Annotated in this window: 109 protein-coding genes and 2 pseudogenes (1 of these 111 only partly in view); 56 read left to right on the top strand and 55 right to left on the bottom strand. The window is 70.6% G+C overall.

The annotated features are described in order from the left end of the window. A protein-coding gene (locus ACIBH4_RS28610; RefSeq protein WP_362515829.1) for a hypothetical protein crosses the window boundary here: on the bottom strand, positions 1-138 show its start. Its footprint begins 213 nt before the window's first position; the window shows 138 of its 351 coding nt (coding positions 1-138); its start codon is at positions 136-138; its stop codon lies beyond the left edge, outside the window. Positions 139-284: 146 nt separating this feature from the next. Between ACIBH4_RS28610 and ACIBH4_RS28605 the strand changes: the two genes are divergently transcribed. Beyond that, the gene (locus ACIBH4_RS28605) at positions 285-917 is read left to right on the top strand and encodes an alpha/beta family hydrolase (protein WP_362515898.1); all 633 of its coding nucleotides are present in this window, start codon (positions 285-287) and stop codon (positions 915-917) included. Between the two features lie 7 nt (positions 918-924). Here ACIBH4_RS28605 and ACIBH4_RS28600 read toward each other — a convergent pair whose 3' ends face one another. Then, complete coding sequence (locus ACIBH4_RS28600) at positions 925-1,116, bottom strand: DUF5999 family protein (RefSeq protein WP_307558872.1); 192 nt, start codon at positions 1,114-1,116, stop codon at positions 925-927. 409 nt (positions 1,117-1,525) lie between these two features. Continuing rightward, entirely contained in the window at positions 1,526-2,128 is a 603-nt protein-coding gene (locus ACIBH4_RS28595) for a TetR/AcrR family transcriptional regulator C-terminal domain-containing protein (protein ID WP_362515827.1), read from the bottom strand. A 196-nt stretch (positions 2,129-2,324) separates the two neighbouring features. Here ACIBH4_RS28595 and ACIBH4_RS28590 point away from each other — a divergent pair, with 196 nt between their 5' ends. Both ACIBH4_RS28590 and ACIBH4_RS28585 read left to right on the top strand, forming a co-directional pair. After that, positions 2,325-2,726, top strand: coding sequence for a hypothetical protein (locus ACIBH4_RS28590; RefSeq protein ID WP_350947155.1), 402 nt, complete (start codon positions 2,325-2,327; stop codon positions 2,724-2,726). 447 nt (positions 2,727-3,173) lie between these two features. After that, positions 3,174-3,383: an MbtH family protein gene (locus ACIBH4_RS28585; RefSeq protein WP_362515824.1), complete on the top strand. Its 210-nt coding sequence runs from the start codon at positions 3,174-3,176 to the stop codon at positions 3,381-3,383. A gap of 191 nt (positions 3,384-3,574) precedes the next feature. On the opposite strand, the gene ACIBH4_RS28580 is transcribed toward ACIBH4_RS28585, so the two are convergent. The 3 genes from ACIBH4_RS28580 to ACIBH4_RS28570 form a co-directional block, all read right to left on the bottom strand. Then, the gene (locus ACIBH4_RS28580; RefSeq protein WP_362766000.1) at positions 3,575-5,008 is read right to left on the bottom strand and encodes an RNA polymerase sigma factor; all 1,434 of its coding nucleotides are present in this window, start codon (positions 5,006-5,008) and stop codon (positions 3,575-3,577) included. 195 nt (positions 5,009-5,203) lie between these two features. Then, positions 5,204-5,578, bottom strand: a complete 375-nt coding sequence (locus ACIBH4_RS28575; protein ID WP_362515819.1) for a hypothetical protein — start codon at positions 5,576-5,578, stop codon at positions 5,204-5,206. Positions 5,579-5,629: 51 nt separating this feature from the next. Then, complete coding sequence (locus ACIBH4_RS28570) at positions 5,630-6,823, bottom strand: AMP-binding protein (protein WP_362766027.1); 1,194 nt, start codon at positions 6,821-6,823, stop codon at positions 5,630-5,632. A 116-nt stretch (positions 6,824-6,939) separates the two neighbouring features. Between ACIBH4_RS28570 and menB the strand changes: the two genes are divergently transcribed. Together menB and menD are read left to right on the top strand one after the other, a co-directional pair. Further along, positions 6,940-7,788 carry a 1,4-dihydroxy-2-naphthoyl-CoA synthase gene (gene menB, locus ACIBH4_RS28565; protein WP_350947313.1) on the top strand — a complete coding sequence of 283 codons (849 nt, stop codon included), beginning with the start codon at positions 6,940-6,942 and terminating at the stop codon, positions 7,786-7,788. 174 nt (positions 7,789-7,962) lie between these two features. Further along, positions 7,963-9,621: a 2-succinyl-5-enolpyruvyl-6-hydroxy-3-cyclohexene-1-carboxylic-acid synthase gene (gene menD, locus ACIBH4_RS28560; protein WP_362515816.1), complete on the top strand. Its 1,659-nt coding sequence runs from the start codon at positions 7,963-7,965 to the stop codon at positions 9,619-9,621. A 27-nt stretch (positions 9,622-9,648) separates the two neighbouring features. Here menD and ACIBH4_RS28555 read toward each other — a convergent pair whose 3' ends face one another. Beyond that, positions 9,649-10,386, bottom strand: a complete 738-nt coding sequence (locus ACIBH4_RS28555) for an ABC transporter permease (RefSeq protein WP_362515813.1) — start codon at positions 10,384-10,386, stop codon at positions 9,649-9,651. After that, a complete protein-coding gene (locus tag ACIBH4_RS28550; protein WP_362765997.1) occupies positions 10,383-11,069 on the bottom strand; it encodes an ATP-binding cassette domain-containing protein in 687 nt (228 codons plus the stop codon). The genes ACIBH4_RS28555 and ACIBH4_RS28550 overlap by 4 nt, the downstream gene beginning before the upstream one ends. A 157-nt stretch (positions 11,070-11,226) precedes the next feature. Here ACIBH4_RS28550 and ACIBH4_RS28545 point away from each other — a divergent pair, with 157 nt between their 5' ends. From ACIBH4_RS28545 to clpB, 8 genes are all read left to right on the top strand, one after another. Then, a complete protein-coding gene (locus tag ACIBH4_RS28545) occupies positions 11,227-12,360 on the top strand; it encodes a histidine kinase (protein ID WP_362515807.1) in 1,134 nt (377 codons plus the stop codon). A 59-nt stretch (positions 12,361-12,419) separates the two neighbouring features. Next, on the top strand, positions 12,420-13,061 hold the full coding sequence (locus ACIBH4_RS28540) for a response regulator transcription factor (RefSeq protein ID WP_362515804.1): 642 nt from the start codon (positions 12,420-12,422) through the stop codon (positions 13,059-13,061). 194 nt (positions 13,062-13,255) lie between these two features. Next, the gene (locus tag ACIBH4_RS28535; RefSeq protein WP_350947163.1) at positions 13,256-13,738 is read left to right on the top strand and encodes a general stress protein; all 483 of its coding nucleotides are present in this window, start codon (positions 13,256-13,258) and stop codon (positions 13,736-13,738) included. A 216-nt stretch (positions 13,739-13,954) separates the two neighbouring features. Further along, entirely contained in the window at positions 13,955-15,877 is a 1,923-nt protein-coding gene (dnaK, locus tag ACIBH4_RS28530; protein ID WP_362515801.1) for a molecular chaperone DnaK, read from the top strand. Further along, complete coding sequence (locus tag ACIBH4_RS28525; protein WP_362515797.1) at positions 15,870-16,436, top strand: nucleotide exchange factor GrpE; 567 nt, start codon at positions 15,870-15,872, stop codon at positions 16,434-16,436. Before dnaK ends, ACIBH4_RS28525 begins: the two co-directional genes overlap by 8 nt. Then, the gene (locus ACIBH4_RS28520) at positions 16,436-17,386 is read left to right on the top strand and encodes a DnaJ C-terminal domain-containing protein (RefSeq protein ID WP_362765994.1); all 951 of its coding nucleotides are present in this window, start codon (positions 16,436-16,438) and stop codon (positions 17,384-17,386) included. The genes ACIBH4_RS28525 and ACIBH4_RS28520 overlap by 1 nt, the downstream gene beginning before the upstream one ends. Next, on the top strand, positions 17,386-17,862 hold the full coding sequence (locus tag ACIBH4_RS28515; RefSeq protein WP_362515792.1) for a chaperone modulator CbpM: 477 nt from the start codon (positions 17,386-17,388) through the stop codon (positions 17,860-17,862). Before ACIBH4_RS28520 ends, ACIBH4_RS28515 begins: the two co-directional genes overlap by 1 nt. Then, positions 17,853-20,459 carry an ATP-dependent chaperone ClpB gene (gene clpB / locus ACIBH4_RS28510; RefSeq protein WP_362515790.1) on the top strand — a complete coding sequence of 869 codons (2,607 nt, stop codon included), beginning with the start codon at positions 17,853-17,855 and terminating at the stop codon, positions 20,457-20,459. The genes ACIBH4_RS28515 and clpB overlap by 10 nt, the downstream gene beginning before the upstream one ends. An 88-nt stretch (positions 20,460-20,547) precedes the next feature. Here the strand turns inward: clpB and ACIBH4_RS28505 are convergent, their stop codons facing one another. Both ACIBH4_RS28505 and ACIBH4_RS28500 read right to left on the bottom strand, forming a co-directional pair. Further along, the gene (locus tag ACIBH4_RS28505; RefSeq protein ID WP_362515788.1) at positions 20,548-22,824 is read right to left on the bottom strand and encodes an AAA family ATPase; all 2,277 of its coding nucleotides are present in this window, start codon (positions 22,822-22,824) and stop codon (positions 20,548-20,550) included. Positions 22,825-22,974: 150 nt separating this feature from the next. Beyond that, positions 22,975-23,712 carry a GntR family transcriptional regulator gene (locus tag ACIBH4_RS28500; protein WP_362515786.1) on the bottom strand — a complete coding sequence of 246 codons (738 nt, stop codon included), beginning with the start codon at positions 23,710-23,712 and terminating at the stop codon, positions 22,975-22,977. 130 nt (positions 23,713-23,842) lie between these two features. Between ACIBH4_RS28500 and ACIBH4_RS28495 the strand changes: the two genes are divergently transcribed. From ACIBH4_RS28495 to ACIBH4_RS28485, 3 genes are all read left to right on the top strand, one after another. Beyond that, a complete protein-coding gene (locus ACIBH4_RS28495; RefSeq protein WP_362515784.1) occupies positions 23,843-24,679 on the top strand; it encodes an inositol monophosphatase in 837 nt (278 codons plus the stop codon). Between the two features lie 126 nt (positions 24,680-24,805). Continuing rightward, positions 24,806-26,128, top strand: coding sequence for a lanthionine synthetase LanC family protein (locus ACIBH4_RS28490; protein WP_362515782.1), 1,323 nt, complete (start codon positions 24,806-24,808; stop codon positions 26,126-26,128). Positions 26,129-26,543: 415 nt separating this feature from the next. Continuing rightward, positions 26,544-27,434, top strand: a complete 891-nt coding sequence (locus ACIBH4_RS28485) for a hypothetical protein (RefSeq protein ID WP_362515779.1) — start codon at positions 26,544-26,546, stop codon at positions 27,432-27,434. Positions 27,435-27,515: 81 nt separating this feature from the next. Here ACIBH4_RS28485 and ACIBH4_RS28480 read toward each other — a convergent pair whose 3' ends face one another. From ACIBH4_RS28480 to ACIBH4_RS28465, 4 genes are all read right to left on the bottom strand, one after another. After that, entirely contained in the window at positions 27,516-28,502 is a 987-nt protein-coding gene (locus ACIBH4_RS28480; protein WP_362515777.1) for a sulfotransferase, read from the bottom strand. A 436-nt stretch (positions 28,503-28,938) separates the two neighbouring features. Beyond that, positions 28,939-30,315: a ferredoxin reductase family protein gene (locus ACIBH4_RS28475; protein ID WP_362515775.1), complete on the bottom strand. Its 1,377-nt coding sequence runs from the start codon at positions 30,313-30,315 to the stop codon at positions 28,939-28,941. Then, on the bottom strand, positions 30,312-30,911 hold the full coding sequence (locus ACIBH4_RS28470; RefSeq protein ID WP_362515773.1) for a DUF305 domain-containing protein: 600 nt from the start codon (positions 30,909-30,911) through the stop codon (positions 30,312-30,314). Before ACIBH4_RS28470 ends, ACIBH4_RS28475 begins: the two co-directional genes overlap by 4 nt. Positions 30,912-31,018: 107 nt before the next feature. Next, the gene (locus ACIBH4_RS28465) at positions 31,019-32,431 is read right to left on the bottom strand and encodes a DUF1996 domain-containing protein (protein ID WP_362515769.1); all 1,413 of its coding nucleotides are present in this window, start codon (positions 32,429-32,431) and stop codon (positions 31,019-31,021) included. Positions 32,432-32,814: 383 nt separating this feature from the next. On the opposite strand from ACIBH4_RS28465, the gene ACIBH4_RS28460 reads away from it, so the two are divergent. From ACIBH4_RS28460 to ACIBH4_RS28450, 3 genes are all read left to right on the top strand, one after another. Next, on the top strand, positions 32,815-34,737 hold the full coding sequence (locus ACIBH4_RS28460; RefSeq protein ID WP_362515766.1) for a sigma-70 family RNA polymerase sigma factor: 1,923 nt from the start codon (positions 32,815-32,817) through the stop codon (positions 34,735-34,737). Between the two features lie 43 nt (positions 34,738-34,780). Next, complete coding sequence (locus ACIBH4_RS28455; protein WP_362515762.1) at positions 34,781-35,410, top strand: YigZ family protein; 630 nt, start codon at positions 34,781-34,783, stop codon at positions 35,408-35,410. Positions 35,411-35,788: 378 nt separating this feature from the next. Beyond that, on the top strand, positions 35,789-36,424 hold the full coding sequence (locus ACIBH4_RS28450; RefSeq protein ID WP_362515758.1) for a DedA family protein: 636 nt from the start codon (positions 35,789-35,791) through the stop codon (positions 36,422-36,424). Between the two features lie 195 nt (positions 36,425-36,619). On the opposite strand, the gene ACIBH4_RS28445 is transcribed toward ACIBH4_RS28450, so the two are convergent. Then, entirely contained in the window at positions 36,620-37,096 is a 477-nt protein-coding gene (locus tag ACIBH4_RS28445) for a DUF6194 family protein (RefSeq protein WP_362515754.1), read from the bottom strand. Positions 37,097-37,183: 87 nt separating this feature from the next. Here ACIBH4_RS28445 and ACIBH4_RS28440 point away from each other — a divergent pair, with 87 nt between their 5' ends. From ACIBH4_RS28440 to ACIBH4_RS28430, 3 genes are all read left to right on the top strand, one after another. Continuing rightward, a complete protein-coding gene (locus tag ACIBH4_RS28440) occupies positions 37,184-37,909 on the top strand; it encodes a MerR family transcriptional regulator (RefSeq protein WP_362515751.1) in 726 nt (241 codons plus the stop codon). A gap of 240 nt (positions 37,910-38,149) precedes the next feature. Next, positions 38,150-39,253, top strand: coding sequence for a histidine kinase (locus ACIBH4_RS28435; protein WP_362515749.1), 1,104 nt, complete (start codon positions 38,150-38,152; stop codon positions 39,251-39,253). Further along, positions 39,244-39,888, top strand: coding sequence for a response regulator transcription factor (locus ACIBH4_RS28430; RefSeq protein WP_362515747.1), 645 nt, complete (start codon positions 39,244-39,246; stop codon positions 39,886-39,888). Before ACIBH4_RS28435 ends, ACIBH4_RS28430 begins: the two co-directional genes overlap by 10 nt. 85 nt (positions 39,889-39,973) lie before the next feature. On the opposite strand, the gene ACIBH4_RS28425 is transcribed toward ACIBH4_RS28430, so the two are convergent. Continuing rightward, complete coding sequence (locus tag ACIBH4_RS28425; RefSeq protein ID WP_362515744.1) at positions 39,974-40,468, bottom strand: NUDIX domain-containing protein; 495 nt, start codon at positions 40,466-40,468, stop codon at positions 39,974-39,976. Then, a complete protein-coding gene (locus ACIBH4_RS28420; protein WP_362515741.1) occupies positions 40,465-41,202 on the bottom strand; it encodes a helix-turn-helix transcriptional regulator in 738 nt (245 codons plus the stop codon). Before ACIBH4_RS28420 ends, ACIBH4_RS28425 begins: the two co-directional genes overlap by 4 nt. A gap of 170 nt (positions 41,203-41,372) precedes the next feature. Between ACIBH4_RS28420 and ACIBH4_RS28415 the strand changes: the two genes are divergently transcribed. Continuing rightward, the gene (locus ACIBH4_RS28415; RefSeq protein WP_362515739.1) at positions 41,373-41,801 is read left to right on the top strand and encodes a hypothetical protein; all 429 of its coding nucleotides are present in this window, start codon (positions 41,373-41,375) and stop codon (positions 41,799-41,801) included. Positions 41,802-41,918: 117 nt separating this feature from the next. Here the strand turns inward: ACIBH4_RS28415 and ACIBH4_RS28410 are convergent, their stop codons facing one another. Continuing rightward, positions 41,919-42,935, bottom strand: coding sequence for a hypothetical protein (locus tag ACIBH4_RS28410; protein ID WP_362515737.1), 1,017 nt, complete (start codon positions 42,933-42,935; stop codon positions 41,919-41,921). 59 nt (positions 42,936-42,994) lie between these two features. Here ACIBH4_RS28410 and ACIBH4_RS28405 point away from each other — a divergent pair, with 59 nt between their 5' ends. Genes ACIBH4_RS28405 through ACIBH4_RS28370 form a run of 8 tightly spaced genes read left to right on the top strand, consistent with a single transcriptional unit; the run spans position 42,995 to position 48,453 of the window. After that, positions 42,995-43,339, top strand: coding sequence for a hypothetical protein (locus ACIBH4_RS28405; protein WP_362765991.1), 345 nt, complete (start codon positions 42,995-42,997; stop codon positions 43,337-43,339). Continuing rightward, positions 43,336-43,974, top strand: coding sequence for a hypothetical protein (locus ACIBH4_RS28400; protein ID WP_362515732.1), 639 nt, complete (start codon positions 43,336-43,338; stop codon positions 43,972-43,974). Before ACIBH4_RS28405 ends, ACIBH4_RS28400 begins: the two co-directional genes overlap by 4 nt. Beyond that, positions 43,971-44,762, top strand: coding sequence for a methyltransferase (locus ACIBH4_RS28395; RefSeq protein WP_362765989.1), 792 nt, complete (start codon positions 43,971-43,973; stop codon positions 44,760-44,762). Before ACIBH4_RS28400 ends, ACIBH4_RS28395 begins: the two co-directional genes overlap by 4 nt. Next, complete coding sequence (locus ACIBH4_RS28390; RefSeq protein ID WP_362765986.1) at positions 44,759-45,574, top strand: class I SAM-dependent methyltransferase; 816 nt, start codon at positions 44,759-44,761, stop codon at positions 45,572-45,574. The genes ACIBH4_RS28395 and ACIBH4_RS28390 overlap by 4 nt, the downstream gene beginning before the upstream one ends. Beyond that, a complete protein-coding gene (locus ACIBH4_RS28385; RefSeq protein WP_362765983.1) occupies positions 45,571-45,882 on the top strand; it encodes a hypothetical protein in 312 nt (103 codons plus the stop codon). Before ACIBH4_RS28390 ends, ACIBH4_RS28385 begins: the two co-directional genes overlap by 4 nt. Then, positions 45,825-46,526 carry a GNAT family N-acetyltransferase gene (locus ACIBH4_RS28380; RefSeq protein ID WP_362765980.1) on the top strand — a complete coding sequence of 234 codons (702 nt, stop codon included), beginning with the start codon at positions 45,825-45,827 and terminating at the stop codon, positions 46,524-46,526. The genes ACIBH4_RS28385 and ACIBH4_RS28380 overlap by 58 nt, the downstream gene beginning before the upstream one ends. Continuing rightward, on the top strand, positions 46,523-47,632 hold the full coding sequence (locus ACIBH4_RS28375) for an aldo/keto reductase (protein ID WP_362765977.1): 1,110 nt from the start codon (positions 46,523-46,525) through the stop codon (positions 47,630-47,632). Before ACIBH4_RS28380 ends, ACIBH4_RS28375 begins: the two co-directional genes overlap by 4 nt. After that, positions 47,629-48,453 (top strand): endonuclease/exonuclease/phosphatase family protein, encoded by an 825-nt coding sequence (locus tag ACIBH4_RS28370; RefSeq protein WP_362765974.1) that lies wholly within the window; start codon positions 47,629-47,631, stop codon positions 48,451-48,453. Before ACIBH4_RS28375 ends, ACIBH4_RS28370 begins: the two co-directional genes overlap by 4 nt. A gap of 78 nt (positions 48,454-48,531) precedes the next feature. Here the strand turns inward: ACIBH4_RS28370 and ACIBH4_RS28365 are convergent, their stop codons facing one another. Further along, positions 48,532-48,690 (bottom strand): hypothetical protein, encoded by a 159-nt coding sequence (locus ACIBH4_RS28365; RefSeq protein WP_362765972.1) that lies wholly within the window; start codon positions 48,688-48,690, stop codon positions 48,532-48,534. Positions 48,691-48,869: 179 nt separating this feature from the next. On the opposite strand from ACIBH4_RS28365, the gene ACIBH4_RS28360 reads away from it, so the two are divergent. Both ACIBH4_RS28360 and ACIBH4_RS28355 read left to right on the top strand, forming a co-directional pair. Then, positions 48,870-49,691, top strand: a complete 822-nt coding sequence (locus ACIBH4_RS28360; protein ID WP_362765969.1) for a radical SAM protein — start codon at positions 48,870-48,872, stop codon at positions 49,689-49,691. Further along, on the top strand, positions 49,624-49,998 hold the full coding sequence (locus tag ACIBH4_RS28355; RefSeq protein WP_362765966.1) for a hypothetical protein: 375 nt from the start codon (positions 49,624-49,626) through the stop codon (positions 49,996-49,998). The genes ACIBH4_RS28360 and ACIBH4_RS28355 overlap by 68 nt, the downstream gene beginning before the upstream one ends. Before the next feature lie 11 nt (positions 49,999-50,009). Here the strand turns inward: ACIBH4_RS28355 and ACIBH4_RS28350 are convergent, their stop codons facing one another. The 3 genes from ACIBH4_RS28350 to ACIBH4_RS28340 all read right to left on the bottom strand — a co-directional run bounded on the left by ACIBH4_RS28350 (position 50,010) and on the right by ACIBH4_RS28340 (position 52,824). After that, positions 50,010-50,639 carry a hypothetical protein gene (locus tag ACIBH4_RS28350; protein WP_362515697.1) on the bottom strand — a complete coding sequence of 210 codons (630 nt, stop codon included), beginning with the start codon at positions 50,637-50,639 and terminating at the stop codon, positions 50,010-50,012. A gap of 77 nt (positions 50,640-50,716) precedes the next feature. After that, positions 50,717-51,271 (bottom strand): GNAT family N-acetyltransferase, encoded by a 555-nt coding sequence (locus ACIBH4_RS28345; RefSeq protein ID WP_362515695.1) that lies wholly within the window; start codon positions 51,269-51,271, stop codon positions 50,717-50,719. 323 nt (positions 51,272-51,594) lie between these two features. Continuing rightward, positions 51,595-52,824, bottom strand: coding sequence for an isochorismate synthase (locus ACIBH4_RS28340; protein ID WP_362515693.1), 1,230 nt, complete (start codon positions 52,822-52,824; stop codon positions 51,595-51,597). Between the two features lie 164 nt (positions 52,825-52,988). Here ACIBH4_RS28340 and ACIBH4_RS28335 point away from each other — a divergent pair, with 164 nt between their 5' ends. Further along, positions 52,989-53,885, top strand: coding sequence for a GDSL-type esterase/lipase family protein (locus ACIBH4_RS28335; RefSeq protein WP_399173131.1), 897 nt, complete (start codon positions 52,989-52,991; stop codon positions 53,883-53,885). Positions 53,886-53,977: 92 nt separating this feature from the next. Here the strand turns inward: ACIBH4_RS28335 and ACIBH4_RS28330 are convergent, their stop codons facing one another. The 4 genes from ACIBH4_RS28330 to ACIBH4_RS28315 all read right to left on the bottom strand — a co-directional run bounded on the left by ACIBH4_RS28330 (position 53,978) and on the right by ACIBH4_RS28315 (position 57,402). Next, positions 53,978-54,583: a response regulator transcription factor gene (locus tag ACIBH4_RS28330; RefSeq protein ID WP_362515689.1), complete on the bottom strand. Its 606-nt coding sequence runs from the start codon at positions 54,581-54,583 to the stop codon at positions 53,978-53,980. After that, a complete protein-coding gene (locus tag ACIBH4_RS28325; protein ID WP_362515687.1) occupies positions 54,580-55,632 on the bottom strand; it encodes a histidine kinase in 1,053 nt (350 codons plus the stop codon). Before ACIBH4_RS28325 ends, ACIBH4_RS28330 begins: the two co-directional genes overlap by 4 nt. A 103-nt stretch (positions 55,633-55,735) precedes the next feature. After that, entirely contained in the window at positions 55,736-56,461 is a 726-nt protein-coding gene (locus tag ACIBH4_RS28320; protein WP_350947201.1) for an ABC transporter permease, read from the bottom strand. Beyond that, positions 56,461-57,402, bottom strand: a complete 942-nt coding sequence (locus ACIBH4_RS28315) for an ABC transporter ATP-binding protein (RefSeq protein ID WP_362765961.1) — start codon at positions 57,400-57,402, stop codon at positions 56,461-56,463. Before ACIBH4_RS28315 ends, ACIBH4_RS28320 begins: the two co-directional genes overlap by 1 nt. Positions 57,403-57,690: 288 nt before the next feature. Between ACIBH4_RS28315 and ACIBH4_RS28310 the strand changes: the two genes are divergently transcribed. After that, positions 57,691-58,086 (top strand): VOC family protein, encoded by a 396-nt coding sequence (locus ACIBH4_RS28310; RefSeq protein WP_362515682.1) that lies wholly within the window; start codon positions 57,691-57,693, stop codon positions 58,084-58,086. A gap of 89 nt (positions 58,087-58,175) precedes the next feature. On the opposite strand, the gene ACIBH4_RS28305 is transcribed toward ACIBH4_RS28310, so the two are convergent. Then, positions 58,176-59,012, bottom strand: coding sequence for an alpha/beta hydrolase (locus ACIBH4_RS28305; RefSeq protein ID WP_362515680.1), 837 nt, complete (start codon positions 59,010-59,012; stop codon positions 58,176-58,178). An 83-nt stretch (positions 59,013-59,095) separates the two neighbouring features. Between ACIBH4_RS28305 and ACIBH4_RS28300 the strand changes: the two genes are divergently transcribed. Then, positions 59,096-60,256 (top strand): sigma-70 family RNA polymerase sigma factor, encoded by a 1,161-nt coding sequence (locus tag ACIBH4_RS28300; protein ID WP_362515678.1) that lies wholly within the window; start codon positions 59,096-59,098, stop codon positions 60,254-60,256. Positions 60,257-60,452: 196 nt separating this feature from the next. Here the strand turns inward: ACIBH4_RS28300 and ACIBH4_RS28295 are convergent, their stop codons facing one another. Together ACIBH4_RS28295 and ACIBH4_RS28290 are read right to left on the bottom strand one after the other, a co-directional pair. Next, on the bottom strand, positions 60,453-60,743 hold the full coding sequence (locus ACIBH4_RS28295) for a DUF1905 domain-containing protein (protein ID WP_362515676.1): 291 nt from the start codon (positions 60,741-60,743) through the stop codon (positions 60,453-60,455). Between the two features lie 247 nt (positions 60,744-60,990). Continuing rightward, complete coding sequence (locus ACIBH4_RS28290) at positions 60,991-61,173, bottom strand: hypothetical protein (RefSeq protein WP_362515674.1); 183 nt, start codon at positions 61,171-61,173, stop codon at positions 60,991-60,993. A gap of 443 nt (positions 61,174-61,616) precedes the next feature. Here ACIBH4_RS28290 and tuf point away from each other — a divergent pair, with 443 nt between their 5' ends. Then, the gene (gene tuf, locus ACIBH4_RS28285) at positions 61,617-62,789 is read left to right on the top strand and encodes an elongation factor Tu (protein ID WP_362515672.1); all 1,173 of its coding nucleotides are present in this window, start codon (positions 61,617-61,619) and stop codon (positions 62,787-62,789) included. Between the two features lie 507 nt (positions 62,790-63,296). Beyond that, complete coding sequence (locus ACIBH4_RS28280) at positions 63,297-63,584, top strand: DUF3040 domain-containing protein (RefSeq protein ID WP_362515670.1); 288 nt, start codon at positions 63,297-63,299, stop codon at positions 63,582-63,584. Positions 63,585-63,843: 259 nt separating this feature from the next. Here the strand turns inward: ACIBH4_RS28280 and ACIBH4_RS28275 are convergent, their stop codons facing one another. Then, positions 63,844-65,502: a penicillin-binding transpeptidase domain-containing protein gene (locus tag ACIBH4_RS28275; RefSeq protein ID WP_362515668.1), complete on the bottom strand. Its 1,659-nt coding sequence runs from the start codon at positions 65,500-65,502 to the stop codon at positions 63,844-63,846. Between the two features lie 46 nt (positions 65,503-65,548). Next, entirely contained in the window at positions 65,549-66,199 is a 651-nt protein-coding gene (locus tag ACIBH4_RS28270; RefSeq protein ID WP_362515666.1) for a lysophospholipid acyltransferase family protein, read from the bottom strand. 791 nt (positions 66,200-66,990) lie between these two features. Here ACIBH4_RS28270 and ACIBH4_RS28265 point away from each other — a divergent pair. Continuing rightward, positions 66,991-67,791, top strand: coding sequence for a cellulose binding domain-containing protein (locus ACIBH4_RS28265; RefSeq protein WP_362765959.1), 801 nt, complete (start codon positions 66,991-66,993; stop codon positions 67,789-67,791). A 78-nt stretch (positions 67,792-67,869) separates the two neighbouring features. Here the strand turns inward: ACIBH4_RS28265 and ACIBH4_RS28260 are convergent, their stop codons facing one another. Next, positions 67,870-68,343, bottom strand: coding sequence for a hypothetical protein (locus tag ACIBH4_RS28260; protein ID WP_362515662.1), 474 nt, complete (start codon positions 68,341-68,343; stop codon positions 67,870-67,872). Positions 68,344-68,614: 271 nt separating this feature from the next. Continuing rightward, positions 68,615-69,592 (bottom strand): tyrosine-type recombinase/integrase, encoded by a 978-nt coding sequence (locus ACIBH4_RS28255; RefSeq protein ID WP_362515659.1) that lies wholly within the window; start codon positions 69,590-69,592, stop codon positions 68,615-68,617. 126 nt (positions 69,593-69,718) lie between these two features. On the opposite strand from ACIBH4_RS28255, the gene ACIBH4_RS28250 reads away from it, so the two are divergent. Both ACIBH4_RS28250 and ACIBH4_RS28245 read left to right on the top strand, forming a co-directional pair. After that, complete coding sequence (locus tag ACIBH4_RS28250) at positions 69,719-70,516, top strand: GNAT family N-acetyltransferase (protein ID WP_362515656.1); 798 nt, start codon at positions 69,719-69,721, stop codon at positions 70,514-70,516. Positions 70,517-70,632: 116 nt separating this feature from the next. Beyond that, positions 70,633-71,745, top strand: coding sequence for a winged helix DNA-binding domain-containing protein (locus ACIBH4_RS28245; protein ID WP_362765956.1), 1,113 nt, complete (start codon positions 70,633-70,635; stop codon positions 71,743-71,745). A 168-nt stretch (positions 71,746-71,913) separates the two neighbouring features. Here ACIBH4_RS28245 and ACIBH4_RS28240 read toward each other — a convergent pair whose 3' ends face one another. Continuing rightward, positions 71,914-72,480, bottom strand: a complete 567-nt coding sequence (locus tag ACIBH4_RS28240) for a TetR/AcrR family transcriptional regulator (protein WP_362765953.1) — start codon at positions 72,478-72,480, stop codon at positions 71,914-71,916. Then, positions 72,473-73,318 carry an alpha/beta hydrolase gene (locus ACIBH4_RS28235; RefSeq protein ID WP_362515646.1) on the bottom strand — a complete coding sequence of 282 codons (846 nt, stop codon included), beginning with the start codon at positions 73,316-73,318 and terminating at the stop codon, positions 72,473-72,475. Before ACIBH4_RS28235 ends, ACIBH4_RS28240 begins: the two co-directional genes overlap by 8 nt. A 118-nt stretch (positions 73,319-73,436) precedes the next feature. Between ACIBH4_RS28235 and ACIBH4_RS28230 the strand changes: the two genes are divergently transcribed. Then, positions 73,437-74,081: a LysE family translocator gene (locus ACIBH4_RS28230; RefSeq protein ID WP_362515642.1), complete on the top strand. Its 645-nt coding sequence runs from the start codon at positions 73,437-73,439 to the stop codon at positions 74,079-74,081. Between the two features lie 14 nt (positions 74,082-74,095). Here ACIBH4_RS28230 and ACIBH4_RS28225 read toward each other — a convergent pair whose 3' ends face one another. From ACIBH4_RS28225 to ACIBH4_RS28205, 5 genes and pseudogenes are all read right to left on the bottom strand, one after another. Then, a complete protein-coding gene (locus tag ACIBH4_RS28225; protein ID WP_362515892.1) occupies positions 74,096-74,677 on the bottom strand; it encodes a DUF4865 family protein in 582 nt (193 codons plus the stop codon). 52 nt (positions 74,678-74,729) lie between these two features. Then, entirely contained in the window at positions 74,730-75,101 is a 372-nt protein-coding gene (locus ACIBH4_RS28220; RefSeq protein ID WP_362515639.1) for a VOC family protein, read from the bottom strand. A 195-nt stretch (positions 75,102-75,296) separates the two neighbouring features. Continuing rightward, positions 75,297-76,499, bottom strand: coding sequence for a cellulase family glycosylhydrolase (locus ACIBH4_RS28215; protein WP_399173154.1), 1,203 nt, complete (start codon positions 76,497-76,499; stop codon positions 75,297-75,299). 51 nt (positions 76,500-76,550) lie between these two features. Further along, positions 76,551-76,916 (bottom strand): annotated as a pseudogene (locus ACIBH4_RS28210) (cellulose binding domain-containing protein); the annotation flags it as partial. 271 nt (positions 76,917-77,187) lie between these two features. Continuing rightward, complete coding sequence (locus tag ACIBH4_RS28205; RefSeq protein ID WP_362515632.1) at positions 77,188-78,414, bottom strand: hypothetical protein; 1,227 nt, start codon at positions 78,412-78,414, stop codon at positions 77,188-77,190. A gap of 334 nt (positions 78,415-78,748) precedes the next feature. Here ACIBH4_RS28205 and ACIBH4_RS28200 point away from each other — a divergent pair, with 334 nt between their 5' ends. Then, entirely contained in the window at positions 78,749-79,921 is a 1,173-nt protein-coding gene (locus ACIBH4_RS28200) for a UDP-N-acetylglucosamine--N-acetylmuramyl-(pentapeptide) pyrophosphoryl-undecaprenol N-acetylglucosamine transferase (protein ID WP_362515630.1), read from the top strand. A 437-nt stretch (positions 79,922-80,358) separates the two neighbouring features. Next, positions 80,359-81,156, top strand: a complete 798-nt coding sequence (locus ACIBH4_RS28195; protein WP_362765950.1) for a methyltransferase domain-containing protein — start codon at positions 80,359-80,361, stop codon at positions 81,154-81,156. Positions 81,157-81,274: 118 nt separating this feature from the next. On the opposite strand, the gene ACIBH4_RS28190 is transcribed toward ACIBH4_RS28195, so the two are convergent. The 4 genes from ACIBH4_RS28190 to ACIBH4_RS28175 all read right to left on the bottom strand — a co-directional run bounded on the left by ACIBH4_RS28190 (position 81,275) and on the right by ACIBH4_RS28175 (position 84,820). After that, positions 81,275-81,949: an alpha/beta hydrolase gene (locus ACIBH4_RS28190; protein ID WP_362765947.1), complete on the bottom strand. Its 675-nt coding sequence runs from the start codon at positions 81,947-81,949 to the stop codon at positions 81,275-81,277. A 38-nt stretch (positions 81,950-81,987) separates the two neighbouring features. Continuing rightward, positions 81,988-82,236: a hypothetical protein gene (locus ACIBH4_RS28185; protein ID WP_362515623.1), complete on the bottom strand. Its 249-nt coding sequence runs from the start codon at positions 82,234-82,236 to the stop codon at positions 81,988-81,990. A gap of 51 nt (positions 82,237-82,287) precedes the next feature. Then, complete coding sequence (locus ACIBH4_RS28180; protein ID WP_362765944.1) at positions 82,288-83,358, bottom strand: sigma-70 family RNA polymerase sigma factor; 1,071 nt, start codon at positions 83,356-83,358, stop codon at positions 82,288-82,290. 151 nt (positions 83,359-83,509) lie between these two features. Continuing rightward, positions 83,510-84,820 carry an aspartate aminotransferase family protein gene (locus tag ACIBH4_RS28175; protein ID WP_362515618.1) on the bottom strand — a complete coding sequence of 437 codons (1,311 nt, stop codon included), beginning with the start codon at positions 84,818-84,820 and terminating at the stop codon, positions 83,510-83,512. 89 nt (positions 84,821-84,909) lie between these two features. Here ACIBH4_RS28175 and ACIBH4_RS28170 point away from each other — a divergent pair, with 89 nt between their 5' ends. The 3 genes from ACIBH4_RS28170 (at position 84,910) to ACIBH4_RS28160 (ending at position 88,571) form a co-directional block, all read left to right on the top strand. Beyond that, a complete protein-coding gene (locus tag ACIBH4_RS28170; protein WP_362765941.1) occupies positions 84,910-85,299 on the top strand; it encodes an SdpI family protein in 390 nt (129 codons plus the stop codon). A 196-nt stretch (positions 85,300-85,495) separates the two neighbouring features. Further along, a complete protein-coding gene (locus ACIBH4_RS28165) occupies positions 85,496-86,479 on the top strand; it encodes an acetylxylan esterase (protein ID WP_362515614.1) in 984 nt (327 codons plus the stop codon). Positions 86,480-86,669: 190 nt separating this feature from the next. Beyond that, positions 86,670-88,571, top strand: coding sequence for a hypothetical protein (locus ACIBH4_RS28160; RefSeq protein ID WP_362515612.1), 1,902 nt, complete (start codon positions 86,670-86,672; stop codon positions 88,569-88,571). A 149-nt stretch (positions 88,572-88,720) separates the two neighbouring features. Here the strand turns inward: ACIBH4_RS28160 and ACIBH4_RS28155 are convergent, their stop codons facing one another. After that, positions 88,721-89,548, bottom strand: a complete 828-nt coding sequence (locus ACIBH4_RS28155; RefSeq protein WP_362765938.1) for a class I SAM-dependent methyltransferase — start codon at positions 89,546-89,548, stop codon at positions 88,721-88,723. Positions 89,549-89,604: 56 nt separating this feature from the next. Here ACIBH4_RS28155 and ACIBH4_RS28150 point away from each other — a divergent pair, with 56 nt between their 5' ends. Beyond that, positions 89,605-90,222 carry a TetR family transcriptional regulator gene (locus tag ACIBH4_RS28150; protein ID WP_362515606.1) on the top strand — a complete coding sequence of 206 codons (618 nt, stop codon included), beginning with the start codon at positions 89,605-89,607 and terminating at the stop codon, positions 90,220-90,222. A gap of 154 nt (positions 90,223-90,376) precedes the next feature. On the opposite strand, the gene ACIBH4_RS28145 is transcribed toward ACIBH4_RS28150, so the two are convergent. Both ACIBH4_RS28145 and ACIBH4_RS28140 read right to left on the bottom strand, forming a co-directional pair. Further along, positions 90,377-91,318 carry an SRPBCC family protein gene (locus tag ACIBH4_RS28145; RefSeq protein WP_362515603.1) on the bottom strand — a complete coding sequence of 314 codons (942 nt, stop codon included), beginning with the start codon at positions 91,316-91,318 and terminating at the stop codon, positions 90,377-90,379. Between the two features lie 43 nt (positions 91,319-91,361). Continuing rightward, positions 91,362-91,676 carry a metalloregulator ArsR/SmtB family transcription factor gene (locus ACIBH4_RS28140; RefSeq protein WP_362515601.1) on the bottom strand — a complete coding sequence of 105 codons (315 nt, stop codon included), beginning with the start codon at positions 91,674-91,676 and terminating at the stop codon, positions 91,362-91,364. Between the two features lie 233 nt (positions 91,677-91,909). Between ACIBH4_RS28140 and ACIBH4_RS28135 the strand changes: the two genes are divergently transcribed. Beyond that, the gene (locus ACIBH4_RS28135; RefSeq protein ID WP_362515599.1) at positions 91,910-92,512 is read left to right on the top strand and encodes a histidine phosphatase family protein; all 603 of its coding nucleotides are present in this window, start codon (positions 91,910-91,912) and stop codon (positions 92,510-92,512) included. Between the two features lie 81 nt (positions 92,513-92,593). Here ACIBH4_RS28135 and ACIBH4_RS28130 read toward each other — a convergent pair whose 3' ends face one another. The 4 genes from ACIBH4_RS28130 to ACIBH4_RS28115 form a co-directional block, all read right to left on the bottom strand. Further along, complete coding sequence (locus ACIBH4_RS28130; protein ID WP_362765935.1) at positions 92,594-93,661, bottom strand: type II CAAX endopeptidase family protein; 1,068 nt, start codon at positions 93,659-93,661, stop codon at positions 92,594-92,596. A gap of 231 nt (positions 93,662-93,892) precedes the next feature. Beyond that, complete coding sequence (locus tag ACIBH4_RS28125; RefSeq protein ID WP_362515595.1) at positions 93,893-94,780, bottom strand: SMP-30/gluconolactonase/LRE family protein; 888 nt, start codon at positions 94,778-94,780, stop codon at positions 93,893-93,895. 122 nt (positions 94,781-94,902) lie between these two features. After that, entirely contained in the window at positions 94,903-95,580 is a 678-nt protein-coding gene (locus ACIBH4_RS28120; RefSeq protein WP_362515593.1) for a response regulator transcription factor, read from the bottom strand. Next, positions 95,577-96,737, bottom strand: a complete 1,161-nt coding sequence (locus ACIBH4_RS28115) for a histidine kinase (protein WP_362515590.1) — start codon at positions 96,735-96,737, stop codon at positions 95,577-95,579. The genes ACIBH4_RS28120 and ACIBH4_RS28115 overlap by 4 nt, the downstream gene beginning before the upstream one ends. Positions 96,738-96,869: 132 nt before the next feature. Between ACIBH4_RS28115 and ACIBH4_RS28110 the strand changes: the two genes are divergently transcribed. Then, entirely contained in the window at positions 96,870-97,358 is a 489-nt protein-coding gene (locus ACIBH4_RS28110) for a hypothetical protein (RefSeq protein WP_362515588.1), read from the top strand. A gap of 304 nt (positions 97,359-97,662) precedes the next feature. Next, complete coding sequence (locus ACIBH4_RS28105) at positions 97,663-98,487, top strand: NAD(P)H-binding protein (protein WP_362766024.1); 825 nt, start codon at positions 97,663-97,665, stop codon at positions 98,485-98,487. Between the two features lie 41 nt (positions 98,488-98,528). Here the strand turns inward: ACIBH4_RS28105 and ACIBH4_RS28100 are convergent. Then, positions 98,529-99,527 (bottom strand): annotated as a pseudogene (locus tag ACIBH4_RS28100) (RNA polymerase sigma factor); the annotation flags it as partial. A gap of 349 nt (positions 99,528-99,876) precedes the next feature. Continuing rightward, complete coding sequence (locus ACIBH4_RS28095; RefSeq protein WP_362515586.1) at positions 99,877-100,380, bottom strand: hypothetical protein; 504 nt, start codon at positions 100,378-100,380, stop codon at positions 99,877-99,879. Positions 100,381-100,535: 155 nt separating this feature from the next. Here ACIBH4_RS28095 and ACIBH4_RS28090 point away from each other — a divergent pair, with 155 nt between their 5' ends. After that, positions 100,536-101,795 (top strand): histidine kinase, encoded by a 1,260-nt coding sequence (locus tag ACIBH4_RS28090; protein ID WP_362515584.1) that lies wholly within the window; start codon positions 100,536-100,538, stop codon positions 101,793-101,795. Further along, positions 101,786-102,439, top strand: coding sequence for a response regulator transcription factor (locus ACIBH4_RS28085; RefSeq protein WP_362515582.1), 654 nt, complete (start codon positions 101,786-101,788; stop codon positions 102,437-102,439). The genes ACIBH4_RS28090 and ACIBH4_RS28085 overlap by 10 nt, the downstream gene beginning before the upstream one ends. On the opposite strand, the gene ACIBH4_RS28080 is transcribed toward ACIBH4_RS28085, so the two are convergent. Beyond that, positions 102,415-104,010: a serine hydrolase domain-containing protein gene (locus tag ACIBH4_RS28080; protein ID WP_362515579.1), complete on the bottom strand. Its 1,596-nt coding sequence runs from the start codon at positions 104,008-104,010 to the stop codon at positions 102,415-102,417. The two genes, ACIBH4_RS28085 and ACIBH4_RS28080, sit on opposite strands and share 25 nt — an antisense overlap. A gap of 486 nt (positions 104,011-104,496) precedes the next feature. Here ACIBH4_RS28080 and ACIBH4_RS28075 point away from each other — a divergent pair, with 486 nt between their 5' ends. Then, a complete protein-coding gene (locus ACIBH4_RS28075; protein WP_362765932.1) occupies positions 104,497-106,278 on the top strand; it encodes a discoidin domain-containing protein in 1,782 nt (593 codons plus the stop codon). Positions 106,279-106,483: 205 nt separating this feature from the next. Here the strand turns inward: ACIBH4_RS28075 and ACIBH4_RS28070 are convergent, their stop codons facing one another. After that, on the bottom strand, positions 106,484-107,344 hold the full coding sequence (locus ACIBH4_RS28070) for an aldo/keto reductase (RefSeq protein WP_362515575.1): 861 nt from the start codon (positions 107,342-107,344) through the stop codon (positions 106,484-106,486). Positions 107,345-107,774: 430 nt separating this feature from the next. Here ACIBH4_RS28070 and ACIBH4_RS28065 point away from each other — a divergent pair, with 430 nt between their 5' ends. After that, on the top strand, positions 107,775-109,061 hold the full coding sequence (locus tag ACIBH4_RS28065) for an MFS transporter (protein ID WP_362515573.1): 1,287 nt from the start codon (positions 107,775-107,777) through the stop codon (positions 109,059-109,061). Positions 109,062-109,256: 195 nt separating this feature from the next. Continuing rightward, on the top strand, positions 109,257-110,804 hold the full coding sequence (rox, locus tag ACIBH4_RS28060; RefSeq protein ID WP_362515570.1) for a rifampin monooxygenase: 1,548 nt from the start codon (positions 109,257-109,259) through the stop codon (positions 110,802-110,804). Positions 110,805-110,944: the final 140 nt, after the last annotated feature.

Genomic DNA, 110,944 nt, shown 5'->3' with positions numbered 1-110,944 from the left:
GCGCACCCGGTGGGCGATGGTCGCGTCGAGACGTGACACGAACGAGTCGACGAGCGCGGCCTCGTACTCCGGGCCGAGGTCGCGTCGGGCCTCGATGGTGGCGCGCATGTCCTGGCGGATATCTTGGTAGTCCTGCACGCTTCGATTGTTCCCTCGCCCCCGGCCGCCGGGCATCAGTCGTTAGGACGAGATTCGTGTCCACCTTCGAGTCCACCCCCCTCGCGCAGACGTCCGCCCCGCAGACCACTCCGGGATCCCGGCTTGCGGTGGGCACGGCCGGGCCCCTGGAGATCGTGACCCCGCACGGCCCGGCCCTCGTGGAGATCGACGAGGTGGCCGCCCCGCGCTTCCTGCTGGTGCTCACCCACGGCTCGGCCGGGGGAGTGGACGCCCCCGACCTGCTGGCCGTGCGGGACGCCGTGACGGCGATCGGCGGGACGGTCGCGCGGGTGCTACAGCCGTTCCGCGTGCGCGGGGCCCGGGCGCCGGGGTCGGCGGTCAAGCAGGACGAGGCGTGGGAGAGGCTGGTGGCGGGGTTGCGCGGGCGCTATCCGGGGCTGCCGCTGGCGCAGGGCGGGCGGAGCAACGGGGCGAGGGTCGCGTGCCGTACGGCCGAGCGGGTCGGTGCCCACGCGGTCGTCGCGCTGGCGTTCCCCCTGCACCCGCCGAGGAAGCCGGAGCGGTCACGCGCGGGGGAGCTGCGTGCGGCGGGTGTGGACGTGCTGGTGGTGAGCGGAGACCGTGACCCGTTCGGCGTGCCCGAGGCGGCGGACGCCGCGCGCCTGGTGGTGCTGCCGGGAGAGGGTCACGACCTCGGGAGGAGTCCCACCAGGGTGGGCGAGGTGGTCGCCGAGTGGCTCGACACGAGGATGCGGCCGGGCTCGGTGGACCCGCTCGGCGTGACCGGTCGGGGGTGACGGGTCTTTAGACGACGCCGGCCAGTGGCCGGTGCGGCTCGATGACAGCACCGTCGGGGAGGAGCTCGCCGGTGTCCTCGAACAGCACAACACCGTTGCAGAGCAGGCTCCAGCCCTGCTCGGGGTGGGCCGCCATGGTGCGGGCGGCTTCGCGGTCCAGCGCGTCGGCGGACGGACAGGACGGCTCGTGCGGGCACATCGGCGTGCCTCCGGATCTCTCGTGTCGGCTCGCCCGTGTCACACCGGGCACGGGGGTGGGCATCGGACATCCGGCGGCACCGTCACCGATGGGTCTCCGTTCCCACGTATGACGGGGACGAGCATCTGCATGTTGACATATGGCCATGCGGCCCCTAACAGAACGAGGGCCGCACATCAAGTAGATCAAGTGTGCGATCGATCGCACCTCGGCGACATAGCCCGTTAGGACTGTTTGGGACTGCTAGAGGGCCAGTCCGTCAGGGCTTTATCGGGGGATGTGACCTATAACACAGCATGCCTCATATGAGCACATTCAACCAAGTCCGACACGCCGCCTGGCGGGTAAACGATCGGTTACAAGTTGCTGACGTGCCCCGACGTCGGCCTTCGCGTCCCTGGCTCGCCCCTTACCGGCTCCTGCCCTCCCGCGTGCCCAGGCCGGCCAGGAGCGCGTCCAGCCCGTGCTCGAAGTCGGTGTCCGCCGCCGGGCTGCCGCCTCCCCTCGACGGGGGGCGCCAGGGCTCGTCCTCGTCGCCCGAGGGCTCGGCCCAGCCCGACTGCTGCACCTCCACCGCCACCGCGCCGAAGACGTAGGCCCGCAGGGCACGTACCGCCCCCGCCGGGTCGGCCAGGCCCGCCTCGGCCAGCTGCTCGGTCTGCTCCCTGATCGCGATCGCCGCCCTGCCTCTCGGTGGCTTGGTCAGGGCGAGGGCCAGTACCCCGGGATGCTCCCTCAGCGCGGCCCTGCTCGCCCGGCACCAGGCCCTCGCGCTCTCCTGCCAGCTCTCGCCCGGCTCGGCGTGGACGGTGGTGACGTGCTCGGCCAGCGCGTCCATGAGGGCGTCCTTGCCACGCGGCAGGTGGTGGTAGATGGCCATCGCCTCCACCTGGAGCGCGTCGCCCAGCCGTCGCATCGTCAGACGCCGGAGCCCTTGGCCGTCGGCGATGTGAAGGGCGGCGTCGATGATGCGCTCCCTGGAGAGCGGGACGGGTGGTCGCTTGGCGGGCATGGGTGGCATCCTGCCACCGCCTGCCTTACTGCGTAAAGGGCGGCGCGCCGAACAGGACGGACCTCCGTCGCCCGGCGAGGCGGGGGCCGCTCGGGAGAGGTCGGGTCCCTGAGTGTGTGGGGTGAGGGCTGAGCGCGTAGGCTACGAGCGGTGATCTGCCGGAGGAGGCCCGGCGACCGGTGAGAGAGGGAAGAAGATGGCGTTTTTCCGACCGAGCGTGAGCCGGGAGGCGGAGGTTCGTCACCACGCTGACCAGGAGGTCGGGAAGAGCTTTCCCGAGCTCCTTGAGAAGGCGCGTGAGGCCGAGGCCGAGGTGCGCCGGGCGCAGGCCGCCGCGGCCCCCGTGCAGGAGTTGCGAGCCGCCGGGCTGGCGTTCGACAGGGCTCTCACCGAGGCCCTGCGCGCGGCCGAGGCCAACCAGCGCGCGACGTTCGGGGTCAAGGCGTACGACGACCGGATCCGCCGCCGCAAGGGCAGGGCGACCCCCCGGGGTGCCGAGTGGACCGCAGAGGTCAACCGCCTGCGCACCCTTCGCGAGCAGAACCGGCTGACCGGCATTCCCCGGGTTCCCCGGCCGGTCGCCGCCTCCGCCCGCTGACCTTCACCTCGGGCACCTAGGGCTCCCGTTCGAGAGGGCTCCTTCCCGCGATCTTCGGTCGCGGGAAGGAGCCCTTCGCGGTCCCGGCCCGCCGGGGCCGGAACGCCGCCTCTCCCAGACGCTTGACATCGCCGTCGATGAGGTGGATTTTAGGATAGGCTTACCTAATAAGTCTCGCCATTCCAACGGCCCCCAACCGCTCTCCTAATGCTGTGACCAGGTATTTCACTGAGATGTACGCGGTCACGCGATTTTCCGGTGTTTTCATCTGCCTCATCCCTGCCTGGAGGACTCCGCGAACGCGACGGGAGATCGGTGCTCGGCGGCCTCCGGGCGCGTCGGCGGGAAAACCGTGCGCAGACGCCCGTACGCGGGCTCCGTGCCGGCCGTCACTCCCGGTGCCGGGCGAATCCACCGATCCTGGCCCATTCCTGCTGGAGGTAACCGATGACCAACCCCTTCGACGACGACGGCGCGTCCTTCCTGGTACTGGTGAACGCGGAGGGGCAGCACTCGTTGTGGCCCGCGTTCGCCGACGTCCCCGCGGGCTGGGAGATCGCCCACGGTGAGGACTCCCGCGCCGGTTGCCTCGCCTACGTCGAGAGCTCCTGGACCGACATGCGCCCAAGGAGCCTCGTCGCCCAGATGGGCGGCTGAGCTTTTCCGGCCTTCGAGGCCGGATACGGGTGATCGTCACCTCGGTCCCCCGTATCCGGCCTTCCGGGAGGGACGCCCGGCGATCGCGCCGATCCCGTTGGGATCCCCTTGGGGCGGGGCCGGAAACGCGGAAGGGCACCACCGCGGACGGGAGGTCTCGCGGTGGCGCCCTTCGAAACGGGCGGCCCGGGTCAGCTGGCCCAGTCGAGCAGCGGGCGGGTGTTGCTGGGGTGGCGGAGCTTGGAGAGCGACTCCTTCTCCAGCTGGCGGATGCGCTCGCGCGTCAGGCCGAGGTGCTTACCGATCTCGTCGAGGGTGTGGGGCTTGCCGTCGACGAGGCCGAAACGCAGGGCCATGATCTTGGCCTCCCTGGGCGAGAGGTTGCCCAGCACACCGCGCAGCTGCTCGCCGAGCAGCTGGCGGTCGACGACCTCCGAGGCCTCGGGCGAGTCGACGTCCTCGATGAGGTCGCCGATGGTGGTCTCGCCGTCCTCGCCGATGGTGGCGTTGAGGCTGATCGGCTGGCGGCTGGTGCGCAGCAGCTCCTCGATCTGGTCGGGGCTCTTGTCGAGCTCGATGCCCAGCTCCTCCGGCGTGGGCTCGCGACCCAGGCGCTGGTGCATGTCACGCTCGACGCGCGACAGCTTGGAGAGCATCTCCAGCACGTGCACCGGCAGCCTGATCGTGCGGGCCGAGTCCGCGAAGCCGCGCTGGATGGCCTGGCGGATCCACCACATGGCGTAGGTGGAGAACTTGTAGCCCTTGGTGTAGTCGAACTTCTCCACCGCGCGGATCAGACCGAGGTTGCCCTCCTGGACCACGTCGAGCAGGGCCATGCCCCGGTCGGTGTACTTCTTCGCCACGGAGACGACCAGGCGGAGGTTGGCCTCCAGCATGTGGTCCTTGGCCCGGCGGCCGTCCTCGGCGATCCACTCCAGGTCGTCACGCGCGACCGCGGACAGGCCCGGGTCGGCCTCCAGCTTGGACTCGGCGTACAGGCCGGCCTCGATGCGCTTGGCCAGCTCGACCTCCTGTGCGGCGGTGAGCAGGGTGCGACGGCCGATCGACTTCAGGTAGGTGTGCACCGAGTCGCCCATGACGGAGGACTGGTCGTCGAGGTCGAGGGTGGGCTCGACCTCCACCTCGGGCTCCTCCGCGGGGTTCCACTCGTCGGGCTCCGCAGCCGTGGCCTTGGCGTCCTTGGCGGTGGTCCCGGCGGCCTTCACGGCCTTGGTCCTCCTGGTGGTCTTGAGGTCCCCGGAGGGCTCCTCCACCGGGGCCTTGGTCTCCACCGGGGCCTTGGTCGCGTCAGGGGCGCCGGTCACGGGCTCGGTCTTCGCCGAGGTCCTCCTCGCGGAAGCGGCCTTCGTCTTGCGTGTGGAGACCTTACGGGTGCTCTTGGCGGCGGATGTCGAGAGTGCAGGATCGTTCTCGGCCGCCAGGCTGACGCCCGCCTCGGTGAGTTCGCGCAGAATCGACCTGCCCTTGGTGGGGCTGACGCCCGCCTCGGCGAAGGCGTGACGCAGCTCCGCGAGTGAAAGGTGACCCTGGACTCGTCCTCGGTCAAGGAGCTGGTCGAGAGTCGTCGGGGCCTCAGATGAGGGCGCCACGGCGGCTGGGGGCATGAGGACACCTCCTCCATCACGGAGTCGTCTGAATTTACGGTCTGCTGGTCTTGGGGTGGGGCGGTCTGGGGGCCGCTCGGCGCACCAGTACCAATAACCCCAGTCAAGAACATTCTGTTCCCGACTTGACTCGGAAAATATGATGGGTGGACCGCTGTGTCAGCGATCCACCCGCGAACGGGCGCCCGAGAGGGCCTATTCGATCACTTCCACGGGGCCCTCCTTCGCCGGCCCCGAGGAGCCTTCGAGCGGGCCGTCGACCATGGGCATCGGGAAGGGCTCCGCCTGCTCCAGCCGGTCCTCGTTCCAGTAACCGAAGACCTTCTCCGGGTCGGGGTTGACCTCCCTGGAGACCACGTAGTCCTCGGCGGGAGGAGCGGACGCGGTCGGTGACGGCTCGTACGAGGGTGCTCCCGGATCGTTCGGGGACACGGCGGGCACCGGCTCGTCCGATGGTTTCTCCGCTCTCCCGATCCCGCCCGACGCGGCGGCCGCCGTGACGGAAATGCCGCCGGCGAGGACCAGGCTCACGATTCCAGCCGAGACCCATGTCTTCCGGGTGACGTTCATCGGGCTTGTCCTTCCTGCTTCGGCTACCTCATTGGACGTTCGGGAGCGCCTTCACGGTTCCCGATCACGACCATAACGGAGAGCCGCGAGATCCGGCTTGCCATTGGCCAGAAGTGGTATTTCGGTCACAACGGTCAGGTCGGCGGGGGCCGCGTAGGCGGGCATCCGCTCCTTGACGAAGGCGCGCAGCTCGGCCAGGGACGGCGGGGAGGGCGAGACGACGACGGCCACCACCCGTTCGCCCCACTCGGGGTCGGGACGGCCGACCACGGCGACGTCGACGATCGCGGGATGCTCGGCCAGTACGGCGGCCACCGCCGCGGCGACCACCTTCTCGCCCCCGGTGTTGACGACGTCGTCGGCCCGCCCCAGCACGCGCAGCCGCCCTCCCTCCAGGGCGCCCAGGTCCGAGGTGAGGAACCAGTCGCCGTCGCGGGCCGCCTCGGTGAGGTCGGGGCGGAGCCGGTAGCCGGAGAACAGCACGGGCCCGCTCAGGCGGATCCGGCCGTCGTCGCCGACGGCGATCCCCACTCCGTCGAGGGGCTCGCCGTCGTAGACGCACCCGCCGCAGGTCTCGCTCATGCCGTACGTGGTGACCACCCTGGCGCCGGCCGCGCGGGCCGCGGCGAGCAGGCCGGGGGGAGCGGCGGCGCCGCCGAGCAGGATGGTCTTGACCGTCGACAGACGCTGGAGACGCGTCGAATCCACCTGGAGCAGCCGGCGCAGCTGGGTCGGCACCAGCGAGACGTGGTCCGCGCCGCTGGAGAGCACGGCCTCGGGGGAGAACCCGTCGTGCACGATCGGCTCGGCCCCGCCCAGCAGCGACCTCACCAGGACCTGCAGGCCGGAGACATGGGAGGGAGGCAGACAGCACAGCCAGCGTTCGCCCGTGGCGGCGTCCAGGCGCCGCAACGAGGCCGACGCGGAGGCGAGCAGCGCCTCGGCGGACAGTTGGGCGCCCTTCGGGACGCCGGTCGAGCCGCTGGTGGCGATGACCATCGCGACCCCGGCGGGCACGCCGACGCCGCCCTCGCGGCGCACTCCGTTCACATGGGTCGGGCGCAACGCGTCGAGCGTCGCCCGCAGTGCGGGGGCGGGCAGGGTGGGGGAGAGGGGCAGCACGGCCGGACCGCTGCCGTCCAGCGCCGCGCCGACGGCCCGGAACAACTCCGAGGTCGCCGGAGATACCACGGCGTGCAATTCCCGTTCTACGGAAAGCCACGCCTCGTGCGCAGGGGTGGTCATCACGGTCGTAAGGTTAGTGCCGGAAGCCGGACAACGGCCGGGGGTACCGGCGCAGCGGAGAGGGTGAAGCCATCGTGGGCACGGAGCGGGTCGAGCCGGGCGTGGACGAGCGGGCGGTGGAGAAGGCGTCCGAGCGCGACGGCGCGGTCGACTGGAAGAGGTCCGGCCAGTACGAGGACATCGTCTACGAGACCGGCGAGGGCATCGCCAAGATCACGATCAACCGCCCGGAGCGCCACAACGCGTTCCGCCCGACGACGCTCTTCGAGCTCAAGGACGCCTTCAACGTCGCCCAGGAGGACGCCGAGGTCGGCGTGATCATCTTCACCGGCGCAGGTGACAGGGCCTTCTGCTCCGGCGGTGACCAGAAGATCCGCGGCGATGACGGCTACGTCGACAAGTCCACCCCGCACGTCGGCCGGCTCAACGTGCTCGATCTGCAGGTCCAGATCCGCCGCTGTCCCAAGCCGGTCATCGCGATGATCGCCGGTTACGCCATCGGCGGCGGCCACGTGCTGCACGTGTGCTGCGACCTGTCCATCGCCGCCGACAACGCGGTCTTCGGCCAGACCGGCCCCAAGGTCGGCTCCTTCGACGGAGGCTACGGCTCCTGGCTGCTGGCCGAGACCGTCGGCCTGAAGCGGGCCCGTGAGATCTGGTACCTCTGCCGCCAGTACGACGCGCAGACCGCCCTCGACTGGGGCCTGGTCAACGCGGTCGTGCCGCTCGCCGAGCTTGAGACGGAGACGGTCAAGTGGGCGAGGGAGATGCTGGAGAAGTCGCCGCTCGCGCTGCGCATGCTCAAGGGCGCGCTGAACGCGGTGACCGACGGCGCCGCGGGGATGCAGCAGTTCGCCGGTGACGCCACCCTGCTCTACTACATGAGCGAGGAGGCGCAGGAGGGCCGCGACGCGTTCAAGGAGAAGCGCGCCCCCGACTTCGGTAAGTTCCCGCGCCGTCCCTAGGGGCTGCGGAAGTTCACGGCCGGGGTGGCGAGGACAGGTTTCCCCGCCGCCCCGGGGGCTGCGAGGATCCGAAGGGGTTCGGTCCCGAGGCGCGCCGCCCCGCATGGACGAGGTCGCCTTCGCGCGCCTCAGGACGGACTCACCCCCCGGGTGCGGAGTTAAGGAGGCGGTGCGGTGAATCCCGCGACCGCGCTCGCGACGGTGCTGGTCGACGAGCTCGCCCGCTGCGGTCTCACGGACGTGGTGCTCGCCCCCGGATCGCGGTCGGCGCCGCTCGCCCTGGCCGTGCACGCCGACAGCCGTATCCGGCTGCACGTGCGGGTGGACGAGCGCTCGGCCTCCTACCTGGCGGTGGGCCTCGCCCGCCGCAGCGGCCGCCCGGTCGTCCTGATCTGCACCTCCGGCACCGCGGCGGCCAACTTCCACCCCGCCGTCATCGAGGCGCACGAGTCGGGGGTGCCGCTGCTGGTGCTCACCGCCGACCGCCCGCCAGAGCTGCGCGACACCGGTGCCAGCCAGACCGTCGACCAGATCAAGCTGTACGGCACGGCCGTCCGCTGGTTCGGCGAGATCGGCGTGCCCGAGGACCGCCTGGGCCAGGTCGCCTACTGGCGGTCGACGGCCTGCCGCGCCTACCAGCGCGCGCTGGGCCCGTACGACCCGGGTCCTGTTCACCTCAACGTGTCCTTCCGCGAGCCGCTGGTCCCGGACGGCGACCCGTCCTGGTGCGAGTCCCTGGAGGGTGACAGCGAAGGGCCGTGGATCCGCGCCAGGGTGGCCTCCCCGCCGGTGGCCCTGCACCTGCCGCCGACCAGGAGGGGTGTGCTGGTCGTCGGAGACGGCGCGACCAACACGCGCAGATACGTGGCGGCGGCGGGTATGGCCGGATGGCCGGTCCTGTCGGAGCCCAACGGCGGCGCCCGCTACGGCGACCACGCGATGTCGACCTACCACTTCCTCCTCGGCACCCCGGAGTTCGCCGACCGGCACCGTCCCGACGTCGTGGTCACCCTGGGCCGTCCCGGCCTGTCCCGGCCGCTGCTGAACTGGCTGAGGCACGCGGACGAGCACATCGTGGTCGCCGCCGACATGACCCGCTGGCCCGACCCGACCCGCTCGGCCACCCAGGTCGCCCAGGTGGTGGAGATCCCGGTCACCGCGGGCGACGACGCGTGGCTGCACTCCTGGCGCCGTGCCGAGACGGCGGCGAGGACCGCGATCGACGAGGTGCTGGACGGTACGGGGCTCAGCGAGCCGCGCCTGGCCCGCGACCTGGCGGAGGCGCTGCCCAACGGATCGCTGCTGTTCTCCGGCTCCTCCATGCCGATCCGCGACCTCGACCAGGCGATGCGTGCCCGGCGAGGTCTGCGGGTCATGGCCAACCGGGGGGCGGCGGGGATCGACGGTGTGGTGTCGTCCGCGATGGGCGCCGCCCTCGCCCACAACGGCCCCTCCTACGCCCTGATGGGCGATCTGACCTTCCTGCACGACCAGAACGGGCTGGTCCTCGGCTCCCGCGAGCCCCGTCCGGATCTCTGCCTGGTCGTGGTGAACAACGACGGAGGCGGGATCTTCTCGCTCCTTCCCCAGGCCGCGCTGCGCGATCCCTTCGAGCGGGTCTTCGGCACCTCGCACGGGGTGGACCTGGGCTACGTGGCCGCCGCCACCGGCACGCCGTACACCTTCGTGGACGAGCCGGGCCAGCTGGTCAAGGCGCTGCGCGGTGAGGGGGTGCGCATGATCGAGGTGCGGACGGACCGGGAGTCCAACGCGGTGCTGCACTCCATGATGCGCGACGCGGCCCACGCCGCCGTCCGCGACACCATGGCGTGACGGGGTCCGTGCCGCGGTGTGGCGAGATCACGTGATGTCGCGACGCAGGGTCAGCGCGCGGGCGGCGAGCACGATCACCGCGACGTAGCCCGCGAACAGCATCCCACCGGCCCAGGCGGGCAGCAGCTCACCGGTACGCAGGGGCATGCCGCTCAGGGCCCTGGCGGCCCCGGTCGGCAGCCATCTGCCCAGCTCCGGCAGGAAACTGACGAGCAGGTAGTCGGCGTACATGAACCACAGCAGCGCCACCGTCACCGCCGCGACCTGGTTGCGGATCAGGGCACCTAGCCCCACCCCGAGCAGGCCGTACAGGGCGACCCCGAGCGCCGAGCCGAGCAGGACCGCGGGCACGCCGGGACTCCAGGCGGGGTAGCCGGCCAGACCGAGGGTGACCAGGCCCGCCACCAGAGTGACCAGCGCCGAGACCGTGGCGATCAGCAGGCCGACGATCCCGTACGCGGCCAGCTTGGCCGTCACCACCCGGCTCCGCCCCGGGTCGACCAGGAACTGCCAGGTGATCGTCTGGTGGCGGTTCTCCCCGGCCATGCCGAGTACGCCGAGCAGCAGGGTGACGACATAGGCCTGCTGGGCCATGCTGTAGACGTTCTCGATCTGCGCGTCGAGTGGCATCCCGCCTTCCAGGCCCATCAGGAAGACCATCAGCCCCGCCCAGGCCACGCACAGTGGGGGCGCGAGGGCGGCCAGGATCCAGGTGGTGCGGCTCGCGCGTGCCTTGAGCAACTCGGCGCGGATCAGGCCGTTCACGAGGTCACCTCCATGTAGAGCTCTTCCAGGTCGGTCTCCGGGGCGAGCGGGCCCTGCCAGGCCAGACGCCCCGCCCTGACGATGATCACGTGGTCGGCGATCTGCCGGATCTCGGCGAGCACGTGGGTGGAGACCAGGACCGTGCGCCCCTGGTGGGTGTAGGCCCGCAGGAAGCCCCGCAGCCAGCGCATGCCCGCCGGGTCCAGGCCGTTGGCAGGCTCGTCGAGAACGAGGATCTCCGGGTCCCCCAGGAGGGCGGAGGCGAGGGCGAGCCGCTGACGCATGCCCAGGGAGAAGCCCCGCACCCTGCGGTCGGCCGAGGCGGTGAGATCGACCTGCTCCAGCACCTGCTCCACGCGTCCGGGATCCAGGCCCGCGGCGAGACGGAGAGCCTCCAGGTGCGTGCGGGCGCTCAACGCCGGGTGGAAGGCCGCGGCCTCCAGCACCGCGCCGACCGTGGAGACGGGGCGCTTCAGGTCGCGGTAGGGCTCGCCGCCGATGGTCGCGCTGCCCTCGGTGGGCGTGACCAGGCCGAGGATCATGCGCAGGGTGGTGGTCTTGCCCGCCCCGTTGGGGCCGACGAAGGCCGTGAGTGTTCCCCGTTCCACCGTGAACGACAGGTCGTCGACGGCCCGTACCCCGCCGAACGACTTGCCGAGGTGGGTGACGCTGATTGCTGACATGACCTCGACGATGGCCCCCGGGCGGGTGGGGACGCACGGTCCCGGGGATGGATCTCACGATGTCCACCCGGGAGGAGATCGGGGCGGTCGGGGGTGGAGGCGATCTCCACCCCGAGGCCCATGGCCCGCCGCAGGGGGGCGTGGATAGCTTGTGGGCGTGACGTTCCTCCGCCGCCCCTCGGTGCGCCGGTTCCTCGCCGTCGTGCTGGTGGGCTACATGCTCTCCGGCCCGGTGATCGGCGCGGTCGAGACGGGCTGGCCCGGCCTGCTCGGAGTGATCCCGATCGGCGCCGCCACCGTCGGCTGCTGCCTGTGGGTGCTGCTTGGCCGGAAGCCGCGTCGAGACGCCCTGCTGCTCGCCGCGACCCTGGCCGGAGGACTCGCCCTGCACGGGATCAGCCCCTACAGCGGCATGGGGTTCATGTACATCGTGATCTTCACCGCGCCGTTCAAAACCCGCCTCTGGCCGGCGGCGTTCCTGGTCACGGCGGATGTCGCCGCCACGACGGCCGTGTCCTTCCTGCTCGGGCTGCCGGTCGCGGAGGTGCTGGGCAACACCTTCGGCCTCACCTACGTCGCCGTCTTCACCTTCCTGATGCGGCACGTGAAGGCGACCAGGGATCACGCCGCCGCGCTCGCCGAGGCGCGGGCGGGCGAGGCGGTACTGGCCGAGCGGGCCCGGCTGGCGAGGGAGGTCCACGACATCCTGGCGCACTCGCAGTCGGCGCAGATCGTCCATCTGGAGGGCGCGCGGCTGCTGCTCGAGCGAGGGCTAGAGCGGGGAGAGGACACGACGGCGGCCCTCGACCGGGTGAACCGCGCCGTGCGGCTGGCGCGCGCCGGGCTTGAGGAGACCCGCAGGGCGCTCGACGCGTTGCGAGGGGAGGAGCTCCCGCTGGCCGAGCGGCTGGAGCGGCTGGCGGTGGAGTTCCGTTCCGTGACCGGCTCGTCCTGCGCGGTCTCGGTCGCGGGGAACCTCGACGGCCTGGAGGCGGGGGCGCGGCTGGCGGTGGCCAGGACCGCGCAGGAGGCCCTGACGAACGTGCGCAAGCACGCGCCGGGCGCCGCGGCGTCGGTGGCGTTGCGCCGCGTCGGCCGCTGGTGCGAGCTGGAGATACGCGACACGGGCGGCCCGCCGGGCCCGACGGCACCGTCGGGAGGCGGATACGGGCTGGTGGGCATGCGTGAGCGGGCCGAGCTGATCGGCGGTTCGCTCGCCGTGCGCTCGGGTGAGGAGGGCTTCGAGGTCCTCCTGCGGGTGCCGTACGGTACGACCACGCCGGGAGCGTGATCGGCGCACGCGGGCGCGTTCGAGGGGCTTGACGGGCGTTCGACGGGCAGGGAGGCAGGGTGACCGTGCGGGTACTGGTGGTCGACGACCAGACGGTGGTGCGCGAGGGGCTGGTGCTGCTCCTGGGGCTGCTGCCCGGCATCGAGGTGGTGGGGGCGGCGGCCGACGGACGGGAGGCGGTCGGGCTCGCCGGCTCCCTCAGGCCCGACGTGGTCCTGATGGACCTGCGGATGCCCCGGATGGGCGGGGTGGAGGCGACCCGCAGGATCAGGGCCGCCCACCCGGAGATCCAGGTGGTGGTCCTGACGACGTACTCCGACGACGAGTCGGTCTTCGCCGCGCTGGCCGCGGGGGCGCGGGGCTACCTGACCAAGGACGCCGACGCCGAGTCCCTCGCCTCGGCCATCGCCACCGTGGTCGAGGGCGAGGCCCAGTTCGACCCCGGTGTCCAGCGGCGGCTCGCCGAGGCGGTGGCCGGGAGCCGCCGCGCGCCTGACCCGCCGGACGGCCTGACCCGCCGCGAGAGCGAGGTGCTGCGGCTGATAGCGGCGGGTCACTCCAACGCGGAGATCGCCCGGGAGCTGTTCATCTCCGAGGCGACGGTCAAGACGCACATCAACAACCTCTTCGCCAAGGCTGGACTGCGCGACCGGGCCCAGGCGGTGACGTACGCCTTCCGGCATGGCCTGGCCCCCGACTGACAGCGGCTTCCCGGCCGACGGTGAGGACGCGCCGGGAGTGCTCCCCGGCGGCGACCCGACGGCCAAGGGAACCCGCGCCGGGGGTGACGGCGACGGCGATGACTGTCAGGTCTGGGGATGTGGGGACGCCGCCGCGGGGTCAGGGTGAGTCGAGTACGGATTCACCTCGCGGGTGCCCGTCGAAGGGAAGTGCCATGCGACCTGACGTCAATTTGACCGGCTACGAGACGGTGGCGAGTTTCGGCGACTACGCCGAGGCCCAGCGTGCCGTGGACCAGCTGTCGGACCAGAAGTTCCCGGTGGAGCACACGATGATCGTCGGAGTCGGTCTCCGGCTCATCGAGCGGGTGCTCGGGCGGCTGACCTATCTTCGCGCCGCGGGGATGGGCGCGGCGACCGGAGCCTGGTTCGGACTGCTGATCGGCCTGTTCTTCGCGATCTTCACTCCCGGGCGCTTCCCCTTCATCCTGGTGCTGTGGGGCCTGATCTGGGGTGCCATCGCCGGAGTGATCTTCGGATTGGTCGGTCACGCGCTCACCGGGGGCAAACGCGACTTCCTGTCGTCGAGCGCGATCGTCGCCGACCGCTACGAGGTGCTGGCGGCGGCCGCGCACGCCGCCGAGGCGCGCAGGCTGCTCAACGTCGGTACATCCCAGCAGATGCATCAGCAGATCTGACCGGCCGGAGCCACCCCGGTCCTGAGCCCGCACTGACGGCGGCGCGGGCGGTATCGCTCGCGCCGCCGTCCCGTGTCCGCTCACCCGGCCGGGCCGATCCACCGGGCGGGTCTGTCGGAGGCGCGGAACCACAGGGCCAGGGGGCGCCGGGATGTCGTGTGGGCACCGACGACGCCGTCCGGCGGGCGCCGGTGCCGTAGCGCATAGGAGGGCAGCATGGCTAAAGCAGTCGGAATCGACCTGGGCACCACCAACTCGGTGATCGCCACCATGGAGGGCGACAAGCCCACGGTGATTCCCAACTCCGAGGGTGCCCGGACGACGCCGTCGGTCGTGGCGTTCACCGACAACGGTGAACGCCTGGTAGGGCAACTGGCCCGCCGCCAGGCGATCCTGAACCCCAAGGGGACGATCTACTCGGCCAAGCGCTTCATCGGCCGCCGCCACGAGGAGGTCTCCAGCGAGCTGAACGCCGTCTCGTTCGACGTCGTCTCCGGCCCGGAGGGGGCCGTCCGCTTCAAGATCCACGAGAAGTCGTACGCCCCCGAGGAGATCGCCGCGGCCGTCCTGCGCAAGCTCGTGGACGACGCCTCGAAGTTCCTGGGGGAGAAGGTCACCGAGGCGGTCATCACCGTGCCCGCCTACTTCAACGACTCCCAGCGCCAGGCGACCAAGGACGCGGGAAAGATCGCCGGCCTGGAAGTCCTGCGGATCATCAACGAGCCGACCGCGGCGGCCCTCGCCTACGGGCTCGACCGCAAGGAGAGCGAGACCGTGCTCGTCTTCGACCTGGGCGGTGGAACCTTCGACGTCAGCATCCTCGCCATCGGGGACGGCGTCGTGGAGGTGCGGTCGACCGCCGGCGACACCCACCTGGGCGGCGACGACTTCGACCGGCGCATCGTCGACTACCTCGCAGACGAGTTCCAGCGGGACAACGGCATCGACCTGCGCCAGGACCCGCAGGCCCTGCAGCGGCTGTTCGAGGCCGCCGAGAAGGCCAAGGTCGAACTGTCGGCGGTCAGCCAGACGCAGGTCAGCCTGCCCTTCATCACCGCGGACGCCTCCGGCCCCAAGCACCTGAACACCACGCTCAGGCGTTCGACCTTCGAGGAGATCACCGCCGACCTGCTCGAACGGTGCAAGGGGCCCGTCCAGCAGGCGATGGCCGACGCCAAGCTCACCGCCGACGACATCGACGAGGTGATCCTGGTGGGCGGGTCGACCAGGATGCCCGCCGTGCAGAACCTGGTGCGCCGCATGACCGGCGGCAAGGAACCGAACATGACGGTCAACCCGGACGAGGTCGTGGCGCTGGGCGCCGCGGTCCAGGCCGCCGTCATCAAGGGCGAACTGAAGGACGTCGTCCTGCTCGACGTGACCCCCCTCTCCCTCGGCATCGAGACGCTCGGCGGGGTGATGACGAAGGTCATCGAGCGCAACACGACCATCCCGGCCCGCCGTTCCGAGACGTTCAGCACCGCAGAGGACAACCAGACCGCCGTGGACGTCGTCATCCTGCAGGGCGAGCGTGAGCGCGCCGCCGACAACCGCCCCCTCGGCCGGTTCCGGCTGGAGAACATCCGGTCCGCACCGCGCGGTGTGCCGCAGGTCGACGTGACCTTCGACATCGACGCCAACGGCATCCTGAACGTCTCGGCCAAGGACAAGGACACCGGCGCCGAGCAGCGCATCACGATCAGCGAGAGCTCGAATCTGGACAAGAGCGAGGTCGAGCGGATGGTCGCCGACTCCGAGCGGCACCGCGAGGAGGACCAGCGGATGCGGCAGGTGGTGGACGCGCGCAACGAGCTCGACAGTGCCGCCTACCAGGTGGAGCGCCGCCTGGCGGAGCTGGGCGGCTCGGTGCCCGTCCACGAGAAGGCGCGCGGAGAGATGCTGGTGAACGACGCCCGCGACGCGATCAAGCAGGAGGCCCCGCTCGACCGGGTCCGCTCGCTCACCTCCGAGCTCCAGCAGGCCTACCACGGCCTCGCCGCGGCGGGCGCCGGCGCCTCGGGCGACGGAGCCCCGGGGACCGGCGGGGCCGCGGGCGGTCCGGGGGCCGCGGGAACGCCCGGCTCCCAGGGCGGCAGGGACGACGACGTCATCGACGCGGAGTTCACGACCGATGAGTGAGACACCTGAGACACGGCGCGATGGCCAGGAGGAGACACCGGACCGAGGGCCGGAGGTCCGGGAGGAGCACGCGGAGGCCCCGGAGGCCCCGGAGACCCCGGACGAACTCCAGGAGCGCGTCGTGGAACTCCAGGCACTGGTGACCGATCTCCAGGACAGGTGGCGGCGTGCCCTCGCCGACCTCGACAACCTGCGCAAGCGCGTCAGCAGGGACGCCGCGCGGACACGCTCGGAGGAGCGGGCCCGGGCCGCGGGGGAGTGGCTGCCCGTACTGGACAACCTGGACCGTGCGCTGGAGCACGCCGAGACCGACCCCGTCTCCGTAGCCGAGGGGTTGCGGGCGATCCGCGACCAGGCGCAGGAGGTGCTCTCCGGCCTCGGTTACGCGCGTCGTGACGATACCGGGGCCGTGTTCGATCCGGCCAGGCACGAGGCGGTGGGCGTGCTCTCGCAGGAGGGCGTGCCCGACGGCACGGTCGTACGGGTGGTGCGGCCGGGCTACGGGGATGGCGAACAGCAGCTGCGGCCCGCGCTGGTCGTGGTGGCCAAGGGGGCATGATGCCCCCCGACCGGGACTTCTACGAGATCCTCGGTGTGCGGAGAGGGGCGAGCCAGGAGGACATCCAGCGCGCCTACCGCAAGCTGGCGCGGGCCAACCATCCCGACGTCAACAAGGATCCCTCCGCCGAGGACCGCTTCAAGGAGGTCTCCGAGGCCTACAGCGTGCTGTCCGACCCCGCGACCCGGCGCCGCTACGACGCGTTCGGGCCGGATTTCCGCCAGGTGCCCGAGGACGTCGACCCCGAGACGTGGGCGCGCGCCGGGAGGCGCGGCGCGGGCGCGGGTCGGGCCGGCGCGGGTCCCCGTGGTGGTGGCGGCTTCGGTGGCCTCGGCGGCTTCGAGGAGGGCGTCGACCTCGACGATCTCTTCGAAGGGCTGTTCTCCGGCGGCAGGAGGGGCCGCTCCGGCGCGAGCTGGGGACCGATTCCCGGTGCCGACCAGGAGGCCGAGATCGTCCTGTCCTTCGAGGACGCCTACCGGGGTGGGCCCCGCTCCATCACCGTCGGCTCGCGCGGGCTGCGGGTCGACATCCCGCCGGGCGTCACCGACGGCCAGCGCGTCAGGCTGGCCGGTCAGGGCGGCAAGGGCGGTGAAGGGGCGCCCGCGGGCGACCTCTACCTGATCGTCAGGATCGCCCCGCACCCCCGTTACCGGGCCGAGGGGCGCGACGTCCACGTCCTGCTCCCGATCACCCCGTGGGAGGCGGCGCTCGGAGCCTCCGTCGCGGTCGACACCCCCGGGGGCGAGACCAAGGTCAAGGTGCCGCCGGGCACGTCCAGCGGCAGGCGGCTGCGGCTGCGCGGCAGGGGGATGCCCAGCCGTCGCGACAAGCCGGGTGACCTGTACGCCGAGGTGCGGATCATGGTCCCGGAACGGCTGTCCGAGGAGGAGCGGCGGTTGTTCGAGCAGCTCTCCTCGGTTTCCACGTTCGACCCGAGGAGACGGTGATGAGCGACCCGTTTTCTGAACGCAGACCGCGCCGACCGGGGCCGCGCCCCACCCAGCCGCGGGAGCGGGCGGATCGCGCCGGACGCTCGTCGGACCCGGACGCGGTCTCCCACCCGCGAGAGACCCGGCGGGAGGCCCCGCAGGAGGCCCCGCGGGAGGCGGGGAGGACCTACCAGCTGACCAGGCCCGCGCGCCTGGATCTGGAGACGTTCGCCGGCCAGACGGGGACCCACCCCGATCTGCTGCGGCGCCTCGTCGCGCTGGGTTTGCTCGACCCCTGGACCGACGCCGAGGGGAACCTGTGGTTCCCGCCTCCCCAACTGCTCACCATGGCGCGCATCCGGCGGCTGCGCGCCGGATTCTCGATCAACTACGCGGCGCTCGGCCTCGTACTGGACCTGCTGGACCGTATCGCAGAACTCGAGGCCGCCCAGCGCGGTCGCTCCCGACCCACCGGAGGCCCGCCGTGGACATGAACCAGCTGACGCAGAAGTCACAGGAGGCGCTGCACGACGCGCAGACCAAAACCCTGCGTTTCGGGCACACCGAGGTGGACGGCGAGCACCTGCTGCTGGCGCTGCTCGACCAGCCGGACGGGCTGATCCCGCGCCTGCTCTCGTACGCGAACGTCGACACCGACCGGCTCAGGACCGAGTTGGAGGCGGGGCTGGACCGCCGCCCCAAGGTGAGCGGTCCCGGCGCCTCACCCGGCCAGGTCTACGTGACGCAGCGGCTCTCCCGCCTGCTGGAGACGGCCAAGCGGGAGGCCGACCGGCTCAGGGACGAGTATGTGTCGGTGGAGCACCTGCTCATCGCCCTGCTGGAGGAGGGCGCCTCGACCGCCTCGGGGCGGTTGTTGCACGAGCAGGCACTGACCAGGGACGGCTTCCTCAAGGCGCTCACCGCGATCCGAGGCAACCAGCGGGTGACCTCCGCGATGCCCGAGGTGGCGTACGAGGCGCTGGAGAAGTACGGGCGCGACCTGGTGGCCGACGCCATGTCCGGCAAACTCGACCCGGTCGTCGGGCGTGACGCCGAGATCCGCCGCGTCATCCAGATCCTGTCGCGCAAGACGAAGAACAACCCCGTCCTCGTCGGCGACCCCGGCGTGGGCAAGACCGCCATCGTGGAGGGCCTCGCCCTGCGGATCAGCCACGGGGACGTGCCGGAGGGACTCAAGGGCAAGACGGTCTTCAGCCTCGACATGGGCTCGCTGGTGGCCGGGGCAAAGTACCGGGGCGAGTTCGAGGAGCGGCTCAAGGCGGTGCTCAACGAGGTCAAGGCCGCGGAAGGACGGATCCTGCTCTTCGTCGACGAGATGCACACCGTGGTGGGCGCGGGAGCCGCCGAGGGCGCGATGGACGCGGGCAACATGCTCAAACCCATGCTGGCCCGCGGCGAGCTGCACATGATCGGGGCGACGACCCTCGCCGAGTACCGCAAGCACGTCGAGAAGGACGCGGCCCTGGAGCGCCGGTTCCAGCCGGTGATGGTCGACGAGCCCTCGGTCGAGGACGCCGTGTCCATCCTGCGCGGCCTGCGCGAGCGCCTGGAGATCTTCCACGGCGTGAAGATCCAGGACAGCGCGCTGGTGGCGGCCGTCGTGCTGAGCCACCGCTACATCTCCGACCGCTTCCTGCCCGACAAGGCCATCGACCTGGTGGACGAGGCGTGCGCGATGCTGCGTACGGAGATCGACTCGATGCCCGCCGAGCTCGACGAGCTCACCCGCAGGGTGATGCGCCTGGAGATCGAGGAGGCCGCGCTCGCGAAGGAGGAGGACTCCGCGAGCGGGATCCGGCTGGAGGAACTGCGCAGGGAACTCGCCGACCTGCGCGCCCAGGCCGACGCGATGCGGGCGCAGTGGGAGGCGGAGCGGCACGCCCTGCGCGCCGTCCAGGCCCTGCGCGAGGAGCTGGAGCACGTGCGCGCGGAGGCGGAGCGGGCCGAGCGCGACTACGACCTCAACCGCGCCGCGGAGCTGCGGCACGGCAGGCTGCCCGAGCTGCTGCGGCGGCTCGAGGCCGAGGAGGAGCGGCTGTACTCCAAGCAGGGCACGTCGCGCCTGCTGCGCGAGGTCGTCACCGACGAGGAGATCTCGATGATCGTCTCCCGGTGGACGGGCATCCCGGTGAGCCGGTTGCGCGAGGGCGAGCGTGAGAAGCTCCTGCGGCTCGACCAGATCCTGCACGAGCGGGTGATCGGCCAGGACGAGGCGGTGCGGTTGGTGGCCGACGCCGTGATCCGGGCACGCTCCGGCATCAAGGACCCGCGCCGCCCGATCGGGTCGTTCATCTTCCTGGGGCCCACGGGCGTCGGCAAGACGGAGCTGGCCAAGGCGCTCGCGGAGGCGCTCTTCGACACCGAGGACAACATGATCCGCATCGACATGAGCGAGTACCAGGAGCGGCACACGGTCAGTCGTCTCGTCGGCGCGCCCCCCGGTTATGTCGGGTACGAGGAGGGCGGCCAGCTGACCGAGGCCGTGCGGCGCAAGCCCTACTCCGTGGTGCTCTTCGACGAGGTGGAGAAGGCGCACGCCGATGTCTTCAACACGCTGCTGCAGGTGCTCGACGACGGCAGGCTCACCGACGCGCAGGGCAGGACCGTCGACTTCCGCAACACCGTCCTGATCATGACCTCCAACCTCGGCTCCCTGTACCTCCTCGACGGCGTCACCTCGACCGGTGAGATCGAGCCCGAGGCGAGACAGCGGGTCATGGCCGAGCTGCGCTCCCACTTCCGCCCCGAGTTCCTCAACCGCGTCGACGACATCGTGATCTTCAAGCCGCTCACCCCGGAGGAGATCGAGCGCATCGTCGGCCTGATGTTCGTCGAGCTGCGCGACCGCCTCGAACAGCGGGGGATCCGGCTGGAGGTCACCGAGGCGGCGCTGCGGCACATCGCCGAGCGAGGTTACGACCCCGTGTACGGCGCCCGCCCGCTGCGCAGGTTCATCGCCAGGGAGGTCGAGACGCGCATCGGCCGCGCACTCCTGTCGGGGGAGGCGGACGAGGGAGCCGTGGTCCAGGTGGACCTCGCCGACGACGAGCTCGCCGTCACCTACGAGTGAGCCGTCGACCACGGACGAGCAGAGCGGTCGATGTCATCAGGATGTCGTGCGATACCGGAACCACGTCCCGCCCTCGGCGGGGAGGACATCAGCCAGGACGCCGGTGGCCGCTCTCCTGCGCCGCGAGCCTGGCCAGCTCGACCCGCGAGTGAATACCCAGCTTGCGGTAGACCTGCCGCAGGTGGAAGGCGACGGTGTGCTCGCTGATGAACATCTGCTTGGCGGCGTGCCGGTTCGTCAGCCCCTGGGAGACCAGATCGCAGACGGCCTGCTCGGTGCCGGTCAGGCTGGCCCACCCCGAGGTGGGGTGGTCGGTCCTGACCCAGTGGCGGCACCGCTCGCCCAGACGCCGCAGCCTGCCCCGCACCCGCGCCGCGTCCCGGGCGGCCTCCACGGCCCCGTAGCAGGTCAGGGCGGTCTTCAGGCTCCCCACGGTCAGCTCCCTGTGGCCGTCGTCCGCCCCCAGCAGCACCCCGAGGTCCTCCGCCGCCGATCCTCTCGCCCAGGGATCGATGTGCCCGGCCACCGCGCGGCCCAGCGCTTCGGCGTCACCCTCCCGTAGCCCTCGCGCGTGGTCGGCGGAGACCGACGGGTTGGACAGGCCGGGATTGCGGGAGGCGACGTCCTCGGCGGCGTCGACCACGGCGTCGGCCCTGCGCCGGTCGTTCACGGTCATCGCCACCCGCACCAGCCACGCCGCGGCCGCGGACTCGCCGGTCAGTGCGCCGAGGTGGAGGGGCAGCGCGTCGTAGACCCCGCCGAGCGAGCTCATGCCGCCCGCGGCGCCGTCGCGCGCCTCCCTGATCCGTGCGGCCACCAGCTCCGATCGCAGCCGTGCGGGCGGCATGCCGGATGCCGGCCTGACCAGGCCCCTCTCCATGTACCTGACGGCCCCGGGCAGGTCGCCCGACCGCAGCGACGCGGTGCCGAGCACCGACAGGGCCGAGGAGACCAGAATCGGGGCTTCCAAGGCCTCGGCGGCGGTCAGGGCGACCTCCGCGTGCTTGATCGCTGCGCCGATCCTGCCCGTGGCCAGGTCCAGTCGGGCGCGTAGAGCGGGGATCTCCGCGGCCCACGAGGGCTCACCCTCGGCGTCGGCCTCCGCGGCGGCGATCTCCGTCGCCGCTTCCGCCTCGTCCAGCAGCCAGAGGTCGATGAGCATCGTGGCCAGCACCGCCCGCGGCTGCCGGTGCGGGCCGCGGACCGGTCGCTCCACGGCCTCGCGCGCCAGGTCCAGCCCGCGAGAGAGGTCGCCCTCGTTCCACGCGAGCAGGGCGAGGTCCAGAAGTCTCCCGCCGTCGCCGCCCCACGGGGGCGCGGTGGAGCGCTCGACCTGCTCCCGCAGCGCCCGGCGCACCGGTGAGGGCACCCTGTCGACGACCGACCGCCACACCAGTTCGTGGCGGAACGTCAGCTCGTCAGGGGTGGCCACGAGCACACCGGCCGCGAGTGCCTCCTCCAGCGGGGGGAGCAACGCGGCCGGGGTCTCGCCGAGCATCCTGGCCGCGTACGCCGGTGTGACCGAGCGTCCGAGCACCGCGATGGCCTCCAGTAGATAGCGGGTCCTGGTGCCGAGCTCGTCCAGGCGGCGTCGGACGGCGTCGTGCAGGCGCGAGGGCAGCGCCGCCTGGGCGGGTGTGATCCCGGCCGGTAGGGCGACGCCGTCCTCGACCAGGACGGCGCCCTCCTCGCGTAGCCCGGTGAGAAGCTCGGAGAGCAGGAGCGGGTTGCCGGCGGCCTGGGCGGCCAGCGCCGCCAGTTCCCGCCCGGGTGGCGCGCCCAGGATGTCGGCGGAGACCTCTGCCACCGCGCCCTCGTCCAGGGGGCGCAGAATGGTCCGGGTGGCCCCCTCCTCCTCCAGCAGGTCGAAAAGCCGGCCCGCGTCGCCGCCGGCCGGGGCGCTGCGGCGGGCCAGCAGCCATGCCACCGGGCGCGAGGCGAGCCGCGAGGGCATCGTCCGCAGGGCCATGATCGTGGCGGGGTCGGCCCACTGGAGATCGTCAAGGATCACCAGCAAAGGCCCCGAGGCGAGTCTCCTCTCCAGTGAAATACGGACCTGCTCGGCCAGCCACAGCAGCAGTTCCGGCCCGTCGGGGAAGAAACTCCTGGTCAGGGGCATCGGAGTCGTCGGTGACTCCTCAAGCGCGGACAGCAGCGGCCCCAGGGGGGTGAGCCGTCCCAGCTCGTCGGCCCGGCCGCCCGCCACCGACATCCCACGCGCGCCCGCGGCGCCCGCGGCCTCGGCGAGTAGCAGCGACTTGCCTATCCCCGGCTCGCCCTCGACGAGCATGACGTTCCCGGTCGTGGACGCGAGGCCTTCGAGCAGGGCGAGGGCCGCCGCCCACTCATCTTTCCGGCCGCGCATGGTCTTGTCTCGGATCTGGCGTCATACAGGCGGGCTTCCTGAGCGGTGATTACGCATATGACATCCCCAAGGGATGAATCATCACGCGTCGGGCACCATTGCGCACCGGTGGTTTGGCACAGTTTTGACCTTGGGGAGCCCGTCGCCCGGTCAGCGCTCGATGAGCGTGACCTCCAGGGAGTAGTGCGAGGCCCGGTAGAGGTGGGAGCCGTGCTCCACGGCCCTGCCCTGGTCGTCGTAGGTGGTGCGGATCAGCGTGAGCAGCGGCGCCCCACGCCGCTCGCCGAGCAGCCTCGCCTCGGCCGCCGTGGCCGCCCGCGCCCCCATGCGCTGGTTCGCCACGCGCATCCGCACCCCGGAGGCGCGGAGCGTCTCGTACAGCCCGTGCTCCCGAAGGCCTTCGGCGGTCAGCGGGGCGAGCCCGCAGGGCAGCCAGTTGTGCAACAGGGCGAGCGGTTCCCCCGTGGCGTAGCGGATCCGCTCCAGGCGGAGCATCTCGGTTCCGGGCGCGACGCCGAGGGTCGCGGCGACATCCTCGCCCACCGGAGCCGGACCCAGGAGCAGTACCCTGGTGGCCGGCTCCTGGCCGGCCCTGCGAAGGTCGTCGTAGAGGCTGGTCAGCTCGATGGAACGCCTGGCCTGGCCGTGCACCACCTGGGTGCCGACGCCTCGCTTGCGCACCAGCAGGCCCTGGTCGACCAGATACTGGATCGCCTGGCGGATGGTCGGCCGCGACAGGCCCAGCCGACCGGCGAGCAGGATCTCGTTGTCGAGACGCGACCCCGGGGGCAGATCACCGCGGCGGATGGCCTCGGAGATCTGCTCGGCCACCTGGAAGTAGAGCGGGACCGGGCTGGACCGGTCGAGATCGATGGCGAGCTGCGTCATTCGCCCTCCCGGTTGACACGCCGCGCCGTCAGGCTAGCGGACATCAGAATGTCTTGACAAAAACCGCCGGGTCCTGGCCGGTGGGGCAGGGACCATTGTTCGCGCCGTCGTTCGCGCCACTGGAGGAAGCATGGATCAGCGCAGGGATCAGAGCACCGCGACGGAGCTGTCCGCCGTCGCGGTCGAGGCCGCCCGCGCGGTGGGCGACCGGCTCCGCGGGGCGTTCAGGTCGCGTCCCGCGATCGAGACCAAGAGCGACTTCCACGATCCGGTGACCGAGCACGACCGTGCCGCGGAGGAGATCATCCGAGAGGTCATCGACAGGCGTGTCCCGGGGAGCACGGTCATCGGCGAGGAGGGTGGCAGCACGGGTTCGGGCGAGATCCGCTGGTACGTCGACCCGATCGACGGGACCGCGAACTTCGCCGCGGGGCTGCCGTTCTTCTGCGTGTCGATCGCCGCGGCCGTCGGGGACGAGGTGGTCGCCGGGGTGGTGTACGACCCGGTGCGCGACGAGGAGTTCCGAGCCGCTCCGGGAGGTGCCTGGTGCAACGGCGCGCAGCTGCGCAGCACCGGCGCCGCGCGTGACCGGGAGGGGGTTCTGCTGACCAGTTATCCCACTCCCCGGGAGGTGACCGAGGGCGGGGAGGAGACGCTGCGCCGGTTCGGCAGGATGGTGGAGGCGTTCGCCTCCACGCGCCGTCCGGGCAGCACCGCGCTCAAGCTGGCGTACGTCGCGGGCGGGTGGGCGGACGTCGCCTACGGCAGTAGGGTCAGTCCGTGGGACATGGCGGCGGGGTCGCTGCTCGTCCGGCGGGCGGGAGGCGTCTTCATCCCGTTGGACGGGTCGGTCTTCGAGGCCGGCGGCTACCTCGCCCACGTCGGAGGCTTCGACCTGGCGGGATCGGTCATGAGCGAGCTGCTCCTTCACGACCGCCCGGTCCGAAGCGCCGGCGGGCCGGGGTGAGCCGGCCAAGGGCCCGCATGGTCGACCCTCGCGCGGGGCAGGTTCCGCGTGTCGGTGATCGGATTACCTATTGATCCTGTAGGAAATACAGGTAAAATGATTGTCTCGCCGTACGAAGGAGCCGCCATGAGCCTGGAGCCGGAGGCCGAGAGCCCGCTGGCCACCGCGGTCGGCGTCGCGCGCTGGATCCGTTCCGCGGCCGTGGACGACGAACGCGGACGACACTGGCTGGCCAATCCCGACCCCCGAGGCCGGGCCGCCATGCCCGACCACCCCCTCTCGCTGTACTCGGGGGCGGCCGGGATCATCCTGTTCTTCCTGGAACTCGCCGCCGCCACCGGAGACGACGGCTACCTCGACGACGCCACGGCCGGGGCCCGATACCTCGTCGCCACCTGGCGGGAGCAGGCCGACCTCTCCCTCCACCACGGCCTGGCCGGAGTGATGTTCGCCCTCGCCGAGACCGGTTGGGCCACCGGCGAGGGTGGCTTCGAGGTCGAGGCCGGCGCCGTCGCCGACCGCATCGTGCGCAGCGCCCGCCCCATCGACGGCGGCCTGGGCTGGACCGGCGACCCCGCGCAGCGAGGCGACGGCGGGATCATCCTCGGCCTGCTGCACGCCGCGGGCATCCTGGGAGTGCCCGCCTACCAGGAGGTCGCGGTCGAGGCCGGCGCCCGCATCGCCACGCTCGTCGTCCCCGGTCACCGCTTCGGCGAGGGCGCCTGCGCCGACCTGCCCCTGGACGCGGTCACCCCCGGCTTCCTGTCCGGCACCGCGGGTACCGCCTTCCTGCTCGCCCGTTTGTACGGCGTGACCGGTGAGAGCGCCTTCCTGGGCGCCTCCCGCAGGGGGGCCGACTTCGTCCGCGCGGTCAGCGCCGTGAGCGAGCGGTGCGCGCTGGTGCCGCACCACATCCCGCAGGGCCGCGACCTGCACTACCTGGGCTTCTGCTCCGGCTCGGCAGGGGTCGCCCGGATGTTCTACGAGCTGCACCGGGTGTCGGGCGATGCCGGGGATCTCGACTGGGCCGAGCGGCTGGCGAGGGGGATCGTCCGCAGCGGCGCCCCCGCCGACCAGAGCGGAGGCTCCTGGAACTCGGCCTGCCAGTGCTGCGGCACCGCCGGTCTGGTGGAGCTGTTCGTGGGACTCTGGGCGGCGACCGGCCACAGCCGGCATCTGGAGTTCGCCCGCACACTGGGGGAGAACCTGGTCGGCCGGGCCACCGGCCACGACGGCAGGGGCACCCGCTGGTACCAGGCCTACCGGCGGTTGCGCCCCTGGGAGGTCACCGCCGACACCGGCTACATGGTCGGGGCCGCGGGGGTCGGGGCCGCACTCCTGCACCTGGACGCCACCGCCCGCCCGCAGGAGGCGAGGCGGCTCATCCTGCCGCCGGACAATCCGTTCCCCGCGATCCCGCTGCCGAGCGCGACGCTCCGCCGCTCCTGACGATCATGGAAGGCGCGTCGCCGGTGAGCCGACCGCTTCCGTGGGCGAGCGTGAAGAAGGGCCGCCGTGGCGCGGAGGGCACGGTGCGGGTCCACGGCCGGGTGGCGCGGAGGACGCGTCCCCGGCCTGCCGCGTCCGCGCAGCTCTCCGAACCCTGTACGGTCGGGCATCGAGGCCTCCACCGGGCCCGGCGCCGCGGACACGTCTCCGGCGCCGTCCCGGCACCCCGGACCGTGTCACCCCCGGTACGCCCGATCGTGCCGACCCGGTCGCGGAGGGTGGCGGCCACCGGCGCCCCTCGCGCCGGAGAAACCAGGGATGATCTGCCCTTTGGCCGTCAAGGGGTGACAAAGCTCGTGATGATGATTGGTGATTCTCCGTGAGTGTTGCGCAAGGCATGCCTAATCTCGGTCTCGTGACAATCGAGGACTTCCTTCCCGACCCCGACCGTTCCGTCGTCGCGATCGAACCGGCACAGCCGGGCGCCGGCCACTGGGCCGGTGCACCGAGCGCCGTGGCGAGCGACGGGCTCGTCTACCTTGCCTACCGGCTGCGCCGTCCCGTCGGCGAGGGCCGTGGTTACGCGGTCGCCGTCGCCCGTTCCGTCGACGGTGAACGGTTCGAGACCCTGCTCACGATCGGCAGGGAGGAGATGGACACGGAGTCGCTGGAGCGGCCCACCCTGGTACGCACGCCGGAGGGACGCTGGAGGCTCTACCTCAGCTGCGCCACCTACGACACCAAGCACTGGCGGGTCGAGGTGCTGGAGGCCGACGACCCGTCCGGCTTCCAGGCCTCGCAGCGGCGGGTCGTGCTGCCGGGCGACCCGAAGACCGGCGTCAAGGACCCGGTGATCGTGCTGCGGGACGGCCTCTGGCACCTGTGGGCCTCCTGCCACCCGCTGGAGGAGGCCCACGAGGCCGACCAGATGGTGACCGACTACGCCACCAGTGCCGACGGCATCGAGTGGACCTGGCAGGGCACCGCGCTCAGCGGCCGTCCCGGCACCTGGGACGCCAGGGGCGCGCGGGTGGCCGCGGTCCGCTTCCTCGGCGACAGGGTGGTGGCCTTCTACGACGGCAGGGCCACCGCGGCGGAGAACTACGAGGAGAAGACCGGTGTCGCGGTCGGCACCGACCCGGCGGAGCTGACCCCTCTCGGCACCGAGCCCGTCGGGGTCTCGCCGTACGCGGGCGGTGGCCTTCGCTACCTGGACATCGTGGATCTGCCGGGCGGCGGGCGGCGGCTCTACTACGAGTACACCCGTGCGGACGGGGCGCACGAGCTCCGCACCGAACTGCGCTGACCACGGCACGGGGTCCCGGGCGTGCCACAGTGCCCGGGACCGTCCGGCAAAGATGGTTTAGCTGCGCCCCGGGGCGTCCCGCTACGCCTGGGGGCGGCCGTTGCGCGCCTGGCGCTGGCCGTTGGGGCGGGTGCCCACCAGGCCGCCCGAGCGCTCGCGGGGGCGGAGCCAGTCGCTGAAGTCCTCGCCGGTCACCTTCTGCAGCAGTGCCACGTCCTCGGTGAAGTAGGGGATCAGCTTCTCCCGCTGGTCCCAGGTGAGCGGCTGGCGGGAGCGGGCCCGCTCCTGCAGCCTGCGCTCCAGCGGGTCGGTCAGCGCCACGCTCACCCGCGACGGCAGGAAACGTCCCACGGACGATCCCACGCGCAGCGCCCGCGACAGCATCCGGTGCCCACGGGTCGGCTCCGGGTGGGCGGTCACGTTCTCCCTGGGGACCTCGGTGACCACGCCGGTCTCCAGCCCGAGAAAGCGGAAGATCCGGTCGAGGGTCTCGGCGGGGCGGTCGACCAGGTCACGGTAGCGGTAGACGAGCACCTGCTCGCGGGGGAACAGGGTGAACAGGTGTGCGAGCTGTTCCCCGTACTTGCCGAGCCCGCGATAGTGCCAGAACGGCGCCCAGCCGGCCCTGATCCGCCGCGCCTCTTCGGCGCAGGCGAGGACCACGTCGCCGATCGGCTCCAGCCCGGCCGACCACAGGTGGGTCCAGTTGGAGTGGGCGCGCTCCACCGGGTCGCGCAGCACCACGATGAGCCTGGCGTCGGGGATGGTCTCCCTGATGCGCCGCTGCGCCGCCAGGTCGTAGAGATAGAACGGGGTCGACTCGCCGGTGAGCGTGCCCGGCGGTGCCGCCGTGAACAGGGCCTCGTAGTCCTCGCGCCGCCAGACGTGCTCGCGGTAGGTCTGGGCGTCGCCAGGTCCCCCCCTGGTCGGCGGCGGGCCGTCGCTGAGGAAGAACTTCGGTTCCTTCACCGGGGACATGAACAGTCCCGGGTGCCGGGCCAGTGCGGCGTGCAGGGCGGTGGTCCCGGCTTTCGGAGCACCGATCGTGAGGAAATTCGGCAGGGGCATCGTTATTACCCTTAATCCCTACTATGATTATTGGTAAATATAGCCCTTTCTCGGGCGAAGGCAAGCACCCGCTCGTGCGATCGCCGTGACCCAGGGGAGTTCCCAATGGTGGAGATTTCACTCATCGCACTTATCTCCAGGTCATGATGCGAAGAGGCCTGTCCCGCCCGGTGAACACCGAGTTCTTTTCCGCTATTTCGCCACTGCGAAGGAGTTTTGTCGCGCTGCTCCGAGGTGGGCGGCGCGGGCGCGTCGTCGGACGGTGCCGTCACGTCGCGGCGGCGATCGGCGAAAGCCGACGGCGCGAACACCGCGGTCACCGCGATCTCCTCCTTGCGGGGTAGTTGCCTTCGGAATCCCCCGCCTTCAGGTGGGGGAGGATGTCAAAAAGCCGAACCGGAGCCGGGCGAGGTCGTCGCCGCGACCCGGCCCGACCTCAGAAGTCGAACGACTCCACGTGGATGCGCCGGCCGGGCACGCCCGCGCGGCGCAGGGCGTGGCGTGCCGCGACCGTCATCCCGGAGGGGCCGCACAGATAGACGTCGTGGACGGCCAGACCGGGTATCAGGGCCCGCAGGGCGCGCCCGGTCAGCGGCACGCTCCGCCCGCCCGGCGATCCGGTGAGTTCGTCCACGGTGTAGTGGATCGTTGCGCCGCGCACGGCGGCGATGGCGTCCAGCTCGTCGCGGAGGATCAGCTCCTCGTCGCGGCGCGCCATGTAGACGAGGGTCACCTCGCCGGGCAGCGTCTCGAAGAGCGCGCGCAGCGGGCTGATCCCCACGCCGCCGCCGACCAGCAGAACCTGCGGCCTGCGGCGCCGTGCGGCGGTGAGGGCCCCGTAGGGACCCTCGGCCCACACGCGGGTACCGGGCCGCAGCCCGGCCAGCGCGCCGCTGTGGTCGCCGACGCCCTTGACGGTGATCCGCAGGAAGCGGGAGTTGGCGGGTGCCGACAGCGAGTAGGGGTTGGCCGTCCACCACATGCCAGGGGCGAGGAACCGCCAACGGAAGAACTGGCCGGGTTCGGCGCCCAGCTCGTCCAGGTGCTCCCCGGTCAGGTAGACCGACACCACGGTGGACGACTCCCTGCGGATTTCGGCGACCCGCAGCCGGTGGCGCAGGGCACGGTGGACGGGGGTGAGGAAGCGATACCAGACCAGCAGGGCGACGACGGAGGCATACAGCGCGTACCAGAACACCCTCATGACGACGCCGCCGGCGAGGTCCGGCCCGGTGAGCTGGTGACCGAACCCGAGGAAAACGGCCCCGTAGGTGATGAAATGCAGGTAGTGCCAGGTCTCGTACCGCATCCTGCGCCGCACCTCGCGCACCGAGACGAACGCGACGCCGGTCAGCAGCAGGAGGGCGACCGTCGCCTCCAGCATGGCCGGGCCGTCCAGGATCAGCTCCGCGGTCCCCTCGAACACGCCTGTGCCGGACCGTGCCACATGGGCCGCGACGGCGAACAGCATGTGGGCCGCCGACAGGACGATGGTGTGGCGGCCGCCCGTCGCGTGCCAGCGGGCCAGCCGGTCGGTTCCGACCCCGCGATCCAGCGCGGGAACGCGGGCCATCAGCCCCAGCAGGACGGCACAGGCGTAGCCCGCGAGCATGCCGGTGAGCCTGCCCGCCCAGGCCAGTGCCCCGGCGACCCCGGAGACCGAGGTGATGTCCGACCAGCACGTCGCGGTCGCCGCGACGGCTCCGGCGCAGACGAGGGCGAGGACCAGGGAGGGCCGCGCCCGGCGCGCGGGCGGCCGGACGGCGGCGCGTCGCCGTGCGCGCGTGCCGGGGGCGGGGGCGGGGCCTCTCACGGCCCCAGCCGGGTGAGCCGGTCGCCGTGGTCCTTCTCCAGGGTGGCGGCGAACGCCCTGGTCTCCCGGTCGGAGCCCGACTTCTGCTCGCCCTTCGCGACCAGGACCGACTGCGTGAGATATTCGCGCGCGTCCCTGGTGAAGAGCCGGTCGAACGCGGCGCCGTCGGCCCGTCTCAGGGCCGCGAAGTCGTCGGGGATCACCATGCCCGGGATGTCGTGCCCCTCGTGCTCGTCGCTCTCCGGCACCCCGGACCTCCGCAGCAGGTCGCGCAACCTTCCGAGCGTCGTACGGTGATCGGCGACGTTCTCCTCGGCGAATCGCGTGATCTTCGGATTCGAGGTCTTGCCGGGGGCCAGCTCCAGCAGGCGTACCGCCTGCTCGGTCATCGGGATCATCAACTGCAACCACGCGATGTCGGTGCCGTTGAAGGAGCCCGGCGCGCTTCCGGTCGGTGTGGGAAGCGCGTCGGGTCCGCTTCGTGACGACGGGTGATTCGCGGCCGAATGGGTCGGCGGCTCGGCGGCGACACATCGTGAGACCAGCAGCACGGTGAGCACGACGAGTACCGTCGCGCCGATCGTGGACGCCTTCATGTCGCTCCTCCGCTCACGCCGCTCCCGTGGTGAGGCCCGGTGTGTGGGGCCTCGCCCTGTTCAGGCCGGACGGTGTGTCTTACGCCTGAAAGCGATCACCTGTCGTCTCAGGGGGTGCCGTCGGCGCCGCACTTGACGATCGGGCGGATGCAGTCACGCACGCGGCGCTCCATCTCGGCCTCGGGCCAGGCGTTGAAGAAGTCGGCGTGCATGGTGTATCCGGGGCCCGAGGAGAGCCGGAACTTGGCCGGGTCGCCGCTGACCGGGTAGCGCAGCACCTGGCGCAGCTTGGGCACGATCACCGGGTGCGAGGTCGGGCAGGCGCCGTTGACCGGATAGGACATGTGGCTCTTGTGGTCGGGCGAGTCCAGGTCCTTGCCGTTCCAGCAGTGCGGGAAGTCCAGGTAGGACTCCAGCATCTTGCCTGCCGGGCAGTTGACGAAGTTCTTGGAGGAGCCCACCTCGCCGGCGTGCAGGCACGACCAGCGCGAGCTGCTCGTGGGGTCGTTGACACCGGTCGCCTTGGCGTTGCCGGCCACGATGCGCAGGCCCAGCGGGAGCGGCCGGGTCTGGGCCATCAGCTCGTCCTTGATGCCCTCACCCAGGTAGTAGAACGTGGTGCCGGTCGGCTCGACGGGCTTGTCGTTGCTGTAGAGGGTCGGCACCCAGTACGAGGACAGGTCGGCCTTGGGGCTGCAGGTGGTCCCGCCCTTCAGCAGGCTCTTGATGTCGGAGTCGGCGTTCGTGGAGGTGTTGCCGAAGAAGCTGTGCATGTGCGACCCGCCGGCGAGGCCCGGCATCACGATCGGGTCGTCGGGCAGCCGGTGGGTGTAGGGGCACTCGGCGAGGAACTCCGCCACCCGCACCGCGCCGGGCGGGACCGGGCCCTTGGGCAGGTTGGTGCCGGAAGCCGGCGGGGTCGCGGTGGTGGTGGGGGTCGGCCTGGTCGGGGTGGCGCTCGGGGTGGCGCTCGGCCTGGGGGTGGCGGTGCCCGAGCCGGTGCCGTAGACCTCGAACTCCCACAGCGAGACCCCGTACTGGGAGGAGCGCTTGGTGGTGTTGAGCCGGACGTAGCGGCCGGTGGCCGAGACGTTCAGGGTCTGCACGCCGCCCTTGCCCGCGGTCGTGGTGTGGATCGTCTTCCACTGGCCTCCACCGGAGGAGGTCTGGATCGTGAAGGCCGTGGCGTAGGCGTTCTCCCACTTCAGCACGATCTTCTTGATCGCCTTGGACGCGCCCAGGTCGACCTGGAGCCACTGGGGGTCACTGAAGGCGCTCGACCAGCGGGTGTTCTCCTTGCCGTCGATCGTGGCCGCGGGGGACAGGTCGCCCCTCTCGGATGAGGAGGCGGTGGCCTTGCCGCTCTGCGACAGCGGGGCCTCGGCCGCGCCGGCCGGGGTGACGCCGTTCACCAGGGAGACGCCCAGGACGGTCGCGAGGGTGCCGGCGAGCGCGAGGCGATGGACTCGCCCGCTCGATCTGCGACCGGGGGCCGTGGTGTTCGGAACGGTCTCACTCATGTGGATGAGGTCCTTAGGGGGATGGAGTTGTGGTGGACGTGATGGTCGACGGCGTCTCGGACGGACCGGCTCGTGGCCCGGCGTGTCAGCGGACAGCGGTGTCACCGTGCGCCTTCGCGGTGTCACCGTCACGAGCCTCCTTCGCCGTCACGCCCGGCGCCGGGCGTGTTCTGCTCCTGGACTGGAGACCGGCGGGGGGACGGGCGACAACAAAAAATCCCGGGGAATCTCAGGAAATCTCAGAAAAAGGACGGAGAAAATTTTTGTTGTCTCCCTGACCTGCCGCCGGTCTCCGTAGAGGGGGCTCGTTGGTCTTCCGCTATGTGGGGTTATGGAGAGAATCGTCCCTGCCTGCCGCCCGGAGCGGCGCGGGGGCGATGACCGTGGACGGCGACAGGAAGCGGAGTGCGATGCGCGGAACCGGCAGGGACGGACCCGACACGGCGATGGTGGCCGCCGCACGCGACGGGGACCAGCAGGCGTTGGACGCGCTGGTGGCCGACTCCCTCCCGCTCGTCTACAACATCGTCGGGCGAGCGCTGAACGGCCACACCGACGTCGACGACGTGGTCCAGGAGACGTTCCTCCGGGTCGTCCGCGCGCTGCCCGACCTGCGCGACCCGCAGGCCTACCGGTCCTGGCTGGTGGCCATCACCGTCCGTCAGGTGCGCGACCACGAGCAGGATCGCAGGACCACCCAGCACCGCAGGGCGGACCTCGACACCGCGGAGGAGGTGCCCGACCCCGCCTCGGACTTCGCCGCTGTGACCATCCTGAGGCTCGGGCTCACCGACCAGCGCCGCGAGGTCGCCGAGGCCACCCGCTGGCTGGACGGCGACGACCAGGCGCTCCTCGCCCTGTGGTGGCTTGAGGAGACCGGCGAGCTCGACCGCGCCGACCTCGCCGGAGCCCTCGGCCTGTCGGGGCGTCACACCGCCGTACGCGTCCAGCGGATGAAGGAGCAGGTCCAGACGGCGCGCACCATCGTGCGGGCGCTGCGCGCCGACTCCGGATGCCCCGGGCGCGACGCCCTCACCGCGAACTGGGACGGCGTCCCCAGCCCGTTGTGGCGCAAACGCTTCGCCCGGCACATCCGCGACTGCGCCGTCTGCCAGGGGCACACCGCGGGCCTGCTGCCCATCGACCGGCTGCTCAGCGGGCTGCCGCTGCTGCCCGTCCCCGTCGGCTTCGCCCTGCACCACCTCCAGGCCGCTCCCCCCGCCGTCGAGGCGGTGGCGCACGCCACCTCCCACGGCGCCGCGCACGCCCTGGAGACGACCGAGACGGCGCGGACGGGCCTGTCGGCCTCCCTGCCCTCCGCCCCGGCCGCGATCGGCGGCGCGGTGGCCGTCGTCGTCGCGGGCGTCCTGGTGTTCGGGCAGTTCACGGCTCCCGCTCCCGAGCCCGCTCCTTCGCTCGCCGTGCCCGCGCGGACGGTCTCGCCGTCGCCGCCCCCGTCGCGGACGCCGTCAGCGCGCACCGTCACCCCCTCCCCGTCCCCCGCTCCCAGCCGCAGGCAGGCCTCCCGCACGCCCACCCCCACGCCGCCCCTGCCGCCCGCGGTCGTGACCTCCTCCAGGAAGGGGGTGGGCGTGTGGAAGATGCCCGGCCTCAGCTCGGCCTTCGCGAAGTCCGGCGCGAGCTGGTACTACACCTGGTCCACGCGCCGCGAGGGCGTCACCGGTCCCAAGGCGGACGGGTTCGTCCCGATGATCTGGGGAGCGGGCAGCGTCACGCCGGAGAACCTCGCCCAGGCGAGGCGTGCCGGGCCCTATCTGCTCGCCTTCAACGAGCCCGACCTGCCCGAGCAGGCCAACATGACCGTGGAGGAGGCGCTGTCGCTCTGGCCGGAACTCATGTCCGCGGGCCGCGTGCTCGGCAGCCCCTCCGTCGCGTTCGGTGCCGACACCCCGGGTGGCTGGCTGGACCGTTTCATGTCCGGAGCCGAGGAGCGGGACTACCGCGTCGACTTCATCGCGCTGCACTGGTACGGGGCGGACTTCCGTACTCAGCCCGCGGTGAACCAGCTCAAGTCGTACATCCAGGCCGTGTACCAGCGCTACCGCAAGCCGATCTGGCTCACCGAGTATGCCCTGATCGACTTCTCGAACGGCACCCGCTATGCCAGTGACGCCCAGCAGGCCGCGTTCGTCACGGCCTCCACCAGGATGCTGGCCTCCCTGCCGTACGTGCGACGTTACGCCTGGTTCGGCCTGCCCTCCTCGGAGACCGAGCCGGGCAGCGGGTTGTTCCGCGGCGACGGGACCGCCACCCGCGCCGGCCGCGCCTTCCAGGCGGCACGCTGAGCCTCCTGTCCCTGGGCGGCACTCGGACGGATAGCCTTGCCGGGTGCCCGACCCGTACCTGACTCCGCGGGAGACCGTGGAACACGAGATCGAGATCAAGCGCTCCCGGTTCCTGTGCGCGGTCGGCCCGGTCTCCTCCGAGGAGGCGGCGAAGGAGTTCGTCGCCACCCGCAGGCGGCTGCACGGCGACGCCACGCACAACTGCTCGGCGTACGTGATCGGCGGCGACCGCCGGGTCCAGCGGGCCGACGACGACGGCGAGCCCGGCGGCACCGCGGGGACCCCGATGCTGGAGACCCTGCTGCGCCGGGGTGTCGCCGACGTGGTGGCGGTGGTCACCCGATACTTCGGCGGGGTGAAACTCGGCGCCGGAGGGCTGGTCCGCGCGTACGGTTCGTCGGTCGGTAAGACGCTGGACCTCACGCCGCTGGTCGGCATGGTGCCCGCCAGGGTCATGACCGTGACCGTGGACCACGTCAGGGCCGGGCGGCTGGAGAACGACCTGCACGCCTCGCCGTACGAGGTGAGGGAGGTCCTCTACGGTGCGGATGTCGGCTTCCGCGTCGCGGTGCGCGAGCGGGATCTTCCCGCCTTCCCCGGCTGGGTCGCGACGCTGACCGCGGGGCGCGCCGGGATCGAGCCGGGCGAGGCGGTCCACCTCAGGGACACCTGACCCGCGCCCGTCCTGTGCCTGTCGCAGGCCGGATCCGGGTGGAAGGCGGTGCCCTTTCCCCGTGAAAGCCCTCGACACGCGCCGTTCCCGTCGGCAATAAATGTGGGATGGGTCACACTCGGATGGGGGGACGGTGCCGGCCGACGGCCATGACCGCCCGTCCTCGGAAGCGGCACGGGATCCTTCCGCGCCACCGCCACTCCCGTCCTGACCGCTCGATTCCCCTCTGACGTGGGAAAACCGCGAACGACATCCGGGCGTCACGGCCGTGCGGAACTCGGCTGAGGTTTTCCGCAGCCGAGCTCCGTGGTGCACGCCAGGCGAGGAAGGCGGCGTTCCTCATCCAGACCGTACGCAGCCCTCCGTAGCCTTGTCCCTATGAGTTCACCGAATCTCGACGGAGTCGCCGGATGGGCGGTCAACCTTATGGAAACCCTGGGTGCGCCCGGGGCGGGGCTGGCGATCGCACTTGAGAACCTGTTCCCGCCCCTGCCCAGCGAGGTGATCCTGCCGCTGGCCGGGTTCACCGCGAGCAAGGGGAACATGGGGCTGTTCGACGCCGTGCTCTGGACGACCCTGGGATCGGTGGTCGGCGCGCTCGCGCTGTACGGGGTCGGAGCCCTGCTGGGCAGGGAGCGCGTGGTGTTCATCGCCTCCAAGCTGCCGCTGGTCAGTGTCTCCGACATCGAGAAGACCGAGGCGTGGTTCGCCAGGCACGGGAGGAAGACCGTCTTCTTCGGCCGGATGATCCCCATCTTCCGTAGCCTGATCTCGATTCCGGCGGGGATCGAGCGCATGCCGATCATGATCTTCACGCTCCTCACCACCCTGGGCAGTCTCATCTGGAACACGGTCTTCGTGATGGCGGGGTTCCTGCTCGGTGAGCAGTGGGAGCTGGTCGAGCAGTACATGGGGGTGGTGTCGAAGTCGGTGCTGGGCATCGTGATCCTCGCCATGATCGTTTTTATCGTGGTCAAGCTGTCCGACCGGCGCAAGGGCAGGCACCACGCGTAGTCGCGAACACTCCGATCAGGGCCTGCCCGGCGCGGGCGGGGAGCGCCCGGGATCTGTCACCCCGGGCGCTCCCCGCCTCTCCCGGCGGGCCCTTTCCCGCTCGCGACACCTTTTCCACGCGTTCCGGAGGACCGGGGGCGCCGACGAGGGAGAGCGCCGTCAAGGGACCGGAAACGGTGCGGCGGGGATCATTGATCAGGGCGATGCCGATCCGGCGCGTCGCCGGTGGCGCGAGCGGGCCAGGCCGTGAGCCGTGCGCAGCAACTCCAGGACCGCCGCCTCGGTCCGCGGCCCCGGGTTCACCACGGCCAGCCAGCCCAGCGGGCCGTAGACGGGGTGCGCCATCACGGAGTCGATCACGCTGGGGTCGGCCTCGTCCGTGGCCGCGTCGCGCGGCTGACGGCCCGTCCAGCCGACGAAGGCGTCCTTTCCCGCGAAGAGGTTCAGGCGGAAGACGCCGGGACGGTTCAGGCGCGACAGCTCATCGTCCGGATAGTCCTTCGTCACGATCGTCGCGAAGGGCTGGGTCGCCTTCGGGACCTCGCCGTCGGGCGCGTAGTAGAAGAACGTGTCACCCCAGCTGATCTCGGGTGAACCGTCGCCGGGCGCGGGCCTGAGGGTGAGAACCCCGTCGAGGCCGGTGAGGAACTCGGTGATCTCGTCGATACTCATGCGTTGTAGCGTTTCATTCATGTGGTTGTGGAGACTTTTCCCCCAACACCCCGAGGTTGAGGGGTGATAAGTCGCAAATCAGCAAATATGCGGACGGTCGATGTCGCGCGACAGGCCGGGTGCTCCGTCCAGCAGGTGCGCAATCTCGAACGCGACGGCGTTCTGCCTCCTGCGACGCGCACCGGCACGGGATACCGGATCTACGACGAGGTCCATCTGCGTTCCGCGCTCGCCTATCGGGCCCTCGCCGAGGCCACGGGGCCCGTCGAGGCCAGGAGGATCATGCGCGCGGCGCACGCGCGTCCCGCCTCGGAGGTGCTCGCCCTGCTCGACGCGGCGCACGCCAGGCTCGACACGGAACGACGGGAGCTCAGGCTGGCGAGGGAGGCCGCCGCGACGATCTCCGGAGAGACGATCTGCGACGTACGCCCCTCGGACGTCATGAGCGTCTCCGAGCTCGCCACCGCGCTCGGCGTGCGCCCCTCGACGTTGCGGCACTGGGACGCGGAGGGCCTCGTCGTACCCCGCCGGGCCTCCCCGGGAGGACCGCGGCGATACTTCCCGGACGATGTCCGGGACGCGCGGATCGTCCATCAGCTACGCCTGGCCGGCCACCGCGTCGCCCCGCTCCGGGCCCTGATGCCGGAGCTGCGGCGCACCCGCCGCTGGGACGAGGTGATGACCACGCTGGCCGCCAGGGACGCGAGCGTCGACGCCCGCTCCAGAGCCCTCCTCGACGCCGCCGCCGTGCTCAGCACGCTGATCCCGCCGGCGGGCGCCTCCCGGGAGACCGCCGTGGACGTACGAGGTTGAGTCCCGGCTTCCGGCGGGGGTGTGGTTTTCCGCAGCCGGCAAACGGCCACGTACCTCATTCCGGTCATGTCCTGATCGTTTGTAACCTCTGGGGCATGTCAGATCGGCGGGTCGAACCTACGGAAAACCTCGGAGCGCCGGGCGCGGGGCCGGTGCTCCCGCTCACCCCGACGTTCGTGGTGCTTCCGGCTGCCCCGGCCTTCGCGGGTGCCGGGCCGATCGAGCGGCGAGGGGACCGGCATGCGTCCCGCCTATGAAGGGCTGCGGCTGCTGTGCGCGGTCGTTCTCGGGACGGTCACCGCCCTGCTCGGCGTCGCCTTCCTGCTGCTCACCCTGCCGTTCGCCGGTCATCCGGCCGTGCGGAGGGCGGCCCGGTGGCTGGCCGCGCTCGAAGCCCGCCGCCTGCGCCTCGATCCCGCCGCCCTCGGACTCGACGCGGACCGCCCGGACGGGCGGGAACTGCGCTACCTGGGGGCGAGAGTGCCGGTGGGCGTACTCGGCGGTCTGGTGCTCGTCCCGCTCGCCTACTGCGTCGGGGCGGCCCTCGTCATCACCTGGTCCTGGGGAAGGGGCCTGCCGGTCGACGGCATGACACCGAGCGCGCCACTGCTCGCCTACTTCGTCCTCGCGGGAGTCGTCCTGCTGTTCCTGGAGCTGTCGGGCCTGGTGGGCGTGCACACGCTGGAGCGGCGGCTGGCCGTACGCATGCTCGGACCCGATCCCACCGAGACGCTGCGGCGCCGCATCACCGAGCTGGCCGAGAGCCGGGCGGGCGTGCTGGCGGCCGTCGACTCCGAGCGGCGCAGAATCGAACGGGACCTGCACGACGGACTGCAGCAGCGGCTGGTGGCGCTGTCCATGCTGGTCGGGCGGGCACGCAGAGGGCGGCCGGAACTGCTCGCGCAGGCACACGAGGAGGCGCAGCAGGCGCTGGCCGAGCTGCGCGAGGTGGCCTGGCGCGTCTATCCCTCAGGGCTGGACTCCTTCGGGCTCGCCAACGCGCTGGCCGGGGTGGCCGAACGCTCCGGTGTCCCGGTCAAGGTCGTCTGCGAGCCGCCCGCGCGATTGCCGACGGCGGTGGAGACGGCGTCGTACTTCGTGGTCAGCGAGGCGGTGACCAACGCGGCCAAGCACGCCCGCGCCACCGCGATCACCGTCGAGGTCCGTGAACGCGACACAATGCTCATCATGCGCGTACAGGACGATGGCGTGGGCGGGGCGAACCCCGAGGGCGGGGGCCTGTCGGGCCTGGCCCGGCGGGTGGCCGCGCTGGACGGCCGCTTCCGCGTCGACAGCCCGCCCGGCGGACCCACCACGATCATCGCGGAGATCCCGTGCGGGTGATCCTGGCCGAGGACTCGACCCTGCTGCGCGAAGGGCTGGTCCGGCTGCTGCTGGAGGAGGGCCACGAGGTCCCGGCCGCGGTCGGTGACGGTGAGGCGCTCGTCGTCGCGGTCGCCGAACACCGGCCCGACATCGTCGTCGCCGACGTGCGGATGCCGCCGACCCACACCGACGAGGGACTGCGGGCGGTGCTGGAGATCCGGCGCCGTCATCCGGGGACGCGCGTGCTGGTGTTGTCGCAGTACGTCGAGAAGCGCTACGCCACCGAGTTGATGACCGGCGACGTGGACGGGGTGGGCTACCTGCTCAAGGACCGGGTGGCCCAGGTCGCCGACTTCCTCGACGCGCTCGACCGCGTCGGCGCGGGAGGAGCGGCCTTCGATCCCGAGGTGGTACGCCAGTTGCTGGCCAGGACCACCCACGCCGACCCGCTGGGCCGCCTCACCTCCCGCGAGCGCGAGGTGCTCGACCACATGGCCCAGGGGCTGACCAACGCCTCCACCGCCGAACGGCTGCACGTCTCCCAGAGCGCCGTCGAGAAGCACGTCAACGCCATCTTCGACAAGCTCGGCCTGCTGCACGTCACCGGCTACAGCCGTCGCGTCCTGGCCGTACTGCGCTACCTGGGCTCCTGACCGGCGCGAACGTATGGGGCCTGAGCGTGTCCCCGAGCGAAGGCGAGGCCGCCGAAGCCGACCGGAAAGCGGAAGATGCGCCGACCTATTCCACGAACGGCGCTTGGCCGCTCAGTCCGATCTCGATGCGGCGCCGCAGGGCAGGGTGGACGGGATGGTCACCCAGGTCGGCGGGGGCCACCCAGCGCACCTCCTGCGCCTCGCGGGGGTCTGGCTCCATCGTGCCTCCGACCACGCAGGCCCGCAGGCAGACATTGACCGGTTGCCGCACCTCGTCGGCCCTGTCCCCATACATGTAGACGATCACATGGTCCGGAGAGGAGAAGACGCCGACGAGGCCGGTGATCTCGACTTTCAGACCGGTCTCCTCCTCGCACTCGCGGATGGCGCACTGCGCGACGGTCTCACCTTTCTTGAGGCCGCCCGTGGGGATGGTCCACAGCTCGTTGTCGGTGCGCTTCAGCAACAGCACGGCGCCTTCGTCGTTTCGGACGAACACGCTCGCGGACGGCTTGCGGCTGGTCGGCTTGGGAGCGTCAGGGTCCTGCCAGTGGTCGATCCTGCGGCTGCGCTTGCTCACAGGTCACTCTCCTCAACGGGTCGCGCACCCGCCCATACCCGCTCGTAGGACTCCAAATATGTGTTGTAGTAGGCGCCGTCGATACGGCGAATGTGCAGCGTCGGAGTGTATGCCGCCAGAATCCCGTAGACGTGCACGTTGATCAGCATCTCGTCGTCGAATCTGTAGATCGAGTTGTACAGCGGGGTGTCGTGCAGGCGGATCTCCACCGAAGGAGGCATGTTCTGCGTGTAGTGGGCCATCACCGCCGCGACCCGCCCGGCGACGCCGCCTCCGATACGGTGCTCGGCGTCGCGGTAACCGAGTTGTTTGCCCCTGGAATCTCCCAAGAGCAGCCTTACGCGGGCACCCGCGTTCGCCTTGGCGATGAGGGTGGGCATCCAGTCGGGGTGTTCCTCGGTGAGGAACAGGCCCGCGTACGCGAGCAGGTCGATCGTGCGATCGGCGCCGCGCAGTAGTTCGGTCCACAGATGGCGGGGGACATCGCTGCGCCGGGGATAAGTGACCACGAGCTCGGCGCCGGCCAACGAGGCACCGTTGACCGCGTCGGGCCAGAGATAACTTTCCTCTTCTCGAAGGATCGCGGCCACGCGGTAACGCGTCTTCGGGTACGGCACAGACTCGCCGCTCAGCCAGCGTTCGACGGTTTTGGTTGATACTTCAGCGGCCTCGGCGAGGCTCGCGATGTCGTGTCCCGCGCGGTGAAGCGCTCGGCGAAGGCGTTCGTTGACCACATTGCCGTGATGCCATCTTTCGACAACTTCTGACGTGTTCCTGGGAAGTAGTTGTCGGTAGATGTCTTGCAGTGTCGATGCGCTGTCCGGTCACCCACCGTCACCCTGAAGGAACAGTGAGGAATGGCCTTCCCCTGCACAACCGAACCATCATCCACGGAAGCCGACACATGACATCTCCACAGTCGCAAGATGCCGATGTCCCACAGGATCCCCCCACTCCTGCAGCGCTGGTCAAACAGCTTGTTGAAGCTGCTCTGAAACGCGGGCTGACCGTTAAGCAGGTCGCCACCGCGATTCTGCTTTTCTCCCGGCCACCCGATTACAGCGAAGCCGCCGGACCCGAGGATCAGGCGTTGGCCCGAACGTTTTTCGCCGGGCTGTCTCAGCTGGTCGTTCTGGTGAAGGATCGCCAGGCGTCACAGTCCGAAGGTGGGCCGGTTCGCTTGGCCTGGTACTGGTGGTGGCAGGGCGATCGTCTTGCCACCTCAGGCAGGTCCGACGAAATGGAGCGTCTCGCCGCCGCGACCGACATCGACGCGGCAGCCGACCGGATCGCTTACGTCCTGAGCCTTGATGGCGAGGCCACCACCATCTGAGTACCTGTGCGACCGGGAACAGGCCTGGGGTGCAGTGAAGAGAAGGTACGGCGACCACGAGGTGCAGCGTTGTGTCCGTCCTCGGACGGTGGTCCGTAGGTTGGATGCGGTAACTCCTCAGTTGCGCGACAACGCATCCAGGCAGGTGCGGAACTCCTCGGCATGGGCCTCTCCGGCAGGAAGTCGCAGGGCGAAGGCGTTGAGCTGGTCGGCGACACGGTTGGAATCGACGTCGGTGACGAGTTCGACGGCGCGCCGCGCCGTGTCGAGGGCGCCGTCGAGGTCGTCCTGGCCGAGCTGTGCGTCGGCGATGGCGGTCAGGCCGAGCACGGTGTCACGGGTGTAGTCGATGCCTCGACAGGCCATGCCCTCCTCCAGGAGGCGCACCGCGATATCCGGACGACCGAGCTGTACGAAGCCCGCGCCGACCTCGATCGTGTGGGAAGGCTGACGCATCCAGTAAATCCACGGCGGATCCTCGTCCGGGTCGCGGTGGCCCCAGTGGCCATCGGCGCGGAACAGCACCTCGACGGCTTGGCGGGACTCGCCTACGACTGCGTGGGCGCGGACCTGCCACGCGTCGAGCATGGCATGCACCGTGCGGGGCGCTCCGGGGCCGATGCGTTCGCGGGCGGTGTGCAACAGGTTGATCGCTGCCCGACCGTCTCCGGCATAGGTGTGCTGCATAGCCATGAGCGACAGAATGTAGGCGCCGGTCAGGGTATCGCCCCCAGCGGCGGAGGTACGCAGCCCGGCGTGCCAGTACCGTGCCGCGGCGGCGTGCCGGTCGCCGTCGAACGCGCACCAGCCGGCGAAGCGCAGCAGCTCCCCGGCCGCACCATAGAGGCGCCGCTTGATCTCTGAACGGTAGCGGCCGCCCTGCAACAGCCGGGCTATCAGCCGCAGATCGGCCTGGGCGAGGTGTAGGAAATAGTCACCGCCGACGAGGTCATCCAGGTGCCACAGCTGGTGGATACGATTCTCGACCCAGGTTGCCACCTCGGTATCCACAGTGCCGCCGCCACTGGCGTCAATGATCTTCTCTGTGGGTACAGCGGCCCAGGCGTCTGCCAGTTCGGCGGTTTCTTTCCCCGACAGCAGGAGGAATCCTCGCCGGTCGGTGTCCGCACCCATGCACCCCGCCATGATTTGTTTCGCCGTCTCAGGTATCCACGCCTGGTCCAGCTGCCCTGGTGTCGACGACTTCCAGGGACCGGGAGTTCGCGATCGCCGAACTCGCCGAGGAAGCCGTAGAGATCAGCGACGTCGGCGTGCTGGGCATCCGCATGCGCCTGACTTCCGGAGCCTGCGCGACGATCGTCGGTGACGGATACCCGGTGAACTTCCACCACGCCGAGTCGCTGCCGAACGCCTACTCCGACCTGATCCTCGCCAGCCTTCTGGTGGGGGCGGCCACCCTCGCCACCCCCGGCCACGGCTTCACCGCGGGGCACAACGTCGCCGCCTCCGACCGGGTGCTGGAGTCGTGCGCCCTGCTGGAGCGCTACTACTCGCGGTTCGGTCCGAAGCTCACATGAGGACCACCGAGCAGGGGGAGCGCTACTTCACCGCCGCTGACGCAGGAGCGATGTTCGAGCCGGGCCTGGTCACCAGCAGCACGGACCGGCGCCGCGTCTGGTACGCCATCCCCGACCCGGCTGATGCAGTACGGGTGGCGCTGACCGTCGCCCGCCGCTCCTGGCTCGACGCCGTGACGGTCGTCCCCGCCGGCGCCGCCTTGGCGCAGGCGGGCCTGGCCATGGCGTTCGGCGAGCACCTGCACGAGGTACGGCGTCGCCGCGGCCTGCACGGGGCGTGCGTGACCAGTCCCCTGCCGCCGCCCCTGCCACGCTCAGGGCTGTGCAGGTTGCCGCACCTGACCACTGTCGAAGGCCCCGACGAGACATGGCGTGACGCGGTGGTGTGGGAAGTCATGACCGCCGACCGGTTTCGTTCCTGGCTCGGCCGTGACCCGGTCAGCCTCACCACGGTCGAGGAGTGGCTGCCGAAACTGCTGGCCCTGCGCGGCGCCGTCCGCGCCGGCACCCTGCCCGACACCCCGGCGGTTCGTGCGCTGCGGCAGCTCCTGCAGACCCGCTACCTGTCGAGCCGGCTGGTGCTGGAGCACCCGTCGTTGTTCGCATCCCTACTGTCACCCAAGGAGACACGTTGACCAACAGCTGGTTTTCGACGTCCGGCGAGGACCTGTCGGCCGGGTACGCGCGGCACATGGCCACGCTGCGCGGCGCGGTACGGCACGCACTGGTCGCCCGCGCCCTGCGCACCCACCTGCCCACCGGCTCGCAGCAGGTCCTGGACGTCGGCGGCGGGGATGGCCACCAGGCCGCCCAGCTCGCCCGCATCGGCCACCAGGTGACGGTGCTCGACCCCGACCCGGCGATGCTCGCCCAAGCCCGGCAACGACTGGAGGGCGAATCCGCTCAGGTGCGGCAGCGCGTCCGGCTGGTGGAAGGCAGCGGCCACGAAGCGGCGGACCTGGTCGGCGGCGGCTACGACCTGGTGCTGTGCCACGGCGTGCTGATGTACATCGAGACCCCTGAGCCGTTCGTGGCCGACCTGGTGGCAGCGGCCCGGCCCGGCGGCCTGGTGTCGCTACTGACGAAGAACCGTGACGCGCTGGCCATGCGACCGGGCCTGGAAGGACGATGGGCTGACGCGCTGGCGGTGATGAACGCCCACGCCGAGACAGGCAACCTCGGCGTGACCAGCCGGGCGCATACCGCCGCCGACATCGACGCGATGCTGGCGAGCGCCGGAGCCTCCACCGCGGCCTGGTACGGGGTGCGGGCCTTCACCGACCACCTGGGCGACATCCCGGTCGGCGACAGCTTCGACACGCTCCTTGACGCCGAATGGGAAGCTGGACGCCGCGACCCCTACCGGCGCATCGCCCGCCTGCTGCACTTCATCGCGCAGGCAACCCCGCAGGACACTCCATGACGGCGGCTCCGCTGACCTTCGGCGACGTGTGGACGGCCGCCCGCGGGCACTGCACCCGGGGCTGCTTCGGCTACCACTCCACGTGGCGGCTCTTCCGGCAGGCCGGGCTGAAAGGCAACCCCCGCTGGCACGAGGACTTCTACCGCAAGGCCCTCACCGGCCGGAGGCCGAAACGGGCGTTGGTGTGCGGCTCCTCCGATGAGACCATGCCGCGCCTGCTCACCGAACTGCTCCCCGACGCGCGGATCGTGGTGACCGACATCTGCCGGACGCCGCTGACGCTCGTCAACGCCTGGGCCGATCGGTGCGGCCGGAACGTGACGACCATGTGGGCGAAGGCGCCGGAACTGGCCAACGTGTCCGGCCCCTTCGACATGATCATCACGGATGGGTTGTTGTCCCTGCTGCCCACCCCGGACGACCGGGACACGGCGCTCGCCCGCTTGGCCAACCTGCTGACCGACGACGGCATGCTGCTGTACACCACCCGCATCGCCGGCCCCGCAGGACGGCTGGAATACGACCTGCCCGGCCGCGCCGTTCAGGCGCTGGCCACCGCCGCCGGATGGCCCGGCCCGCCGGGCGAACGGCTATGGCTGGCCCGGCAACGACTGTGCGGCTCATCGCGGCCCGCCCCGTTCACCACCTCCACCCAGCTGCGCGACACCTTCTACACCGAATTCGCCCAAGTGCTCCTGTCCACCCATGCGGCTGCACCGACACTCGCGTTGGCCCTGCACCCGGCGTTCTGGGCCGGGCGAGGCAGCATATGTGTCGGCGTGGCCGCCACCCACCCAAGGAGTCGGCTGTGACACTGCCGATCAGCATCTCCGTCTACCGGCCGGGAACGGCCCTCGATGAGGAACTCGCCACCCTCGGCTACGCCGCCATGCGAGGCCGGCCCGATCAGCGGCCGGTGACCGCTGCACTGGTGCGGTCGCGGCTGCACCCCCCGGGAGGCGCCTTCCCCACGATCATGGTCGTGGCGCGCTCAGCCACCGGCGGCCTGGCCGGGGCGGCGGCGCTGCGCCACCCCGCCGCGCCAGGCGCACCGGCCAGGCTGTGGGGCCCGCCGTCGCCCCCGAATGGCAACGGCAAGGGCTGGGCACCCTACTGCTGAAGTACGCCGCCGATTCCCTCCCCCAGGGGATGGTCGTGCTCACCGCGGAGATCCCCGCGACCCGCGAGCACGGCTGCACGTTCTACACCCGCGCCGGGTGGCGCCCACACTCCACTGCGGCGCTGCTGAAAGCCCCCATCGCTGGCGACCTCGCCACGCTGGATGAAGACCACACGCTGGTGCGGCCGGCGGGTCCTGGCGACGCCGCAGCACTGGGCCGCCTCTACCACACGGTTCACCCCGGTCACGGGTTCGCCGTCGCACAAGACACCTACCCGCGGTGGAGCAGCGACGAGCGGTTCGTCGCCGATGGCCTGCTCGTCGTCGACGGCGACGGCTCCGGTCTGCAGGCCGCGGCCCTGGTCTATCCGCTCATCCACTCCGCCCCCGCAGAACCGGCGGAGGCGCTGCTGGCCGACGTGCTGATCCACCCTGGCGCCGACCGGGCGGCCCTGGCCGGGCCGCTGATCGCTGCGGCGCTCGCCGCAGGCGCCCGCCATGACGCCGAAGTGGCCCGCGCCATCGTCCCCACCACCCACACTGAGCTGCTGGCCGATCTGCGCGCGGCCGGTCTGGCCACGGTGGAGGAGATCCGCTACTACCAGGCGCCACTGGTGCCGCACACCGAAGGAGAATTCCTGTGACGACATCGGTCCCTGTGTCTCTGCCGAAGCGCACCCTCGGCCGGTGCGGCATCACCGTGCCCGCTGTCGGCATCGGCTGCTGGGGCATCGGCGGACCGGCCGGAAACCTCGGCCTGCCGATGGGCTGGTCCACCAGCACCTCACCGGAGGTGGCCGCCGCCGGCCTGGAAACCGCGTGGCAGATGGGCGCCCGCCTGTTCGACACTGCCGACGTCTACGGGCACGGCCGCTCTGAACGCCTGCTCGGCGACCTGGTCGCGCAGGTGCCGCGCGAGGAAATCGTGCTGGTGTCCAAGGTCGGCTACTTCGCCGGCACCGCACCGCACGGCTTCGACCCCTGGCACATGCGCCACCAGCTGGAGCAGACCCTGAACAACCTGCGCACCGGCCACCTCGACGCCTACTTCCTGCACCACTCCGACTTCGGTGAAGGTGACCGGTGGCTGGAGCCTGCGGTGGAGGCGATGCGTTCCTTCCAGCGCGAAGGGCTGATCCACGCAGTCGGCATGCGAGGTCCGCACCGGTTCGCCCGCGACCGCCTCACCGTCGCCGCCGACCAACGCGGCGACAAGATCGCCCGGTTTCAGGCGGTGTTCGACACGGTGCGCCCGGACCTGCTCGCGGTCCGCGACCACCTGCTGTCCCCGGCGGCCCGCTCCGAGGGCATCTTCGCGTTCGCCGAGAAGCACAAGGTCGGCGTGCTGATCAACAAGCCACTGGCGCAGGGCCTGCTGACCGGCGCCTACGACCCTGCGGCCATGCCGCTGATCGGTCCCGGCGACCACCGCTCGCGCAAGCGGTGGTTCACCCCTGCGGCGGTCGAGGTCATCGCCGAGGGGCTGAACGAGCTGCGCGGCCTGGTCGGGTGGCGCCGCGAGGACCTGATCCATATCGCCCTGTGGGCGTGCCTGGATCGCTATGATCAGGCGGCTGTGCTGGTCGGATTCACCACTGCGGAGCAGGTGGCGATGAACCTGTCTGCGCTGGGCGCGCCCCCGCACCCCGAGGTGATCGACCAAGCCCGCACGATCATGGGGCAGGTGCAGGCCCGCCTCGACGCCCAGGGGGAGGTCTTCACCGAGGAGACGGTGAGGGAACGCCAATGAGCGGCGACGACCGCCAGCAGCTCAGCATCCTGCAGGCGGGAGAGCACTATGCCCGCCCCGGCCAGGTGCGCGTCCTGACGCTCAACGTGCAGCACGCCAACCCCGCCCGGTCCCGGCGGCAAGCCGACTGGCTCGCCGCCCAGGACGCCGACGTCGTCGTGCTGACGGAGGTCACGCCTGGAGCACACGCCATAACTCAAGCGCTGGGCGAGCACGGGTTCAGCGTGCATCTGGGCGACGGCGGCGCGGACTATCTGACGGTCGTCGCCTCCCGCATCGGCAAACAGGAACCGGCCCCGCAGATTCGTCCCGGCCATCTGCCGCACCGGTGCGCCGCCATCCGCCTCCACCTCGACGACGGATCCAGCATCGGCGTGGTCGGCCTGTACGTGCCCTCCCGCGGTCCCCAGCAGCGCCGCAACGTCGACAAACGCCTGTTTCAAGACGCGGTGACGGAACTGTTGCCCGCCCTGGCCGACGACCTCGCGGTGACCGGCCCGATCGTCATCGCTGGAGACCTCAACGTCGTCGAGCGGGGCCACAAGCCGCATCACGCGGTGTTCGGCAACTGGGAGTACACCTTCTACGACGCGTTCGCCGCCGCCGGATACGGCGACGCGTTCCGCCGCCACCACCCCGACCTGGACGATCACTCCTGGTACGGGCGCCGCAGCGGCGAAGGCTACCGATTCGATCACCTGTTCTGCTCCCCGGTCGGCGCGGTCATCGACTGCCGCTACGTGCACGAGCCCCGCACCTCGGGGCTCAGCGACCACGCGGCGATGACCGCGACCATCACCCTGCCCACCGGCACCCCCTAACCCCTTTTTTCACCGCGCAGCCCTGAGCGCCCCCTGAGGCGCCACAGGGCGGGTTCGTCATGCCCTCATCCACGTATCTCACGTACGGAGGCTTCGTATGCCTCCCACCATCAGCGCCAGCCACAGCCTGCTCCTGGAGGCCATCGGCCGGCTCAGGCTCACCCCACTGACCCCCGCCCAGCAGCAGGCGATCCACGACATCCCCCGCAGCCAGCCCAACGCGCTGCGCGACACCATCGTCAGCCTCCTGCCCGGCCGTAACGTCGTGCTCACCGGCACGCTGGAGCGGCGCCTACTCGCTGTCAGCACCGGCCGGCGAGCCGACCATCCGCGACGTCATCGCGCACTGGCACGGCGACCTCGAGCGCGACCAGGTTCACGGCATCGGCTACGTCGGCGCGGCGCGCGGCGGCGCGATGGCCGTCGGCCGGCGCCGCACCGCGGCGGTGCCCAACCGCGACGCCGACGACTTCTTCCCCGAGCTGGACCTGCTGCAGGACACCTTCGCCCACCAGGGGGTGATGCAGTTGGAGACGACCCGCGGCTGTACCAGCCAGTGCTCGTTCTGCCCGCGCGGCCATAAAGGGATGTGGGCGGGCGGCGCCCCTGAGCAGCTGCCGTGGATGCTGGAGGCGCTGAAGGAGGAGTTCGACCGCCACCCCGACCTCTCCCGCACCCTGTACCTGGTGGACGAGGAGGCCATCGGACGCGGCGACGACGCCGTTCCGCGGGCACTAGCCGTCGCCGCCGAGATCACCAAAGCGGGTTTCAAGTGGGAGACGTCGTGCCGCATCGACCAGGTCGTCCACCCCGGCCACGACCGGGAGTGGCACATCGAGCGGGCCGAGATGTGGCGGGCTCTCGTCCGCGACGGGCTGCGCCGCATGCTGTTCGGGGTGGAGTCCGGCGTCACCTCCATCCTGCGGAGATTCAACAAGGAAACCACCGGCGAGCAGAACGCGGTCGCGATCCGCACCTTGTCGGCGCTCGGCGTGCCGACGCGCTTCACGCACATCACATTCGATCAGCTGATGAGCCTGGAAGAGCTGCACGCCACGCACGCCTTCCAGGGGCGGACGGATCTGCTGTTGCGTCCGATGCCGCACCTGAGTGCTGAGGAGATCGTCGACGGTGTCCGTAATCCGTCGTTCGTCGCCGAGCGCAGTACCGGTGTGGGTCGACCGGAACTTCGCGCTGGACTACACGCTGAAGTCCCTGGAGAAGGTGCTGGACGGTGAGCCACGCCGCGAGGTTCGTGCGGCCCGGGTCGTCATCAAGGACGCCGCGTACGCCGTCTTCACCCGCATGCTCGACCTCATCGACGAGCATCCCGGCCCGGTGCAGCTGAGGCAGCTCATCATCCGGCTGGACGCGATGCTGGACGAGCAGGTCGAGGTGCTGCGCAGCCGCATGGCCGCCACCGTGCCAGGAGTCGTCGCGGCGTTGCCATCGCAGGCCGCCGACCGGCTCGTCCACGAGCACAGCCGGTGGGCGGCCACGACAGGCTGGACATTGATCAACGCGGCTGATCCGTGTGGGACCTGAGCCGCTGCAGGTCAGGCAGGCTCAGAGATCGGCACCCAGTTGAACTCGGGGCAGTATCGGGAGTATGTGGCCAGCTTCCAGGCCGCGTACTCCCGCGTCCGGCCGGTAGCGCGCAGCAGGTGTTTGACCCAGGTGTGGGCGATCCGTTCCCGTCGGCTCATGCCGGTGTCGATCTCGTCGAGCATGCGGCACGCGACCACGAAGTCCTCCTCGGTGAGCGCCGACAGGTCGATCTCGACGCCGTCGACCTCGAAGGAGAACACCAGTCGGGTGGTGGTGAACCGGGTGAGACGCTCGCCCTTGAACGCCGCGTGCGGGGCGAGCGCCGCTGTCAGCTCCTCGCGGCCGGCGACCGGGTAGCCGATTCCCAGATCCAGATCACTGGTCTCCAGGTTGAGCTGGATCCCGAAGGAGCCGACGTCACGCGGCGTGTGCCCGGTCCAGGACTCGACAAGGCGGGCCGCCGTGGCGCGGACCCGCAGGAGTCGCTCATCCTCCGCGCGCCGTGCCTGCCAGAACGCCTCGGCTCGGCGGAACTCCTCGGCGTCGAAGGACTCGGGAACAGCCCACCCCGAGGCCAGGACGGCCTCAAGATCGAGGCTCGTCGCCGTTCCATCCGCAGAGATCGTTTGTTCGGTCATCGACCCAGCGTAGTAACAGCGGTATCGCGCGCCTCGGAAGTCCCCGCGTTTCCCATAGGGCTCCTGGCATCGGAGCCTCAGGGGCGGAGCGGGTCCTTGTCGGCGGGGGAGAGGTCGCTGGGCCAGAGCCGGTAGACGTTGAGACGCGTCTCGTAGTACTTGTCCGTCTCCCCGACCCACTGCATGCCGATGCGCTTGGCCGTCGCCGCGCCGCGGTCGTTGTTCACCCGGACGACCGCGACCAGCTCGTGGGCGCCGATGGAGAACGCCCACGCGGCCAGGGCGCGGCCGGCCTCGGTGGCGTAGCCCTTTCCCCAGGCGTCGGGGGAGAGCTGCCAGCCGATCTCGATGTCCTCCTCGTCGGGCGGCAGGTAGCGCAGGGAGAGGCCGCCGACGACCCGCTGGTCGGAGTTGCGGACGATCGCCCACCGGCCCAGCGGGGGCGTGAGGGTGCTGCGGTTACGGTCCCACGACTCCAGCGTGGCCCGCATCGCCTGCTCGCCCTCGAGCTGCGTCATCGCGGGGGAGAGCCACCGGGTGACCTCCGGGACGCCGTAGATGGCGAGGGCCTCGGCGGCGTCGTCGGGACTCCAGTCACGCACCGTGAGGCGGGCGGTGGTCAGTAGGGCCATGTTTTCCTCTCCCTGGCGAGTTGACCGGCCGTACGGCGACGAGAGGACGCCGACCTGGAGAAATATCAGTTTCTTGCTGGAAATGTCCGACGTATTGCACTTGTGAGAGTACGCCTATTCGCCGGGTAGCGGCGAGGCAGGGCGGGGATAGCCGGGACGTCCCCTTGATGTCTCCCGGAAAAAGGGCGGTCATCGCCCGCCGTGACCGCCCGTGCTCTCCCGAGGGAGGACGCGGGAAAGGGGGGGCGGCCCCCTCGAAGCCGGGAGACACCGAGGAGGAACGGCCTGCCTCTCCAGGACGGGAGGAGGACACCGGATCGGCGTCAACCCTCCAGGGCGTATCGCATCACCCGAAACTTGGCCTCGGCCTCGGCGAGCTCGGAGGCGGGATCGGAGTCGCCCATGATGCCGCAGCCGGCGAACAGCCGGGCGGTGGGGCCCTCGATCTGGGCGCAGCGCAGCGCGATGCCCCACTCACCGTCGCCCCGCGCGTCGATCCAGCCCACCGGGCCCGCGTACCCGGCGCGGTTCATGCCCTCGAGCTCGCGGATGACGCCGAGGGCCGCCCCCGTGGGGGTGCCGCCGACGGCGGCGGTCGGGTGCATGGCCGCCACCACGTCAAGGACCGAGGCCCCGTCCGACAGCCGTCCCCTCACCGGGCTGGCCAGGTGCTGGACGTTGGAGAGCACCAGGAGCTCGGGCTCCTCGGGGATCTTCAGTTCGGCGCAGAGCGGGTCGAGTGCCTCGCGCACCGAGGCGACCGCGCAGGCGTGCTCGTAGCGGTTCTTCTCCGAGGCGAACAGGGCCGTGCCGCGCGCCTCGTCGTCGGCCTCGTCGGCGCCCCGCGGGATCGTGCCGGCGAGCACCAGGGACTCGACGGTCTCCCCGGCGCGCCGGACCAGCAGTTCGGGCGTGGCGCCGACCAGCCCCGCGCAGGAGAAGGTGTAGCACTCCGGGTAGCGCCCGGACAGGCGGGCGAGCAGCAGCCGGACGTCGATCGGACGCTCCGCGACGGCGGCCAGGTCGCGGGCGAGCACGGTCTTCTCCAGCCGGCCCGACCTGATACGCCGGACGGCCCTGGCCACGGCGTGCTCCCACTCGGGCGCGGTCAGGCTGCCGTCGCCGTACCGGATCCTGCCAGGGGCGCGGAGCGGGGTGACCGCGTCGAGTCGCCGCTCGCCGACGGTGGTCAGCCAGGCGCGGCCGTCGCGGCGGGCGAGGATGGTCTGGGGGACGACGAGAACCGAGCCGTGCGCCTCCGGATCGAAGGTGAAGGAGCCGAAGGCGACGGGACCCGAGCCGGGCGAGGTCACGTCGTCGTCGACGTGCGCCTCGCCGAAGAGGCCCGACAGTCGGTCGCGGGCCCAGTCGAAACGCCCCGGGCCGGGCGGCACGGCCAGGCGGACGGCCTCGCCCCAGGCGACGAGACCTTCTCCGTGTCTCACCCAGGCGTAGGGGGCGGCCTCGGGCAGTCGTGTGAACAGGTCACCGGGGTCGTCGATGGGGGTGGTCGTCACCACGAGAGGACGGGTTGATCCGAGCGCTACACTCACCTCTGCCACTCTATGCGGGGAACTGAACGTGTTCGACGGCAGTATGCCCGCCAGCACATCCGCCACGCGCTGTCAAGAAAACCAAGGCACTCGGTCAACAGACTCTACCGTCCTGGCCTGCGGTGATACATCCGAAGCAGACGCGATCTCTCAGCGGAGGTGTCATGCTTCGCACGACTGTGACAGCACTCACAGGGCTGGCCGCCCTCATGACCGCCTGGGTGCCCCCGGCCGGAGCCACCCGGACGGCGGAGCCCTGGCGGCCGGTGGTCATGGCCGCGCTCGGCGACTCCATCAGCGCGGGGTTCAACGCCTGCGGCTGGTATCTCACCTGCGCCTCGCGCTCCTGGTCCACCGGTGACCACCCGAGCGTACGGAGCCAGTACGCCAGGCTGCGGGCCGCGGACATGGTCGCCGGGAACAACGTGAACCTCGCCGTCCCCGGTTCCACCAGCGCCGACCTCGCCGGCCAGGTGGCCCGGGCGGTCAGCCAGCGTGCCGACTACGTGACGGTGCTGATCGGCGCCCAGGACGCCTGCGTGTCCGCCGAACGGCTGATGACCCCCGTGGCCGTCTACGAGAGGCGGGTGGCCGAGGCCCTGGCGCTGTTTCGTGCCGGGCGGCCCGGCGGCCGGGTGTTCGTGGCGAGCGTCCCCGACCTCAAGCGGCTGTGGCAGATCGGCAGGAAGAACCCGGTGGCGCGCGGGTTCTGGGCGGTGGGCCGGATCTGCCCCACCATGCTGGCGCGGCCCACCTCGACCTCGGCGGCCGACCAGGCGCGCCGCGACCGCGTGCGCGCCAGGGTGGCCGACTACAACGCCGCGCTCGCCAGGGTCTGCGCGGCGTACGGCCCCGCCTGCAGGTTCGACGGCAACGAGATCTTCAGGCAGCGCTTCACGGTCGGCCACCTGAGCAAGTGGGACTTCTTCCACCCCAACGCCGCGGGCCAGAAGCTGATCGCGGAGAAGACCTACGCGATGATGCGCGACTGGCTCACCGCGGACGACACCGCGGACGACACCGAGCCCCTCCCCGCCCCTGCCCCGGCCCCCGTCCTTTGATCTCGGCCCTGTCCGGCGCCGTGCGCGCCTCCGTTGCGCACGGCGCCGGTTCTCCCTCGTGGTCGGTCCGTTTCGGGGGAGAGGCGGGCGGCCTAGAGCCAGCCGTTGTGCCGGGCGGTGCGGGCGGCCTCGATGCGGTTGCGGGTGCCGGTCTTGCCGATCGCGGCGGACAGGTAGTTGCGCACGGTGCTCTCCGACAGGTGCAGCCGCCGTGAGATGTCGGAGATCGCCGCGCCGTCGGCCGCCGCGGCGAGCACGTCCCGTTCGCGATCGGTGAGCGGGCTGGCACCGGTGCTCAGCGCGGCGGCGGCCAGTACGGGGTCGATCACCTTCTCACCGGCCAGGACCCGGCGGATCGCCGCGGCGAGATCCTCGACGGGGCCGTCCTTGACCATGAACCCGGCGGCGCCCGCCTCCATCGCCCGCCGCAGGTAGCCGGGCCTGCCGAACGTGGTCAGGATCAGCACCCTGCAGCCCGGCAACCCGTCCCGCAGTCCGGCCGCGGCCTCCAGGCCGCTCGCTCCCGGCATCTCGATGTCCAGCAGGGCGACGTCGGGTCGCGCGGTGAGCGCGACCGGCACGACCTCGTCGCCCCTGGTGACCGTGGCGACCACCTCGATGTCGTCCTCCAGGTCGAGAAGCAGGGCGAGCGCGCTGCGCATCATGCCCTGGTCCTCCGCGAGCAGCACTTTGATCATGGAAGCGTCACCCTCAGCAGGAAGCCGTCGCGGTCATGGGTCTCCAGCGTCCCGCCGAGTGCGACGACCCGCTCGGTCAGGCCGCGCAGGCCGTTGCCCGCCGGGCTCCCGCCGCGTCCCCGGCCGTCGTCACGGATCTCCAGCGTCGTCCCCTCCAGGAGGATCTCACAGGTGCCCGCGGCGCTGTGGCGGACCACGTTGGTCACCCCTTCCCGCACGGCCCAGCCCAGCAGGGCGTCGGCCTCCGGCGCGGGCCGTTCCCCGGTGACGGTGACGGTGGCGGTGATACCCGCGTCGGCCAGGGCCGTGCGCGCCGAGGCCAGCTCCGCGTCGAGCCCTCGGCCCCGGTAGCCGGTGACCGCGGCCCTCACCTCGGTGAGCGCCTCCCTGCCGACGGCCTCGATGTCGGCCGCCTGCCGTGCCGCGGCCTCGGCGTCGCGGGGGGCGAGCCGTCGTACGGCCTCCGCCTTGACCACCATCACCGACAGGGTGTGCCCGAGCAGGTCGTGCAGGTCGCGGGAGAAGCGCAGCCGCTCCTCGGCCACCGCGACCCGGGCCAGCTCCTCGCGGGTCTCCTGGAGTTCGGCGATCACGGAGAACAGCTTCAGGACGACGCTGACCACGAGACCGCCGGTGGTCGTCCCCCAGCTGGCCAGGGAGATGCTCTGCCAGCTCGCCCCCGCGCGCCACATCACCGCCACCAGCGCGAGCGTGAGCGCGGTGAGGATGACGTAGACGGATCGGCCGCGCAGCACGACCCCACAGGCGATGGTCATCAGCGGTGCGAGGTAGAACCAGTTGTGCGCGAAGCCCGCCAGCAGCAGGAAGGCAACCGTGAGCAGCCCGGCCAGCGCCACGGTCGCCGCGCGCCGCCCATTGTGGAAGGACAGCCGGACGCACAGCACGTACAGGACGGCGAAGACGGCGACGCCCAGCGCGGCCGGTGCCGTCGGCCGCACGTGGCCCGCCGCGAGGTCGCTGATCGGGGGGTAGGCGAGCAGCAGCCACGGGTAGAAGGCGAACTCTCCCGGCCCTTCCCGCCTCGTCACCCTCCCCTGCCCCTTCCGGGCCTTTTCCCCGCCCGGCACCTTCCCCGGCGTCTCCCGGGGCCGCTCCGCCTTCCCGTTCACCCGGCCACTCCCATCACGCGGCTCATCGCACGCGCCCTGCCCGGCGGTAGCCGTACACCGCCAGGATTCCGAAGACGACCAGCCAGCCGGTCAGGATCAGCGCCGTGCCGGCCCCGGGCGTCTCGCCGAAGGCGACCTTACGCGGCAGGTCGGCGTAGCCGAAGCTCGGCGTCCACTGTGCGACGACCCTCAGCCAGGAGGGGAAGCCCTCGGTGGGCAGCCACAGCCCTCCGACGATCGCCATTGTCATGTTGGCCGCGATGGTGAACACGGCGGCGGTCTGGCCACTGAACAGGTAGCCGAGGGCCATGCCGAGCAGGGTGAAGGGCAGGGAACCCACCCAGAGCAGGAGTACGATCGAGATCCACTGCCAGACCTCCAGCCGTACCCCGTTGAGCAGCGCCGCCGACAGGCACGCCCCGGTGATCGCGGGCAGCACCATGAGCACACCGGTCGCCGCCTTGCCCGCGACCACCCGTACCGGGGCGAGGGGAGTGGTCCGCAGCTGCCGCAGCCAGCCCGCGGTCCTGTCCTCGGCGATGCCGGCGCCGTTGTTGAAGGCCGAGCCGATCGCGCCGAAGGCGGCCATGTTGACCATCATGTAGAGGGCGGCCCAGACGCGGTCGTCGCCCGCCACTCCGAGGTTGGTGAAGACGAGGTACATCGTCACGGGCATCGCGAAACCCATGATCACGTATCCGGGGTCGCGGAGGATTCTGGTGACCTCCAGGCGGATGTAGCCGAACATCAGACCTTCACCTCCGACGCTTCCGTTGCCCGCTCCGCCTGGCCCGCCTGTCCTGTCAATGCGAGGAAGGCGTCTTCGAGCGCGGCGGGGACGACCTCGAGGTCTCGTACGCCTCCCGCCGCCGCCAGTGCCACGACGGTGGCGTCGGCGTCGCGGGTACGCAGGTGGGCCCGCTCCCCCCGGATCTCGACGGAGACGACCCCGGGCAGGCGTTCCAGGAAGGCGCCGTCCCCGGCGGCGGTGACGCTGACCGTGGACAGCGCGACCAGCCGCTTGATCTCCCCGCTGGTGCCGTCGGCCACGATCCGGCCTTTGTCGACCACCACGACCCGGTCGGCGTACTCGTCGGCCTCCTCCAGGTAGTGGGTGGAGAACAGGATCGTCCTGCCGCGCGCGGTGAAGGCGCGCATGCTCTCCCAGAACTCCCGCCTGGCCCGTACGTCCAGCGCCGCGGTCGGCTCGTCGAGCAGGATCAGCTCGGGGTCTCCGGCCAGCGCGAGCGCGAAGCGGACCCGCTGTGCCTGGCCGCCCGACAACCGCTCCAGCCTGCGACCGGCGAGCCCTTCCAGCCCGGCGATCGACAGCACCTCCTGTAGGGGGAGCGGCGCCGGGTAGGTCCCTGAGACGAATCCGACCAGCTCGCGGACCGTGGTCCGGGAAACGAGGCCGCCCTCCTGGGGCATCGCCGCCAGCCGCCCGCTCCGGATCGCGTCCTCGGGGGTGCCTCCGAGGACGCGCACCGTTCCGGAGTCGGGGGCCAGCAACCCGAGCAGCAGCGCGATCGTGGTCGACTTTCCCGCGCCGTTGGGACCGAGCAGGGCGACGGTGCGCCCGGGGGGGATGCCGAGGCTGACACCGTCCACGGCGCGCACCGCCCCGAAGCGTTTGGTCACGTCCTTGAGTGACACTGTGTCATTCGTGTCATTCGTGTCGTCTGTCATGTGGACGACGCTACGGAGAGCGCGTTTTCCGCGGCAGATCCATCGATCCAGCGTCAATCATGACAAATGTCCTGGATCTCCTATGGGCGTGACCAGGTGAGCGTCGCGCGGCGAAAGCGGACGACACTCCGATATATCGAACTTGACTTATATAAGCTTAGCCTGAAATATTTGCCGAGCACGTGTTCGATGTTTCTGGCCGCCGGGTCCGGCGCCGAAGCCGTCGGCGAGCGGAACGTTCCCGTGACGGCGGACACTCTCATCCACCCCCCTCCGACAGGAGCTCCGATGTCGCAGAAGATCACCACTTTCCTGATGTTCCAGGGCGCAGCCGAGGAGGCGATGACGTTCTACACGTCGCTGTTCGACGATGCCGAGATCCTCAGCCTCCTCCGTTACGGCCCCGAGGGCCCCGGCGCGGAGGGCAGCGTGATGCACGCCACGTTCACGATGGCGGGCGGGCAGTACATGGCCATCGACAGCAACGTGGAGCACGCCTTCGGCTTCACCCCGTCGGTCTCGCTGTACGTGCAGTGCGAGTCGGATGCGGAGATCGAGCGCCTGTACGCGGCGCTGTCGGAGAACGGCGAACCGCTGATGCCGCTCGGCTCCTACGGCTTCAGCAAGCGCTTCGGCTGGACCAACGACCGTTTCGGCGTCTCCTGGCAGCTGAACCTCGCCTGATCTTCCCGCCGTGACGGATCCCGCCCCCGTCGGTGGGATCCGTCACATGCGAGCACGTGGCCACACGCGCCCACGGCGTCGCCGTCCGGTCAGTCGCCTCGCAGGACTTCACGCAGCCGGGGGACGAATCCCTCGGGATCGTCGAGGAAGGCGATGTGGCCACCGGGGAAGTACGTCGGCTCCGTGCCGAGCGCGGAGGCGAGCGCGGTCGACGTGTGATCGCAGAGCTGGCCTGCCGACTCCTTCCCGATGCCGACCACGATGCGGGGCGACCCGGTCCGCAGCGCGGCGATGTCGGGCTGCCAGCGGGTGGTTCCGCGCATCTCGTGCAGGAACCAGAAGCGCTCGTCCGCCGCCTGCTGCGGATCGGGCTCGGCCGGAGCCTGTGTGGGGCCGCCTGTGGACTCCTCGAAGTCGGGCAGCGGGATGTTCGCGTTGATCATGAACTTCGTCCAGGCACCCGCTACGTCGCCGGAGACGTAGGTGGCGATGATGTCCTCGACCGCCGCGTCGCGCTCGTCGGGGTTGTCGAGCAGACGGTTCAGCGGGGGCTCGTGCGCGATCACGGTACGCACCCGCTCGGGATGGGCGACGGCGAGCGCCAGCGCGGTGACGGCGCCGCCGCTGGAGCCGAAGACCGCGGCAGGGCCGGCGTCGAGACGGGCGAGGAGCAGGGAGAGGTCGTCGGCGCGCAGCCGCGGGGTCGAGTCCTGGCCGGGGGTGTCGAGGGAGCTTCGGTTGACGCCCCGGGGGTCGGTGGTGAGCACGGTGTGGTCGGTGGCGAGCAGGTCGGCCAGCGGCGCGAAGTGATCGGCGTGCATTGGGGCGCCGACGAGCGCCACGAGGGGTCCCTGCCCTCGCACCTCGTAGTGGAGCGTGGCGCCGGGGACCTTGAGGGACCCGGTGGTGACGGTTGTGCGGCTCATCGCGATCTCCTGGAACAGTCTGGAACGGTGCTGTGGTGCTCGGTCGAAGTAGAGACTCCCTGCGTGGGGCAGAATCGTCGTTCGTGAGGGAGATTTCTTCGCGGTTCGCGGACATGACGGCGGAAGGTTCCGGGGATGCCGGTCCGGCGCGGACGCGTGCCGGGAACGAGGACCTCGCCCCGGGCCGCGACGGGGGCACCGATCCGGCTCGCGACGGAAACATCGACGGGGACATCGACGGGGACACCGATCTGGTCCGGGCGCGTGCCGGGGACGACGCGGCGTTCACCCGTCTCGTGGAGCCCCTGCGCCGCGAGCTGCACGCCCACTGCTACCGCATGCTCGGCTCCACCCACGACGCCGACGACGCCCTGCAGGACGCCCTGCTACGGGCCTGGCGGGGACTCGCGCGCTTCGAGGGCCGAAGCTCGCTGCGCTCGTGGCTCTACACCGTGGCCACCCGCACCTGCCTGGACGTCGTCGGCGCCCGTGGCAGGCGGGCACTGCCCGTCGACCTCGGCCCCTCCAGCGACCGCGCCGTGCTCGGCGACCCCCCGCTGACCGACGTCGCCTGGCTGAGCCCCTACCCCGACGCCGGTCTCACCGACGCCCCCGTGGGCCCGGACACACGCTACGAGCAGCGCGAAGCCGTCGAGCTCGCCTTCGTCGCGGCCCTGCAGCACCTGCCGGGCAACCAGCGGGCGGCACTGCTGCTGTTCGAGGTCCTCGGCTTCTCCGCCGCGGAGATCGCCCTCACGATGGACACCACCACCACGTCGGTGAACAGCGCCCTGGCGCGAGCGCGCAGGGTCGTCGCGGACAAGGTCTTTCCCCGCACGCAGCAGCCGACGTTGCGGAAGATCGGAGACGCCCGCGTACGGGAGATCGTCGCCGACTACTCCTCCGCGCTGGAACGCGGCGACACCGACGCCCTGGTCGCGTTGCTGACCGAGGACGTCACCTGGTCGATGCCGCCGATGGCGCACTGGTACCGCGGTCTGGAGGCCGTCACCGACTTCGCCGTACGGGTCCCGCTGACGACCTGCGGAAGCTGGCGGCACCTCCCGGTCGGCGCGAACGGCCAGCCGGGAGTGGGCTGCTACCTCTGGGACGAGGGCGCCGCCGCGCACCTCGCCTGGTCGATCAACGTGTTCACCCTGCGCGGCGATCGGATCACCGACATCACCTCGTTCGTCGACCCCGGCCACTTCGCCGCCTTCGGACTGCCCGCGTCACTGCCCTGAGCCGGGAGCGCCCCGAGGTCCCGGGGACCCGAGCACCCGGGGACGGTCACCCGCCCCCTTGCCGGGACGACGCACGCCCGTCGACGCCGCGGCATCGGCCGATCCGTCGGCGCGTCACGGGAGACCGGCCCCGGACTCGCGACCAGGACTCGGACACCTCCCTCAGGGCGGCACGAGCCCGCCGCTCCGCCCGGGGTCAGCTGAACCGCTGGTCGAGGTGGAACGTCACCTCGGCGCCGGCCTGGTCCTTGCCGATGAGCTTGCACAGCGCGGCCCTGATGGGAAGCCAGTGCGGGCCGTTGCCCGACGGCATGAGGGTGGCGGTGAACGGGTGGCCGTCGATCGTCCCACCGACCTTCACGGCTCGCCTCGTACCGAGGAGTTCGGCGGAGTCCGGCACGGTCACGAAGGTGGCGAAGGCTCCGTCCTTCTCGATAGGCGCCGTGAAGGCGTGGTCGAGCGGTCGTGCGGGCTTCTGCGTGGACATCTTCGTCTCCTGAAGTCGTCTTGAGTCACCGGAGGTCATCGGGAAAGCCGTCTGCCGATGAGGTGTCGCCACCGGGCCGGAGGTTTTGGCGCCGGTGGAAGAGGTGACTCCCGCGACGGGATGGAATCGTCGCTCATGGGCGAGAATCGTCCGCGGACCGTCGGCGGGCAGGCGGACATCGCGCCAAACCGTGATCGGGTGATCGGGGTGGAACCCCGATCACCCGATCACGGTCTCACACCCTCGGCTACTGGACCGCCCGCCCACCCGGGTGGGCGGGCTCCGCCGCCGGCACCCTGACCTCGGGCTGCTCGGAGTGTTTCCTCGCCTCCTTCGCCGCTCGTGTCGCCTTGATCGCGGCCTTCTTGCTCTTCCCCGAGCTCTTCGCGGCCTTGTTCCTGGAATCCTTGGCTTCCTTGGCGTCCGTCATCTTTTCCCCCGTTGTGCTTGATGGACGATGCCTTCGATTAGGCATTCAAGGAGGTTTAATACCCTTTGCGGGCATCAATCATCCACGTTCGGTGTCCTGCTGGACACGGAGCGTGTCCGGACGGCGTGATGGGACCCGTCGAGTGCCGGGCCGCATGTCGAAGTCCTGTGCTCCGACCGCCGTGCCCCACTCGCCGCGCACCGGGCCGGAAATCCGGTTGCGATCCCATCCGGTCGTACCCGACCATGAACGCATGTTCCGGCACGCCACTCTCGCGACGCCCGCCACCGCGGGCGCGCCGGAGCGTGCCCCGATGTCCGCCGCACCGCGGCTCGACGGCGCGGAGCGCTGACCCCTTCCCGTGAGTCCCGGGTGACCCGGCGGGGAGGGGTCGGCCGAGCACGGGTCGCCACCACAGGCGAGCATCGAGGGAAAGAACAGTCATGGCCAAGCAGGCCTACGTGCGGAACAAGCCGCACCTCAACATCGGCACGATGGGACACGTCGACCACGGCAAGACCACGCTCACCGCGGCCATCACCAAGGTGCTCAGCGAGCGGGGCGGCGCGAGGTACGTGCCGTTCGACCGGATCGACCGCGCTCCCGAGGAGGCGACGCGGGGCATCACGATCAACATCTCCCACGTCGAGTACGAGACGGCCACGCGGCACTACGCGCACGTGGACATGCCGGGCCACGCCGACTACGTGAAGAACATGATCACGGGAGCGGCGCAGCTCGACGGGGCGATCCTGGTGGTGTCCGCGCTGGACGGGATCATGCCGCAGACCCGCGAGCACGTGCTGCTCGCGCGGCGGGTGGGGGTCGAGCACGTCGTGGTCGCGCTCAACAAGTCCGACGGGGCCGACCCGGAGCTGGCCGACCTCGTCGAGCTGGAGCTGCGGGAGCTGCTCGCCGAGCACGGCTACCTGGACGTGCCCGTCGTCAGGGTCTCCGGGCTTCGGGCGCTGGAAGGAGACCCGGAGTGGATGGCGTCGGTCGAGGCGCTGCTCCAGGCGGTCGACGACCACGTCCCGGTGCCGGTCCGCTACACCGACGCCCCGTTCCTGCTCCCGGTGGAGAACGTGCTCACCGTCACCGGGCGGGGCACGGTCGTCACCGGGGCGATCGAGCGCGGCACGGTCAAGGTCGGTGACACTGTCCAGGCCGTCGGGCTCGGCGAGGGTTTCACCGCCGTCGTCACCGGGGTCGAGACTTTCGGCAGGACCATGGAGCGGGGCGAGGCCGGTGACAACGCGGCGCTGTTGCTGCGCGGGGTCCGGCGCGAGCAGGTGCGGCGCGGTCAGGTGCTGGCCGCACCCGGCTCCCAGAGCGCCCACCGCGCCTTCACCGCCCGCGTCTACCTCCTGACCGGGCAGGAGGGCGGGCGCAGCGGCGCCGTCGCGACGGGTTACCGGCCGCAGTTCTACCTGCGGACGACCGACGTACCGGGCCGGATGGACCTGGGGGACGCCGGCCTCGCGCTGCCCGGCGAGACGGTCGAGGTGACCGTGGAGCTCGGCAGGCCGGTGGCGCTGGAGGCCGGTCTCGGCTTCGCGATCCGCGAGGGCGGCAAGACGGTCGGCGCGGGAACGGTGACGGCCCCGCTCGGCTGAACCGGGCTCCGTGCGATCCGGTGCGAGCCGCGTCGGACGGCCATTCGATGCGGGCCGTGCCGGTGATGTCCCCGCACCGCGTGACGATCCGGTACGGACTGTGCCGGTGACATCCCCGCCTCCTGCGGTGAGCCGCCGTACGAGGCGGGTGATGTCACCGGCGCGAAGATCGTCACCCTTCTCGCGAGGTCGGCGGGCGGCCCGGTCAAGGGCTCCCACTCATGTCCCGCCCCCGCCCCCGCCGTCGGGGGCGTGGACGTGGCGTCAAGTGATCTGCCGGGTGGTGCGAAGGGAAGGCCGAGGGCGGTGGAATGTCGAGATCGCGGAGAAGGCTGGGAATCGCCCGACACCCCTGCCGGCGCCGTATCGCCCCCGTGAGAGGGCATGATCGCGTGCTCAGATTGCGTCCAGGAAAAGAACGGGTAAATCGAAGCTCTCGGAAAGGATAATGATCTTCACGATTGGGCAGAACGTCCGCACACGGCTTGCGTTCCGGGGAGGTGATGCATGGCCTGGTCACAAGACGAGGAGCGCATGCTGCTGCAGATCGAGCGGCACCTCATCGACGAGGATCCACGACTCGCCGCGCGGCTGGAGTCGTTCAACGAGCGCGTCCAGCGCAAGGAGGGCGGCGGCCGCAGGCGTGGCGCGAGGAAGGGGCGGAGCCGGTCCTCCCGGCGTCTCCGCCGCTCGACGGTGATCATCATGTTCAGCTGGCTGCTGATCGCGACACTGATCGCCACGCTTCTCATCATGGTGCTACGTCACGAGGCGGTCGCGGCGCTCCCGTTGTGATGGTGGCCGCCACCTTCGTCCGTCGGTCGATGTCGCGATCGCCCGACCGCTCGGAGCACTCCGAGCGTTCGCAGTGAAGACGGCGGGTGGTGCGGAGGCTCGGTCGGCGGCCGGTCGCGGCGTGTGTTCAAGCGGCGAGTTCACGAGGGCGGAGTACGGCTCCGGCGGGGTGACCGGCGGGTAGGCGCAAACGGCCGGATCGGCCGCGTCGCCCAACGAGGTGCGGCCGGAGGTCCGGCAACGGACGGCTCGCGCGAGATCAGCCGAGAGCGCGCAGGAAGTCGGCGGCCACCGGGGCGGCGACCGCGCCGCCGCCCGAGCCTCCCTCGACGATCACCGCGAAGGCGACCTCGCCGCGGAACCCCATGAACCAGGCATGCGTCTTCAGATCGCCCTGCTCGCCGTACTCTGCGGTCCCGGTCTTTCCCCGGGTGCCCCGGGGCAGGCCCGCGTCCTTGGCGGTGCCCTTGGTGACGACCGCGGACATCATCTGATGCATGCTCGGCATGACCTCCTCGGGAAGGGCCTGCGGCTGCACTTCCTGCTTGAGCGAGGGGACCAGGGTCGGCGGACGCCAGGTGCCGTCGGCGAGCGCGGCGGCGACCGAGGCCATCATCAGCGGGCTGGCGGTGATCCGGCCCTGGCCGAACGACTCCGCAGCCAGTTCGGCGTCGCTCTCGGCCTTGGGAAAGCTGCCCTTGGCGGCCGCGACGCCGATGTTGAGCGGCTTGTTGAAACCGAACAGCTCCGCGGTGCTCAGCAACTTGTCGGCGCTCAGCCGCTCCTTGGTCAGCGGGGCGATGGTGGTGTTGCAGGAGTAGGCGAAGGAGTCGGACAGCGACACCGAACCGTAGGCGGCGTGGTTGGAGTTGCGGATCGGCAGACCGCCGACCGTGACGTCCTTGGGGCAGGTGACCCGATCACGAGGGCTCATTCCCTCGGCCAGCAGTCCCACGGCGGTGACCGCCTTGAAGGTCGAGCCGGGAGGGTAGTTGCCGTCCAGGGCACGGTTGAAGCCGCCCACGTTGTTCACCACCGCGAGAATCTCGCCCGACGAGGGCCTGATCGCGACCAGGGCGGCGGTCTTCTTCAGGTCGCGGACCGCTCCGACGGCGGCCCGCTGGACCCGCGTGTCCAGAGTGGTCTCCAGATCCTCGCCGGCCTCACCCTTGATCGTGTCGAGCGTCTTGATCGTCTTCTTGTCCGCGCCGACGAGTTCGATCTCGGTGTCCGGGGTGCCGGCCAGGCGCTTCTGGAAGGTGTGCTGCAGTCCGCTCGCGCCGACCGCGTCGCCCACCTTGTAGGGCACGCCCAGCTTCGCGACGCTCTTCGCCGTGGCCTTCTCCAGGTAGCCGACGATCTGCTGCACCGAGCCGCCCGCGTCGGAGCCGTCGATGCGGCCGCCGTTCGCCGAGGTGATCGCGGCTCGCTCCGGCCACTTCGTCTTCAGCGCGAAGGCGGTGTTCGCGGTCAGGTCGGGGTGGACGGCCTTGGGCGACCACCTGACCCGCCAGTGCCGGTCGACGACCGCGAGGTCGACGCTGCCGGAGTAACTCCACTCACCGACGTCCTTGAGCTTCAGGGTGGCGGTGTAGGCGGCCTGTCCCGTGCCGTCCCCGGTCTCGCTCACCCCGTCGAGCCGCACCGTGGTGCTCTGCACCGCCAGGGCCTTGCGCATGTTCTCGTACGCCGCCGGGAACGCCGGGTCCGGCGCTCCCAACTCGGCGCGCATGCCCGCCAGGTCGCCGCGCTGCCAGGCGCCGACGAACCGCTCCGCGGTCTCCTGGGGTGTTCCCCTGGTGTGCAGGTACCACCAGGCGCCGCCCCCTGCGGCCCCCGCCACCAGGACGACGGCTGCCGACGTGATCGCGATCGTTCTGCCCCGTGCCACCTGATCCCCCCAGATCTTTTCGCCCAAGGGCCGCAGCCTAGCGTGCGCTAACGCGACATATGTCCATAAAAGATCATTTGGTCTGTGAACGGCTGGGTGCGTAGCTTGTCGCGTACTCTTGGCCGGAAAGCTCCTGGATCGCGAACATGATCTCGTCGGTCACCCTGCGCCGGTCGCGCGCGCTCGTCTCCGAGCCGGTGAAGGTCATCGGCTTGCCGATGCGTACGTTCACCCGGCCCAGCCTGGGCCTGGCCGCCCCGATCGGCAGCACCTCACCGGTGCCCTCCATCGCCACCGGGACCACCGGAGCGCCGGTGGCCAGGGCCAGCCAGGCGACGCCGACCTTGCCCCGGTAGAGGCGTCCGTCGGGGGAGCGGGTGCCCTCCGGGTAGATGCCGAACAGCTCGCCCTTCCTGAGCACCTCCGCCGCCGCGTCGAGCATGTCCTGGGCCGAGGTGGGGCTCTGCCGGTCGATGCTGATCTGACCGGTGGCGCGCATCCACATGGCGGTGACGGGATTGCCGGTGAAGTACTCGGCCTTGGCGACGAAGCGCACCTGGCGCTTGAGCACCAGCGGCAGGAAGGTCGAGTCGAGGATCGACAGATGGTTGGAGGCCATGATGGCCGGACCCGAGACGGGGACGTGCTCGTGTCCGGTGACCGTGGTCGGCCAGAGCAGGTGCAGCATCGGAGCGCTGACGATCTTGGTCAGGCGATAGAGCACGGGCTCTCCTCATGGGACGGGTTACACAACACTAGGCGGTGGCCCGACGGCCAACGGTTGTACGCACCCACACAAGCGGAGCTCACAGGTTTGTAGCCCTCCTCCAACACCATCGCGCTTTTCCGTGACGAGTCCGATGAAACCGCTCACCAGGCACGAAGGGAGCAGGGAGGAAAAGAAACGCCCCGCGGGCCGGAGGGGCCCGCGGGGCGTGACGTTTGGTGCCGATGTGGCGGTCGCCTCCTCGGCGAGAGGCACAACACGGCTCCAGCCGAACGGTATTCCGTGAAGGCGGTAATTTGCGGCCCGGGGGACACAAACCACATCGGCACGATCACTCTAACCGACGTCTGCCGCTGGTTATTCCGCTTTGAGGCCACCGGCGTGTCCAGCGCGGTCGCGGGACCCGAAGATCCGCAGGTCACAGCTCTTCGATGCTCTTCCGGAGAACCGTCGGCCGAGCCCGCCGTCACCCGTGTTCGGCGGGTTTTCACCGGTGGGCGGGCGGCGAGCACCGCCTCGGCGGTACGAAGCCGCGAGACGTCCCTTATTCGCGGGACGTGAATCTTTCACCCGCTTCCGCCTGCTGTCCCCAACTGGACAACGGGTGTGAGGGCGGCGTTTCCCGAGCTCTCGAAGGCCCTTCCCCAGGCCTCACACGGACGCGGGGAGGCGATGACCGTAGGGACGATGACGGTATCTGTACATCCTCCGGAAACCGTCCGAACCTGGAACCGCCGACGGGGGCGGGCGGCAGTCAACGGGGTGCCTCAACAGGAGGAGAATCATTCGTGAGACTTGGTAAGGGCTCGTCAAAGAACAGGGTTCTGGCGTCGGCCGCGGCCACCGTGCTCCTCGCGGCCGGGGCCGTCATGGGCGGAACGGCCACCTCCGCCGCCGCGGCGGCCGGTTGCGCGGTGACCTATACCTCGCACAGCTGGGGCACCTCGTCGGGCGGCTTCACCGCCTTCATCGACATCACCAACACCGGAGACCCGATCTCGGGCTGGGCGCTGACGTTCACGTTCCCGAGCACCCAGCGGATCACCAGTGGCTTCAGCGCGCAGTGGAGCCAGAGCGGCCAGCAGGTCACCGCCGGAAACCCCGCGTGGGGCGGATCGCTCGGCTCCGGAAAGACCTTCGGCATCGGCTTCAACGGAACCTGGACCGGCGGCAACCCGCCGCCGACGGACTTCGCCCTCAACGGCGTGCCGTGCACGGTCAGGCTGGTGCCGAGTCCCGCCCCCTCACCCAGCCCCTCGCCCTCCCCCCCGCGGCTGCGGATCCTCCTCTCCCCCTCCAAAATCACGGTGCCCGAGGGCGGCACGGCCAGCGTCCAGGTACGGCTCAGCCAGCAGCCCCCGGGCAACGTCATCGTGGGCAGCGCGCGGGTCTCCGGCGACACGGACCTGTCCGCCGGACCGCCGCTGACCTTCACCCCGGACAACTGGGACGTCCCTCAGCCTCTCACCGTGACGGCGGCCGAGGACGACGACGCGGTGAACGGCCTGGCGACGTTCGACTCCCGCAGCAGCCAGATCACCGGCAGCAGCGCCTTCCTGTGGACCGCCGTCGAGCAGGACAACGACTAGCGCACTCGCCGCCCACGGCGCCGCACCGCCGGAGCGGGGTGGTCCTTCCCCGGCCGGACGGCCTGCAGGCCACCCCGCTCAGACGGGGGCGCTCAGGGACGGCACCGCCTCGGGCAGGGGGTCCACGGCCGCCTCCGATCCCACGAGGATGGCCGAACGGGGGGTGCGCTCGCGCACGTCCTCGCTGCGGATCGCCATCACGGCGGGCGGGCTGCCCAGGTCGCCGTACCGGACGGCGACGGCTGCGGTGATCGCCCGGCCCGCGTCGGCGACCGTCTCCCTCGCCGAACCGGGTGGGTGCGCCACCGACAGATGGCCCAGCAGCGCCGCGAACCGCAACTCCTCGGCCGCCGCGCGGGAAAGCCCGTCGTCGGACGGCGGCAGCGGCCGGTCCAGCCAGAACACCCCGCCACGCAGGAGCGCGGGGTATGTCACCTCGTCCCGCTGGAGCGTGAGCACGGAATCAGCCAGCAGGCGCCCGAACTCCTTCAGGTCGGTATCGGGCGGCAGATCGGTCGTGACCAGCAGCGAAACCCGCAGTGCGTCCACCATGAGCGGCTATCCCTCCTTGAGGTGGCTCATAGTAGGGGTCGCCACCGACAGTTATGGCGCGCCCGGTGAAACGTGTCGGGATCAGATCTCGGCCACGATGCCGCGAGAGGGGGCGTCGGCGGCGGCCGTGCGGGTCCCCGGACGGATGCGGACCGGTCTTCGACCGGCCCTCGACCGGGCGAGGGCCGGTGCGGGCCGGCTTTCGCCCGGTCCACGGCCGAGGGCCGGATGAGAGTGGGGCCATCCTCCGGAGGCGGACCTTCGCCGGTGGTCAGAGGGGCTTGGGCGCGGGAAGGGTGATCCTGTCTACGGCCTCGCGGCGGCGCCGTTCCGGGCGACGGTCGTAGCGCGCGGTGGTGGCGGGGGAGGAGTGGCCGACGAGGGCCTGCGCGGTGGCCAGGTCCACCCCGGCGTCGAGCAACTCGCCGATGAAGGTGCGCCGGAAGTCGTGCGGGGTGCGCGCCGAGGCCCCCGCCTCGGCCAGGCGTCTGGCCAGGATGTCGGCGACGGCCTGCCCTGTCATGGGGGCGGGCCCGCCGTTCCTGACCCGCAGTCGCCCGAGCCTGCTGATGGGGCAGAACAGGGCGCCGGCGGGGCGGCCTCGCACCGCGAGCCAGCGTTCCATCCTGGCGAGGGCCTCGGTGGTCAGGTAGACCAACCGCTCCTTGTCGCGCTTGCCGCGTACCCGCAGCGAGCGCGACCCGGGATCGTAGTCGGCGAGCGCGAGCCCGGCGATCTCGGCGCGGCGGCAGCCGGTGGAGTAGAGCGCCGCGAGCAGGGCGGCGTCGCGGACCCCCGCCGGTGAGTCGTCGCGGTCGCACGCGGCGAGCGCGGCGCCCACCACCTCGGGCGGCACGTGCAGGCCCGCGGGCAGGCGGGTGTGCTCGACGGTCGGCAGGTCGGCGGCGCGCTGGTACTCCTCGGCGGTCATCAGGCCGAGCCGCCAGGCCTCGCGCAGCACCCTGCGCAGCGCGACCAGGTGCTTGTTGACGTACGACGGAGACCAGCCGCGCTCCGTCATCAGGGCGCGGATGCGCACGGTGTGCTCGTAGCGCAGCAGGTGCCAGGGCTGACCGGCGCCCGAGGAGACCTCGTCGCCGGAGACGAGCGCGGCGAGCCTGTCGAGGCAGCCGCGCATGGTGCGGCGGGACTCCGGGCTGGTCAGCGAGTCGAGATACACCCGATAGGGATCTCGCGCGGGCTCGATGGACGGGCCGGGCGAGGCGGGGACGGCTGGCACGCTCACCATGCGGATCCTAGCGGCCGCCTGTGGGAATCTACGCTGTAAAGGAGCCAGGATGAGGCAGAAAGCCCCAGACCGTGTCCAGGCCCATGGGCATGTCGGAGGCGATGAGTGTGTGGTTGGCTGTTCGCAATGAACATTTCATCACGGGCTTCCGCCTATCTCAGGGCGTACGACGAGCAGTTGCGGGCCAGGCCGATGCCGGGTCGCACTGCCGAGCGGATCGGGCCGCTGCTGAGGACCGTGTCGAACGGTCATGGCCAGGGTTTCCTGACATATCGGGACCTGGGTGGTCTGGCGGGCGCCGAACTCGACGCCTTCATCGTGGGTCAGCGGGACTTCTTCACCCGGGTCGGACGCGAGGTCGAGTGGAAGTACCACGGCTACGACCTGCCCGCGGACCTGCCCGAGCGGCTCGCGGCGGCCGGATTCGAGCCGGGGGAACGGGAGACGGTGTTCGTCGGCGAGGCCGGTGAGCTGGCCGACACCAAGGCGGCGCCCGTGGGGATACGGCTGCGCGAGGTGACGGGGCGGGACGATCTGGAGCGCATCCGCGAGTTGGAGGAGACGGTCTGGGACGCCGATCACAGCTGGCTGCCCGGCATGCTGGAGCGCGACCTCGCCGGGCCCGGGGATCCGTGCGCGGTGGTGATCGCCGAGGCGGACGGGCAGGTGGTGTGTGCGGCGTGGGCGCGCTTTCACGAGGGCACCGACTTCGTCTCGCTCTGGGGCGGTTCGACCCTGAAGGAGTGGCGGGGCAGGGGGGTTTACGGGGCGATGGTGTCCTACCGGGCGGAGTTGGCGGCGGGGCGGGGCTTCCGCCTGGTGCAGGTGGACGCTTCCGACGACAACCGCCCGATCCTCGCCAGGCTGGGCCTGGAGGCGATCACGACGGTGACACCGTACGTGTGGGTGCCACCGACCCTCTGATCACCCGGGATGTTTTGTCGGACGCCGGCGATATCCTGGCGCGGATCCGCGAACGGACATCACGGGTCGCCGGGCCCCGGGGCCGCGACATCGTGACGCGTCACGAGAGGACACGCATGCCCGAGGTGCTCAGCCGGCGCGCGCTCAACCGGGCCACGCTGGAGCGGCAGCTGCTGCTGGCTCGTGCGGAGCTGTCCGCGCTGGAGGCGGTCCGGCATCTGTACGGCATGCAGGCCCAGGCGCCGAATCCTCCCTACATCGGGTTGTGGACCCGCCTGTCGGGGTTCGCCCACGACGATCTCGCCCGGCTGATCAACGAGCGCCTGGTGGTGCGGCTGTCGCTCATGCGCTCCACCATCCACCTGGTCACCGCCGACGACTGCCTGGTGTTGCGCCCGCTGCTCGGCCCCATGTTGGCGCGGGGCCTGCGCGGTCCCGCGCACGGCAGGGGCCTGGCGGGGGTGGACCTGGACGAGCTCGCCGCCGTGGGGCGGAAGCTGGTGGAGGAGCGCCCCCTCACCTTCCGCGAGCTCGGTGCGCTCCTGCGGGAGCGGTGGCCGGAGGCTCCCGCCTCCGACCTGGCCGCCGGGGTGCGCAACACGCTGGCTCTGGTCCAGGTCCCGCCGAGGGGGATCTGGGGTGTGGGCGGGCAGGCCGCCCACACCACCGCCGAGGCGTGGCTGGGCCGTTCCCAGGACGAGCGGCCCAGCCGTGTATCCGCGGAGGAGGCGATTCGCCGTTACCTCGCCGCCTACGGTCCCGCCACGGTGATGGACGTCCAGCAGTGGTCGGGCATGACCCGCCTGCGGGAGATCGTCCGGGGGATGGGCCTGCGGACCTTCGCGACCGAGGACGGCGCGGAGTTGTTCGACCTGCCGGAGGCGTCGCGCCCGGACCCCGGGACTCCCGCCCCGGTGCGCTACCTGCCGGAGTTCGACAACACGCTGCTGTCGTTCGCCCAGCGGACCAGGACCCGTATCACGGAGGAGGAGTACCGCAGGCAGATCTTCACCGTGAACGGCATCATCAAGGCGACGGTGCTGGTCGACGGTTTCGTACGGGGCATGTGGAAGGTGACGCGAAAACGGGGCGAGGCGATCCTGGAGGTCGAGCTCTTCGCGCCGGTGAGCGAGGGGGAGCGGGCGGACCTGGAGGTGGAGGGGGCACGCATGCTCGACTTCGTCGCCCCCGAGGCGACGTCCCGCGACATCCGCTTCCTCGAAGCCTGAGCCCGTCGTTCCCACGACGGCCGGAGTGGGAGGCGTCACTTCCGCGGGGCGGAGGTCCAGGTGGTGTGGGTTTCCGTGCGACCGGAGCGGGGGCGCTTCCGCGGGGCCGAGGCCCGGGGCATCGTTCTTCGCGCGGCCGGAGCGGGTCATGGCGGCCTCGCGCGGCGTTCAGGGCGTGGGCGGCCGGGGCAGGCCCGAGACGACCATGGCGATCAGCGTCTCGTAGCTGGTGTCCAGGTTCTCTCCCAGGCCGAAACCGCCGGCGGCCTCGATGGAGGCGAAGCCGTGCACGGCCGCGCGGAGGCAGCGGGTGGCGTGGATCGCCTCCGTCCCTTCCAGGCCGTAGCCGCGCAGCACGGCGAGGATCACCTCCATCAGGCGGGTCCCCGTGTCGACCAGTTCGGGATCGATCAGCGGGTTGTCGGGGAAGGCCGCGTAGCGGTGCGGGAAGTCGACCACGTAACTCCGCCAGGCGCGCATCAGGGCCGCCGTCGCCTCGTCGCGACTCCGGCCCATGGCCGCCGTGCCGAGCCTCGCCGTCATGTCGTCCATCACGCGCAGGCCGACGAGCTTGCGCAGCTCGGGCAGGCCCCGGACGTGCTTGTAGAGCGAGGGGGCGGCCACTCCCGTGCGGGCGGCCACCGCGGCGAGCGTCAGCGCACCGGGCCCCTCCTCGTCGATCAGGGCCAGCGCCGCGTCCACCACCGCACCGGAGGTCAGGCCGGCCCTAGGCACGGACCGCTCCGGTCAGGAAACCCGCCAGGGCGGCGAAGGTGGCCTCGGGCATCTCGGCGTGCGGGTAGTGGCCGGCGCCCTCGATCATCGCGACCTTGGCGGTGGCGGCGTACGGCCGCAGCACCTCCTTCGCCAGGTGTGCCTCGGCGGCGGGGTCGGGGAAGTCGGGATCCTTCGATCCCATGACGATCAGCACCGGGCAGGTCATGCGGGGGGCGCAGTCGGTCCAGTGGCCCTCGGAGGGGGCGACCACCCCCGAGACGGCGGCCATCCTGCCGGGCTCGCGCAGCGTGGCCCTCAGTTCGCGCAGGTAGCCGGAGAAGTCGGCGGGCCTGGCCGTGGGATAGAGCGAGCGGTAGTACATCCCCCACAGAAGCGGGCTCGCCATGACGAGGTCCTTCACCAGCCGCAGTATCAGGCTGAGCTGCGGCTGCCCGACGAAGGGCGCGAGCATGGCCACGGCGCTCACCTCGCCCTCGGCGGCGGTCGCCGTGGTCCACGCCGCCGCTCCCGCGCTGGAGGAGCTGCCGACCAGGACGGCGGGGCCGCCCAGGTGGCGAATCAGGGCCAGCAGGTCGGCGCCGACCGACTGGGGGCTGTAGTCGGGCCAGCCCGTGCTGGACTCGCCGTGGCCGCGCACGTCGACCGCGGCGACCCGGTAACCCATCTCCGCCAGCCGGGGCGCCAGGAACCGGAACGCCCCGCGGGTGTCGCCCATGCCGTGCGCGCACACCACCAGCGGCCCGTCCTGTGGCCCGCTGACCTCGTACGCCAGCCGTCCGCCTGCCACGTCCAGGAACTCCGTGCCCACCGCGTCCACTCTTTTGTTATTCGTCATAGCTTTTAAGCTATTGCTAATAGCTTTGTGCGTCAAGGTTGAGCCAGCAACGTCTTCTTGATGCCAATCGCGGGAATTGGCCATTCTTTTGGCGGAGAAGGTGCTCGATGATGTGGTCATGATCTCTGTCAGTGCTCTCGCGGGCATCGCCGCGGTCGCCCTCGGCCTGGTGCTCACCCCCGGCCCCAACATGATCTATCTGGTGTCGCGGTCGGTGACGCAGGGGCGCCTGGCCGGAATGATCTCGCTGGCGGGTGTCGCGGCGGGCTTCCTGGTCTACCTGCTCGCGGCGGCGGCCGGGATCGCCGCGATCTTCGCGATGGTGCCCGCCGTCTACGTCGGGATCAAGCTCGCGGGCGCCGCGTACCTGCTGTGGCTGGCCTGGAGGACGATCCGGCCCGGCGCCCGGCCGGTCTTCGCGCCCGGTGCCCTTCCCGCGGACCCGCCGCGACGACTGTTCTCCATGGGGCTGGTCACCAACCTGCTCAACCCCAAGATCGCCATCCTGTACGTGTCGCTGCTGCCGCAGTTCGTCGATCCCACCCGGGGGGACCCCGGCACGCAGAGCCTGCTGCTGGGGGCCACCCAGATCGTCGTCGCCCTCTCGGTCAACACGCTGATCGTGCTGACCGCGGGTTCGGTCGCGACCTTTCTCGGCGGGCGGCCCACCTGGATGCGCGTGCAGCGCTACCTGATGGGCGCCGTGCTCGGCGGGCTCGCCCTGCGCATCGCCACCGACCGCTCACCCGCCGGGGTCGCGTAGGCGCTCGTCCCCGCCTACCAGTGGCGGCCCGTCGCGATGTCGCCCAGGTGTGGCGTTGAGAGGTGCAGCACTCGATAGGCGGTCCCTTCCTCGTCGGCGGCGACCTCGTGTTCCCACAGCGTGAAGCGCACCAGTTCCCAGTGCCGGGGATCGACGGCGAGGGCCGCGGAGTGCACGCCCGCCATGCCGGAGTATCGGCGCAGCTCGGCCAGTGCCCGTTCGACCGCGGTGGCGGGGTCCGTGTCGGCGGGGATCGGGTCGGTGCGGCGCGAGGCCGCGCGGGGAACGGTCTCCGACGAAAGCCCCCGCTCGTAGCCGGCGCCGGTCCAGTGCCGGATCACGGGCCTGCCGAAGTCTCGCACGATGTTCTGGAAACCGCCTCCGCCCCATAGGAAGCCGTTCATACCGGTGAGGGAACTCCACAGGTAGAAGGGTGAGTACTGGTTGACCGTGGAACCGTCGACGCCTCGCTCCCTGACCAGGTACGCCTTGAGCCCCAGCCCGGCGTAACCGTCGAGTGCGTGCCCTCTGGTCGCCACCCGCTCACGGATGATCCCCATGTCGTAGTCGGCGGGCAGCCCGATCTCGTACTGCATGGCGTGCACGAAGGAAGTCCCCCTGGTGATGGAAGAATGCGGTTTTCGTCGCTCAGCCGTGACTGAGGTCGATGACGCAGAAGAGATTGCCCTCGGGGTCGGCGAGGACCACGAAGTCGGGGTCGTCCGGGTAGAGGTCCCAGGCGACCCGTTCGGCGCCCAGTGACACCAGCCGCTCCACCTCGACGGCCTGCTCGGCGGCGTCGGAGGCGAACAGGTCGAGGTGCGTCCGAGGATGCTTTCGAACCGGCGTCCGCGTCACGTCGAGCGCCAGTGGGACGCCGGTCCCCTTCGTCGGCTCGATCACGGTCCAGTCGTCCCCGGCCTGGCCTTCGCGGGGCACGTAGCCCAGCGCCCGCGTCCAGAACCCGACGGCGCGGTCCATGTCGGTGACGCCCAGCACCACCTGCCCGATCCTCAGCATCCCCCAATGCTGGCAGGAAACCCTCGCCGGTGGAAAACCGATATCCCGTGGTCGTTGCCGGTGTTCTCCGGCGTCGGGCTTCTGATCCGCCCTGACGGTTACATCGTCCGGAGTACTTCGGATGAGGGGGTCGGCTCAGGTGCCGACCCCCTTCGATCATCTGGGTTCCCGCGGGTTCTTTCTGGTCCCGTCCTGTCAGAAGTCGTCGGCGGTGCGCATCCGGTCACGGATCCAGACGCCGGCCTCCTTCAGTGGCGCGGTGCCGGTCCACGGGCCTCCGGCGTCGCACGTACCGGTCTTGAAGACCGCGCCGGAGCGGTGGTCGTCGGAGAAGTTCCAGTTCACCCAACTGATCTTCTTGCTCGCCATGAGGTCGAGGTAGCGCTGGGACATGGTGAAGTCGTTGGTGTCCTCCCCGGCGTAGTTCTGCGTGCCGAACTCGGTGACGAACATGGGGATGCGGTCGGCCGCACGGGAGAGCGTGTTGAGGTACTCGGTGCCGTGCGAGGCCGCGTAGAAGTGGAAGGTGTACATGATGTTCGTGGCGTTGACCGGGTTGCCCGTCACCTCGGTCTCCGAAGCGCCCTCGGACACCCCGAGCGACGACCAGGCGCGGGTGCCGACGAGGACGATCCCGTCGGGGTCCTGCGCCCGGATCACCGGGATGATCTGCTCGGCGTAGCTCTTGATGGCGCCCCAGCTCACGCCGTTCGGCTCGTTGGCGACCTCGTAGATGACGTTCGGCTTGGCGGCGTGCCGCTGGGCGATCTCGGTGAAGAAGGTCCTGGCTCGGGCGAGGTTGTAGTTGGGGTCTCCGGGAGTGAGTATGTGCCAGTCCACGATGACGTACATGCCCTGCGCGCTGACCTGCTCGATGAGCGTGTGCGCGAGGTCGGTGAACGCCCGCGGGTTCGTCTCGTAGCCGTCCTCCTGCACGTACGTGGACAGGCGGACGACGTCGGCCTTCCAGTCGGTCGCCAGCGCGGTCAGCGAGCCGGTCGTGACGCACTGGCGGTACCACTGCAGGCCGTGGGTGCTCATGCCGCGCAGCTGGATCTGCTTGCCGTTCTTGTTGCACAGTTTGGTGCCGCAGACGCGCAGTTGCCCGTTGGCCGCGACCGGCGTGCCGCCACCGCCGCTCGCCTGGGTCGTCGCCGTGACGGACGCGCTCCTCGCCGACTCGTTGTTCGCGGCGTCGCGGGCGGTGACGGTGTAGGTGTGGGTCGTCGAGGCGGCCAGTCCGGAGATCGTGGCGGTCGTGCCGGTCACGGTGGCGACCACGGCGGAGCCCTCGTAGACCCGGTAGTCCTTGACCGTGCCGCTGTTGTCGGTCGAGGCGTTCCAGGCCAGGCTGATGGAGCCGGAGGTCGTGCCGGTGCTGCGCGGGGAGGACGGCACGCTCGGCGGCGTGGTGTCGCCGGGGTTCTGCCCGCCGCCGCAGGGGGCGCCGTTGAGCGTGCAGTTGACCGGTGAGCCGGAACCGGAGGCGATGAAGCCGAAGGTGGTGCTCGCCCCGGGGGCGAGGGTGCCGTTGTACTCCCGGTTCTTGAAGGTGTACCGGCTGCCGCTGCTGGTCATCAGGGAGTCCCAGTACGTTCCGAGACTCGTGCCCGACGGGAGGTCGAAGGAGACCGTCCAGCCGTTCAGCGTGGCGGTCCCGGTGTTCTTGACCGTGTACTGACCGCTGTAGCCGCTGCCCCAATCCTGCGCCTTGGTGAACGTCGCGGTGTCCGCGTGGGCGACGGAGGGGACGATCAGGGTGAACAGTAACGTCAGTAGCCCGGTCAGCACCAGGGCTGGGGTGGTGCGCCGCATCATCGCTCCTTGCGTGGGGGGACAGGGGCAGATCATGGCTCTTTATTAGGAAAGTTTCCTAACGTGACACGTGACGTTAGGTGGACGGAGCCTGTCATGCAAGACCTGGGTCCCCATTCCCCGCGGGGAAATTTAATCGACGGGACACTTTCCCGCTGTTTTCCCAGGGCTGAATCGCCCGCCCCGCACGCCGCGCGCCGGAGGCGGCCGCCGGCGCGTCCGCGCACGGCTTCGCGTCCGCGCACGGCTTCGCTCCCGGACCGGACGCCGGTCAGCCGAGCGGGCCCGGCCCCTGCCCGATGATCCGCTCTCCGAGCCTGGTGACGAGCTGGGCGCGTGCGTGGGAGGGAAGGGTGCAGCCGTGCGCGACAAGGGTGTCGAGCGCGGGCAGGTCGAGGAGCACGCTCCAGTCCTGGACGTCGTCGCAGTAGGAGACGTCGAGGTGGCGGAGGTCCTTCAGCGCCTGGAGCGGAGCCAGCGACCGCACGGGCGTGTTCCTGATCGACAGGTGCTCCAGGGTGCGGAGGCCCTCGATGCCGTCCAGGCCGGTCAGCGGTGTGTGCTCCAGATCCAGCCGGGTCAGAGAGGTGAGGGCCGAGATGTCCTCGGGGATGCGGTGCAGGCGGCTGCCTGACAGGTCGAGCTCCTCCACCCCGGTGGGCGCGGCCAGGGCCGAGAGAAGGAGCGCCGGGGGCGGGAGTATCACCGGCCGGGGCTGGGCGAGCACCGGTGAGCGCCCGGCGGCCGCCTCCTGCAGCACGCGCCACCCGTCCACCGGCGCGCCGTGCCCGCCGAGACGGACATACCCCGAGGGCAGCCACGGCGCGAGCCGCTCGGCCACGATGTCGGCACGGTCACCGGCACCGATGACTCCGGCCCGCAGCAGGCCGTAGTGCTCGTACGCGTGCTCGGCGGGAACGAACAGGTCCGTCACGATGTCCCCGCCCACGACGAGGACCCCGTCGTTGCCCGAACAGAAGATCACTCCCGCCGCGACCGTGCCGAGCACCAGGTGGTCGGCCGCGCTGTGGATCGCGCGGGCACGCAGGTCGCCGGTGACCGCGAGGTAGCTCTCCGAGGCGTCGCCGTCGTCGAGAAGCCCTTCCACCGCCAGTCCGCCGATCACGATCAGCGGAGCCTTCACGTCGAGCCCGCCGGGAACGTACGTGTCGCCGAACCAGATCGTGGCCCGGTGCACGATCCACCCCGACTCCGTTCGCTCCGCCCCGTCGGGGAAGACCGAGGGCGTCTCGCCGGGAAACGCCAGCGACCACGCCTGCGCGAACAGCAGACCGTAGACGGGAGGCATGATGTGGTGCGGCCACTCTTTGGCCTGGGCCGGTCGACGTAACCAAGATCCGATCGGGTGCAACTCCTCCGTGAGGTCGCCGAAATAGTTCAGTGCCTCCGCGCCGGCCCCGGCCTGTTGCCGAAGCACCTTCAACGCGTCACCGAGACGCTCCGACGCCCCGGAGAAATGCTCACCCGTCAGATCCATGTCACATACCGTACTCATCACCACGAATTCTGATGGCCGTTCGGGTGACGCTCCCGGATGACGGGCGTGTCGGAAACCACGGGGCGCGACCGTGCGGTGACGAAGGGCAAAGTGGATCTTCGCTGGGACCTCGGGTACCGTGCCCGGGGCCCCTGAGCGCTCCGGCGCGGCCCGTGAACACGGACCGGGCACGGACTGGGCACGGACCGACGCAGGCCGACGCAGACCGGCGCGGCCCTGAACGTGGACCGGGCGCGGATCGAGCACGGACCTGAGAGGGTACCGGGCAGGGGCGGGCGCGGAACGTCGTGACATTGGAAGGATGGATACATATATGGAGGCCGGAAATCGCCGGACCCTGCGGTTGCTCGTCACCGGAGGCGGGACCGGTGGTCACACCTACCCCGCGCTGACCACCGTCGAGGCCCTGCGCGACCACGCCGCCGCGCGAGGGCTCGACCTGGACGTGCTCTGGGTCGGTACGGAGGCCGGCCTGGAGGCCCGCGTCGCGGCGGAGCACGGCATCCCGTTCCGCGCCATCACGGCGGGGAAGCTCAGGCGCTCGCCCAACCCGCGAGAGCTGGCGACCAACCTCGCGGACATGTTCCGGATCCCGGTCGGCGTGTTCCAGGCGTTCGGCATCGCCGCCCGCCATCGCCCCGACGTGGTGCTGTCGACCGGCGGGTACGTGTGCGTGCCGCTGGGGGTCGCCTCGCGGGTGCTGGGCCGGCCGTTGGTCATGCACGAGCAGATCACCTCCCTCGGCCTGGCCAACCGCATCCTGTCGCGCTTCGCGCGGCGGATCGCGCTGACCCATCCCTCCTCGATCGAGCATCTGCCCGCGAGGGTGCGCGACCGGGCCGTCGTCACCGGCAACCCGGTCCGTCCGCACCTGCTGCGTGGCAACGTCGACGCGGGACGGCGCCACTTCGGGCTCTCCGCCGACCTGCCCCTGGTCTATGTGACCGGTGGCGCCCAGGGGAGCCGCCAGATCAACACCATGGTCGAGGCGATCCTGCCCGACCTGCTCGCCCGCGCGCAGGTGATCCACCAGTGCGGCCCCGGCTGGATCGCGCAGCTCACCCGTACCGCCGCGGGGCTTCCCGTGGGATTGCGCGACCGCTACCGCCCGGTGCCCTACGTCGGCGCCGAGCTGGCCGACGTGTTCGCCGCGGCCGATGTCGTGGTCTCCCGCAGCGGGGCGGGCACGGTCGCCGAGCTGACCGCGGTGGGCAAGCCGTCCGTTCTCATCCCCCTGGTGCCCTCGGCCGCCGACGAGCAACGCCAGAACGCCCGCTACCTCGCCGAGGCGGGCGCCGCCCGTGCTCTCCTGGAGGACGGTCCCACCGCCGACCACCTCCTGGCCGAGCTCGACGCCCTGCTGCACGACCCCCGGGCCCGCGCCGCGATGGCCGGTGCCGCCGGAGCCCTCGGCCGCGTCGACGCCGCCGACAGGCTGGCACTGGTGCTCCTGGAGGCGGCGGGGACGGACGGCAAGGCCGGTTGAGCCCGATGCCGGAGTCCCGGGGAGAGCCGGCCGGACGGGACGGCGGCCGGTGTTCCGGGAAGAACCGGCCGGGCGTGAAGGGGTGACCTTCCCGGTGTGAGGGGCGTCGGCGGGAGTCTCCTCGGCGTCCGCGCGAGGTAGGTGTCTCCTGGCCGAAGGTTTACCGAAAAGGCGGTGGCGGCCCGGCGCCTGCCGAAGTGGGGCCTGAGTAATCTGGCGACCGCACGAAGTGAAGTGTGGTGGAGCCGAGAACATCGCACGGTGAACGTTCGTCCTGGATTTCCAGGAGATGTCGCGGGTGACCGTGCGGTCTCACCCGGCGGCATGCTCCCGGGCAGGCGCGTCTTTCGTGGAGCCTTCCCGGCATGGAGTTTCACGCAGACCGTCCCCGAGAGACAGGTTGGCCATTGACCCGTCAGGAAAAATTCTCGCCCGAGGTGACCGGCGAGACGCGCGACCGGCTCACCGACTCCCGCGCCGACGCGTTCGGCGGCAATCTGCACGTCGGTTACTGGATGGACGAGCACGACGAGGCGTCCGCCGCCCAGGCGACGGACCATCTCACCGACCTGGTGGCCGAGCGCCTGGAGGTCGTTCCCGGGGAGCGCGTCCTGGACGTGGGGTCCGGCACCGGCAGGCCCGCCGTACGCATCGCCACCGCGCGCGACGTGCACGTCACCGGGGTCACCCTGAGCGAGTACCAGGTGCGGCTGGCAGAGGCCCGCCCCGAGGCGGGTCAGGGGCAGGGGCGGGCCGACTTCCAGCTCGCCGACGCGATGTGGCTCCCCTTCGACGACGCCTCCTTCGACGCCGCGTACGCCATCGAGTCCCTCGTCCACATGGAGAACCCGGCGGCGGCCCTTGGCGAGATCGCCCGGGTGCTGCGTCCCGGCGGGCGGTTCGTGGTGGGGGAGTGGTATCTGCTCGACTCTCTCACCGGCGACGCCGCCGAGGCCATGGAGGACCTCTCCCGCGGCTTTCATGTGCACTTCGTGCCCACCATCGAGGAGTTCTACGAGGAGATGGACCGGGCCGGGTTGAAGATCGAGATATTCCATGACATAGGGGCAAATATCCGTAGGTCTTTCCGGCTCGTGGACGACCTCCTCCCGGCCTCCGTGATGCGACTCGGAGGCGAGATCGCCGAGCAGCTCACCGTCTGCGGGGAGATATACCGGCGCTTCGGGCAGATCCCGCAGATCAGCTACGCCCTGTTCACCGCGGTCCGCCACTGAGAGCCCCGTCCCTTGCCGGATTCGAGGGAAGGCGGCCTGCCCCCGACGGGCGCCGGCCGTGTGATCGGGCACGGTGGCCTTCACCGCCGCACCGGTGTCACCGTTACACCGGCGCGGCTCACGTCCGGCGGTGGGCCGCCAGCCGGTCGGCGAGTTCCCCGGGACGGCTCAGCGCGACGTTGTGACCCCCGTCGATCTCCTCGGCAATCATGTCCAGACGCTCCCTGACGAGGCGGCGCATGAACTCGGCGGGGAGATAGCGGTCGTCGCGGCACAGGAGGAACACCGTCGGCACCGCCGGCCAGGCGGCGAGCGGCCACGGGGCGGCGAAGGGAGTGGCCGACTGGTCGAGGCTCCTCCTTCGGGCCTCCGCCACCAGGCCGGACGGGACGTCGTGAAAGAACAGGGCCGTCTCGTCGTCCGGTGCCCGGCCGTCCTGCTCGTCCCGCTCTCGCCTCGCCCGCTCCCAGCCGCTGTTGGCCCACCAGCCGCCCGGCGGCTCGCCCGGCACCGGGATCATGGCCGTGACCAGCACGAGGAGTTCGACCGGTATCCGCTCACACACCAGCGGTGCGGTGAATCCACCGAAGGAGTGGGCGACCACGACGAGATCGGTACGGTCACCGACGGCATCGACCACCGCGTCGGCGTACTCGGAGAGCCCGGCCGAATCGTCGTCGCAGGGAAGGTCGGGCGTGACCACGTCATGACCGCGCGCCCGTAGTTCGGCGGCCGTCAGGTGCCAATACCACGAGTCGGACGCGGCGCCGGGTATCAACACGTAGGTGCTCATGTTGGATGGTCCCTCCGAGAAGTGTGCCGTGGGCGGGTTCACGATCGGCCCCTGCGCTTGAAATCCTCCACGCCGCCGCCTCCGGGCAGGCGGGTCTGGAAGTCGAGGACCCCGACCCAGGTGGGGCGGACGGCGATGCGGGCCATTCTCGTGCCGGGATGATCCACCGCCGCCACGTACGCCAGCCGTGCCAACTCCTTCGAAGCGAGCAGGCGCCGCGCCACGTCACTGTCCAGCAGGCGAACGTCGCCCTGTGGCAGCGTCATCACGTCTTCGTCGATCGTCATCGAGTGTGCTCCCCAACGGTGGTCGACCCCGCTCATCGGGGTCGTCCACCGTTAAGACGGGTGAGGCTCCCGAAAGGGGTCACCGTCCGAGGGCGCGTCGTCCGGGGGCAGCGTCGGCGGCAGTCCGAACGCGGCCAGCAGGTGCGGTTCGAAGACGGTGATCTCGGAGATCTCACCGTTCGCGATCCTCAGCACATTGAGCGCCTGAGCCCGGTAGGCGGACTCACCCGGCAGCCGGATGTAGCCCGCCACGGCCGGCTGCCGGTTCGCCCGCGTGGGAATGCTCCGCCACCGTCCTCGATACAGCGGTGAATCGGGGCCGAAAGCATGTGCGGCGAAGGACTCGATCGCGTCGCGGCCGGAGAACCAGAACGGGAGCGGAGGCATCGTCATCCGCGCCTCCTCGCTCAGCAGCTTCGCCAGGGCGGCGGGGTCGGCCTTGTCGTGGGCATCCATGAAGCGTCGCAGCAGTTCTCGCTCCTGAGCGGTCGGAGCCGTCGACGGCGCCCATTCGAGACGTCGTTCCGGAAGGTGGGTCCTCAGGGTCGATCGTGCTCGTTTCAGGGCGCTCTTGACCGAGTCGACACTGATCTCAAGCTGCGCGGCGGTCTCTTTCGCGGACCAGCCGAGTACATCGCGCAGGATCAGCACGGCCCGCTGCCTGGGCGGCAGATGCTGGATGGCGGCGAGGAACGCCAGCTCGATGGTCTCCTTGCCGACGGCGGCCGCGTCAGGCTCCATGCCGTCGGACGCGACCGGCTCCAGTAGCTCATCCGGGTAGGGCTGCAACCATCGGACCTCGAACGGCGGCGAGCCCGGCTGCGCCGGTCCCGCGTCCCGAGGTCGCGGACGGCGGGGGTGCCGGTCGAGGAAGTCCAGGCACGCGTTCGTCGCGATCCGGTAGAGCCAGGCGCGGACGGTGGAACGGCCGTGGAAGGTCCCGCGTCCGCGCCACGCCCGCAGAAACGTCTCCTGCACCAGGTCTTCCGACTCCTCGAAGGAGCCGAGCATCCGATAGCAGTGCATCCGCAGTTCCCGCCGATGACGCTCGACAAGCTCGGTGAACGTCCGATCGTCGCCCGCGAGCACGGCCGCCACCAGCGCGCTCTCCTCGGCCCTCACCTCATCCGCGATTCACTCGACTCATGGACGCCACGCTATCCCCACCCGGGCGCGGGGTACGGAGAGGTCGTGGTCGTCGGGCACGGTCGTCCAGGGGGAGCCCGGGCACGTCGGCGAAGCGGCGTCTACCCGGGCATATCGCGACCTGTGGTCACCCGCCGTTTCCTGAGACGACCGCTTTCAGGGCCGCCTGGAGGATGTCCAGTCCGGCGTGCAGTTCCGAGTCGCTGATCGTGAGCGGTGGTGCGAGCCTGAAGATTCCCCCCATTCCCGGCAGCTGGACGATGTTGACGTGGAGCCCGCGCTCCAGGCACGCCATGGTCAAGACTTTTCCGAGCGCCTCCGCCGGAGACTTGCTCGGCCGGTCCGTCACCAGTTCCAGGCCCTGCAGAAGCCCGCGGCCGCGGACGTCGCCGACCACCTCGAAGCGGTCACGCAGGTCCAGCAACCGCTCGTTGAGCTGCTTGCCCAGGATCGCGGCCCGCGCCACGAGGCCGTCGCGTTCGATGACGTCGAGCACGGTCAGCGCGACGGACGCCGCGAGCGGGTCCGAGACGTGGGTCGTGAAGAACAGGAACCCGCGTTCGTGACAGACCTCCTCGATCCGCGGCGACGTGACGACGACCGCCACCGGCAGGCCCGCGCCCAAGGTCTTGGAGAGCGTCAAAAGGTCCGGGACGACGCCGTCGCGTTCGAAGGCGTACATCTCGCCGGTGCGTCCGAGTCCGGTCTGGGCCTCGTCCGCGATCAGCAGCATCCCGCGTTCGGCGCACATCTCCTTCAGCCGCCGCAGGTATCCGGCCGGGAGTTCGATGATCCCGCCGGAGGACAGGATCGGCTCGACCAGGCACGCGGCCAGGCTTCCCGAAGACTGCTGGTCGACGAGGGCGAACCCGTACTCAAGCTCGGCCTCCCAGTCGTACGACCCGTCCGCGTGACGGAAGGGGGATCGGTACGCGTTCGGCGAGGGGAGCGTGAGGTTGCCCGGCATGGGCGGGCCGTATCCCCGGCGACCGGCGGAGAAGGTGGCGGAGGAGGCGCCCGAGGTCATGCCGTGCCACGACCGGTCGAAGGAGACGATCTCGTACCTGCCGGTGTAGAGCTTGGCCATCTTGATCGCGGCCTCGTTGGCCTCCGCGCCGGTACTCAGCAGCAGGGTCTTGCTCAGGCCTTCGGGAAGCGTCGACGCGAGCCGGCCGGCCAGATCGACGACGGGCCTGCTCAGCATGCCGCTGTACAGGTGATCCAGCGAGGAGATCGACCGTGAGACCGCCGCGACCACGTCGGGGTGGGAGTGCCCGAGGATCGAGCTCATCTGACCCGAGGTGAAGTCGAGGATCGCCGTCCCGGCGTCGTCGTAGACATACGCCCCCGCCGCCCGTTCGATGACCTTTGGGGTGAACGTCGCGCCGTAGCGGATCAGGTGACGGCCAACATCATTCCAAAATGACGCATTTTTCATATTTGCTCATGATGGCATGGCCGTCCAACAGCGGTTCGCCGCCCTGCTGACGTTCACCACCGAAGGACTCTGGCGGGTAGCATCCAGACATGGATCCGGTGATCATGACCTCCGTCCTCACCCTCCCCGCGCTCGCGCTCCTGCTGATCCCGTTCCATGACGAATCCGGTGCGACCGACACCCGAAACCAGCTCGCCGGCCTTCGCACCCGGCAGACCCTCGCCTCCCGCGAGGCGTGGAACGCCGCGCACGCGTGGGCGAGGGCACCGATGCGCCGGCTGGCGGCGGCCGTGGGGCTGGTGCTCGCGGCCTCCGTCGTCGCCGCCGCGCTGTTCGATCTCCCGGAGGCGGTCGGCTACGCGATCATCGCCCTGCAGTTCACGCTCCTGGTCGGCGGGCTGCTCCTGATCGGCCGGCGCGCCAGCCGGATCGCGGCCGAGGTCAACAGCCGTGGCGAGGCCACTCCGCCTTCCGTCTGACCCGCGGCGGAGACCCGCCATATCCGGGAGGCCACAGTGCCTTGACGGTGAGCCGTCCCCTGTTCGACGCCACCTGCCGGGCTTTCTCCCTCGGCCGCTATGGTGGCTGAGCCTATGGCTCGTCGGAGGACGTGATCCTCGACGAATTCACGGCGACCGCTCGAATCGATGTGATCCAAGCCACCCGGAGCCGACCTTGAGCAACCCCGAGATGTTCACCGAGATAGCTGTGGAGCAACTCGAAAACTACCGCCCGAAACTTTTCCCCCCGGCGGATCTCCACGATTTCTGGACGGCCACGCTGGCCGCCGCGGAGGAGTTTCCGCTGAGTGTGGAGGCGAGACTCGTGCGGGACACTCCGCTGCGTACGGTCGACGTCTACGACGTCACTTTCGCGGGGTTCGGCGGGCACCCGATCAAAGCGTGGTACCTGGTTCCGCGCGACCGGGCCGAGCTCCTGCCGACCATCGTCGAGTACGTCGGTTACGGCGGCGGCCGGGGGCTGCCGCACGAGTGGCTGTACTGGTCATCGGCCGGGCATCCGCACCTGATCATGGACACCCGCGGCCAGGGCAGCGCGTGGCGAACGGGTGACACCGCCGACCTGGGGGCTTCCGGACGACCGCACGTGCCGGGCTTCCTCACCGACGGGCTGCCCGACCGGGACCACTATTACTACCGGCGGCTGTTCACCGACGCGGTCCGCGCGGTGGAGGCCGCGGCCCAGTTGCCCGGCGCCGACCCGGCCCGCCTGGTGACCACCGGCACGAGCCAGGGCGGCGCGCTCGCCCTCGTCGCCGCCTCGCTGCGCACGGACGTGGCGGCCACCATGCCCAACGTGCCGTTCCTGTGTCACATCAAGCGATCGACGCAGGTCGCCACGGACGGGCCGTTCCCGGAGCTGGTGACGTGGTGCCACACGCATCACCGTCTCGTCGACCAGGCCTTCGCCGCGCTCGCCTACTTCGACGTCGCGATCCTCGCCAGGGACGCGCGCTGTCCGGCGCACTTCGGGGTCGCCCTGCGCGACGAGATCTGCCCGCCCTCCGGCGTCTACGCCTGCGTGAACCACTACGGCGGTACGAAGGAGGTCCTGGCGTACGAGTGGAACGGCCACGAGGGCGGCCAGGCACACCACCTCGCCGCGCAGTCGGCGTGGCTGGCCGAAATCCTTCCCTGACATTCATATTTCCGGCGGAACAATGAGGGGTGGCGGAATCTTCATTCGCTCGCCGCGGGCGCGAGCCGGGTGGGCCGGTGGTGCGCCCGCAGGGGGTTGCCGCCTCTCCCACGGACGTGATTCACTGACGTCACCCCCGAAACTGTAAGTAAACTTTTCAATAACGGACTTTCCGGTTTGGCGGCTCCCCGTGGCACGACCGCTCTCGTCCGGGCAGGAACGGTTCCGGCTCCCGCACCGACCCGACCTCCCGGAGCACTCCTACGCCGTACGTTTCTCCGATCTGACGGCGCGCCACGGTCCGTTGACGACAGGGCAGGCCAACATGGTCCGCTGCATGCTCACCGACCCGCCGGAGCACATGAACTACCGCGTCGTGCGGGCACTCCAGCCGGGTACGACGCTCGCCGTGATCACCAAGGCGGTGATCCGGCTGGTGACCCGGCACGAGTCCCTGCGCACGACCTTCCATGACGGCCTCCAGTGGGTTCTGGCCGATGGAGGAGTGGTCGTCGAGGTACACGACACCGGCGATCCCCCGGCCGGACCGGACGCCGCCGGAAACCGGGCGGACGCTCCGGTGAGCGAGGAGGACACGGAGAGCGGATGGGCCGGAGGGCCGGAGGGCACGGAGGGAGCCACCGGCGGGAGAGTGCGTGGTGCGGCGGGAGCCGAGGGCGGGGGACCGGCTCGGATCCGCGCCGAGACGCCCGACGCCGACCTCGCGGAAGAGGTCGCGCGCCGGCTTCACGGGACGCGCTTCGCGCTGGAGGCGGAGATCCCGCTCCGGATCGCCGTGATCACCTCCGGTGGTGTACCCCGGCAGGTCGTCCTGGTGACCACGCACAGCGCGATGGACGCGGCCGGGCTGGCCGTACTGCTCACCGAGTGGGACGAACTCCTCCTCGGCAAACCGCTCGCGCCGGTGACCGCGCCGCAGCCGCTCGACGTCGCGGCGGCCGAGGGCACTCCGGCCGGTCTGCGGCGGGCGCAGGCGGCGCTGCGCTATTGGGAAGGCCACCTGCGCGGGGTGCCCCGGTCCACGCTCACGGTCGCCGTGGACGGCGAGACGGACTGGGTGCTTCCCCGGCTGCGGGTGCGCTCGGTTCCGGCGGCCGGGGCGCTGAGGCGGATCTCCGCGCGTACCGGGGCGAGCCCGTCGGCGGTGGTGCTCGCGGCCCTGGCGGCACTCGCCGGAGTGCGGGCCCGCCTGCGGACGGTCGTGGTGCTGTCCATCTCGGCGAACCGCTTCCGGCCGGAGTTACGCGAGTACGTCGGACCGCTCGCCCAGGACGCGCTGATCCCGGTGGAGATCGGCGAGGACGGTTTCGACACCGTGTTGCACGGCGCGCGCTCGGCGACGATGGCCGCGTACCAGAACAGCCGGTTCGACTCGGACGCCCTCATCCGGGTGATGGAGGACGTCCAGCGGGAGCGGGGTCTCTTCTTCGCCAGGGACCTCGTGTTCAACGACATGAGCGTCCCCGGCCGGGGTGCGCGGGTCAGCCGTACCGGGGAGGACGTTCACTCGGTCTGGCTTCCACCGGCCACTCTGCCCACACGCACCTCGCTCTGGGTTCACCGGCTGCACGGCGAGCTCGACGTCACCCTGTGGGCCGACCCGCGCTGCCTGCCCCGCGACGACGCGCGGGCCCTTGGCGAGGGGATCGCGCGGCTGCTCATCGAGGCGGGTGATCGGGACGTGCCGCTGAGCGAGCTGACCGCCCTCACCGGCGTCGTCCCGGTTCCCCGGGACGAAGGCTGGCTCCTGATCGACGGCTGCTGGGTCCGTCTCACCGAGGTCGAACGCCTGGTGAGGGACGCGCTCGCCCGGTCGGCCGGCGACGGCGAGGTGGCTCGCGCCGCGGAAACGGTCGTCACCGCCGAGGCCGACGGACGGCTCGGGCATCGGCTGGTGTGCTTCACATCGGCGAAGACCACTCCGGAGGCACTGCACTCGGCCTGCCTGAGCCTGCTGTCCGGCCGTATGTCGGCCATGGCCCCGCACCACTACGTCGTCTGCGCGACCGCTCCGCCCCCGGGTGTCTCCTGGGGGGATCTGCCGAGGATCACCGAGGGGGCCGGACGCTGACCCCCGCCCACCGGTGAATGCGCTTCGGTGAGCGCGCTCGCGGGCGGCTTCGGCGTCGCGCCGGAGCGTTCCCCTTTTCGGGGTTCCCGTTCCGTTCCTTTGCCCACTCCGGCGGCCGGACATCGTCGCGGCCCGTCCTTCAAGCCGGGTCAGGCGACGCCGGTGCGCTCCACGGTGACCGCCAGCGTGGTGTAGGGCATGGAGAAGCCGCCCCCGATCGCGTCGATGGCGGTTCCGACGGCCTCCAGCACCTCGGTCAGTCGGTCCGCCGGAAGCAGTGTGAAAGCGCCGCTGGTGGGCAGCAGGTCCAGCCACTCGTCGCGCGTGTAGGAGTGCTCCTCCTCGAATCGCCACCGCTCCGGCTCGCCGAATCCGCCGGCCTCCCTCACTCCGTCGGCGAACCTGGGGAACAGCGCCTGGTAGGGGTCCGAGGGGCGCTTCTGCCATTGGAAGTCGAGCGGCGAGTCCGGCACCACCCGTCGGTAGGCCGTGGCGAAGGCCTCCGCGACAACGGGCGGGAGATCGAACACGTGAGAGAACACCGTCAACCTGCCTCCGGGCCGCAGCACCCGTGCCGCCTTGGCCGCGCCGGCGACCGGGTCCACCCAGTGCCAGGTCTGGCCCGCGACCACCGCGTCGAACGTCCGGCCGGCGTCTTCCCAGGCCTCGAACGTCGACACCTCCACCTCGATCCCGGTGCGCCGGGCGAATTCGGCCATCCGCGCGTCGGGATCGACCCCGAGCACCCGGCAGCCGGCTGCCTGGAACTGCCGGGCCGCGATGCCGGTGCCGCAGCCGACGTCGAGGACGTCGGGTCCGGGACCGGCGGCGACGATCCGCTCCACCAGGGCGTCGGGGTAGCGGGGCCGGGTCCGGTCGTAGCGTTCGGCGTCCACTCCGAACGACTCCGCCATCCGCCTGGCGTTGTGGGACTCTTTACCGGAAGGGCTGGGCGGTTCCCGCGATATAATGGGCATACGCCCACTTTAGTGGGCACGTGCCCACTCGTCAATCGGGTGAAGGCCGTCAAGAGATGGAGGGACGCGCTGTGCCGACCGGGGTGCACATCCGCGACGCGCGCAGGCACCTGTTCGACGCCGCCGAGCGCGTCCTGCTCAGGGACGGGCCGAACGCGCTGACCAGCCGCGCGGTCACCACCGAGGCGGACGTCGCCAAGGGGGTCCTGCACCGGCACTTCGCCGACTTCGACGACTTCCTCGCCGAACTCGTGCGAGAGCGCATCGCGAGAATCGGCGACCAGGCCGCCGCCCTGCGCGACTCCGCCGGCACCGGCACCGTGGACGGCAACCTCACCGGCGCGCTGAGAGAACTGTTCGACCCGGTCACCGTGTCGATCGTCGGTCTCGTCGTCTTCCGCGACGAACTGCGCGCCCGGCTACGCCAGGCCGGGCCGCCCCACGGAATCCCGGTCATGGCGGAAGCCGCGGCCATGATCGCCTCCTACCTCGCCAACGAGTGCGAGATGGGCCGCATCGCGGTCGACGCGGACGTCGACTCGCTCGCGATCTCACTGGTCGGGGCCGGGCACCTGATATTCGCCGGGCGGGCGGGCGCCCCACCTGAGGCGGGAGAGGTCGGCAGGGTCGTGACCACGGTCATCGCCGACGTCGTGCAGAGACGGCTGTTGTGAACCGCCCGGCGTCGGCGCTCGACGCGAGACGCCGGGTGCGGGTGGGGTTACGTGGGAAGTCCCGGACTCGAAAACGATCCACGGGCTTGGACGCTCCGCCGCGACGCGGCGGCGGTTCCATCCGGCCTCCGGCGTTTCATGCCGCGTCCGGGTGTCAGCCCAGGCGGTGCTCGTACAGCTTCCGCAGTTCCTCGACGCGGCCCTGCGGCGGGTGCGGGGCCTCGCCCTGGACGACGGTGAAGAACACCTCCAGGTGCGCCTGCCAGGCGGCGAGCGCCGTCGCGCGAACATCGGCCAGCCGGGCGGGAAGCGTCTGCGTCAGCACGACCCGGGTGCCTTGCGCGGGGTCGTGCGCCAGCTCCCAGCGCACCCGTCCCGCGGGCTCGCCCTCATGGAGCCATTCGTACTCCAGGGCGCGCGGCGCTCCGACCTCCCTGACGGGACCCGCGGGCACATGCGGGTTCGTGAACCACGTCGGGGGCTCCACGCCAGGGCGGAGGGTCTCCCCTGCGGCGAGGATGTTCCACACCTCCTCGACGGGCTTCCAGATCAGGTCGCGCGCGAACCTCACGAGGTGACCGTCTCCGTTCTTTCGCGTCTCCCCCTCGGCCAGGCCGAAGATCTCAACGTAGTCCGCGATCCGGCCACTCCAGCCCGGAGGCCGCTCGAAGGGCTCGCCGTCCAGCCTGGACAGCAGCGCGGCCAGGCAGAGGTCCCAGCCCGCCGCGGTGCGGCCCGCGGTCAGCCTGCCGGTCCAGCCGCCTCCCAGCGTGTGGGTGAGGACGAGCAGGCAGCCCGGCCCGTCGGGGAGAAGCTCGAAGCGCAGCACGTCCTGGTTCCAGCGGAACGCGTACACCTTCGGAGGGTCGAGTTCCAGGATCTGGCCGTGAGTGGAGTCGTCTTCGCCCTCGAAGGTGAAGCGCATCGCCGCACCGACGGACTTCTCGGTCTCCACCGTCGCCGGAAACCAGTGGGCCATCTCGGCAGGGTCGGTGACGGCCTTCCAGACCTTTTCCGGGGAGTGGGCCAGCCGTCGTTCGAAGCGCAGCACCGGCTGGTCGCCGACGGTCCGCAGGGTCGCCAATTGCTCTTCCACTATGTCGCCCTTTCTTAGGTTTTGCCGGATTTCCTGGGTCTCGTTAGATCTCTTCCGGCATGGCGTCGAGGCGGCGTTCGAGCGAGTCCAGGCTCTCGTTCCACATGCTCCGGTAGGGCTCAAGCCAGGCGGCTATCTCGGCGAGCGGCTCGGGCCGCAGCCGATACCACCGGCGCTGCGCGTCGTGCCTGACCTCGACCAGGCCCGCCTCGCGCAGGATCCTCAGGTGTTTCGACACCGTCGGTTGTGTCAACGCGAGCCGCTCCACCAGGTCGCCCACGGGGCGCTCGCCGGTACGGAGCAGATCGAGGATCTCCCTGCGCCGGGGCTCGGCCAGTACTTCGAATGTGGTTGCCACTTCAGCAATATAGCCAAGTTGGCATATAAGATGTCAAGAAGCCTTGAGGGTGGCCCGGACACGTCGCCCGGATCGGCCGCACGGGCGCGGCGCCGGAGGCGGAGGTGTCCGGAAGCGGACACCCGGAATGTCTCTCGCTTGTCCGTGCTCGGATGATTTCGTGGTGTATGAAGTCGTGATCAGTTGGTCCGTCGCCGACGGTGTGACGGACTGGAGATCTTGGAGGTTTCGCGATGGCAGTGGAGCTCGTCTACGAGACGCACTCGATCAGCACCGACAACGAGGCGGGAATCGCCACCGGCTGGCTTCCCGGCACACTCTCGCCGCGCGGTCGCGAATTCGCCCGTGAACTCGGGGAGCGCCGTCGTGATGACGGAATCTCGGTCGTGTTCGTCTCCGATCTGGGGCGCGCCGTCGAGACCGCCGAGATCGCCTTCGGTGGCTCCGACATCCCGGTCCACCGGGACGCGCGGCTCCGCGAGTGCGATTACGGCGAACTCAACGGCATGCCGGTCATCCGGCTCGCCGACGAGCGGTCACGTCACATCGACCTCCCGTGGCCGGGTGGGCAGAGCTACCGTCAGGTAGTGGAGCAGACCTGTGACTTCCTCGGCGACCTCGCGGCCACCTGGGACGGCCATCGTGTCCTGGTGATCTCCCACTCCGCCAACAGATGGGCGCTTGACCACCTCTTCGACGGCCGCAAGCTGGAGGAGCTGGTGGACGCGCCGTTCGACTGGCGAGAGGGGTGGGAGTACGTGGTGCCGACCGGTTTCCACGCGGACGACAGGGCGTCTGCGCCCGAAGGCGGGCGATCGGGGGACAGGCCGTTCTGACACGGTGCGGTGCGGGGATCAGCGGGGCCGGGGCTCAAAGGGGAAGCGGGGGAAACCAGGCTCAGGGGGAGTCACGGGAAGTCACGGGGAGACGGTCTCGATCCTCCGCCTCTTCGCCATGGCCAGGACCACGATCGCGTAGAGGCCGAGCTGCACGACCGTTCCCGCCAGGGTCTGCCAGGGCACCGACCCCTGCTTCAGCGCCTCCGGCAGGCTGCCGTCGGCTCCGCTGACCCCGAAGGCCAGCACGTTGTTGACCACGTGCAGGGCGATGGCCGCCTCCAGACCGCCGGTCCGTACCGCGAGCCAGCCCATCAGCGCACCGAAGGCGAAAACATCGATGATGCCCCAGTCGACATAGGCGTGCACCGCGGTGAAGGCGGCGGTGCTCAGCAGGATGCCCGGCCACGGATTGGCGAGGAAGGCGCCGAACGCCTGGATCAGCCATCCCCGGAAGACGTACTCCTCGGCGGCGGCCTGAAAGGGCACCAGGAGCAGGGTGACGACCAGAACGGGCAGGAAGCGCTCCCAGCCGACCCAGCCGAACAGCTCGCCGAGGTCCTCCCCGGTGGCGACGTAGGTGACGGCGACGGCGGCCTGGCCCAGAACCACGACGCCGATCGCCACCGCCGTGCATCGCGCCATCCACCGCCACCGCAGGCGGCCGGTGACCGAGGAGAGGGTGCCCGGCGGGCGCCGCTGGATCCACGCCACCACGCCGTACACGATCGGCAGGACGACCGCGATCGAGAGCAGGTTGATCCCCAGGTCGAGCACGGGATCGGTGAAGATCTGCTCCTCGGATCCGCCCATCTCGGCGCCCACGATCACGCTGAGCGTCGCACCGCCGAGGATGACGGCGAGTCCGGCCAGCATGAGGCCCGCGAGTCCCGCGACCGTGCCCAGTACCGGGCGCCACCAGGCGTGCAGGCGGGTGCGCGCCAGCAGGTCGTAGCGGCTGCCGGGCGGCGCCGGCACCATCCAGGGGTCGTGCCTCGGCGGGGGCGGGTAGTGGTCCACGGGCGGACCGTACGCGCCCGGTGGCGGACCGTACGCGCCGGACGGGTCGGGGACACCTGGCCGGTAAGGCGGCGGGCCGGAAGGCTGGAGGGGCGTCGCCTCGGACCCGGGGTCCTGGGGGACGTGCATCGAATACCTCCGGGGTGGACACTCCGGCCTTCAGGCCGGGGGGAAATGCGGCGCGGCGCCACCGGTCCGGATTCGCGCCGATCCATTTCGATGGGTTCACGGAGTTTACGAGGTCAGAGGGGGACGCGCCCCATTGGACTCGATGTTCTCCCCGCGTGCTCGGTGACTCCGCCAGGCTTCCCGGTGCATCGGTCGCATCCGTGAGCCGGCCGCCGTCCCGCTTTCGGAAGATCATGCTCCGCGGACGTTGGTCATGATGGCGTAGACGGAGGTGGAGGCCGTCATGAACAGCCAGTTGCGCTTGAGGCCGCCGAAGACCAGGTTGGAGGTCTTCTCGGGAAGCCTGAGCTTGCCGATCAAGGTGCCGTCCGGGGCGAAGCAGTGCACTCCCTCGTGCGTCGCCGCCCAGATCCGACCGGCGGTGTCGAGTCTGATCCCGTCGAGACCGCCCGCCGAGCATTCCGCGAGAACCCTGCCGTTCTCCAGATTGGCGCCCCGTACCTCGAAGGCCCGCAGATGCCCGCGCTGAGTGTCGGCGACGTAGAGCAGGGACTCGTCCGTCGAGAAGGCCAGGCCGTTGGGACGGGCGAAGTCGTCGGCCACCGCCGTGATCTCTCCGGTGGCGGGGTCGAGACGGTAAACCTGATCGTTGCCGATCTCGCTCTCCGCGTGGTGGCCCTCGTAGTCGCTGGCGATGCCGTACCTGGGGTCGGTGAACCACACGGAGTCATCCGACCTGACCACCACGTCGTTGGGGCTGTTGAGGCGCTTGCCCTGCCAACGGTCGGCGATGACGGTGACGGAGCCGTCGTGCTCGGTGCGGGTCACTCGCCGGGCGCCGTGCTCGCAGGAGATCAGCCGGCCCTGCCGGTCGAGGGTGTGACCGTTGCTGTAGCCCGCGGGAGCGCGGAAGGGACCCACGTTTCCCGTCATCTCGTCCCATCGGAGAATCCTGTCGTTGGGGATGTCGCTCCACAGCAGATAGCGACCCGCCGGGACGTAGGTGGGACCTTCGGCCCACCGGCAACCGTGGTAGATCCGCTCGATCCGCTTGTCGCCCCCGACATCGGCGAACCGCTCGTCGAGCGCTTCGAACTCCGCGGCAATAGATTCCGTCATGTAATCCTCCTTGATCGCAGAATACGATTACCAGGATGCGTGAGGGCATCGTGACCTGATCCACCTCAACCGGTGCCGGGCCGGGAACGGCGCGAGGCGGCGGCCGCGCAGGCGGAGCCGGGTCAGCTCGGAAGCGGCCCGCGCGGGGGTGTGGTGCCGAGGCCCGAGCGGTGAGCGATGACGGCGAGCGCCGTGCGGTCCCGCGCGTCGAGTTTGGTCAGGATCCGGCTGACGTAGGTGCGTACGGTGGCCGGGCTGATGAAGAGGGCCGCGGCGATCCTGTCATTGGTCTCGGCGTACCCGATCCGGGTCAGGACGGCGAGTTCCCTTTCGGTGAGGGTGGCGAGCCGAGGGTCGGGCACGGGTGGTTTCGGGGCCCGGGCGAGGCGTTCCATGACGCGCCGGGCGATCGCGGGGGAGAGCACGTTCCCCCCTTCGGCGGCCGTGCGCACCGCCTTGCGGAGGTCCTCCGACGGAGTGTCCTTGAGGAGGTAGCCGGCGGCGCCGAGCGTGACGGCCTCGACGATGTCCTCCTCGTCGTCGAAGGTGGTGAGGATCAGCACCCGTGAGCCGTCCAGGGAGCCATCGGCGCGGATGGCCGCGGTCGCCTCGAGCCCGTTCATGCCGGGCATGCGGATGTCCATGAGCACGACGTCCGGGCGGAGTTCCCGGACGAGGGAGAGCGCCGCGCGTCCGCCGGACGCCTCTGCGGCGACGGTGATGTCCGGATCGTTTTCGAGGAGTGCTCGCAGGCCCGCGCGTACGAGCTCCTGATCGTCGGCGATGACCACCCTGATCATGATGCCTGCTCCAGAGGAAGGACGGCTCGGACGGTGAAACCCGTGGACTCGCGCCCGGCCGTCAGGGTGCCGCCGAGCGTCTCCGCGCGCTCGCGCATCCCGGCGATGCCGTGCCCCGCTCCGCTGTCAGGGTCCTGCCCGGGGCCGTCATCGGTCACGGACAGGCGCAGGACCGCTCCGTCGTCGAGCGCGACGACGCGGGCGCGGGTGCCGCGCGAGTGCTTGACGATGTTGGTGACCGCCTCCTGGACGATTCTGAACGCGCAGGCGTCGACCGTCGCGGGAAGCTCGGTGGTGACACGCATCTCGAGGTCGAGGTCGATCCCCGCCGCGGCGGCCGTCTCACGCAGTGAGCCCACGCTCGACAGCGAGAGGACCGACCTCGGATTCTCGTCAGGGGCGCGGAGGAGGGCGACGGTCCTGCGCAGCTCGCTCATCGTGCACGTGCTGGTGGACTTGATCAGATCGAGAGCCGCCCGGGTCCGCGACTCGTCGTGGCCGAGCGACTCGCGAGCGACATCGGCGTGCAGGGAGATGACGGAGGTCGTGTGACCGATCGAGTCGTGCAGCTCTCGCGCTATGGCGAGGCGTTCGGCGTGAAGTCGGGCGTCGGCCTCCTGCCGGTAGCGCTGGGCGGTGAGCTCGGCGATCCGCCTCGCCCCCGCCTGCACGGTCCTTCTCGACCTCAGGCCGTCTCCCAGGGCGATCGCCGCGGCCATGAGCAGGACGTGCCCGGCCAGCTCGTAGCCGACGACGAACGAGAAGTCCTCACCCTCGATGAGGCGGAAGAACAGCGAGACCGCGATCACGACGGTGGCGGTGACGACGGCGTGGACGAGCCGGCCGAACTCGGCCGCCGAGAACAACGCCGCGGCGACGGGAACGGCCACTCCCACGGCCGGGTGGCCGGCGGCGTAGTAGGCGAACAAACCCAGGGCGGTGACGGCGAGCACGGCCGTCGGGTGACGCCGCCGGACGAGCATCAGCGCCCCCAGGCCCACGGCCCACAGATGGGCGATCGGGTCCGGGCTCTGCCGTCCGCCCTGGCCGGAGGAGATGACGATCGACAGCACGAGGGTGACACCCACGCCGATCAGGGCGTCGACCGCCCAGGGCGGGAGTCTCGTTCGTGCCTGAACACGCTGTTCTTCGACCACGCAGCCACCCTACGGCGCCGTCGCGACGCTCCGCAGTCCACGTGAGGCGACACGGAAAGTCGCCTTCCGACGTACGGGTGTCGAGATCGGACACGGATGTGCCGCGCCCCTCACGCTTTCTAGTTTGAGGCCATGACCTCTCACAACACCTCGCCGCGTGGGCCGCTCGCCCGAAGGCGCCCGGCGCTCGGGCTGCCCTTGATCGCCGTGATCGGCCTCGCTCTTCTCGCCGCGCCCCGGGTCGTGCTTCACGACCTGGACATCATCCACGAGGGCACCTTCGTGAACGCCCTGTTCGTCTTCGTGCCTCCGATCGTCTGGATCGCGGTCGTCCTCTGGAAACGAGTACCCAACCCCTTCCTCACCCTCCTTGTCGTGGGCCTGTTCTACGGCGTCTTCCTGGCCGTGGGACATCAGGTGCTCTGGGAGGCCGCCTTCGGCGACAACCCGCCCGTACTCGGTGGAAACCTGGGCGACGTCGACCCGGCGGTACAGTCCCTCATCCTCCGCCTCTTCGCCGCGGTGAGCAGTGTCTTCACCGGGGTGATCGTCGGAGCGATCACCGGCCTCGTCGCCTGGGGGCTCGGCAAGGTCGTTCCCTCGGGTGCCCGGGAGGCCTGAACGGCGCGCCACGGCGGGAGACGGCAGTTCCCTTCGTCGGGCGCGGGTGGCGGCCCGTTCCCGCGAGACAGCGTGTCCGTTCGGTTCGGCGATCCTTCGTGCCGCGGGGCTCGTCGTGGCAGGAATTAAATCCGAGGCGGCCGGTGCGCCTTCGCCGGTACGCTCCCCGGGCATCTCCCGGCCGTCAGCGGGCCGTCGACGGGACCGTCCGCGCGGAACCGGTGCGGACTCCGGGAGGGGGCGCGGGAAACCCGTGGAAAGGCCGCAGGGAAGCCGCGGAAGAGGAGAGGAAACGCCGTTGACCATGATCGCTGTGACCGGTGTCACGGGAAATCTCGGAAGGCTCGTCATAGAGGACCTGCTCGCCAGGGTCCCCGCCCGAGACCTCGTCGCGCTCGCCCGTACCCCGAAGAAGGCGGAGGACCTGCTCGGCGGCGGTGTCGAGGTGCGGCACTGTGATCATGACGACGCCGCGTCCGTCGACGCCGCGCTCGCCGGGATCGAGGTGCTGCTCTTGGTGTCCGGGCCGGACATGACGCCCGGAGTCCGCGTGCGACAGCACCGCACCGTCGTCGACGCCGCCGTCAGGGCGGGGGTGCTCCGCGTCGTCTACACCAGCGCCGTGGGCGCGGAGGACGGCCGTGGCCCCGTCGCCGACCACACGGCGACGGAGAGGGCGCTCCGCGAGGCGGGTCCGGCCTACACCGTGCTGCGCAACGCCCTCTACTCCGAGGCGTTCCTGGGCGCCGCGCTGGCCCAGGCGGGAAAAGAGGGTGAGATCACCTCCTCCACCGCTGGCCGGCCGCTCAACACCGCGAGGTTCCGTGACCTGGCGCTGGCCGCGAGTGCCGCCCTCACCGGTTCCGGGCACGAGAACGCGACCTACGAGTTGCTCGGTCCGCTGTGGACCTATCCGGAACTCGCCGAGGTTCTCACCCGCGTTCTGGGCAGGCCGATCGAGCATCGGGAGATCACCGACGCGGAGGCCGGCTGGCTGGGGGGCGTGTTCCCCGCGGTACGCGCCGGTGCCCTCGCCGCGACCGGCTCCGACCTCGCGCGCCTGCTGGGGCGACCGCCGTCGGGCCTGGAGGAGACGGTCACCGCCCTCGTCGCCCGTACGGCCGGCTGAGCGTCACCTGCCTGTGTGGACGCGGGACGGCCGGGGAGCGGTCAGGTCAGATAGTCGCGCAGGGCCCGCGAGCGCGAGGGGTGGCGCAGCTTCGTCATGGTCTTGGACTCGATCTGCCGGATGCGCTCGCGGGTCACCCCGTAGGCGCGTCCGATCTCCTCGAGGGTCTTGGGCCGCCCGTCACCGAGCCCGAACCGCATCGCCACCACCCCGGCCTCACGCTCCGACAGCGCCTCCAGGATCGTGTGCAACTGCTCCTGCAGCAGCGCGGAGGCCACCGCGTCCTCGGGGGTGATCGCCTCGGAGTCCTCGATGAGGTCGCCGAACTCACTGTCGCCCTCGGTGCCCAGCGGGCTGTGCAGGGAGATCGGCTCCCGCCCGTATCCCTGGACCTCGACGACCCGCTCCGGGGTCATCTCCAGCTCCACGGCCAGCTCCTCCGGAGTGGGCTCGCGGCCCAGGTCGGTCGTCATCTGCCGGTGCACACGCGCCAGCTTGTTGATCACTTCGACCATGTGAACGGGGATGCGGATGGTGCGGGCCTGGTCGGCGAGCGCCCGGGTGATCGCCTGCTTGATCCACCAGGTGGCGTACGTGGAGAACTTGAATCCCTTGGTGTAGTCGAACTTCTCCACGGCGCGGATCAGCCCCAGGTTGCCCTCCTGGATCAGGTCCAGGAACAGCATGCCCCGGCCGGTGTGGCGCTTGGCCAGCGACACCACCAGGCGCAGGTTGGCCTCCAGCAGGTGGTTCTTGGCCCGGTGGCCGTCTTCCGCGAGCCATTCGAGCTCCGCGCGCACGTCGGGCTGGAGCCGGGCACCCTCGTTGAGCCGCTCGGTGGCGAACAGCCCCGCCTCGATGCGCCGGGCGAGCTCGACCTCCTGCTCGGCGTTGAGCAGGGAGATCCTGCCGATCTGCTTGAGATAGTCCTTGACGGGGTCGGTGCTGGCTCCGACGCTCGCTTCCAGGGCTGCGGGCGCCTCGTCGTCGTCGGTCAGAACGAGCTCTTCTTCGGCCTCGACAACCTCAACGGTGCCTTCCACGGTAGCGGCTTCCATGGCGTTCACACCTTCCCCAGGTCTGGTCGGATACAACAACCTGTGCAGTTCAAGGTACGTCCCGCGACGGTGTGCTGCGTCGCCTGGCTCGCCGTCGCGTCCTTCGCCGGGAGCTGATCGGCTCCGCCGCCTACAGGTGCTGGGTCCCGTTCCGCCTCCGAACAACCGCAGGGCCGCCTTCCCTCAGGGGAAGGCGGCCCTGCGGTTGTGGCCGGCGACGCTGCGGGTGTTGCCGTGGTGATGGAGTACGGGTGGGGGAGCGGGGACCTGAGCCCGCTGTATCCGACCGAGTCCGTGAGGACGGGACAGGGGCGGATGGGGTCGGGGCGGATCAGGACGGGAAGTCGTTCGGGTTGACACCGGTCGTCCTGGCGTTGCCGCCCCTGACCGGGTTGAGGGTGAGGGTCCAGACGGTCGAGCTGGTCCTGGTCGTGGTGAACCTCAGCCGGCTGGTGAAGCGCTGGTAGGAGGGGGACTGGGCGAACCTGCCCCGGGAGGTGTCGAACCGGTGGCCGGAGGTGAAGAAGATGGTGTAGTTGCCGTCCCGCACACCGGTGGCGGTGGCGGTGGACCGGGCGCGGACGTAGACGCTGATCGCCTTGGACCTGCCGCGGACCAGTGTGATGACGGCGTCCCTGCTGTTGCCGTTCTTCACCTTCAGCTTGCCCCGGCCGCCGCTGATGCGGTTGTAGAGGATCTTGCCGTTACCCGGTCGCGCGGCCGCCTCGGTGGAGGAGACGGTGATGGTCTCCTGGGCCGAGGCGGGGGCGGCGAGGGAGCCGGTCAGCAGGACGGACGCGAGGATCGCTCCCGCGAGGGGACGTAGATGAATCATTGCGCAAATATGGCCAATCCCCGGTGGCCGGTCAACGCGAATTCGTGCTGGTGGGGCCTTTCGGTCGTTTTGTGTAGGTATTGGATCCTGTGATGATCGCCCGCGTGGGGCTCGGGCTCCGAAGGGCTCAAAGGAAGGTCAATACAATTCGTCTGATGTCGACGACGCCGATGACGAACGCCATGCCGCGGCCGCTGCCTCGTCCCGCCCGGTCGGGGACACCGGCCACAAGGGCGGCCCGGCGCGTCACCGGTCTGGCCGCAGGGGCCGTGACAGGCCTCGCCGAGCTGGGTTTCCTGTGCGTCGCGGCCGTTCTGTTCGTGATCCTTGCCGCGTGGTCCGGGGGCCGACGCGCCGCCCGGCGGTTCGCGGAGGTGGGGATGGCATGGCTGGTCGCGTTGGAACGCGCCCGGCTGGCGGCGTGGTTCGGATACGACACCGGTGGGGTGCCGGTCGGGAGTGGCGTCGGCTACCTCGCGCTGCGGGCGACGTTCGGCACGTTCGCGAGCTATCTGACCTTCGCCGGCCTCTTCGTCGGCCTGCTCTTCCTGTATGGCGGCGTCGGGGAACTACTCTCCGGCGCGTCGTCCCCGGTCTCGCTGCGATACCCCGGCGTGCGTCTGACGGTCGACAGCGGGCCGCTGGGCACCGTCTACGGGTTGGTCCTGCTGGGGCTGTCCGCGCTGTGGGGCGCCGCGACGGTGACAGCGGAGCGGCGGTTGGCCGCGTACTTCGCCGGTCCTGGGGAGCGGGAGGCGATGCGCCGCCGCATCGAGGAACTGACCGTCACCCGTAGCGGCATCGTACGGGCCGTCGACGACGAGCGCCGCCGCATCGAGCGCGACCTGCACGACGGCGTCCAGCAGAGGGGCGTGGCCCTGGGGATGCTGCTGGGCAGGGCGCGGCACGGCGCCGACCCGGCCGCGGTCGCCGCCCTCGTGGACCAGGCATACGTGGAATCGCGCCGCCTCCTGGACGAACTGCGCGACGTGGCCTGGAGTGTTTACCCGGCCGCTCTGGACGAGCTGGGCCTGCGCGCGGCCCTGGCCGGGGTGGCGGAACGAGCGGGCGTGCCGGTGACCGTCCACTACGGCCTCGCGGAACGCCCGGTCTCCGAGATCGAGACGGCCGTCTACTTCGTAACCCGCGAGGCCATCGCCAACGCCGCGAAGCACGCGGGCGCCCAAGGCGTCCTGGTGGTTCTGAGCGAGGACGAGCACACGGTGACCGTGGAGATCACCGACGACGGCAGGGGCGGGGCCGATCCCGCGGGTGGCGGGCTGTCCGGGCTGGAGCGGCGGGTTCTGGCGCTGGACGGCGCCTTGGAGGTGGACAGCCCTTCGGGTGGCCCGACCAGGATCACGGCGACCCTGCCCCGCAATGGGGCCGAACGCCCGGAGCGGTCATGCGCCTGATCCTCGCCGATGATTCCGTGCTGTTCCGCGAGGGCCTGATCCGCCTCCTGGAGGAGGCGGGGCACGTGGTGGTAGCGGCGGTCGGCGACTCGGCGGGGCTGCTCGGGGCCGTGGACGAGCACCGCCCCGACGTGGCGATCGTGGACGTGCGCATGCCGCCGGGACAGGCGGGCGAAGGGCTGCGGGCCTCACTGACGATCCGGGAGCGGTGGCCGGACGTCGGCGTGCTCGTGCTGTCGCAGTACGTCGAGACGGCCTACGCCGCCCGGCTGCTCGCCGGAACCCCGGAAGGGCTGGGATATCTGCTCAAGGACCGGGTGACCGAGGTGGGCGAGTTCCTGGAGTCCTTGGAGCGGGTCCGCGCGGGCGGGGCGGTCTTCGATCCGGAGGTGGTCAGGCGGCTGCTCGTCCGCACCACTCGGGCCGACCCGCTGAGCAGGCTCACCCGGCGGGAGACCCAGGTACTGGAGCAACTGGCCCAGGGCCTTGTCAACGGCGCGATCGCCGAGCGTCTGCACGTGTCCCAGAGCGCGGTGGAGAAGCACATCAACGCGATCTTTGACAAGCTCGGGCTGTCGCGAACCCCCGGCTACAGCCGGCGCGTCCTGGCCATCCTGCGCTATCTGGAAGGTCTGGACGGCTGAGCGGAGCTGTGATCGCCTTCCCCGGAGCCGGGCGAGGGCGTGCGGCGTGTCCGCAGCAGATGGCCGATCCGTACGAGGACCAGGATCGCGCAGGCCCCGGTGGCGAGAACGAGCCAGATCATGAAGGACAGGTAGAGATAGGTCACCTGCATCCAGGTGATGTCCTTTCCCCTGGCCAGCACTCCGAAGACATCGGTGATCGTGAGGCACAGCACCCCCGGCGCCGCGTACGGCAGCAGCCGCGCCGCCGCGCGCCACACCGGGCGACCGGAGTACCGGCCGGCCCACCGGCGGGAACGGGCCAGCCCATGTCCCGCCATGAGAAGCGTCGCGACGGCGGTCAGCGCCATGGCGAGATCGATGACGAGGAAGGGGGAGACCGAGGGGGGCGCCTCGGGCTCCTCTCCCTCGGCCATGGCGACCAGCGCGTCCGCGACGGCGTCGCTGTCGCCGTACGCCGTACCGGTGTTGGACATGACCACGATGCCGTACCCGGACCGGGGCAGGAGCGTCTGCTGGGCCGTCGCGGTGAGCAGGTCGCCGCCGTGTCCGACGACCGGTGAGCCCTTCGCGGTCGTGCCGAGCGACCAGCCCAGGGCGTAGGAGTCGTTGATCCTGGACGGGGTGCGCATCTCCGCGACGCTCGCGGCGGAGACGACACGGACGCCGCCGGGGCCTGTCCCCTCGCCACTCTGCGTGATCATCCACCGGGCCATGTCCCTCGCGCTGCTGATCACCCCGCCGGAGCCGTTGCCGAACCCCGGGGGCTCGGCAACGGCGAGCGTGGCGCCCAGCAGGTGAAGATGGCCCCGCGCGCTCGCGGGGAGGTCGCGCTCGGTGTCGATCGTGGTGCTGTTCCGCATGCCGAGCGGGCCGAACACGTGCTCTCGCAGGTAACCGGCGAAGGTCATGCCGCTCGCCACCTCGACCAGCCGAGCGGCGACCTGGGCGTTGGTGTTGTGATAGCTCCACCGGGTTCCGGGGGCGGCGGCCAGCCTCGCGTCTCCCAGCCGCGCGACGGCCTCGCGGAGCGAGCGGGGCTGGGGCAGGCTTCTTTCCGGAAAGGCCTCGTCGGCCATGCCCGAGGTCTGGTCCAGCAGCTGGCGGACGGTGATGCGCGCCGCCCGCGGATCGGCCATCACGAACTCGGGGAGCCGGACGCGTACCGGCTCGTCGAGCCTGACCACTCCCTTCTCCACCAGCTGCATGACGGCCAGGGAGGTGAAGGACTTGCTGAGTGACGCGATCGCCATGGGGGTGTCCGCCGTGACGGGATCACCGGAGGCGGTATGGCCGTAACCGGCGACGTGGACGACCTCGTCCCCCTTGGTGACGGCGACCGCGACCCCCGGCAGGCCGGTCGCCTCCCGGTAGGCGTTCACGAAACGGTCGACGGACGCGGGACCGATCTGCTCGGCCTCGCGGGTCTTCCGGCTCTCTCCGGTCTCCCCGGTGGCGCTCGTACCTGCGAAGGTCGTCACCGCCGTCAGGAGGAGCACCGCGAGCGTGACGGCGCGGGCCGTCGGGAGATGTCGGGGGACAGGGCTGTTGATGATCTTAAATTCGGGCACCGGTCGACGCTACGTACGTTGCCTCGTCCGGACCACTGGGAGATTCCGCCGGGTTCACCTGCGAAAAACCACAGGTTCCCGACACCCGGGGCTGTGGCTCTGCGCTCTCCCCGTTCCTTCCGGCTGTCTTCCGGCGGCGATTCGGGAAGGTGAAACATCGGACCGTTCCAGGTCGGTGTTTTGCTCCACGCGTCCTCATCTCCCCCTGTCGGTTGTCGCGTCATATAAAGCCACTCTTCGGGCGTATTTTTGCGAAAAGAAGTAGAAACATTGCAGACATCTGCCTGTCATCCTATGGTGTTCGCAGCGCCGCTCGCCGATCTCCGTCGGTGACGGTGGCAGTCTCTCCGCCCCCCACCGGCTGGATCGCGGCGACCACATGTCCCGTCGACCGCGGCGATCCGGCCCCGCGTGACGAAGGGTCAGCCGATGAAGACATCCGATCAATCTGTCAGTCGCTTACGCCATACCGGGCGATGCGCCCAGATGGTCCTCGCGCTCCTGCTGGCCACCCTGTGCTGGGCCGGAGTCCAGGCACCGCTCCCGGCGCGGGGCGCGGCCGTGCCCGAACAGTCCTCCAACGTCCATCTCTTCTACTACTCCTGGTACGGCAACCCCCAGACGAGCGGGGAGTGGCGGCACTGGCAGCAGGGGGGACGCACCCCACCCAACGACGTGGGCGCCGACCTGTACCCCAGCCTGGGTGCCTACGACTCCGGCGACTACGCGGGCGCCGTCACCAGGCACATGCAGTGGATCAAGCAGGCCGGGGTCGGCGTCATCGTCTACAGTTGGTGGGGCCGCGACAGCTTCGAGGACAGGCTCACCCGGGGCGTGATGGACGCCGCCGCGCGGTACGGCGTCAAGGTCGCCTGGCACCTGGAGCCGTACGAGGGGCGCACGGCGGCCTCCACCGTCGAGGACATCCGCTACATCAACACCCGCTACGGCTCCCACCCGGCCTTCTACCGTGACGCCGAGCACGGCGATCGGGCGGCGTTCTACGTCTTCGAGAGCCTGAGGATCACCGACTGGGCCGCGCTCGACCAGGTCACCGCGGGCAACATCGTGCTCGCCCAGACCACCGACACGTCGAAGATCGCGCACTTCTCCGGTATGTACACCTACGACGGGATCGCCGGTGCCACCGCGCCCGGTTGGGCCAACGCGAGCGCGTACGCCAAGCAGAACAACCTGATCTGGGCGCCCTCGGTGGCTCCCGGCTATATCGACGACCGCGCGGTGCCGGGCAACACCACCCCGACCCTGGGCCGCGCCAACGGTGCCACCTACGACCTGGAGTGGTCCAACGCCCTCGACCCGGCCAAGGGCGGCCTGCCGACCTGGGTCTCCATCACCTCGTTCAACGAGTGGCACGAGGGTAGTTCCATCGAGCCCGCAGACTCCACCCCGCCCGCCGGGTTCGGCTACCAGACCTTCGAGGGTGCCTACGGCAGGACGGGGACCGCGGCGGAGACCGCCTACCTGGACCGGACGAAGTACTGGGCGACGGAGTTCGAGACCCGCAGGACCGGCGGCACGCGAGACACCCAGCCCCCGACCGCGCCGGGTGCCGCGCGCGCCGTCCCGGCCTCCAGCACGAGCATCACGGTGGGCTGGACCGCGGCCACCGACAACGTCGGGGTGACCGGCTACGACGTCTACCGCGAGGCGGGCGCCACCGACGTCAAGGTGGGCAGCACCGCGGGAACGTCGTTCACCGTCACCGGTCTCACTCCGTCGACCTCCTACAGCTTCTACGTGGTCGCCAGGGACGCCGCGCAGAACACCTCGCCGCCCTCAGGAACGGTGACCGCGGCGACCGGGCCCCCACCCGGGTGCTCTCCCGGCACCGGAGACCTCGCCAGGAACAAGGTGGTCAGCGCGAGCAGCGTCACCCAGAACTACGTGGCGGCGAACGCGGTCGACGGCGACGCGAACACCTACTGGGAGAGCGCCAACCACACCTTCCCTCAGTCGATCACCGTTGACCTCTGCGCCCAGGCCTCCGTCGGGCGCCTGGTGCTGAGGCTGCCGCCGTCCGCGGCCTGGGGAACGCGTACCCAGACGCTGTCGGTGCAGGCCTCGTCCGGCGGCGACTTCGAGACGGTCGTGCCGTCGCGGGGCCACGTCTTCGACCCGGCCACCGGCAACACCGTAACCATCACCTTCCCGGCGACGGCGAAGAGGTACGTACGGCTGAACATCACAGGGAACACCGGCTGGCCCGCCGGGCAGATCTCCGCCTTCGAGGTCTATTCCTCCTAGTGGCCCGCCGTACGCGTTCAATGATCGAGAACGCGTGAGGCCGGTCGGGACGACGGTTCGTGCCGACCGGCCTGACGGACACGAGCGGGTGAGTGTACGCCGGACGCGCCTGGCAGGAGCGGTACCGCAGCGGCGCGGGTCCATCGGACGGGCATGGGGAGCGGCACCATCGCGGGGGCCGCTCCCCATGCCCGAGCGCGTCTCGTCAGGCCGCGTCGAGGCGGGCCGTCTCCTCGGCGGACAGTTTCACGTCGGCCGCGCCGACCGAGTCACGGATGGTCTCGGGACGAGAGGAACCCGGGATCGGGATCACCACCGGCGCCTTGGCGAGCATCCACGCCAGGCACACCCGCTGCGGGCTCACCCCGTGCGCCCGTGCGACGTCCGCGAACACGGCGAACCGCGAGCCCAGCTCTCCGGCCTGCGAGATCCCGCCCAGCGGGCTCCACGGCAGGAACGCGATACCCAGCTCCGCGCACAGCTCCAGCTCGGGCTCGCTGGAGCGGAACGACGGCGAGAACTGGTTCTGCACGCTCACCAGCCGCCCGCCGAGGATCTCGTTGGCGAGCCGGATCTGGTCCGGGTCGGCGTTCGAGACGCCCGCGAAACGGATCTTGCCCGCGTCCAGCAGGTCGCGGATCGCCCCGACCGACTCCGCGTACGGAACCTTCGGGTCGGGGCGGTGGAACTGGTAGAGCCCGATGGCCTCGACGCCGAGGCGCGCGAGCGACGCGTCGCAGGCCTTCTTCAGGTGGTCGGGCGAACCGTCCAGGGTCCACGAGCCGTCGCCGGGGCGCACATGGCCGCCCTTGGTGGCGATCAGCACGTCGGACGTGTCACCCCCGTAACCGGCGACCGCGCGGGCGATCAGGGACTCGTTGTGGCCGACCTCGTCCGCGCCCATGTGATAGGCGTCCGCGGTGTCGATCAGCGTCACGCCCGCCTCCAGCGCGGCGTGGATCGTCGCGATCGAACGCTGCTCGTCGGGGCGCCCCTCGATCGACATCGGCATTCCGCCGAGACCGATCTCGCTGACCTGGACATCGCCGATGCGGCGTGTCTGCATGGGAGCTCCTTCTTGGGGATCGGTTGGTACCTCTTCACCCTGCCCCGATTAAGCTATCCAATGAGAGTCACCGATCGTCTTCAGGTGGTCCCGGTGACGAGACGCGTCGCGGAGCCCGTCACTTGAGCGTGGGGTAGACGTCGAATCGGGTGCGTTCACCAGGTCGAGGATCAGTTCGATCGTGCCTTTCGGAGTCAGGTGTCCCACGGCTCGGTCAGGGCGCTCTGAGCGGCCTCTCGCGGCGTGCGGCAGGTGATCCTCCCGATGCGTGGGCGCGCGGCCCGTGGGGTTCGCCGTCCCGGAATGATTACGAAGGCGGTTCGTGTTTCGCCTGGGTGATCGCGAATACGACGGTGCCTGATGGGCAGGCCCGGGGAGCGTGTCCCATGGCACGCGGATGTCTTGCGCGACACTCGACGACCGTGACCAGGTGTCCTTCCCGACGCCCGACGACCGTGACCAGGAGCCGAGCATGCCCGTCCGATCACCGGCGCCTCCCAGGGAGGCGCCGGCGGCGCCGCGGCGCCGGGTCTCCGCCGCCACGGGATTCTGGCTGGCGGCCGCCGCGTTCGCGGCCCAGATGGGATTCGGTACCGCGCCGACCCCGCTGTGGCCGCTCTACCAGGCCAGGGACGGGTTCGGCCCGACCACGGTCACCGTCGCCTTCGCGATCATGGTCGTCGGCTCCGCCGTGAGCTTTCTGGCCATAGGCCACCTGTCGGACCGGTTCGGCCGCCGCCGTGCCATCGTGCCCGCCCTGCTCGTGGCGGTCCTCGCCGCCGTCGTCCTGACGGCCTGGCCCGCCCTGCCGGGACTGCTTCTCGGCCGCCTGCTGACCGGTGTGGCCGTCGGGCTGATGGCCTCGACGGCGACCGCGTACCTGCACGAGCTGTACGACCGGGCGCATCCCGGCCGGACCTCGGCCATGCCCGGCGTGGTCGCCACCGCGGCGAATCTGGGCGGACTGGCGCTGGGCCCGCTGATCGCCGGGGTCGTCGCGGAGTGGGGGCCCACGCCGCTGGTCACCGCGCAGGCCGTCTTCGCGGTCACCATGACCGTGATGGCGATCCTGGTGCTTTTCATGCCGGAGACCGTCGACGTCGCGAGACGTGCCCGCGACCGGCCCGCCAGGTTCGCGCTGAGGACGGGAGGCGAGGCGGGCTTCGCCGCGTCCGCCGCCCTGGGTTTCGTGTCGTTCGCCGTGTTCGGCCTCATCTCCTCGCTCGGCGCGATCATGCTCAGGGACCAGTTGGGCGTCACCTCTCCTCTCGTCTCGGGGATCGCGCCGTTCCTGATGTTCGGCGCGGCGGCGACGGCCCAGATCCTCCTCGGCTCCCAGCCACAGGGGCGGCTATCCCTGCTGGGCCTGCTGTCCTTCCCCTCGGGACTCGCCCTGGTCGCGCTGTCGCTCCACCGTCCCGTCCTCTGGCTCTACCTGGTCGCCCTGGTTATGTCCGGGGCGGGTGCGGGCCTGCTGTTCAAGGTCGCCGTCGGATGGGCCGCAGCCGTCGCGGCGCCGCATTCTCGCGCGGGGGTGCTGGCGGTCTTCTTCGTGATCTCGTACGTCGGCATGGGGCTGCCCGCCATCCTGTTCAGCCTCGCCCTGCGGTCCTTCGCACCGCAGGTGACGATGATCGGTTTCGGTGCCGTCCTCTCGTCCGCCGCGGTCGTCGCACTGCTTCTGACCCGGCTTTCCCCTGTGGGGCGGCGACGGTGAGGTGGTGAGGAAAAGGAATGGACGGGATGACGCTCGGGCTTGTAGTTTGCGGCTGACCGTGACACCGCCCGAGGAGGTGAGACCCATGAACGCTGTATCGACGTGGGTGCTCCCCCTTCCCGTCACGGCCGGGCGATCGAGGTAGGTGTCGCCGGGAGCGCCTCTTTGACAAGGCACTCCCGAAAGGCAACACCTATGCACTCTCAGCAGGCCACCGCCGAGCCGCCGTCGAACGACGAGGGCGAGCGCGGCTCCACCGCGGGCGACGTCCCCGGAGTTCTCCGGTCACCGGTCTCCGGCGCCGATCGCGCGCCCCTCGTCTTCGATGTGATCATTGCCGGGTGCGGGCCGACCGGCGCGATGCTCGCCGCCGAACTGCGACTGCACGACGTGCGGGTACTCGTTCTGGAGAAGGAGATCGAGCCCACGTCGTTCGTCCGCATAGTCGCCCTGCATATTCGCAGTCTCGAGTTGATGGCGATGCGCGGACTGCTGGAGCGCCTGCTCCAGCACGGAAGACGACGTCCGGCCGGCGGTCTCTTCGCCGCCATCCCCAAACCCGTGCCCAAGGGCCTGGATTCCGCGTACGCCTATCTGCTGGGTATCCCACAGCCGGTCATCGAGCGCCTGTTCGCAGAGCACGCGATCGAACTGGGCGCGCGGGTCCGGCGCGGGTGCGCGGTCGCCGGTTTCGAGCAGGACGACGAGGGGGTGACCGTCGAGCTGGCCGACGGCACGCGGCTGCGTTCGCGCTACCTCGTCGGCTGTGACGGCGGGCGCAGCACGGTGCGCAAACTGCTCGGTGTCGGCTTCCCCGGCGAGCCCTCACGGACCGAGACGCTGATGGGCGAGATGGGAGTGGGCATGTCGCAGGCGGAGATCGCCGCCAGGGTGACCGAAGTCCGCGAGACCCATCGGCCGTTCTGGCTCCGGCCCTTCGGCGAAGGGATCTACAGCGTCGTGGTCCCCGCGCCGGGAGTCGGCGACCGCGCGCAGCCGCCCACCCTTGAGGATTTCAAACAAGGGTTACGCGCCGTCGCCGGAACCGATTTCGGCGTGCACTCCCCGCGCTGGACGTCCCGCTTCGGGGATGCCACCCGGCTGGCCGAACGGTATCGGGTCGGGCGGGTGCTGTTGGCCGGCGATGCGGCGCACATCCATCCACCCATCGGCGGGCAGGGCCTCAACCTGGGCGTTCAGGACGCGTTCAACCTCGGCTGGAAACTGGCCGCACAGATCCGCGGCTGGGCCCCGCAGGCGCTGCTGGACAGCTACCAGGCCGAACGTCGCCCGGTCGCCGAGGACGTGCTGGACAACACCCGCGCCCAGACGGAACTGCTGTCCGGCGAACCGGGCCCGCAGGCCGTGCGCAGGCTGCTCACCGAACTGATGGACTTCGACGAGGTGAACCGCCACCTGACCGAAAAGATCACCGCGACCGGCATCCGCTACGACTTCGGCGAAGGCCCCGACCTGCTCGGCCGCCGCATGCACGACATCGACGTGCGACAGGGCCACCTCTACGGGCTGCTGCATCGTGGCCGTGGCCTGCTGCTGGATCGCACCGAACGCCTCACCGTCGGTGGCTGGTCAGACCGGGTCGATCACCTCGCGGATCCCACCGCGGAGCTGGACGTCCCGTGCGTCCTGCTGCGTCCCGACGGTCACGTCGCCTGGATCGGCGACGATCAGCAGGACCTGGACGACCACCTCTCCCGCTGGTTCGGCAGGCCCGCCGACTGAATCTCGCCCGAGCGGCGGAAAGGCCCGAGAGGAGTGCTCGCGTCGGGGGGGGCCCCCCCCCGGGGGGGGGGGGGGCGGGGGGGGGGGGGGGGGGGGGGGGGGGGGGGGGGGGGGGGCCCCCCCGCGGGCCCCCCCCCGGG

The organism is Streptosporangium sp. NPDC050284, assembly GCF_044459525.1.
GTDB lineage: Bacteria > Actinomycetota > Actinomycetes > Streptosporangiales > Streptosporangiaceae > Streptosporangium.
Note: the sequence above shows the minus strand (reverse complement) of the source record. Positions and strands in the feature narration are given on the sequence as shown.

Bases quoted from the DNA above. Each gene is read 5' to 3' on its own strand.
- ACIBH4_RS28580 (WP_362766000.1), bottom strand. From the start codon at position 5,008: ATGCCCCCAGCCGCCGTGGCGCCCTCATCTGAGGCCCCGACGACTCTC.
- ACIBH4_RS28185 (WP_362515623.1), bottom strand. From the start codon at position 82,236: ATGACGATCGACGAAGACGTGATGACGCTGCCACAGGGCGACGTTCGC.
- rox (WP_362515570.1), top strand. From the start codon at position 109,257: ATGCACTCTCAGCAGGCCACCGCCGAGCCGCCGTCGAACGACGAGGGC.
- ACIBH4_RS28295 (WP_362515676.1), bottom strand. From the start codon at position 60,743: ATGTCCACGCAGAAGCCCGCACGACCGCTCGACCACGCCTTCACGGCG.
- ACIBH4_RS28290 (WP_362515674.1), bottom strand. From the start codon at position 61,173: ATGACGGACGCCAAGGAAGCCAAGGATTCCAGGAACAAGGCCGCGAAG.
- ACIBH4_RS28525 (WP_362515797.1), top strand. From the start codon at position 15,870: ATGAGTGAGACACCTGAGACACGGCGCGATGGCCAGGAGGAGACACCG.
- ACIBH4_RS28200 (WP_362515630.1), top strand. From the start codon at position 78,749: ATGGAGGCCGGAAATCGCCGGACCCTGCGGTTGCTCGTCACCGGAGGC.
- ACIBH4_RS28445 (WP_362515754.1), bottom strand. From the start codon at position 37,096: ATGAGTATCGACGAGATCACCGAGTTCCTCACCGGCCTCGACGGGGTT.
- ACIBH4_RS28095 (WP_362515586.1), bottom strand. From the start codon at position 100,380: ATGATTCATCTACGTCCCCTCGCGGGAGCGATCCTCGCGTCCGTCCTG.
- ACIBH4_RS28585 (WP_362515824.1), top strand. From the start codon at position 3,174: ATGACCAACCCCTTCGACGACGACGGCGCGTCCTTCCTGGTACTGGTG.
- ACIBH4_RS28110 (WP_362515588.1), top strand. From the start codon at position 96,870: ATGACCTCTCACAACACCTCGCCGCGTGGGCCGCTCGCCCGAAGGCGC.
- ACIBH4_RS28315 (WP_362765961.1), bottom strand. From the start codon at position 57,402: ATGACAGACGACACGAATGACACGAATGACACAGTGTCACTCAAGGAC.
- ACIBH4_RS28260 (WP_362515662.1), bottom strand. From the start codon at position 68,343: ATGGTGGACGCACTGCGGGTTTCGCTGCTGGTCACGACCGATCTGCCG.
- ACIBH4_RS28205 (WP_362515632.1), bottom strand. From the start codon at position 78,414: ATGGATCTGACGGGTGAGCATTTCTCCGGGGCGTCGGAGCGTCTCGGT.
- ACIBH4_RS28175 (WP_362515618.1), bottom strand. From the start codon at position 84,820: ATGAAAAATGCGTCATTTTGGAATGATGTTGGCCGTCACCTGATCCGC.
- ACIBH4_RS28170 (WP_362765941.1), top strand. From the start codon at position 84,910: ATGGATCCGGTGATCATGACCTCCGTCCTCACCCTCCCCGCGCTCGCG.
- ACIBH4_RS28310 (WP_362515682.1), top strand. From the start codon at position 57,691: ATGTCGCAGAAGATCACCACTTTCCTGATGTTCCAGGGCGCAGCCGAG.
- ACIBH4_RS28600 (WP_307558872.1), bottom strand. From the start codon at position 1,116: ATGTGCCCGCACGAGCCGTCCTGTCCGTCCGCCGACGCGCTGGACCGC.
- ACIBH4_RS28090 (WP_362515584.1), top strand. From the start codon at position 100,536: ATGTCGACGACGCCGATGACGAACGCCATGCCGCGGCCGCTGCCTCGT.
- ACIBH4_RS28515 (WP_362515792.1), top strand. From the start codon at position 17,386: ATGAGCGACCCGTTTTCTGAACGCAGACCGCGCCGACCGGGGCCGCGC.
- ACIBH4_RS28190 (WP_362765947.1), bottom strand. From the start codon at position 81,949: ATGAGCACCTACGTGTTGATACCCGGCGCCGCGTCCGACTCGTGGTAT.
- ACIBH4_RS28435 (WP_362515749.1), top strand. From the start codon at position 38,150: ATGCGTCCCGCCTATGAAGGGCTGCGGCTGCTGTGCGCGGTCGTTCTC.
- ACIBH4_RS28495 (WP_362515784.1), top strand. From the start codon at position 23,843: ATGGATCAGCGCAGGGATCAGAGCACCGCGACGGAGCTGTCCGCCGTC.
- ACIBH4_RS28550 (WP_362765997.1), bottom strand. From the start codon at position 11,069: ATGTCAGCAATCAGCGTCACCCACCTCGGCAAGTCGTTCGGCGGGGTA.
- ACIBH4_RS28350 (WP_362515697.1), bottom strand. From the start codon at position 50,639: ATGACCGAACAAACGATCTCTGCGGATGGAACGGCGACGAGCCTCGAT.
- ACIBH4_RS28220 (WP_362515639.1), bottom strand. From the start codon at position 75,101: ATGCTGAGGATCGGGCAGGTGGTGCTGGGCGTCACCGACATGGACCGC.
- ACIBH4_RS28245 (WP_362765956.1), top strand. From the start codon at position 70,633: ATGCCCGAGGTGCTCAGCCGGCGCGCGCTCAACCGGGCCACGCTGGAG.
- ACIBH4_RS28575 (WP_362515819.1), bottom strand. From the start codon at position 5,578: ATGAACGTCACCCGGAAGACATGGGTCTCGGCTGGAATCGTGAGCCTG.
- ACIBH4_RS28450 (WP_362515758.1), top strand. From the start codon at position 35,789: ATGAGTTCACCGAATCTCGACGGAGTCGCCGGATGGGCGGTCAACCTT.
- ACIBH4_RS28360 (WP_362765969.1), top strand. From the start codon at position 48,870: ATGGCCGTCGGCCGGCGCCGCACCGCGGCGGTGCCCAACCGCGACGCC.
- ACIBH4_RS28125 (WP_362515595.1), bottom strand. From the start codon at position 94,780: ATGACGGAATCTATTGCCGCGGAGTTCGAAGCGCTCGACGAGCGGTTC.
- ACIBH4_RS28370 (WP_362765974.1), top strand. From the start codon at position 47,629: ATGAGCGGCGACGACCGCCAGCAGCTCAGCATCCTGCAGGCGGGAGAG.
- ACIBH4_RS28595 (WP_362515827.1), bottom strand. From the start codon at position 2,128: ATGCCCGCCAAGCGACCACCCGTCCCGCTCTCCAGGGAGCGCATCATC.
- ACIBH4_RS28415 (WP_362515739.1), top strand. From the start codon at position 41,373: ATGACATCTCCACAGTCGCAAGATGCCGATGTCCCACAGGATCCCCCC.
- ACIBH4_RS28150 (WP_362515606.1), top strand. From the start codon at position 89,605: ATGGAGGGACGCGCTGTGCCGACCGGGGTGCACATCCGCGACGCGCGC.
- ACIBH4_RS28335 (WP_399173131.1), top strand. From the start codon at position 52,989: ATGCTTCGCACGACTGTGACAGCACTCACAGGGCTGGCCGCCCTCATG.
- ACIBH4_RS28135 (WP_362515599.1), top strand. From the start codon at position 91,910: ATGGCAGTGGAGCTCGTCTACGAGACGCACTCGATCAGCACCGACAAC.
- ACIBH4_RS28105 (WP_362766024.1), top strand. From the start codon at position 97,663: ATGATCGCTGTGACCGGTGTCACGGGAAATCTCGGAAGGCTCGTCATA.
- ACIBH4_RS28500 (WP_362515786.1), bottom strand. From the start codon at position 23,712: ATGACGCAGCTCGCCATCGATCTCGACCGGTCCAGCCCGGTCCCGCTC.
- ACIBH4_RS28280 (WP_362515670.1), top strand. From the start codon at position 63,297: ATGGCCTGGTCACAAGACGAGGAGCGCATGCTGCTGCAGATCGAGCGG.
- ACIBH4_RS28130 (WP_362765935.1), bottom strand. From the start codon at position 93,661: ATGCACGTCCCCCAGGACCCCGGGTCCGAGGCGACGCCCCTCCAGCCT.
- ACIBH4_RS28155 (WP_362765938.1), bottom strand. From the start codon at position 89,548: ATGCCCATTATATCGCGGGAACCGCCCAGCCCTTCCGGTAAAGAGTCC.
- ACIBH4_RS28365 (WP_362765972.1), bottom strand. From the start codon at position 48,690: ATGGTGTCGCGCAGCGCGTTGGGCTGGCTGCGGGGGATGTCGTGGATC.
- ACIBH4_RS28070 (WP_362515575.1), bottom strand. From the start codon at position 107,344: ATGCAGACACGCCGCATCGGCGATGTCCAGGTCAGCGAGATCGGTCTC.
- ACIBH4_RS28345 (WP_362515695.1), bottom strand. From the start codon at position 51,271: ATGGCCCTACTGACCACCGCCCGCCTCACGGTGCGTGACTGGAGTCCC.
- tuf (WP_362515672.1), top strand. From the start codon at position 61,617: ATGGCCAAGCAGGCCTACGTGCGGAACAAGCCGCACCTCAACATCGGC.
- ACIBH4_RS28235 (WP_362515646.1), bottom strand. From the start codon at position 73,318: ATGACGAATAACAAAAGAGTGGACGCGGTGGGCACGGAGTTCCTGGAC.
- ACIBH4_RS28305 (WP_362515680.1), bottom strand. From the start codon at position 59,012: ATGAGCCGCACAACCGTCACCACCGGGTCCCTCAAGGTCCCCGGCGCC.
- ACIBH4_RS28505 (WP_362515788.1), bottom strand. From the start codon at position 22,824: ATGCGCGGCCGGAAAGATGAGTGGGCGGCGGCCCTCGCCCTGCTCGAA.
- ACIBH4_RS28465 (WP_362515769.1), bottom strand. From the start codon at position 32,431: ATGAGTGAGACCGTTCCGAACACCACGGCCCCCGGTCGCAGATCGAGC.
- ACIBH4_RS28570 (WP_362766027.1), bottom strand. From the start codon at position 6,823: ATGACCACCCCTGCGCACGAGGCGTGGCTTTCCGTAGAACGGGAATTG.
- ACIBH4_RS28330 (WP_362515689.1), bottom strand. From the start codon at position 54,583: ATGATCAAAGTGCTGCTCGCGGAGGACCAGGGCATGATGCGCAGCGCG.
- ACIBH4_RS28520 (WP_362765994.1), top strand. From the start codon at position 16,436: ATGCCCCCCGACCGGGACTTCTACGAGATCCTCGGTGTGCGGAGAGGG.
- ACIBH4_RS28085 (WP_362515582.1), top strand. From the start codon at position 101,786: ATGCGCCTGATCCTCGCCGATGATTCCGTGCTGTTCCGCGAGGGCCTG.
- ACIBH4_RS28470 (WP_362515773.1), bottom strand. From the start codon at position 30,911: ATGAAGGCGTCCACGATCGGCGCGACGGTACTCGTCGTGCTCACCGTG.
- ACIBH4_RS28320 (WP_350947201.1), bottom strand. From the start codon at position 56,461: ATGTTCGGCTACATCCGCCTGGAGGTCACCAGAATCCTCCGCGACCCC.
- ACIBH4_RS28230 (WP_362515642.1), top strand. From the start codon at position 73,437: ATGATCTCTGTCAGTGCTCTCGCGGGCATCGCCGCGGTCGCCCTCGGC.
- ACIBH4_RS28120 (WP_362515593.1), bottom strand. From the start codon at position 95,580: ATGATCAGGGTGGTCATCGCCGACGATCAGGAGCTCGTACGCGCGGGC.
- ACIBH4_RS28410 (WP_362515737.1), bottom strand. From the start codon at position 42,935: ATGGGTGCGGACACCGACCGGCGAGGATTCCTCCTGCTGTCGGGGAAA.
- ACIBH4_RS28590 (WP_350947155.1), top strand. From the start codon at position 2,325: ATGGCGTTTTTCCGACCGAGCGTGAGCCGGGAGGCGGAGGTTCGTCAC.
- ACIBH4_RS28535 (WP_350947163.1), top strand. From the start codon at position 13,256: ATGCGACCTGACGTCAATTTGACCGGCTACGAGACGGTGGCGAGTTTC.
- ACIBH4_RS28440 (WP_362515751.1), top strand. From the start codon at position 37,184: ATGCGGACGGTCGATGTCGCGCGACAGGCCGGGTGCTCCGTCCAGCAG.
- ACIBH4_RS28480 (WP_362515777.1), bottom strand. From the start codon at position 28,502: ATGCCCCTGCCGAATTTCCTCACGATCGGTGCTCCGAAAGCCGGGACC.
- ACIBH4_RS28225 (WP_362515892.1), bottom strand. From the start codon at position 74,677: ATGCAGTACGAGATCGGGCTGCCCGCCGACTACGACATGGGGATCATC.
- ACIBH4_RS28075 (WP_362765932.1), top strand. From the start codon at position 104,497: ATGGTCCTCGCGCTCCTGCTGGCCACCCTGTGCTGGGCCGGAGTCCAG.
- ACIBH4_RS28490 (WP_362515782.1), top strand. From the start codon at position 24,806: ATGAGCCTGGAGCCGGAGGCCGAGAGCCCGCTGGCCACCGCGGTCGGC.
- ACIBH4_RS28250 (WP_362515656.1), top strand. From the start codon at position 69,719: ATGAACATTTCATCACGGGCTTCCGCCTATCTCAGGGCGTACGACGAG.
- dnaK (WP_362515801.1), top strand. From the start codon at position 13,955: ATGGCTAAAGCAGTCGGAATCGACCTGGGCACCACCAACTCGGTGATC.
- ACIBH4_RS28400 (WP_362515732.1), top strand. From the start codon at position 43,336: ATGAGGACCACCGAGCAGGGGGAGCGCTACTTCACCGCCGCTGACGCA.
- ACIBH4_RS28255 (WP_362515659.1), bottom strand. From the start codon at position 69,592: ATGGTGAGCGTGCCAGCCGTCCCCGCCTCGCCCGGCCCGTCCATCGAG.
- ACIBH4_RS28390 (WP_362765986.1), top strand. From the start codon at position 44,759: ATGACGGCGGCTCCGCTGACCTTCGGCGACGTGTGGACGGCCGCCCGC.